The organism is Undibacterium sp. Di24W, from assembly GCF_049340325.1.
GTDB lineage: Bacteria > Pseudomonadota > Gammaproteobacteria > Burkholderiales > Burkholderiaceae_D > Undibacterium.
In genome coordinates this window covers 461,374-576,716 of record NZ_JBMPOP010000001.1, presented here as the reverse complement: position 1 = coordinate 576,716, position 115,343 = coordinate 461,374, and the positions used below count along the sequence as shown (strand labels likewise).

Below are 115,343 nucleotides of genomic sequence, written 5' to 3'. Positions count from 1 at the left end.
TTTACACTGGCATCATAAATTGGATTTGGCATTGGAAGCGGCAGATAAGGCTTTGGTTTTGGAACCGAAAAATTTATTTGCGTGGCATACCAAAATGAGTTCATTGTTCGAATCAAATCGCTATGGTGAGGCAATTGCTTGGGCAGAGCAAGGCGCTAAAATTTTTCCCGAGGATAGATTCTTACTCGATATGAAAGGTGGCACTCATCTTGCTCAGCATGATTATAAATTGGCTGAAACAGCATTGCGTATGAGCTTGACGCGTCAGCCGGATTCTGCAAATGGTTATGCGCTATTAGCGCAGGCGATAGAATTGCAGGGGCGTACTCAGGAAGCGCTGCAGGTGATACAGCAAGGTTTGCAAGTGCGACCCAATGCGTATTTGTATGCGACCCTGGGAAACATAAAATTTAAGCAGCAGGATTTCGCGGCAGCGGCCGCTGCATTCGGAAATGCAGCGTCACCGGAGCGTGGCGTAACAGGCAGTTACTTCCGCTGGTTTGAATTGGCAGAGGCTTTAATGTGGGTGCCTGGAAGAGAGAAAGAGGGTATCGCGGCCTATGAAAAGGCCAAAAAATTATTGGAAATCCGTTTGAACCGTTCGCCTGACGACGAGGTATTGCTAGTTGAAATGAGTATGATACTGGCGCGCCTAGGTGACTTTTCTCAAGCAAAGGTTTTGGCGCTACAGGCTTTGAAAATAGCACCTAATCACCCAGATCGTTTGTTTTTTGCCGGTTTGACATTTGAATTAATTGGGGAAAGAGAGCGTGCCTTAGACGCTATTTTGAAAGCGAAGAAACTGGGATTTTCTTTGCAAAGAATTGAAACACACCCAATTTTGAAAGGCTTACGTAGCGATTCACGTTTCAAATAATAGTGGGAGCGCTTGCAAGATAAAGTTTGCCATGGGGCTCTAGTCGGGCGAATGTTGATTCGTAGACTCGTGAATTTGATTGATATTAAAGATTAATTTTCGACATGATTGAATATGAGTACAACTAACTACGCAAAAATACGATTTATCTCTTATGCGATCCCAACCGGACCGGCGCTGTCGTCGGTCGGCACAGGGGTTTATTTAGGTAACGCTGATACCCGAAAAGATATTGCTGCACGTATTGCTATCTTGAAGAATGCGGTTGATTCCGCGAAAGCGCAATTGCCTGCCAACGAGGATAGCAAACAGGTCATCAACTTGTTTATGGCGCCAGAATTTTTTTTCCACAGTACGCAAGGACCGTACATTTACGCTTCGGAAAAGGATGATCCGTTACCGGGATTAATGAGCGATTTGGCACTTGTTTTTAATGCTTCTGAGTATCCAAACTGGACTTTCGTTTTTGGTACCGCCGTTACTGCTCGTGTCGCAAATATTGATAATGTGTTTGCCTCAGAAAGTGTTATCGCACGCAATGCCATTGTCGCTACCTTGGCTCAGCAGCTACAAAACGCCTCGGGTTCGACTTATCAATTGATCTCAAATACCTTACGAGACTTTATTGATGATTGCCAAGATGCTCCAAACTTGATCGTGCGCGATAGGGCACTCATCGTCAGTAATATTTTACTTGATACGCCACTTAGCGATTTTAAGTCGAACCTGATGACGACAGAAAAATACAATCTATCGGAAGAGGATTTCATTCTTTGCGCCGAGCCTGGCACAACTAATGTCGTAACTGAGCAAATGGTTGGCTATGATCGTATTGATTTGTCGAACGGCGATATCAAGAATACGCCCTTCGATAAGTATGCCATTTTCAGGCAAAATTACGGCAAAGAGAATTTTCCTCAGTACGTTGATTTTGCTGTAGAGATTTGCCTCGATCATGATGATGCACGCCTACGGAACAACTTAGGATTGGAACCTTTTCCTAGTCGTGGTAACGCCGTACATGTGCAATTAATTCCTTCATATGGCTCACAAATTGTGCAGGAAAATGTCGTCGCTGATCAATTTGGATTCGTGTTTAATTGTGATGGACAGACAGCGTTTGATGCCAGCGCAGCTCCTCAACAGGGCGATCTTTATGGTGTACAGTCTGTGTATGCTAGTTACAGCGACGGAGCCTACGCGGCACATTCTCAACTTGCACGTGTGCAGACGGCAGCGCATGGCAATGATCCCAATGACAATTCTGCTAGTTTTGAAGTTCTGTCAGCTGCCGATGTGACGGTCTTTACGCTTAATCCGCCCACTTTAGTCGACGGTGTTTTTGCGAATTATTTTGCTGGTGGGCCCGGTGCGATCCACATCTTTGGATTGAACCAACCTTACACAATGTACCCAACTCAGTGCTAAGTTCAGCGTTCCAGCGGGTATAACGGGATTTGGAAAAAAATATGGCACGATCTTTGCTGACGAGTAACAGCTACAGCAAAAATAAATGTTGTTCGTGAGTTCGATTTTGTAACTCGTTGTGAATCTTTTTTTTTAATATTGACTGGAGAATAGTAAATGACTCAACAAGCAAGCGACAATTCTGTACCCACTTCGACACAAATCTGCTGCCCAGCGGATGCAGCACCGTCAACGCCAACAAATACTTCGACGCAAGTGTGTTGCGGCGACAATAACACTTCAACACAAGTATGTTGCCCAGTGGATGCGATGCCACCACCGCCAACTTCAACACAAGTTTGCTGTCCAATCGATGCCTCGCTTCCGCCGCCGACCTCAACACAAGTCTGCTGCCCAATTGGTGCAACAACTCCACCGCCAACCTCAACTCAAGTTTGCTGCCCAGTTCAGACTGACTACGTTGCACCAGCTCAAGGCGGTAATTCAGATCCTACCTCTACTCAAGTTTGCTGCCCTGAGCAAAAGGAATTGGTTGCACCATCTCAACGAGAAGGTTCAGCCCCTACTTCGACTCAAGTCTGCTGTCCAGCTTAAGTTAGAATAAATGCTGAAATTGTCAGCGCATTGATCATTGCGGCACGCGCCTTAATGATGATGCTCTGACATTGGATGGTGTCGCAATATCTACCACGTCTGTCTTTTATAAGTCACATCGATCAAAGAACAAAGAAAGTTTGAGTTAAACAATGTTTTTTACTGCATCTAATCTGGTGCATTATTTACTGTCACGAAATTTAATCCAACTTCCGTCTGTCGTCGACGGCGAGTTCAAAGTGATTGAAGCAGGTCAACGCAATCGAAATTTCAAAGTGATGCGTGATGCTCGAAGTGGCTTGTTTGTGAAACAGGTCAAGACTTTGGATAGCTTGAGCAAGGTCACCTTACAGCGCGAGGTCGCTTGCTACCAATTCGCGCAAGCTTTCCCCGCATGGGTTAAACATATTCCGCGCTTAATCGATCACGACATCGGGCGTCATAGTTTATGCTTGGAATTGTTTGTCGGCGCCGAGAACCTTTCCGAGTATTTTAATCGCTGTGGTGCATTATCTGTCGAAGTGGCAAGCCTATTGGGCACAGTAATGGCAAGCTATCATGATGCCGTTGCTTTAGAAAATTTACAGCCCGATCAATTGCAACAATTCCGTCAGCAGATTCCATGGATACTTTCGTTTACAGAGGCGCCAGCAGGCGCGACAGGGGGAGCTATTGCGTTTATTGATTTCCTCAATAAAAACGCTGAGCTTCCTAGAAACTTACAGGGTTTGCGTCAAACATGGCGCGTCGATCGCATTATTCATGGTGATATGAAATGGGATAACTGCCTGGTTTTTTTGGATGCAGATGGTACATTGCAGCTAAAGATTATTGATTGGGAGCTGCTTGATCTCGGCGATGCTTGTTGGGATGTTGCAGGCATATTGCAGGCTTATTTGGTGCATTTAATTAAGAGTACCGTCCTAACAGAATTCAAGGAGGAAGATGCATTTAACTTCGTGCTTAAAAAAGCTGACATCATTTTTCCTTCGATACGCGCGTTTTGGAATAGTTATTGTTCGACGATGCGGATACCTGCTGCTGAAACAGATGCTCTTTTTTTACGGTGCGTTGAATTTGCGGCTGCACGTTTGGTCTTGACCGCGTTCGAATGGTCTTGCCAATTAACTGAGCTGACCAAACACTCTCAAATCATGCTTTTGCTGAGTCATCAAATTTTGTTAGACCCTGCACGTTCAGTGTGTGACTTGTTTGGTTTAACGCAGGATCACGCCGAAGAAATCGTCCAATGACCGCCAAGAGTATTATGCAGGAACTAAAAGCTATTTGTGCCGACCTACAGATACGCGACGCCTATTCTTATAGTTTTCGAGAAACGTTATACACCATTGCAGCTTCGAGTGCGAGTGATGCAACGCAAACTTCGCATTTAGCACTCACACAAAATATCTGCCAGCAACTTTATGACCAATGCTATATCCGGGATAGTAGACAGACCGAATCCGCTACGACTTCTGAAAATGTAACTTCAGAAAATACAGAGTTAAATCTGTTCCCGTCCGATTTAACCGTAGCATTAAATAAGGCAAATGCGACGAAAGAGAATTGGGATCGAGGATGGAAAATCTACCAGATTGCAACGAACGGAAAAATATTTGTCCAAAAAGCTGATCGCAGTCGCTCGGCAGTCGCAGGCGCTTTTCTCAGCGAAACCATGAAAAGTCACGGTGCACAAACGGGTGATTTGGTGAGCTTACGAGTCTATCCAGCAAATAGTGAATTGCAAGCAGCGTTTTTTCATTCGTTTGGTAGTCACCTGGCAGATCAGTTTGATGACTACAGCGCTGTGCGTTTGTATTTCAATATAGATGCAGAAGCGGCGACCTCTCTATTAGCGGAGTTGAGTTCCATGCTGAACAAATATTATGTGCCATTTCATTTTAAAACGCTCGTTGACCCACGCCAATATGGCAGAGCCGATGCTGCGGTGCTGTACATTGCGAGACGTTACTATCATTTTGTTGTATCACTTCTTGCGACTTTGCCGGTTTTGCTTGGTGCCCGATTGCATGATCCCGTACCTATGTTTTGTCAACGCATAATGAGTGGAATTGGCGTCGCTGAAGATCCTGGTACTGGCGAAAGTTTTGGGATGCATCGTTGTCGTATCGTCGCTGAAGGCCTAGTCTCAGCATGGGAAGAGGGAACGCAAGCGGTGGATGATCGTATGCGAGCAATTGAAAAACGTTTTGAAACCTATAATTTGAATCTGGAAAAACCATATCTGAATCCGTTCTCACTAGATATTTTTGTGGCCGTCTCTAATGCTGATAATGCCCTTGTACTGTCGGAGCCATTATGAGTATAGGTCACCAAGAATTTTTGCAAATTGCCGACAAAATTGGTCGTGAGTTTTGTCGCGATGCGCTATGGGATAAAAATCGTTGCACATGGCTTGGGTGGTCGATGGAGAGTGTGCAGTATCAGATGAGTACCTGTTATCGCTCGCTGTTAGCCGATTTATATAGCGGTACCTCAGGAATTGCTTTGTTTTTGGCTGAGCTATCTCAATTTACCCAAGACCAGCAACAATCGCGTGTGGCCGAAGGTGGTTTGCGTCAGGCGCTTTCTATCGCACCAAAGATTGAAGTCAGGCAGCAGCACGGGTTTTACACAGGTCAGGTCGGCATTGCTTATGCTGCGATTCGTGCGGGAGAATTACTTCAAAAAGAAGAATTGATCGCTCGTGGTTTGGCCCTGCTCAGTGGTTTGCAGTATGTGCCCTTCGACAATCAAATGATCGATGTGCTGAGCGGTAGCGCTGGCGCTATTCCCGTGTTGATTGGTATGTCGCAGCGTTATCAGCGTCCAGAATTACTCGAGTTGGCTTTAGCACATGGCCAGCATTTGCTAAAAATGGCAGTCACTAGTGAGGCTGGAACATCTTGGCATACGGTCCAGATGCCAGTTAAACAAAACTTGGTGGGACATTCACACGGTGTTGCGGGAATTGTTACCGCTCTGCTGGAATTATCTCAGGTGAGCGGAGATCAAACATTTCGAGATACCGCAATGCAGGGCTTACGTTATGAGTCGCAGTTTTTTAATAGCGAGCGGGGTAATTGGCAAGATTTGAGAATCATGTCGGCTACCAATTCAGCGCAGCGCGAGAGTTACTATTTGGGATGGTGCCATGGCGCTCCCGGTATTGGGCTATCTCGTTTGCGCAATGCGAAGCTGGTAACAGATAACGGTCTTATTCTGGAAGATCTAGACGCTGCGATCAACACGACTGCTATGGTCTTATCGCAATCGCCGCTTTCTAAGCTGGGTAATTTTTCACTTTGTCATGGTGTTGCTGGTAATGCAGAATTGTTGATAATGGCAGGTCAGAAATTACTTCGCCCTGAGCTCACCGCTATCGCTGAAAAAATTGGTTTTGATGGTTACGATCATCATATGAAGAAAGGCTTGCCTTGGTCTTGTGGAAACGGGAACGCAGGCGAAACGCCCAATTTGATGTTAGGAACTGCAGGTATAGGCTATTTTTACTTGCGTTTGTTTGATCCAGATGCTGTGCCGCCAATTCTAATCATCGCGCCAGGCGACTAGCTATATTTGTAGTTAGTTTTCGCATGGCTAAGAATATTGATGAATTTGTTTTTTTTAAATTTAAAACAATAATCTAATTACTCGTACTAAAAATATTAAGCTGATTTTGCATTCAGGCTACAAAGCAAGTTAAGTCTCCTTGATTTGTCTATACATGATGTTGGAACTATACAATCCGAGTTAGAATAAACGTTGCGTCGTATTAACTCGGCTTTTGTATTGAAATTTTCTCATGCCTGCATCAACAGACAATGTCATTAACACCAAACAATTACTGCATTATCAACTTGGTGAAAGCCTGGGTGAGGGAGGTTTTGGTCAAGTATTCAGTGCTTGGGATACCAAACTACATCGTCAGGTGGCGATTAAGTATCTGAAGAATATTGCAGCCGGTGTTGATCTTGTGAAAGAAGCGCGGTTGGCAGCTTCTTTACAGCATCCGGCATTCGTTAAAGTTCATGCACTGGAGCAAACGGACCAAAGCCAAGCCATCGTCATGGAGCTGGTGCCCGGTAGAACTTTACGGCAGTTGATGGAGACGCAGCCGCCTTCTGCCCAAGAAGCAATAGATATCATCCGTCAAATTGCGCAAGCGATGCAAGAAGCTCACAGCGCAGGTTTAATACATGGTGATCTCAAACCATCAAATCTGATGCAAGAACCGGGTGGTGTGATACGCATCTTAGACTTTGGTTTGGCGACCCAAGCAGATCGCGATGCGACAACTTCCTTAGTGCAATCCGACCCGCAGGGAACGATAGCCTATATGGCGCCGGAATTATTAACAGGGTCTACACTTCGTCCGAGCGCAGATATTTATGCATTGGGTGTGATTTTCTATGAACTGTTAACTGGCGCGAGACCATTTTCTAATTTGTCTGGATTGGCGTTGGCAGCAGCATTGATGCAATCGAATTCTGATCAATGGCCTTGGCCTGATGATTTGCCATTGTCATTGCGCCAACTGGTGCGTGTGATGACTGCTCGTCAAATGGATCAACGTCTGGAAAGTATGAAAGAAGTTGCGCTGCAATGTGCGCATTTGGCGGCTTTAGACCCGCCATCTCTCAGATCATTGTCTTTGGATTTGAAGTCGCTAAAATTAGCTGCCATACCTAATCCCACGCCACGTGAAATCGACTGGCGCCAGTTGCGTAAGCCGATGCTGCGCGGGTTTATCGGATTAAGTTTATTCGCGGGACTAATCGGACTTTGGTATTCACAGCCGTATTGGCAGAAAATGACGGTTAATCTTCAAGCTTATTCTGAGGCGCAAGAAATGCAACAAGGCCTGCAGGCTTTGGCCTATTTTGATCAACACGCGAAGATTGATGAAGCAGAACAGCATTTTGTAAGGATTTTGTCTCGCTCACCTGAAAATGCAGCAGCGATGGCGAGTATGTCGCTTATTTACAGTTCACGCTTCGCCAATAATGGTCAGGATGTTATTTGGCTACAAAAGGCGGAAGCAAGTGCGCAGCAGGCGCTAAAGTTCAATGATTTTCTCGCGATCAGTCATATTGCCAACGCTAAGGTTTTTTCTTTGCGAGATCAATATTCTCAGGCATTGGCGGAGTTGGAGCGCGGTTTGGCGCTAGATCCAAATAGTCATTTAGCGTGGAGCTTAAAAGTAGATGTTCTGATCCGTGCTAAACGACTAGATGAAGCGTTGCAGCTTGCTACTCAAGGCGCACAGCGGTTTTCGCAAGAGTGTTTGTTTCCCGCTCAGTTAGGTCAAATTTATGCGCTGCAAGGAAATTATAAAGAAGCTTTAGATGCATATGGATTGAGCATTAAATTAAAGCCCGATGTGAGTAACGGATATATTGGTTTGGCACAGGTATTGATGCGACAAAATAAAGCGGATGACGCTGTGGCGACATTGCAGTCAGGCTTGAAAGTTTATCCTAGTGCTGAGTTATCGACCGCACTTGGTAATGTTTTGTTTGCTCGAGGCGATTATGTCGCGGCAACGGCTGCATTTGAGACTGCCGTGACTGAAGGAAAAGGAAATCCTAACGATGATCTTGGCTGGGCCAAACTGGCAGATACTTTGTCTTGGTTGCCAGGTCGCAGTGAAGCGGCCAACAAGGCATATGATAAAGCGCGCTCTATATTAGCGGAAAAGCTGATCCAATCACCAAACAACGTTGATTTGCTATCGCGGATGGCTTTATATGCGGCCAAATTGGGGGCTGCTGGAGAAAGCCAAATCAAGCTGCAAAAAGCTTTGTCGTTAGCGCCTGACAACCCAGAAGTACAGTTTCGTGCTGCTGTTAGTTACGAAATATTAGGTAAGCGTGGAGAGGCTTTAGCTGCATTGGTAAAAGCAAAGTCGTTGGGTTATCCTAGCAAATCGATAGAGGCGGAACCTGAACTGCTTGCGCTTCGACGTGATCCAAAGTATCTGCAACCTTAAGCTTGGTTTCCTCACTAAACTGACTTGTTGTCAATGTTGTCCAGGCTTATGATGCGTCACATGTTTGTAGCCCAGTTGGCTTGTTCTCGTACCTAAGCCACGCAGCTGACTCATTTTGACATTTCGTTGTGATTGCTATGTAATCCAGCCCAAACCTTTTAAATGACGACGCAGTGCCTCACTTGGTGTTTTTAGACGAGACGCACATTGCTCTACCTGATTGTTAGCAAGTTGAAACTGCTCTTGAATCTCTGCCGCGGGTATTTGCTCCACGCGTCGGATTTGGCGGTTGCTTTCAATTAACTTATACATGGACGGACGCGAGATTCCCAAATCATCGGCTGCGTATTGTATAGTCCATTGGTGTTTTTCCATGGCATCGACCACATCTTGTTCAGTCAAGTCTCGCAGTTTTTTGCGTTCAAGCAATCCCTCATTGTCTGGAGTCACTTCTGATTTCGCAGGACTTGTCAAATTTCGTGGTAGTTGAAAATTAGCTGGGGCGCTTGCAGGTTGCCGCATCTCTGCGCTGGCGCTTGCGGTCATTTTGGGGCGGTCAACGATATTCGCCAATACGGGAAACTCACCCATTTGTATAGAGAGCAATGCTCGTTTGAAGGTGTTGCCGAGTTGACGTATATTGCCTGGCCAATCGAAATTGAGCATGTCGCTAATCAAAGAATACGGAATTTGAGACGCATCAATGGCGGTTAAATTTCTATTCTGAAGCAGATCCCTTAGCAAGATACCTATATCTTCACGCCGCGCACGTAAAGGCGGAATGCGAATAATGAAACTTTCCAGCCGGCGCAATAGCGCATGATTAAATGACTCATCATACAAATCTTGATCTGTGGCAGTAATAAGTCGAGCGGTCGACCGTGCGTCGCGAGTAGCGCCCAGTGGTCTGTATTCGCCGTTTTCAAGCACGCGCAAAAGCATAGGTTGGACCGTCGCTGGTGTATTGCCAATTTCGTCCAGAAATAGCGTCGAATTTTGTGCTTCGCTGAAAAAACCGTCACGTGTCGTTTGCGCACCTGTGTAGGCGCCACGCGTCGCACCAAACAAGTCAGCCGCTGCGAGTGATTCATTTAACGCAGCCATGTTAACCGAGACCAGTTTGTGTGTATTGCGCTTACTTAAATTATGTATTCCTTGTGCTGCGACTTCTTTGCCAGTTCCAGTTTCACCTAACAGTAGGACGGTACTATCATTGGTAGCTGCTAAGCGAATCAAATCGCGCGTCTGAATCGAGTTGCTGCCAACCCCAAGGAAACCCTCAACCGGGTTTTGTTTGGGTAAACAACGCATCCAGTGGATGCAAATATATACGGCTCTGCCTAGGCCAAGAATCGCGCCCGCCTCAATTTGTGCAGTACTTAGATAGGTTGGATCCCGAATTTCTTTGCCATTGATTTCAACCACCATACGACTGTTAGGAGGGCAAATAGTAATTCCATCGCTGGCGTCGCGCACGATACGTACAGGGTCTCGCGAAATGCCACCATGCCCGATTGGTAAAGGGTCGCTAGTTATTTGTTGAAAAGTTGGGCTAAAACGGCTGAGCTCGATGACCCCTGCGTCTATGCCGCCAATGTGTTGATCGCCAATGCGAGCCAAATCTGGGTGCCAGGCGATCGTCATGCCTAGGAGATGGCGATTATTTTGCGTGCTTAACGCAACGGGTGATGTGATTGTGTAATCAACGGAGCTCATTGGTATTGGTCAGGCAAAGTAAGGTGGTTGGGCGCTTATGAATTTACGTGTAAAAAATATTTTACATGACAACGACTATTACGCTCGTATCTAGTCCGATATTCACGCAGGCAAATCTCTATTATGGCTTAAGCATTGAATATCTATAACTCTTTTTTGCAAAAAAACCTGCAAATATGCATAAACCTCTCGGCAAGCTCCTGTTTGCTTAAGGTGAGTCGCTAAAACTAGGATCTTTAAGCGTATTGCTTTTGTCGTTATTTTGAAAATTGAAGTCTACCAGTCAGTGGCGTTGTTCTCTTTAGGTGTCAAAGTATTTTTTTTAACTTTCTCACATATCGTATTCCAATGTATTTTAAAAAGAATATTTTTTACGCGTCAATGTGCTGGCATGGGAATTGCTGAGTCTGTATCCATACGATTGTTATCGATTCATTTGATTTGATTACATTTTTTAGTCTTTGTAGTTAAAGGTTCGTCATGGATATGCCAGATTCCGCTAAATTCAAAGCAGCAAAACACGTCGACGTGCTGATTCTTGGCGGCGGGCCTGCGGGCAGCTCTGCTGGATTGAATTTACTAAAACGTGGTGATTTGAGCGTGATGATCGTCGAGCGCGGAAACTACCTCATTGCTAAGTTCGGGGAATCTCTTCCCTCCAGTGTGCGTTCAAACTTGGAGTACCTTGGGGTGTGGGATGAGTTTGTCGCGTCGCAAAATTTAGCGCCGTTTTACAGTCGGGTTGCGTGGGGGAGCAGCACTCCAAAACAAATTGCTTATATGTTTACCCCGAATGGGGCAGGCTGGGAGCTTGATCGATTGGCTTTTGAGCGTATGCTGGCAGATAACTTTGTAGCGCGTGGCGGTGAATTGCTTTGTCATAGTCAGGTTGTGACTTGTGTCCGTCAGTCGGAGCGTGGATGGCGGGTTGAAATCAAATCCGATGGACAAGAGATGCAAACTATTTTTTGCAAATACATTATCGATGCCTCCGGACGTCGGGGTGTGATGCGCACTAATTTAAATTTGGCATTGACCGTGTACGATCGATTGATCGGTGTCGCTTGCATTGGCGACTTGCCAAAAAACTGCCAATTGAAGGCAGAGAATCAGGTGGAAGCCTGCGAATATGGCTGGTGGTATATCTCATCAATGCCGGGTAATCGGGTATCTGTCGTCTTGATGAGTGATCCCGATATCGTGAATAGAATGCAAGCCTGCCATCCTGATGTGTGGCGTGCTCTGTTGAGGAATTTGACCAATGTGGAAGAGTCGGTGCGCTGTGCTGATTTCACTGAAATGCCACGTTCATTTCCATGTTATTCCTCTTATTTGAGTGCCACAGGTGGAAAGGACTGGGTGGCGGTAGGCGATGCTGTTGCATCTTATGATCCTATTTCTTCAACTGGTATTCCTCGTGCTCTTACAAGTGGAATACATGGTGCTTTTATTGCTGTTGATAGTTTATTTTCTAAAGGCGATTTGTTGAGCACTTATGCCCAGGCAATTGAGCAGGATTTTAAACAATATCTACAAACACAATGGCAATACTATCAACGTGAAACGCGTTGGCCAGAAGCAGTATTTTGGGCGAGGCGCAGAGCAGTTATTGGGATCTCCAAAGAATCCACTGTGCGCGCTGCCCATCCTTATCAGCCAGGAATCACCCGTGCACCAATACATTTAAAGGCAGTTGAGACGCACGACCTATGGTTATTGTGCACGCCAGGCAAGCCTTTGAGGCAAATTGTCGCGCAGTTTTCCGCTAAATACCTACACTTGCCTGAAACAAAAATAATTCTAGGTTTGCAGGAATTAGTTGAGTCGGGTTATCTAGAAATTTCGATAGAAGAGGAAGAAGACTGCGTTTTCTTTAACACCGATCGATTATATTTTAGTTAATTTATGCAACACGATTAAATCCTCGCACGAAGTAGGCTTAGTTCAAGGCCGTCAAACCTATTCTTGTGTATAGATACCTCGATTTATCGAATATTTATACACGGTTCTCCCCGGGTTAGAGCGTTTTGCCGGAACTGCTGGCGTAGGGGGCGTCTTGTTGCAGCTTTTTATTTAGGGTCTCATCCCTCGCAGGTTTGCACTCCAAGCCTGCCGCAACACGGTAAAATAGCGAGATGAATACAGAACTCGCTACTAACCCTCAAATAGCCCCCGAGGCCAATATTATCCAACCTAGTCAGGTAACTGCGTTTCCCCAGTTTGTACATTTGCGCATGCATTCCGAATATTCGATCGTGGATGGCTTGGTACGGATAGATGACGTTGTTAAAGCGGCTGCGAAAGATAAACAAGCCTCTTTGGCTTTAACGGATTTAGGTAATTTATTTGGATTGGTCAAATTTTATAAGGCCAGTCGCAGCAAGGGCATAAAACCTGTTGCTGGATGTGATGTTTGGATTACTAACGATCACGATAGAGATAAACCATCGCGCCTTTTATTATTGGTGAAATCGCGTCATGGCTATTTGCGCTTGTGTGAATTGTTGGCAAGAGCCTGGCTAGAAAATCAACATCGTGGACGTGCCGAAATTAAATTCGAATGGTTACAAGAACTATTTGAAACCGACAGCGAGCAAGGTTTGATCGCTTTGTCCGGTGCACACTTTGGCGACGTTGGGATTGCGATTGACAATGGCAATCTTGAATTAGCTGAGCGCAATGCGCAGCGTTGGGCCAGTATTTTTCCGAATCACTTTTATATCGAAATCCAAAGAGCCGGTCAGCCCAATATGGAGCCGCACGTCAAGCAAGCGGTAAAGCTCGCGCAGCGTTTGAGTTTGCCTGTGGTTGCCACCCATCCTATCCAATTTTTGAGCAAAGACGATTTTACTGCGCATGAAGCACGTACTTGTATTGCGGAGGGCGAAATGCTGGCGAATGGCAGACGTGCGCGCAAGTTCAATGATCAGCAATGCTTTAAATCGCGTGAAGAAATGCTCGCTTTGTTTGCCGATATTCCCGGAGCGCTGGCGAACTCGGTTGAAATTGCCAAACGTTGCAATTTGAAATTAGAACTCGGCAAACCGAAGTTGCCGGACTTTCCTACGCCAGAGGGCATGACCATCAATGATTTTTTGGTGTTCGAAGCAAAGCGCGGTTTGGAATTCCGTTTAGAAAATCTTTTCCCAAATCCAGAAAAGCGCGAACAGAACCGCGAGCGCTATGAAGCGCGCCTCAAGTTTGAAACCGACACCATTATCAAAATGGGTTTCCCCGGTTACTTCTTGATTGTTGCGGACTTTATTCAATGGGCAAAAAATAACGGCGTGCCGGTTGGGCCTGGTCGTGGTTCTGGTGCAGGTTCCTTGGTCGCGTACGCGCTCTTGATTACTGATTTGGATCCGCTGCAATACAATTTGCTGTTCGAACGTTTCCTGAATCCAGAACGCGTCTCCATGCCCGACTTTGATATTGATTTCTGTCAGGAAGGCCGCGACCGCGTGATTCAATACGTAAAAGATCGCTATGGCAAAGAAGCGGTATCGCAGATCGCCACCTTTGGTACCATGGCAGCCAAAGGAGCGATTCGTGACGTCGGTCGTGTACTTGATTTTGGTTATATGTTTTGCGATGGCGTGTCGAAACTGATTCCATTTAAACCGGGCAAGCAAGTCACGATTGCCGAAGCGATCGTCGAAGAACCTTTGCTAGCAGAGCGTCAAGAAAACGAAGAAGAAGTCAAAACTTTGCTCGACTTAGCACAACAAGTTGAAGGTATTACGCGGAACATCGGTATGCATGCTGGTGGCGTTTTGATCGCGCCGGGTAAGCTGACCGATTTCTGCCCGCTTTACACGCAGGGTGGCGATTCTGGTGTGGTGTCGCAGTACGATAAAGATGACGTCGAAGCCGTCGGACTGGTGAAGTTCGACTTTTTGGGTTTGACCACTTTAACGATTTTGGATCGCGCAGTGCGCTATATCAAAATGCTCGATCCTGCGATGGCAGATTTTGATTTATCCAAATTGCCGCTAGACGATAGAGCTTCATACGAACTCCTCACCAAAGCGAAAACCGTCGCCGTCTTCCAGCTGGAAAGCCGCGGCATGCAAGGCATGTTGAAAGACGCGCGTCCCGATCGCTTCGAAGACATTATTGCGCTGGTGGCGTTGTATCGCCCGGGTCCTATGGATTTGATTCCTGATTTCTGTAAGCGTAAGCACGGTGAAAAATTTGATTATCCCGATCCGCGTACCGAAGGCATCTTGTCTGAAACCTACGGCATTATGGTGTATCAGGAACAGGTTATGCAGATGGCGCAGGTGGTCGGTGGCTACTCACTTGGCGGCGCGGATTTGTTGCGTCGTGCAATGGGTAAAAAGAAAGCCGAAGAGATGGCCGAGCATCGCCAAATTTTCCGCGACGGTGCTGCCAAAGATGGTTTGCCACAAGAAAAAGCCGACGAGATTTTCGACTTGATGGAAAAATTCGCGGGCTATGGTTTTAATAAATCGCATGCTGCAGCGTATGCTTTATTGTCGTATCACACCGCGTATCTGAAAGCCCATCATCCTGCCGCATTTATGGCAGCCAATATGTCGCTGGCGATGGACGATACCGACAAGGTAAAAATCTTGGTCGAAGACGCGATCGATATCTGCAAGCTGAAAATGCTGGCACCTGATATCAATCAATCGGACTATCGCTTTATGCCTGTGGGTGAAACCGGTAAAAAGGCGACGCAAATTCGTTATGGTTTAGGTGCAGTCAAAGGTTCCGGGCAAAACGCGATTGAAAGCATTGTCATCGCGCGCAAAAATGGTGGCCCGTTCACTGATATTTTTGATTTTTGCAAACGAGTCGATAAGCGTCAGGTCAATCGTCGTACAATAGAATCATTGATACGCGCCGGCGCAATGGATTGTTTAAAGCAAGATAGAGCGGTGTTATTGGCTACTGTGGATTTTGCTTTGACTGTTGCAGAACAGGCCGAGGCCTCTGCGAATCAGGTCAGCTTATTCGGCGATGATGATGACATGATTCCTCCTCCAGAATATGTGACGGCCGAGCATTGGTCTGATCGTCAGCGTTTGCTGGAAGAGAAGCAGGCGCTCGGATTCTATCTGTCGGGACATTTGTTTGATGCCTACGCGCCAGAAGTGCGGCAATTTATCAAAACGACTTTGGCAAAAGTGGAACCATCGCGGGACCTGCGTTTGATCGGTGGTGTGATTGCAGGCTTGCGAACGCAAATGACGCAGCGTGGACGATTGTTGATCGTCACTTTAGATGATGGTACGGCGGTCGTCGAAGTCACTGTGTACGGCGAATTGGCGGAAGAATTCAAAGGCATTTTTAAAGAAGATGAATTCTTGGCCGTGATGGGCAAAGTATCGGAAGATCGATTCAACGGCGGCTTGCGTATTACAGCAGAGCGCGTGATGGACATTGGTCGGGCACGCGTACAATTTTCCCAAGGTTTGCGCGTCAAGCTGAATGATAAGACAGATACCAAAAAACTCGCAGAGATCTTGCAAGCCCATTTGAACAACGAAGGTTGTCCCGTATTGATAGATTATGCAAATCAAACGGCGGCGGCTGAATTGTATTTGTCGGATGCTTGGCGGGTAAATCCTGATGATCAGCTGCGTAAGAAACTCGGTGATTGGTTAAACCCTGCGAACGTGAAGATAGAATATAACTGATATGTCCATGTCAAAAACAATCGCGAATCCTGATTGGCGTCTGCAATTGCCGGCGCAAATTTTAAGCTACTTACCGCTTACACTTTTTTTTCAAGTCGGCTTGATGTATGCAGGATTGCTTTTGTTTTTGCTGGCATGGGCCTTGTCTGGCGATTGGCAAAATAAGCTGGCGCGGATGAAATCATCGACCTTACTTTTGCCAGTGATTGGCTTAAGCGTGATCTCTGCGCTGATCAGCCTGATTCATACACATCCTGTCGGTGAATTCGCCGCTGCTTTTTCACATTACCAGACTTATTGGTTTTTGTTTCCTATGTTGAGCATAGGCAGTGGGGGCTGGCAGCAAAAGGCGGTTCGTCATTTTTTTATAGGTGCGGTGATCGCCGCCAGCCTGTTCTATTTAAGTAATTTGGGTGTATTGCCTGATATTAAACTGTTCAGGAGTTATGTTGTATATGAAGGTAACAAGTCCATTTTGTTGGGTTTGTTAATGGCGATAGCAGCTGCATGGATGTTGCACGAATGGCGATTGCGCAAAAATTTCACACTGTGGCGTGCTGTGAGTTTTGTATATGTGTTGGTCGCCTTGGTGCTGTGTAGCAAATCACGTACGGCGAGTTTGCTGTTTGTACTTTTGTGTGGCTTGTTAGTTTTCCGTAATTTTAGTTTTCGCTGGTGGCAATTGGTCGCAGTGATGGCACTTTTTTTTGCCGCTGTTTTTTCGATTTCACGTATCGCGCAAATGTCTGCACCAGCAACTTGCCTTGCGAAAGAAATGCACGATGTGTACAAGATGAGTGGCGCTCAAATTTTGCTCAATCGCGGTATCTGCACCGTGCATCAGGTACGTGACTTTGGCCAGACTAAACAAGTGAGCGAAGATGGCATGCGCTTAGAGCTTTATATGAATACCTGGCAAATGATTAGCCAAAGTCCATGGATAGGACATGGGATAGGTAATTGGCTGCCTATGTATCAACAAAAAGCCCAAGGTCAGATTAGCGAAAAAATGACTACGCCACATAATGATTATTTGCTGTATTGGTTTGAACTCGGCATCGCAGGATTGCTGGCCTTACTAATGATTTGGGGAACACAGCTGCGTATTGCACGTCAGATGGTCGCAGGGACGCATAGTGAACGTGCGATGTTGCTGTCGATGTTGACTGTGGGAATGATGTTTGCAGCATGCTTTAACGCGATTCTGCGTGATGGGGTGTTTGCTTTTGCGATGTTGATCTTGCTGGCAATACCCTTAGCAGGTGTGGGTGATCTCACTGTGCGCCGTACAACTATTTGAACAAGAATACATGGCTAAACTAAATACCCCAATTTTGAAGCGACTTTGGACTTCGGTCACTCAATACCGCGCCTATCTGATTCTGACCGTGCTTACGATGTGCGGTACGGCATTGACCGAAGTGGCTCTGCCTTGGGGGTTGGGGAAATTGCTGGATCATGGCTTTAAGGGACAGCAAATGGACTTTCCTTTGTGGTATGTGCCAGCAATCTTGATCGGCATCTTTGTCATTCGTGGTGCTTGTACCTTCACGACCAGCTATTTGATGAGCCGCATTTCGGTCAACTTATTGAACGAATTGAGGGCAAAAGTATTCGATAAATTATTGCATGTGCCGGTCGCCTTTTATCACGCCGAATCAAGCGGGCGCATCATCAATACCATCATGTTTGAAGCCCAACAAATCGTCGAAATGGTGAAGGTCTCGATCACGACTTTATTCCGCGATTCACTGACGGTGGCGGTGCTGATGGGCTATCTGATTTGGTTGAACTGGAAGCTAACCTTGGTGACGCTTATTTTGATTCCGGGAATGACGATCTTGGTGCGTGGTGTCAGCAAACGTTTGCGTAAGCTCAATCATCAATCTTTAGAAGTTAGTGGTGAATTGACGCAGGTGATAGAAGAGACGACACGTGCTCATCAGGTGATACGCATTTTTGGCGGGCAGCAGTATGAACAGCAACGCTTCGAAGCTAAGAACAAGAAACTCGGTCGTTTCACGATGAAAAGCACGGTGGCAGTGTCCTTTACCACTCCACTTACGCAGATTCTGGCCTCACTGGCAGTCGCGATTGTAATCATGCTGGCGCTGGCACAAGCGCGTAAGGATGCCACGACGGTAGGTGATTTTGTGACTTTCATTACCGCTATGATGATGCTGCTGACGCCACTGAAACGCTTGGCGGATTTGAATGGCCCTTTGCAACGTGGAATGGCCGCAGCAGAATCGGTGTATGGCATGGTCGATGCGATTCCTGAAGTCGAGCGTGGTCAGGAAATTACAAGACGTGCCACAGGCCAATTGGAATTTGTCAATCTGGGCTTCACTTATCCCGGGCAGGAGCAACCTGCTTTAACTGACATCAATTTGCACATCCATGCGGGTGAAACCATCGCCTTGGTCGGTATGTCTGGTGGTGGTAAAACTTCTTTGGTCAATCTTGTACCCCGATTTTATGAGCCCAATGACGGTCAGATTTTGCTAGACGGTATTGCTCTTGCTGACATCTCGCTTAAAAGCTTAAGGCAACAAATCGCGATGGTGAGTCAGAATGTGATTTTGTTTGATGATACGATTGCCGCTAATATCGCCTACGGCGACCCAACGCCTGAATCCGCACGTATCGCTTATGCGATTCAAGCAGCATATTTACAAGATGTGGTTAACGAAATGCCAGATGGTGTGAATACCATGATTGGTGATAACGGCATGCGTTTGTCTGGAGGGCAACGTCAGCGCTTAGCAATTGCCCGCGCTATATATAAGAATGCGCCCGTGTTGATTTTGGATGAGGCGACATCCGCTTTAGATAGTGAATCTGAACGCGCGGTACAGGCGGCTTTAGATGAGTTGATGCAAGGTCGTACCACGCTAGTCATAGCGCATCGCTTATCAACCATTGAACGTGCCAGCCGGATTGTTGTCTTAGTAGAAGGGACGATAGTTGAGATAGGCACGCATGCCGAATTATTGGCAAAAGAAGGTGCTTATGCGAATCTTTATCGCTTACAGTTTGCCGTCTAAGTTTGCCGTCTAAGTTTGCCGTCTAAGTTTGCTATATAAATTAGGGAGTTTGCATGTCTAAGTCGTCTGGTTCCTGGCTCATATCATTTTGCATTGCCGTTGCTTTTACTGTATCTGCGAATGCTGCACCGTTCGAAGTTAATTCGGATAGTTCAAAAGCTTTAGATCAATTCAGTGTTACGAATATTGCACAAGCGATGCAACGCTTTACCCATGCTCCACACCCTATGGCAAGTAGTGAACAGAAAAAGCTCGCATCAGAGATAAAAGCTGGTTTGGTGAAGCAGGGCTGGGATACGCAGATTCAAAAATTTAAGACAAAGATTCCTAATCTCGCGCATGATAAGTTGGGTGGTAAAGACAAAAATGCGGTACCAGTAAAAGAAGTCGAAGGCGAGAATATCATTGCGGTTTCTAAAGGCAGCGACCGTTGTATGTTGCTGATAGGCGGACATTACGACACGAAGATTTATAAAGATTTTAAATTTGTTGGCGCCAATGATGGCGGTTCTTCCACTGCTGCAATGCAGGAGCTGGGTCGCGTGATTAGCCAAATTCGTAAACAGGAAGCCAGCATGAAAGCTGTCATGCCTGAGACGGGACGATTCCTTGATTGCAGTATTGGACTCGCTTTTTTCGACGGTGAAGAAGCGACGCTGCCCGAATGGAGCGACGGTGATCGTTTGTTAGGCATACAGGATAATATTCACGGCTCACGCGCATTTGCTGCGACATTAGAACGCAAGTTTGATGGGATTAGTTATCAGGGTTTGCCAGTGAAAGCGGTGTTGGTGCTCGATATGATAGGGCACAAAAATCAGAATCTGTTTATTACCAACGGCTCCCATCCGCTTTTGGCACAAAAATTGTTGGCACAAAAAACCACGACTAAGATCGCGCTGGCGAATGTTTCGATCGAGGACGATCACTTGCCGTTTGCGCAAATGGGTCTACCTTTCTTGCATATTATTGACTGGACGAATTTATCCGAATGGCATACGTCTAAAGACAACTTAGACATTATTTCGAATAAGAATATCGCCGATTTTGGCGACATGCTGGTGCGCTTTTTGAAGCAACGGCGTTGAGTCGAGACTTATTTTGTTAGATTGAGAATTCTGCTTATCTCCCCGTTTCTCTTACCTCGATCTATGGCGACGTTAAGACGTTTTATTAACTCGCCATATTTAGTTAAGTTCGTAGCAAAATGCAATTCGTCCATGCGCATAGGGTTAGCTAGCACAGTGAAATCAGTTTCTGAAGCATCCAGAATATGCGAACGATCTACGTTTTGCATTTGATGAAGCAAGGCTTGAACCTCTTTGGCGTTGCTTTGTCTTGCGCCAAATAACATAGCATCCATACGCCTCATGGCCAGCTTTTTTAGGCGTGCTACATGGGAGGCTGTGTCTTCTTCTACCGTAAATAAATTATTCTTCTTTTCATCAAATTCATCGCCATAGCTGACCCCTCTCATGACACCTATGGTCTTTCCTTTTAAGTCATCAATAGTCATAAATGGAAAGCTGTTATTTTTACGTGTAACTATCCACACATAATTGGCGTATACCGGATCCGAAAAGCGCATTGTCATTAATCTTTCACTATTTTTTGATAAGCCAAAGCCTATCCCATCGCCATTTTTCAGCTGATTCAGCAGGCGCGCCATAGGATAATATTCAATCTTGAAATTAATATTTGCCTCGCGCTCCAAGAATAGTAGGAGTTGCTGTATTTCCGCTTTAATAGGAATGATTTCACCCTTGTCATTGCGTAGCTCGCGAATCAATAAGCTAACTTTTTCAGGCATGATGGCATGGCATTCGTGGCTGAACCAAAGATCAAGGAATACTAGGGAAAATAGAAGTAGCAAGCCACGAAGCATGTGGCGGAGTTCGAGATAGCGCTGCGATAAAAATTTTGCGTACACAGTCTGGCGCCTTTGGGGACTAGTTTTTTGTGCCAAAAAACTGGCATACAAACGGGCTGCAACTATTGATGAGTATCGTGAGAGGATTAGTATTGATTCCCCAGGGAAACCAATATTTCTAAGAAAAGTATAGCGGTGTTTGTAAAGAAGTCCAATGCATTTCCGCCAAAACGCTAAAGCCAAGGCAAAAAAAACGTCATCGCAACCGGGGTTGGGATGACGAAAAAGGGAGGTTGAAACAATGCCTAGTAGCATTGAGACAGTTCTAGTTTGCTTATCTTTCTGGTATCCGGCAACGACTTTGGGATAAACGGCAGTTTTTGCGGGCTGAACTGCACTATTGTCTGGCTGAATTAGCGTTTATCGACAGTCGGAGAGTTAGGGGCGTGTTGGCATACCACTTGGATATGCGAATGAGCCGAAAGGAGCTCACTCGCATTACTAGCTTGAACCTTGATAGACAGTAGGGTTACTCTTGATACCGCAGAATACGCGCGTGAACTACTTATTCTTTGCGATCCAGCGATCAACTTGCGCTTCTAGAATTGGCATGGGTAAGGTGCCATCGCCGATCACGACCTCATGAAATTTCGCCAGCGTGAATTTGTTACCCAGGGCTTTTTCCGCTCTGGCACGTAATTCCAAGATTTTACGCGCCCCAATTTTATAAGCCAGTGCTTGTCCTGGTAAAACCATATAACGTTCTATTTGATTTTTAGCCCTTGCTTCGTTGTAGCCTAAATTTTTCTGCATATAGCTAATGGCTTGTTCGCGCGTCCAGCCTTTGGCATGCATGCCGGTATCGACGACCAAGCGCACGGCACGTAACAATTCATCATTCAAGTGTCCAAAATAATATTCTGGATTGTCGTACAGACCAAGTTCTTTACCCAAGGTTTCAGAGTACAAAGCCCAGCCTTCCGTGAACGCAGCGCTATTGAGATTTTCAGTATTAAACTTTCGGTACAAAGGCAGATCAATTTCTTTCAGAAGTGCTGCATGTAAGTGATGTCCCGGTTGCCCTTCGTGCAAAAATAAAGTCGCCATACCAACGCGGCTGTATTTCTTAGGATCGTTTACAACTGGCCAGAAGATACCAGGCACCGAGCCATCTGCAGCGGGTGGTGTGTAGTGATCGGACGCAGTGGCACGACTTAATTCGGGTTCAAGCTGTAGCTCTAATTTTCCTTTAGGAAGTAAGTTGAATAATTCTGGTAACTTGGCACGCACTTTCGCATCGATTTGACGATAAGCCTCCAGCACTTCAGCATCACTGTTGAATGACTTAAACTTGTCTTGCGCTGCGACCCACTGTGGCAATTCGATAGCAGGGCCGGTATAGCCCAAACGTGGCCCCAATTCTGCCCATTGCTGTTGAATGCGCGCGACTTCTTGCAAGCCTAAGGCATGGATTTGCTCAGGTTTGAGATCGGTCGTTGTGTGATCTTTGATGCGCATCGCATACCACGCAGCGCCATTAGGCAAGGCACTATAACCAGTGCTATCACGCCCGGCCTTCAGGTAGTCTGTTTCTAGAAATTGCAGCAATTGCGTCAATGCAGGATTGAGCTTTGTTTGTATGGTTTGTTGATAGGCTTGAGTCAGTTTTTGCTTATCTTCCGCAGAAAATTGCGCTGGGAAATGTTTAATTGGCGTGTAAAAAATACTCTCTTCCGTCGTCTTCGCAGCGAGCTGTTGGAATTGGGGCAGCATGGTTCGTATGATCGATTTCGGATGGACGATGCCACGGCGTATACCTTCTTGCATATTGGTTTTTGCTTGTGCGATCCAAACTGGCAAAAGTTCTAGACGTTTTAGATAAGCATAATATTGCGCCACGGTTGTCAAAGGTTGTGCACCATCACCACTGGCGAAATTCGCCAAAATGCTGGGCACATTGTCCATCTGATTAATAGGCAATAAGTGTTCTGGAAAGTGTTCAAAGTGCAGTGCACTGTCGAGCTCAAAAGCGAGCAGGTCATAATTGAGCTGATCTTTTTCCGCAAGATGATTACGCTTAATTTGCTTTAATTGCTTCTGCATTTTATGCATCAATGCAAATTGCTTGGCGCGATTTTGTGGCGCGATATTGATGCCAAGTTGATCGTTGAAACGACCATCGCCATTGATGGTAGCGAACTGCAAAGGATCAAATTGAACGCGCGCGGTGTAAAACGCATCGGCTAATTGCTCCAGTTGTTTTTTACTTTTTATGACTTCTTGGACCTGTACCACATCGGCTGCCATGCTGATCGGTGCCAGCATGACGCTGCTGCTTAGTAGTGCTGCGGCCAGACTGCTTAGTTGTACGTATTTTTTTAAAGACATAGTCGTATCCTGTGACGTGTTGAGTTAGTTGTATTTATCGTGCAAGACAAATGTTTTAATTACAAAAAAGACTTGGGCCTAGAATACCTGAGTTTGTAGTCGTATGGCGTTAAAACCAGGGGTAAGAGCGAGTTCACGCAACAGCTTGATGGATCTTTGTGAATTTTGTGACGACAACGGTAGGAAAGAAAATTGCGGACCTGCAATGAATTGTAAGAAGTGGTTTTCTACATTGCTTTATGATTTAGCTTCAATTGTTATAGAGCCAAGGACTCAAATCAGAATTAGTAAATTGGTTAATTGACAAAAATATTCAAAATTTACTTTAAATATTTGTATTTTCAGTAAACTTATATATAATTAAATATCAATTAAAATTTAAAAAAAAGTATTATTTTTGGTAAATTTATGCTCTAATTTATTCATTAAAGTAAAACCCACTTTCCTGGAATTAGCGATAAATCTTATGACTATTGCGCTGCCAACTATAGAAGAGCCTAAAACTACTTCAGCTGGAAGTTCGCTTTTCCGCTCAGAAGTCACCGCCGCGTTAGGCAGCAATTGGATGGGCGCTATTCGTCTGGCGCAACCTATCTCTTCTTGGTTGATTGCTGGCATCGCGTTGGCCGTTTCTATTGCGTTGATTGCCTTCCTGAGTTTGGGCAATATGACGAAAAAGGCACGAGTTACGGGTATTACGGTACCAACCGCAGGTAATATCAGTGTTGCTGCGCCTAATTCTGGCGTATTAACGCAAAGTCATATTAAAGAAGGCGATGTCGTGCGGGCAGGGCAGGTCTTATTTACGCTGTCGACGCAAAGACAAAACAGTCAGGGTGAAATCACCGCCTTGATCGCTAATCAGCTACGTTCCAGACAAGATACTTTGACGACGGAACAGCGCTTGCGTGAGAGCGCAACACAAGAAAGAAAATTAGTTTTGCAGCAAAGGCTAGTCAATCTCCAGGTCGAATCAGAGCAAATCGATCAGGAAATTCTGTTGGCGAAACGTCGCTTGAATTTATCACAGCAAAGTATCGATAAATTCCAAACGCTACAAAATAGCGGTTATGTGTCAGCCGCCCAAACTCAGCAAAAAATCGAAGAAAATCTCGATCTCTCGACAAGGCTAAGTAGTCTCCAGCGCAATAAAACCCAGTTGCAGGCGAATCAGGTTAACGTCCAATCTGAAATGAACACCTTATCGAATACTCTCGCGACCGAGCTAGCGCAACTCAGCCGAGCCAAAGCTGGCTTACAACAAGAAATCGCCGAAAACAATAATCGTCAATCTAGCCAAATTGTGGCACCTCAATCAGGCATGGTCACCGCCATCACCAACCAAACGGGGCAAAACATCAGTGGCGGACAAGTGCTGGCCACGCTCATTCCTAATGTGGACAGTAACGACTCAAAAGAGCAGCAAGCTTTAGAAGTGCATCTGTATGCACCGAGCAAAACGGCTGGCTTCGTGAGCGCAGGACAGCAAGTCCTCATACGTTACAACGCCTACCCTTACCAAAAATTCGGCTTACAAGCAGGGACTGTGATCGATGTGAGCAAGACTCCGTTTGCGCCCAACGAGTTACCCCAACATCTTGCCAGTACGATCTTGAGTAACGCACAGCAAAACATCTTGGGCTTTAACAGTAATGAAGCTCTGTACCGCATCAAAGTGCGACTCAAGCAGCAAACCATCAACGCCTATGGACACGCGCAAACCATCAAGCCCGGTATGACATTGGAGGCTGACGTAGTACAAGACAAACGCAAGATTTGGGAATGGATTATTGAACCCGTGCTGGCAGTAACAAAAACGGCAGAGTTGTGAAACTGGTTGAACAAGGCAAGTAGTTAAGGCTTGCTAAGATTTGCAAGTGAGTGAGCATAAGCCCACTCACCGCAAAAAAACCGTACACAGGTCACTACACCTTGTACGGAGGCAGTAAAACCCATCGGTATAGGATCGATGGGTTCAACTTAACCATGTATAGGAGTAACACAAAATGCGTTTAATTACAAATGAAGAGCTGGTGTTTGTGGCTGGTGGCGAACTCGGGCCTATTTATGTGAGTAATGATCGTTTGATTGACTTCCCTCCGCAGACCGATCCCACTGGAGGTGAGGGTGGATACAATCCAATTTTAATTGCTGTTATTGGGGCAATTGCAGTTATAGGCGCAGCGATTATTGGATATTTGGCGAAAGAGGCAGAAAATGAAAAGGAAAAATTACGTGAGGAAATAACTACAACCACGAATTGTGAGCGCGATAAAGATGACGGCGAAATCACTTGTACCGTGACAGGGCAGGTAAGAAAAGAATATAAATACAAGTAATCGCACGAAAATCTCGCGCTGCTCTGTTTGTTAAGTGTCGCGCGAGAATAAGGTAGCGAGGTTTAATTGGATATGGTGTGCAATGCGATTAATTTTCTTTGTGTTTATGTTGCTTTTTTTTACTGCTTGTAATGAAAAGCGCCGCGACATCAATTGGGATGCTGAGTTTGATAAAGCGGGTGTCGTGGGCTCAGCATACCGATCTTTCGGAAACGAGAGCTGTATCGGGAAGTGCCAGTGGTCGAGAGTTTCTAGTACGACTCTATCGCTGAACGGTACGATTGGCAAAGGTACATTTGATGAATTTGACAGAAAGCTTGACCATGGAATTAATGAGGTTTGGTTGAACTCTGCTGGGGGGAACGTCAGAGAGGCGTTAAAGATTGCTAATGTTATTCAAGATAGAAAGTTGAAGATAGTTGTCAACGGTTTTTGCATTTCCTCATGCGCAAACTATTTATTTCTTGCTGGCTTTGAGAAGAAAATTAATGGCATTGTTGGATTTCATGGAAGTGTGCAAGCGATGGGGGGGAAAGAAGCACCATGTCATGCAACTGATGATCCCAGATGTATTTCGGGAAATGAAACTGCGGAAAATGAACAAGTTCTTTTTCGGTCTGTTGGTATCAATACTTTACTATTTGATGTGACACAGAGCATAGACAAAGGAATGAAAAATGGAAAATTAGTTGCCTATTATGCGCCTAGCGTTAAGACTTTAAATGCGCTCGGTGTGAAAGGAATTGATGGAGACCAAAGTGAGCATTATCTGCAAGTTATGCAATATTTTTATAAGATTTCGGGGGAGCCAGAATTTGCAATTGCGACTGATCCTAATCCGACGATTTTAGATGGTTTGCGCAAACTACAATAATGCGAATTAAGTTGTTACGTCGAAATTTTTTAAGTAATCCAAACATGAGTATCATCCTTCAAACCGAATCCTCAGAATGCGGCCTAGCTTGCCTAGCCATGATCGCCAGTCATTTCGGTCACCACACCGACTTGGCCGATTTACGCCGACAATTCTCGATTAGTTTGAAAGGCGCAACGCTTGCGCAATTGATGCGGCATGCTTCTGCAATGCATCTTAATTCTCGTCCCTTGCGATTAGAACTCGATGAAATGTCTGATTTAGCTTTGCCCTGTATTTTGCATTGGAACTTGAATCATTTTGTCGTGCTTAAAAAGGTCAAGAAAGACTTGCGTGGTCGCGTGACTTTGATCTTGTTCGACCCAGCGGTGGGTGAGCGTAAAGTGTCTTTAAAGGAGGCCTCGCAGCATTTTACGGGTGTGGCATTGGAGCTGAGTCCTAGTCCTGAATTCAAAGCGAAGGACGAACGTAAACAAGTCAATCTGCGTGATTTGACCGGGCCAATTGTCGGTTTGCGTCGCGCGATTGTGCAAGTGATTGCTTTGGCGTTTGCCTTGGAAATCTTTGCCATCATGTCACCTCTATTTAATCAGTTTGTGATTGATGATGTGATCGTCAGTGGTGATAAGGAATTGCTGGTGGTCTTGGTATTTGGCTTCGCCTTATTGATGGTGACGCAGACTGCGATTGGGCTGGCGCGTAGCTGGTTTTTGATGCGCTGGAGTATGGATGTCAGTATGCAATGGTCAGCGCGTGTGTTGGCGCATCTGGTGCGCCTCCCTGTCAGTTATTTTGAGAAGCGACATCTGGGTGATGTGGTTTCACGCTTTGGTAGCATAGGTGCGATTCAAGGTACTTTAACCAGCATGTTTCTCGAAACCGCTTTAGACGGTTTAATGGTGATCATGGCACTCGGCATGATGGTGATGTATAGCGTGAAATTGACTTTGCTGGTGGTCGCCGCGGTGTTTATCTATGCACTGTTGCGCTGGGCGTTTTATCAACCGTTTCGCGAAGCATCGCAAGAGCGTCTGGTTTTATCAGCAAAAGAAAGTAGTCATTTTCTAGAAACCATGCGGGCGATTACGCCTTTGAAATTATTTGGGCGAGAGACCGAGCGTTTAGCGCGTTGGCAAAATCTGAAAATCGACGTGCAGAACCGCGATATTAAAACGCAGAAGATGTCGATACTGTTTAGTGTAAGTAATACCTTTATCTTTGGTATACAAGGCTTGCTATTGTTTTATATCGGTGCAGGTCTGGTGATGCAAAATGTATTGACGGTCGGTATGTTGATGGCATTTTCCAGTTACGCAGGTACTTTCACAGGACGTATTTCTAACTTAATTGGCTTGTTTGTCAGTTACAAAATGCTGAGTATGCACAGCGAACGTCTTGCCGATATCGTGTTGGAGGAAGCAGAAAAAGAGTCGCTTGTAGAGACCGATGTGTCGAGAATACAGGCGAGTATCACACTTAAGAATGTGAAGTTTCGTTATGCCGATGGTGAGCCTTGGGTATTAAATGGCGTGGATTTAAGTATCCCAGTCGGACAAAGCATCGCTTTAGTTGGACCGTCTGGCTGCGGTAAAACGACTTTGTGCAAGATCATCTTAGGCTTGTTAAAGCCGACCGAGGGTGAAGTCCTGATCGATAACATACCTATCACGCAACTTGGTTTAAAGACCTATCGTCAGTTAGTTGGAACGGTCATGCAAGAAGACGTTTTGCTGGCGGGGTCGATCAGCGATAATATCGCTTTTTTTGATAGTCATAGCAATCAGGCGCAGGTCGAGCAATGCGCACAAGCTGCTGCGATACATCAGGATATTGTGGCGATGCCTATGGGATATCAAACCTTAGTTGGTGACATGGGAAGCAGTTTGTCGGGTGGGCAAAAGCAGCGGGTTTTATTAGCCAGAGCTTTGTATAAACAACCCAGAATCCTCGCGCTAGACGAGGCGACTAGCCATCTCGATATTGAGAACGAACACAAGGTAAATCAGGCGTTGGCGCAATTGTCTTTAACGCGCATTATGGTCGCGCACAGACCAGAGACGATCAATGCCGCCGAGCGTATTGTGATGTTGAAGGATGGGCTTGCAGTGGAAGTTCTTGCTGTAGCAAACTCTCTTGCGAATTGTAATATTGCGAAGGGTCAAGAGAAAGTTTTGGTGGCATGATTAACCATCAGCTTGATGGCTATTAATCTGGAGAGAATTGAGTTCCTGTGAGTGAATCAAGATTTTCGAAATTTGAGATGGGATAAACTTTTTTTGTTATACGCACCCGGCTTTTAGTGATTATTTAAATTAGCTGTTGGGAACCGGACCTTCGACCTTTTTTCGCTATAAATGCTTCTAGACTGCTCTAAAAACTATGCTCAAGATTTAACCTGAAGACACGGTAAGTTTTGATGTAATTATTACGCCAGATGGTGGAGTCTTGACTCGAGAATTGGCTGATGTTTGGGTAGTCGTGCAGTAATGCATTGTCCACCGAAAATCGCAAGTTAGTCTTTTTGGTGAACTTCCACGAAGCGTACATATCCAAATCCACGTTGGAATGAGCGAAGTTACGCTGGACACTATTGAGAAGAATTGGATTACTGTCTTGATAGCGCAGGCTTGCTCCTAGAGCCAGTGGGATTTCCTTAGCACTGTAATCGACGCTCATGTTAGCACTAACTTTGCCAGGCACAAGCAGGTTATCCGGTTTTGGCAAAAATGAAATGGAAGACCAAGTACGTCCCGCATAGAAGCTAAAGTTGGTATTCGGACTATCCGCAAAGAAGCGCTTGAGTGGAAATTGCGCCTCGAAACTCAAGACCTTGGAAAGTCCTTCGCCAGCATTCACATAACGGCGCCACCATATTCCATCAAAGAAACTGATTTGTTCGCGATGAAGGTCAGAAATTTTTCGAATCACCGCTCTGGCGCTATAGCTCAAGTCTTGTTTATCGTTATGCTCAAAAGACGTTTGCAGTGACCACGCCAACTCCGGTTTTAGCTCAGGGTTGCCCAATCTACTTGGATTGTCTATGGAATTATTCGGAAAGACGAGCCTGGGTGAGGTTAATAGGGAATTGCTTGGCGCTTTGTAGGTTCGCGATATGCCTACACGTAGGCGATCAGAATTTTCAGGATTGAGTTGCCAGAGCGTTTGTATGATAGGGCTTAACACGCTGGACGTATTTTTTACTGTAGTCTGAGTATTGCCGTCGCTTTGCACTCGTACTGCTTCCCATCGAAGCCCAAAATAGGCAGAAGATGCTTTGCGAAATTTCCATTCATCTTGCGCAAAGAACGCGAGATTGTCGACGACAGAATGTGCGGTTTGATCGCTAGTTTCGATAGGCTTAAACGAGGGGTCAGAGTCCGTTTGAAAGCGTCTGTTTTTATTGCGCCCCGTGGAAAAATTCAAGCCACCTACAATGTCGTGTTCTTCACTACTTGGTGCGCTCAATTTGAGTGTAGTACTAAAACCATTTTCGCGTGTATCGCTGCTGGATGATCGTATAAATGCAAGTTTATCGGGATCGCTATAGTTCAGTGTATGGTTCTTACTATTCGATGTAACACCATTCACACTAACATTAAAGTCGAGTTTGACATCGCTAAAGATTTGATTAGTGATTCTGATCGAACTATTCCCACCATTGCGACGTGCATCGGTATCGCTGATCGTGGCTTGGATGGGTAAGTTTTTGCCAAGTATAAATTGATAATTTTGCTCTGAATGGCTAGTTCCATCCTCAGCTTGGAAGTTGCTGCTGGATCGGACACTTAAACCTTCTTTGTTTTTGAACTGAATGACCGGGTTAATGGAGATAGATTTGTCTGATGAATAGTCATCCGTCACCTGAAAGTCTTCACGTATTTTTTGATCTTGCTTGTCGTATTCAATGGTCGATGTTTTGGTCGAAAAGGGATACCCAAACTTCGATGCTCGCAGCGACAATGAGTACGAGATATTGTCCCGTTTATCCGAAGACCTCCATTCAACACTAGGCATGGTTGATCGGTAATGGCCTACGCTGACTTTAATTTGTTGCTGGGCAGAACTGGGTACTTTTTTCAAAATAATATTAATCGTTCCGGCTATGGCTTGACTACTGAACTCGGCGCTGCCCAACCGATAAATTTCAACGCGTTCTATGGTGGACATGGGAATATTATTGATGCTAATTCCGCGCGGGGGCTCACCGTCGACAAGGACTTGGGTATAACCCGCGCCCATTCCCGGTAATTGCATTATTCCTTTTACTACCGTCACGCCCGGAACACGTTTCATCGCATCGGCAATATTGTTGTCGCCATAGCGTGTTAACTCGGCATTGCTGACTATGGTCTTAGCAGCAGCATCGCGTCGTGAATTTTCGATTTCGCTTTTGGCTTTAATTTCGACTTGCTGCGTTTGCGCTATAGTTTTATCGGCGGGTACTCTTTGTGCTGTATTAGATTCACTTTGCTTGACATTACTCTCTTGCGCATGAACTCCAGAAAAGGAAATCAAAACGATGGTAGTGAATGTAAAGTGGATGCTTTGTTTTTGGGAGAATGTCTTCATGGACTGTTTATTTTAATTTTTTTGTTAGAAAACTCGTTTAGATGAGATACGACTTGCCTCTCAAATCCAAAAAACATGAATATCCAAACTTGGGTGACATAATGATAGCGTACTTGTTCTTTATGACAAATATATGTAGTAGAAATTTTATTATCGGTTCTGTTTTAGACGACCGTACGACCTTCTTCCTGTTCGTTTTCACCAATGACTTGGACATTGAGTCACAATCTATTTGGGGCTAAAGCACAAACTAAGTAGGAAATAAAAACCGTTAAGACATGGTCGCGCACAGACCAGAAACGATTAATGCCACCGAGCGAATGGTGATGTTAAAAGACGGGCAAGCCGTGGAAGTTCATGCCGCGATTGATAATGTGACGGTCAGCAATGTTGGCGGCCTTGTCAAAACATTTGAAGCTGCTTGACTCGTTCTAACGTAGGTTTGCGATACCGTTCAAAGTTGTTGCTTGTTTGGTGTGAATCACTTAACTATCGCGTCGAATTTTGATCATCAAGAAAGTCGTTAATGAGCTTGATAAATTGTTCTGGTGTCGTGGGCTTTTTTAATTGGCCGACTAAGTTGAGCGATTTGAGATGGGCGACTAGGACGGCGCTATGCAGAACATTTGCAGATTGACCTGAATTGATAATTAAGGGCGTTTTGCACTCACGTTTAGCCAATTGCCATAGGACGTCGAAACCGTCCATTGTAGGCATAAGTAAATCGCAAATAATGAGGTCAAGGGGCATGGTCGCATCGTCAAGGTAAGGCAATGCTGCACTGCCTTCTGCTGCACAGAATACGTCGTTTATACCCATTGAACGTAACAGAACACCGATGTATTCCAATTGCATTGGATCGTCATCGATGACCAATACGCGGTTGATTGACGATGAATGAGTGGTAAGGAGCGACTGCGGCATATTTTGCCTTTGCGTATATATAGCCCAATGCTAACTTAAGCCTAGCATTATAGTTCGAAGCATCTCACTTCAATTAATGAATACTAGCCAGTATAAAGCTGGATTCAATGTCTTTTTAGCGCTGTTGGTTAGCACAAGACTTCTCTCGTTTCAGCAGAGCTTAGCGCATCATATAAGGAAGCAAGCTGCATGTGCAGGCAAAATCAAAAAAGCCGGATATTTGCGGCGAATGCTGTCTCGTTTCTGTGAAAAACTTGTCGGGGTTATATCGCAACAAGTATTTTTTTGATTTAAAAGGGGAATCGTTCCCGGTGTCGGTCAAGCACCTGGCCATGTCGACTGGAGTTAGGCTTGCCATTGGATAGCGCGATGGCTCCATTCACTAATACCCAATGAATACCTGTTGCAGCTTGTTTAGGCGACGCAAATGTGGCTTGGTCGGAAATTGTCGCGGGATCAAATACCACGAGATCTGCCCAGCAATTGAGTGCGATCCGTCCGCGTTGTTTCAAACCAAAATGATCTGCTGAGAGTGTGGTCATGCGGCGCACTGCTTCAGCCAAAGTGAATAATTTTCTGTCGCGGCTATAGTGCCCTAATACGCGTGGAAATGCGCCCCATAAGCGTGGGTGTGGATGGCTGTCATGTGGCAGACCGTCAGAACCTATCATCGTGTGTGGGTAGCTTAAAACACGCTCTACATCGTCTTCACGCATTTGGAAATACACCGCGCCTGCCGGATGCAAGCGGCGTGCAGCTTCTTTTTGATCGACATGCCACTCGGCTGCAATGTCTGCCAGATCACGTCCTTGCATTTCTGGATGTGGTTGGGAAAAACTGATCATGATGCGGATCACACCATCGACATAATCAGGGTCGAGTACAGTTGAACCTGCTGTGTAGGGATAAGCGTCGAGGCCGACTGCTTGCGTCTTGCGGCGCTCAGTGACGTAGGCTAAGGTTTCTGTGGTACGGCCCCAGTTCGCTGGCCCTGCGCATTTGTGATGCGATAGGATGACCGGCAATTGTGCTTCTTTACCCGCATCGCAAGCCTCGGCTAAGGCATCGATCACGCCATTGTATTCATCGCGAATATGCGAGGTATACACGCCACCCGCTGCTGCACATATTGTGGCTAATGCGATGACTTCGGCGTTGTCTGCTGCTTTGCTAGTCTGGTAGAACAAGCCTGAACTAAAACCTAAAGCGCCAGCATGCATGCCTTCGGCCAACAAGTCTTGCATGACTTTGATTTCTTCGGCATTCGCACCGCGATTCAAATCGGCGACTGCATTCACACGTAAAGTCGAATGTCCGATCAGCATCCCAACGTTTACCGCTGGCTGCGCTTGCTTTACGGCCTTGGCGTAATCTTGGACGCTGGCATAACGATAGTCTTTTTGCGTGCCAATCAAGCTAAGTGGTGCGGGCGGTGCTTTGTCTGCTATCCACGGCGATAGGCTTATGCCACAATTGCCTGCTATGACTGTAGTCACGCCTTGCGTCAGTTTTGGTAGCATCGCTGGCGCATCCAAAACTTCTCTGTCGTCGTGGGTGTGGACGTCGATAAAGCCGGGTGCAACCACTAGGCCAGTGGCATCGAGAATTTCATAGCCATGCAAACTCAGCGCTGGCGCGATCGCGACTATTTTTTGTTCGGCAATCGCGATATCGGCACGATAGGGCGCGGTGCCGCTGCCGTCGATGACGTCAGCGTTGCGGATGATGATGTCGTAGGTCGGCTTAGTCATGGCTTTTGTAGGGCGGGTGTAAATCGCACTGTAATTAATAAAGTTCCGTGGCGCGGGATTTACCCGTTCTACAGTTTAGAAAAAAGTATTGATGGCCGATTGCACTTGGTAGTCATCATCGACTACCAAAATCACAGGCCATTTATCAAAGGTTGTGCATGGATGTGAAATGCCGCAGGCAATCAAATCCCCTACTTGCAGAGTTTCGCAGATTGGACTGTCTTTCGGTAGGCGTAAATACGCGTGCTGGTCGTTCATTTTTTCTATTTTGCAGCCTGCGGGTAAATCGAGTGGCGCAGTTGTGCTGCCAGGTCGGTGTGTTTGTACCGGGAAAGGTAGATCGATGTCGTACGAGGCATCGCGTTTGCCCATGGTCAAAATGGCGAGATCTGGTTCAGGGCGCGATTGCACCATACTCCAGACTTCTAAGGCTGGACGCAGATTATCGACTTCAACTACGCTTTCGCGCGTCTGCATTTCATGCAATAAGTGATTGTAGAAGCCATGGTCATGCGTCACATAGCAGCCACTACGTAGTATCGAAGTGACAGGGCGCGAGAGCTGCAAGGTCTGCTCAAAACCACGTCCAACCAAATCAAAATACGCCGAGCCGCCAGCGGATAACAAAATATTCTCACCAGCAAATAAACCTTCTGAGTCGGCTTGCTGCGTGAGTGTGATTAAATCATTGATAAACGCTTTGACGGCGACCAAATCTTGATCTCTGTGCTTGCCGACTAGCAGACCTTCATAACCCTCTATACCTGCTAGTTGTAGGTAAGGACTTTGATGTATCGCTCGTGCAACTGCTAATGCATCATTTTGGCTACGGCAGCCAGTGCGACCACCGGCGAAACCCAATTCGACCAACAAAGGCAGAGGACGATTCAATCCAGCTGCTTGGACTTGTTCTGCCATACGCTGCACGCCATCAAGGGAATCAGTAAGTGCGAAAAATTCAAAAGTGGCATCGGCTTTCATTAACGCCAATACCGCTTGTGTATCACTGCGGCTGATGAGCTGATTTGCGAGTAGTACGCGGTGTACGCCGAAACGATGAGCGATCAACGTTTGGTTGACAGTAGCGAGCGTCATTCCCCAAGCGCCATTTTCTAGTTGCATGTCAAATAGCTGTGGCGACATCGTGGTCTTACCATGAGGAGCGAGCACGACGTTCATGGTGTCACAGAATTTCTTCATCCATTGCAGATTGTGTTGCAAGGCTGATTGTTTCAATACAGCCACTGGAAAACTGGTGTCGGCATTCAGTACATTCCATTGCTGTTGGGCGATATCTTGTTGTTGTAAAGCTTGGGTCAAAGCCAGGCCTTTGGTGCCGGGTAACAGGCTTTGCTGATCTAGTGTGCTGAGATTTAACATGATGCTTGAATAAAAAATGAGAGAGATTATTTCCAACGACTGATTTTGTGCCCTTTGAGCGCATAGAACAAGATCATCGCATAACACGGCAACATGACCCAGTAAGCGCTTTGCGAACCGCCAGTATCTGAGAAGTGACCGTAAGCCATAGGCAAGATCGCGCCACCTGCGATGCCCATGATTAGCAAGGCTGAGCCAGCCGCTGTGTATTTGCCCAAACCTTCGAGCGCCAGAGGCCATACCGCAGGCCAAACCAATGCATTCGCAAAACCTAGCATGGCGAGGAACATCACCGAATTTGGCACCACCGGAACACCAGCCCAACCCACCAAGGCTTGAGCGATGCCGCTGTCGGTGGATGAGCTATTCATGACACCAAGGACAAAAAATAGACCACATGCTGCCGATAAAATTAACGCATTTTTTTGCGATAAAAATTTAGGAATTGCCACTGCACCGAGCAAATAACCCAAGACCATAAAACCCATCGTATAAGAAGTGAGTTTCAAAAAGTGTTGCACACCCAGATGTTGACCGTATAGACCAATTGTGTCGCCTGCGATGACTTCCACACCGACATAAGCAAATAGGGTGAGTGCACCCAAAACTAATTGTGGAAATTGCAGAACACCAAAGCGTGTTGTGCTGCTTTGATCTTCGTCTTGTAAATCTAAATCAGGTAAAGATGAAAAATGGATGATAGCCATAAAGACCACCAAACCTATCGCCATGACGATATACGGCGTCACCAAGCGTGAAGCAAGGTCGGCACGCAAAGCTTCACGTGCGATTTGATCCATCGCTGCCAGTGCAGCGGTGGAAGTTGAGGACTGATCAATACCAGACAAAATCAATGCGGAGAAAACCATAGGCACCACAATCCCAGCACCTTTGTTGAACAACCCCATAATACTGATACGCATCGCTGCACTCTCGCGCGAACCTATGCAAACGATGTAAGGGTTAATCGCGGTTTGCATCAAAGTCATACCGGTTGCGAGCGTGAACAGTGCAAGTAAAAATAGGCCGTAGTAACTGGTTTTTGCAGCAGGGATGAACATCAAAGCACCTACAGCCATTACACCGAGGCTGGCGGTCATGCCGTTTTTGTAGCCAATGCGACTGAGCACGGCCGCTGATGGCAATGCCATCACGGTATAGGCGATATAGAAAGCAAAGGTAACCCAGAGCGCTTGGAAGTCGTTGAGGTTGCAAACGATTTTGAGGAAAGGGATGAGCGAGCCGTTGAGCCAAGTAACAAAGCCTAGGATGAAGAAGAGTAGGGCGATGAAGAACATGGCGACTACGACTTGTTTTTTTGACTGTGATGATGGTGCGTTGTGGGTCATGGTTTTTCCGTTTTTTGTTTGTTGCTCTCGGTGAGTTGAGAGTGTCTCTTTGGGTTTTTGCTTAAGCGTAATTCATCGCTCACTGCTTGAAATACTTTTATACCTTGATTTAAATAGTCAGATGAATTTCTAGTTTCTTGATTTATCTTTTTTGGTTGCTTATCGTTTGCAGGTCGGGGGTAGCCCGACAGCTAGTTACCTTTTTTGCTTCGCCAAAAAAGGTAACCCAAAAAAGGCGACCACGTTGCCACTGCCCTTCGGGTTCCCAATTCTGCAGGACAAAAAATGGGAAAGCTTCGAAACTCGCTTCGCTCAGACAACAAAGCTTTCTTTATCCATTTTCTGCCCTGCACAATTGGCAGTGTCAGAAGTGGAACAGCGTCAAAATCAACAGCAAAAGCAAAGCAATCAGAAACGACGGATGTTTATTTTTCTAATAACAGTTGTAGGTCGTTGTTTTTTGTTTTTGACTTTGTTTTTGACCCACCCCCGTTTGAGACGATGTAATTTGTGCGTCACAGAAAATGGATAAGAAAGTGTTGTTGTCTGAGCGTAGCGAGTTTCAACACTTTCCCATTTTTGTGATGCACAAATTATTCTGTAGCGTAGCGTAAGCACCCGTAGGGCGAGTCTACGGTCGCCTTTTTTGGATTACCTTTTTTGGCGAAGCAAAAAAGGTAATTGGCTGTCGGGCCACACCCGACCAACAGACACATCAGCAAAACCAAAACGTAAATGAAACGACCAGCCATTCAATTAATCAATCAATCAATCAATCAATCAAACAAACAAACAAACAAACAAACAAACAAACAAACAAACAAAACCTAAATCTCCTCCTGCGTCAACTCCCGAGCAAACACCTGATTCCCCGCCATCAATCCACCATCCACCGGCAGCACCACCCCAGTAATCACCCTAGCTGCATCAGAAGCTAAAAACATCACAGCATCCGCAATATCTTCAGGCGTCGCAAAATCCCGCAGCGGATACCACTTCTTCAAATCCTCAAACACTTGCGGATTTTTATCCACGCGGGCTTGCCAAGCTTGGGTCTTCACCGTGCCTGGGCAAACCATATTCGCCCGTATGCCAAACTTGCCGAACTCCATTGCCAGAGCTTTGGTATAACTGATCAAACCAGCTTTCGCCACGCTATAGGCTGGATGTCCAAACGACGTCATGCCGTTGACGCTGCCGATAATCACGATGTTGCCTTTGCCTGCCGCCTGCATCGCTGGTCTAACTGCTTCAACCGTATGGAAAGTTCCATTCAGATTGAGATCCATATCTAGCTTCCAGCTTTCCTCGGTCGTGCTTTGTAGCGTCAAAGCCTGAGCTGCGCCTGCGTTGGCGACTAAGACATTTACTTCGCCGTGTTTAGCGACCACCGCGCTTAAAGCTTGTTTGAGTTGGCTGGCATTTGTAATGTCGGCGACCACCGCGCTGCACTTGTCTGCGCCTAGTTGCGCGACTAATTCAGCTAATTGTGTGGCTTCACGATCTTGTGCGTAGACGTGATCGCCTGCATTCACAAACGCTTGGCAGAGTGCGCGACCGATGCCGCCGCAGGCGCCGGTGATGAGGATGTTGCGCGCCACTGTGTTTGACACTGTATTTGCCACGGTGTTTGTCATTTAAGTGCTTTCCTTTAAGGTCTTAGCCAGATGATCGAGCTGATATTGCGGTAGCAAGCCATAGTTGTAAAACGCAAAATCCTTGATGCCTAATGCTTGAATGCCTGCCATCGCGGCGCCTAGTTCTGCGCCTTGATTCAGGTCTGGAAAACCTGGCCGTAAAATGGCTCGTACTTTTTCTGGGTGGCCGATTTGACGCAGACTTTCCCAAGCATCGGCAATGGCACGATTGGCGTTAGGTTCGTAGAAAGGGATTTCGATATAGTCAGCAACTTCGGACAATGCCTTGAGATCACTGCCTTCGGTCCAACACGCAGAAGTGGGTCTTTGTACCGTTGGGATGACGGCGAGTTGACAGTTGCTTGGAATCGCCGCGCGAATTTCTGTCACTAATCGTGTGACACGATCCTGACGCAAGCCGATAAAAGCCAGTAAATCCGCATCGCTCAACAGATCCGACTGAGTCCAGCTGGCCGCTTGATCTGCATTGGCATCAGCTGGTAAAGCCAAGTAGTTTTTAATATTGTCTTGTACTCGCGTCTGTAGTGCATCGATGCTTATCCCTTTTTCTCTTGCCGCAGTCTTACAGGCATCACAAAAACACATACCCAGCATATTGTCTAACCAAGCGTTACTGGTGACTTGCGCGAATTCGTGATGATAACCGTGGCCGTAAGGTTGCCAACCTGGCGATTCGAGAACGATGCTGGTGAGCGCATGTTGATGAGTAAGGTCGGCGCACAGATTTACAGCGTAGTCGAACACCGATGACTGCATAGGGCAGAGGCTATACACATAGCCATCACCAAACGCATTTTTGACAGTGAACTGGGGGAGTGCGGTGCCGAGACGGGTATTATGTAAAAGCACCGTCCAGCCATGTACTTTGACTCTTCCATCGTTTAGTAGCGCTGGTAGTACCGCGCGAATCGCATCATCGCTATGTGCTTGTGGCTTGATGTCGCCATAACGGCTCAGATCAGGATCGAAGTAGGTGACACCGTCTTCAGGGAAGATTACACAAGGTGGCTTTTTTGCGTGGGGACGGATAAATTTTCCAGCGTGATAGGACGTCGCTAAAGTCACATCGGTGATGCCCATAGCGAGCACTTCATCAACAAATTGCGTGACACCTATGTCGGCGATATCCCATGCGTAGGTGTACAGTGAGCGGTAAGATGACTGCGTCATGGCATCCTCGAAAAACATTTAGATTGCAAATTGGTCGGGTGCGCTCTGCACACCTTCGTTATTTGATTTCGTGTTAGATCGGTTTGTAAGCCGTCACTTCTATCTCCACTTTGCAATCAACCATCATCGCTGATTGCACACAAGAGCGCGCTGGTGGATGCTCACCAAAGTACTCGGTGTAGATGCGATTGAAGGTCCAGAAGTCGCGTGTATCATCGAGCCAGACGCTAACTTTGACTACGTCACTCAATTCACATCCAGCCAATGCCAATACTTTTTTCACATTTTCCATAGTGCGACGAGTTTGAGATTCTATGCCGCCCGTTTCGATTTCGCCGTTTTCCTTCATTGCTACCTGGCCTGAGCAAAATACAAAATCGCCAGCGCGTACAGCGGGTGAAAATGGTAAGCGTTGACCACCTGCACCTGAGGGAATATTGCCGAAGCGTGTGATATCTTTAGTCATGTTGTACTCGTAAAAAATTTATCGTGGAATTTGAATCGTAGTCGATACCAAAGCCTACTTGCAGTGTCTTGGTAGTCATATCGGTATGTTCTCGTATTGACTGAATTTACTTGATCAAACCGCGAGCCGTGGCAACTAAGATCGCACCTTGTCCCGCAAGATGCGCCTGAGTTTCATCGGATACGACGGTGATTTTTCCTGAGAAATAATCATCGTTCTTGATCAGGATTGCCAAAGCTTCTTTCATAATCGGTTTGCCGCAAATGACGACTGGCGTACCTGGCATCATTTTGATCGCTGTGCTATTTTTTAAGGTCAGCAAGTCGGCACCGAGGATGGCGCCGAGTAAGAAGTTGGCGCGGTCATTGCGCTCGTAAATCGTGAATTGATCGAGTGTGCGCACGTTGAAACAGGTTCGACCAAGGCCGATAGTTTGTGCCGATTGCGCACCTGCCAATAACATCTCTTCATTGATAGAGGTCGCGAATTGTGAATCTAAAGATTGTGCCAGAATGGTATTGTGCGTGATTACGTACATCAGCTCACCGGCCAAGGTGGTGACGCAGCCAGTGATGCGATTTTTGTCATCGATGCAAACAAACTTAGAGTGCGAACCTGGCATCACCATCATGGCCGGGCCGGTGATGCCGAGTTGTTCTATCACATTCATGACTTCGACTTCTTCGCCGCGCATCATGTCCATCGCTTCGCAATTATGCAAGCCGATATTGTCTACGACATTCTTAACGCCAGGCACGAACCAGATTGGTTTAGCGAATACTTCGGGTATCGTCACCGAAACCATGCCACGTGCTAATTGTTGTAAGCCAGCCGGTGCAAAGACATGCGGCAATTCAAACAGGCCGACATTTGAGCTGATCATGCCCGAGCCTATGACCAGATCGATCTGGTCCTCACTCACTTGGGCCGTGGCCAGCGTCTTGTTAATTGTATCGCGCACACCGTTTTGTAGTTTTTCGCGACTGCCGCTAATCGCGGTATCACGCACGCCGATTTCGCATGCTTCATGGGCCAGTACCTCGCTGTCTCGCCATAGCGTAACGCGGGTGTTGGTCGTGCCTGTATCGATAGTAATAATATGAGTCATGTCAAATAAGACCTAAGTGAAATTTTGGGTGACGCACGGAAGAAGTCAATTTGAGTCAATCCTAGCGTTCACAGTTATCCCATAGATTGTATGTATAAGGAGTAAATAAAGAGTGAACGCAAAGCATGAACACACTCGAATGCGGCAGCTCAAGCTGACTTCAACAGATTGATCGCAGCTTAACGGGCTGGGGCGGGCTGAGCAAGCGAGGAATATTTGAGATGTCATTAAGAAATATTTGAGGAGATAACTCTAATTTACTGATCAGTTTAATAATTATCCAGCTTTTGCTATGTTTTTATGGACTGATCATGGCGAAATCCAGAAGCTCGATAAAATTCAATTTTTATGATTCGAAATAATCGTGATCAAAATGTTAGCACTTCTATTGGAAGCTAGGGCAACATTAGAACAACAATAAATTTTCAAGCTTTCATTAAGTTTTATTAAATGAACTTCTGATATGGTATCGTTTTTCAATGAGGGTACTATGTCGAAACGTCTTCCACCACTAAACGCATTAAAAGTTTTTGAAGTCGCGGCGCGACGCCTGAACTTCACGCGTGCGGCGGAAGAATTGCATGTAACAAATGCCGCCGTCAGTCATCAGATTAAGTTACTCGAAGATTTTCTTGGCTTAGACCTGTTCCAGCGCAGTAATAATGTCTTAAAGCTGACCGAAGCGGGCGAACGCTATCTGCCACGCATACGTGAAGGTTTCAAAATTTTTCAACAAGCGACGGACAACCTGCTCAATGATAATAATGTCTTGCTGCGGGTTGGTGTGCCACCTTCATTTGGCTCCAAATGGCTAGTGCCACGCTTGTATCGTTTCTTGAATCGACATCCACAAGTGCGCGTTGAAATTGTGTCCGAAGTGGATCGTAGTTATCGGGACTGCGATATTTCTATCGATTTCAGGCGCACGCAATTTGCTGATTTTCGGATTGAGCCTTTCATCGTGACCGAAGTGTTCCCGGTTTGCAGTCCCGCGATTGCTAAAGCAATGACGACACCTTCTGACTTGAGCAAGCAGACTTTGTTGCATGAAGTCAGTGCCATGAATGACCCTGATTATCCTAGCTGGCAATCTTGGTTTTCGACTTTGGGCGTGAACGATAAAGATGTGCGCAAAGGCCCATTATTCACACTGGCGTTGATGGCCTTGCAAGCAGCGATAGACGGACAGGGGGTCGCACTCGGGCAATCCTTATTAGTCGAATACGATATTGCTGCCGGACGTTTGGTGCGCCCGTTTAATGTAGAGACACCGCTGCGCCTTGATTACTACTTAATTTATGCCGCTGACATGAAAGAAAACGCCGCCTTCCTCGCGTTTCATCAATGGTTGATTAGTGAGGCGCAGGCGCGTTAAGCCTAGTCTGGTGTTGTGATGCCACTATTTAGAAAAGATGTGCTGTTATTGAGCAGCGAAAAAGTTTTACTCGAAACTTTTGGTCTAGGTATTCCAAAGGATCAGTTACGCCAAGAACTGTGCTCAAGAATTTTAGACCTGAGTTTTTCTAAAGAATCAACGGCACACCGTTGCGTGGTATTCGCTTTGCCAAGGAGCGCGGACAAGAGCTCAGTATCACAAGCGCAATTCGAAGAGCTCGCCTTTTTCGGCGATAGCCAACAATGCCTAGATCTGGCACTCGCTTGTGCAAAACAGGCGGAGAAAATTATTGTAGTAAGTACGCGTTCGCGTGAAAACGTTTCGCGTATGACCCAGTATTATGTTCACCGCTTGTGTGGCCCTAAAGTCTCAGTCTTGAAAAGGCTGGTCGTTTAGTTTCGTTTGACGAGAGCGGAAAAAAACTCGCTGTTGGTAAATCGGATTTGCCTTTACATTTCAAGACTCTCCACAATCTTTAATTTGAATTCCATCATGCCTGCATATTTGTCCTCCTTATTCAAACAAAGCCTCATGCAAGCGGCAATTGTCGCCGTATTTACAACGAGTATAGTTCTGTCAACGAACACTTATGCGGCCGCTGTCGGAAATCTTCGTCAAATTGAATCTCCTGCTAACGCCAGCAACGTGAGGATAATTAGTGACAAAGGTCATTTATTAGAAATCAGTTTGCTGCGTCCAGATATGTTTCGCGTGTGGGCTGGCAGCGAAGGCAAGTTGACCGGCGCTGGTGATAAAGCCGCACCGATAATACTGAAAAAGGATTACGCTAAAGTTGATTATCAGCTCACAGATAAGTGCGATTATCAATTATTGCAAACCGCCAAAATGGCTTTACGTATCTACAAAAAGCCGCTGCGTTTAGCCTTGTATAAGGCCGATAATAAGAGCTTGTTATGGCAAGAAATGCAGTCACTGGATATTGCGGAGAAAAGCAGTTTTCAAACGCTATCGACTACACCGGATGAGGTGTTCTTTGGTGGCGGTCAGCAAAATGGCAGCTATGCGTTTAAAGGGAAAAGCTTAGAAGTGTCTTACTCAGGCGGCTGGGAAGAAAACGACAGACCAAGCCCAGCACCGTTTTACATGAGTAACAAAGGCTATGGCGTGCTACGCAATACTTGGAGTAACGGCAGTTACGATTTCCGTGCAATTGATTTCATCACCACCAGCCACAATGAAAAACGCTTTGATGCCTACTACTTTGTCGGCGATAACATCAAGGATGTTTTGAATGCGTACACCGAACTGACTGGTCGCGCAAAAATTTTGCCACGCTGGGCTTACGAATATGGCGATGCAGATTGCTATAACGACGGCGACAATATTAAGAAGCCGGGAACCGTACCAAAAGGATGGAGCGATGGGCCGACCGGTAAAACCCCAGACGTGGTGCTATCTGTTGCGGCGAAATATCGCGAGCACGACATGCCGGGCGGTTGGATATTGCCGAATGATGGTTATGGTTGTGGCTATACCGACCTTGAAGGCGTGGTTGCTGGTCTGAAAAAATACGGTTTTCGTACTGGCCTTTGGACTGAGAACGGTGTCGACAAAATCAAATGGGAAGTCGGCACGGCTGGAAGCCGAGCGCAAAAGCTAGATGTGGCCTGGACTGGCGCAGGTTATCAATTTGCACTCGATGCAAATCAAGCCGCAGCGCAGGGAATTTTAGACAATTCCAATTCACGCCCTTTCTTATGGACAGTGATGGGTTGGGCTGGCATGCAACGCTACGCAGTGACCTGGACTGGCGATCAAAGCGGTAGCTGGGATTATATACGCTGGCATATTCCAACCTTGATTGGGTCTGGCTTGTCAGGACAAGCTTACGCGACTGGCGACGTGGATGGCATCTTTGGTGGTAGTCCAGAAACCTTCACCCGTGATCTGCAATGGAAAACGTTTACGCCGGTGCTCATGGGCATGTCAGGCTGGTCGCAAAATTCACGCAAACATCCTTGGGCTTTTGATGAGCCATATCGCAGTATTAACCGCGATTATCTGAAGCTCAAAATGCGCTTGATGCCGTATATGTACACGTTGGCACAGGAAGCAGAGCAAACGGGAGCACCGCTGGTACGTGGTTTGATGTGGGATTATCCGCAAGATGTGAATGCCAATAACGAGGCTTACAAGTATCAATTTTTCTTAGGTAAAGATTTGTTGATCGCGCCCGTGTATCGTAGTCAGGCAGCGAGCAAAGGCTGGCGTAAGGGAATCTATTTGCCGCAAGGACAGTGGATAGATTATGCCGATGGTCGGGTAATAGATGTGGGCGCGCAGGGCAAAGTCATCGACTACCAAGTGACTTTGGATCGCTTGCCCGTGTTTGTGCGCGCTGGTGCGATTTTACCTATGTATCCTAGCTCCTTGTACGACGGTCAGGTCGCCAAAGATGTCTTGACTTGGGATATCTACCCGCACGGTGATTCGACCTACACTTTGTACGAAGACGACGGCGAAACCCGTCAATATCTGCAAGGTGAAAAGAGTACACAATCTTTACGAGTGATTGCACCACGTGGAGCGGCGGGTGACATTACGCTGCAACTCGACGGTGTGCAAGGTCAGTATCAAGGCATAGAAAAAACGCGTGTACAAGAGTTTAAAATTCACACTCGGGTGAAACCTCAACAAGTATTTTTGCAAGGGCAAAATTTAGCCGAAGTCAAATCACGCGCAGAATTTGATGCGACAAATACAGTTGGCACGTGGTTTTACGATGCAACAGAGAAGTATGGGGTAGTGTATGTTAAGACAACTAAGCTCGATATACGACAATCCCTGCAAGTGCGTTTGGCGATAGCTGCCAATGCGAGCCTCGTAGCGACAGCCGACTATCCTGCCGCACCGGCAAGCGGTGATGTGGTGGCGGCAGATACTTTGATTGTACTTAATCGCCCCGCTGAAGAACCCGGTCATCCTTTAGAAAACGCATTCGATGGCAAACCGGGTACTTGGTTCAGAACCCTGCGTGATCAATCGCAAAAAACCGGCGCGCATGAATTTACGCTGGCATTGGGTGAGCGCCGCATGATCAGAGGCTTTGAAATCGCGCCGCGTAATGACAAACATTGGGAAGCTGGCCAGGTCAAAGACTTTGAAATTTATATGGCTGATAGCAATGGTGAATGGGCTAAGCCCGTGTTCACCGGACGCTTGAAAAAACAAGAAGGCAAGCAGAGAGTTGAGTTCGCCGCGAAAGCAGGGCGTCTATTTAGATTCCGTATTTTGAGCACGCATGATCAGGATGAAGGCGGAAATGCGCAAGATCCTATGGTCTTGACCAGCAACGATGCGGCAACTGCACCTCGTGCTTATAATGCCTTCACGCCTCTGGCAGTGCCACCGATTACGATTTCTGAGTTTGCCTTATTGGAGCAACAGACCCCCGATCTGCCGCGATTGCAATTGTCGTTATCGGATCAGTCCGTGCTGCCATCCAAATCCGTGCAAAAGCAAAGCCTTGTGTTGAAAGACAAAGTGAACAGCAGAACGCCAAGTAATGCGGAAGGCATGATGCAAATGAATGGCTTGAAATTCCGTAAAGGCATGGGAGTAGTTGACGCCAGCGACATCACATATCGTTTAAATGGAAGTTGGCAAACTTTCCGTGCTGATGTCGGTATTGATGATGCCTGCCGTCAAAATGGCGGTTTGCAATTTCAAGTTTATGGCGATGGCCGCCTTCTCTTTGATAGTGGCTTAATCGTCGCTCCAGCGGTCGTTAAACCTGAGCTCGATATTCGTGGTGTAGAGGTTTTACGTTTAACTACGACCGGCGTGAAAAAGAAAACCAGTGCGGCAGTTTGCGCGAACTGGGCGAATGCGACGGTGATAGGATTCCGAGGAGATAAAGTAGGGCAATAAACCATTGAATCTTTTGTTTTGGAAAAAAAGCCGCTCAGTTTGACATGAAACTGGGTGGCATTTTTCTATGCAGATTACGGATTATGGATGATGGATCATTAGCCTTGCTGATACTAATAAACTGAATTCTAGGATCGGGTTCTGGTTTCAAGGTGGAAGCGATGAGCAAGCCGGCGTTTTCGCCCTTGATTTTAAAGCTGACACGCAAGAATCTGTTGGGAGTATAGGATGGTGTTGACGACGGCGATGCGTGAACTCTACGCTCAATGCTTTTATTTTGGAGTTGTGCGTTTTTTCTAAATAGATCTTCCTTGAATAGGGAGACTATGAGATTAAGCGCATTGACTAGGTCCTTCATTCAATGTTTTCTAGCAGCTTGCCCTGTAATACGCTAAGTGCACCGTCCCATTGTCCCGCTTGAGTTTGTCTGATTAGACTTACGGACTCATACCATGGCGTCTTATCGTGATGGAGTAGCCAGCGCCAATCTGAATTGGTGGCTAGCAGAACGATAGTAGGAACACCTAATGCGGAAGCGAGATGCGCGACACTTGTGTCAACTGTAACTACAAGGTCGAGTTCAGTGCATAAAGCGGCCGTATCTGAGAAATTGCGTAGTTGCTCCGAGAAGAGTTGGATATCTGGGCGTGTTTGCAATTGAGCAATATCTGCAGTTGATACTTCTTTTTGCAGGCAGATATAGTCAATTCGATTTGGTAAGTAGGGTATGAGTTTTTCTAATGAAAGGCTTCGGCTGACATCATTCTTAAATTGAGGATTGCCGCTCCACACGAGACCGATCCGTTTTCGTTTTTCCTTGCAATGTATGTTTTCTTCTCGATTGCTAATTACGCCTTTGCGTTGGTCACTTAAAGTGTTGTTGAGGATCCGTTGCCAGTGCTCTTTTTGTTGTTCAGATACGCTTAAATAAGGCGGTAATGCGAAAATTCCTGCACATTCAAATCGCAATGCGTAGGGCAAGCTCATGAGTGGACAATGGTAGTTAAACTCCGGAAGGGTATCCCCGCGTCTCACCAAATGGTCGACGCCTTCTAAGTTTTCAAAGAGTGCGAACAAAGCAGCGGGTACTTCAAGAAGAACTCGAGCACCGCGCGCCTTAACCAAGCGCGCATAGCGACAAAACTGTATGGTGTCACCGTAGCCTTGTTCAGCATGGAGCAAGATATTTTTACCAACGAGTGAGGTTGTGCCATCCCAAGCTGGTTGCTTGAATTTCCTGGCTAAATCTGGATTGGCGAGGATGTCAGAGTGCCACCGCGCTTCGTAATGCGTCCAGCCGTTGAAGAAGTCTCCAATCTGTAGTTCACATAATCCTAGTCCGAAGATTGCAATAGCAGAATTGGAATCGATAGCCAGTGCTTGCCTATAACAGGCGATCGCAGCTGCTTGTTGATTGGTGTAACGGAGAAGTTTCCCTAGATTTGTATAGGCATGCACAAAATTCGGTTGAATCGCGATCGCTTGTTCGAAATCTTTTTGCGCCGTGCGGTAATCTCCGAGTTCCATGGCTGCAAGGCCGCGACAGTTATATCCGGAGGCTTGTCGCGCATCTATTTGCAGGGCTGCGTTACTGGTTGTGTATGCAGCAAGGTATTCGCCACGCTGATAGTGCAGTTGGCACAAATTTATGTGCGCTTGCTTCAACGTTGGTTGAAGTGTGATTGCTTGTTCAAAGCTGCTTTGTGCTTCGTCAAGTTGATTTAATTTTTGCAGTGTGTTTCCGCGATTGAAATGAGCAACCGCATATTGAGGATTGAGCTTGATCGCTAAATCGATATCGTTCAAAGCTTCCACATATCTGTTCGATTCATACAAGGCGTTCGCACGATTGCAATGTGCTTCCGCCCAATTGGGACGCAGTCGTAATGCAAGGTCGAAATAGTGAATCGCGTTGCGGTAATCCTTCGCATGAAAATAATTGAGTGCTAATGCATAACTTAGTTCAGAGTCGTCGGGATTGGTTTGTAATACCGCTTGTAGGTATTGAACAGCGACAGCATGGTTGCCTAGGTCCGAAGCCGCTTTTGCTAAGTTTGTCTTGGCTGCTTGATCTAGAGGGTTGAGCACACATGCCTTTGACAAGAGATCTAGCGCAAGATCTAGCTCACCCAGTTGGCCTGCAATCACACCGGATAGATGCAGGGCATCGAAATGCTGAGGTTGCTGTACCAATACGTCATGATATCTGTCACGGGCTGCCTGCAGCTGTCCAGCTTGATGTAATTGAAAACCTTCTTGCAGTATTTGCTGGAGATTCATATCTGCGAAGCGCGCCTATCCAAGTGTGTAAAGAATGGGAAGCTCAATCAGTCCTCGAAAGTGAGCATACATTTATCAATTAATAGAAAAAAGTGAGAGTTACTGTACTAGCCTTAATCAATAAAATCAATTCATGGTTTAGACGATGAACCATTATGTAGGTACCGAGAAAAGCTCGGATCTTTAGGCTAGTGAATTTTTCCGCAATAAAAAATGGCGCCCAGTTAAGAATTACGAAACTGGGCAGCGTTATTTTCTAAATTATGGATTGCTGATTTTGCTAATACTAATAAACTGCACTTTTGGATCGGGTTCTGGTGTCAAGGTAAAGGCGATGAGCAAGCCGCCGTTCTCACCCTTGATTTCAAAGTTACCACGCAATTGATTTTCTGCGCGGATAGCGCTTACGCTAAGTACCTTTCCTATGCTGTCGAAATGTTTCTTACTTTCTGCGATACGGTCTTCGGGTGAATAATCGAGGAAGAAATTGTCAGCCGCAATCGCATTTCCCAACGCCAGATCCCAGTGTTGAATTAATTCTGCTACTTGCTGTTGACGCTGCAATAGTATGCCCGGTGCTTGCACGCTGCGTGCCGGAAGCTTGGCTTTTTCTATCAGTAAGTTGAGCGCTTTTCCGGTCAAACCGTATACCGGACCGTAACGTAAATTACTAAAAGCGATCACGGCAATTCCATGATCGGGTGCGAAGTAAAATTGACTGCCGTAGCCTGGTAGTCCACCGCCATGACCCACTACAATCACATTTTGACTATCTCGTGTTGTGCGTAATCCATAGGCGTAGGAGATGAAGCGAGGATTAGCTGTGACGCCATCTAACAGGGTCGATTTTGTTTGCATGCCTGCGAAAATCTGTGCTTGCTGCATCTCTCGCAGACTGGCGCGTTTGACGGGCGCATTATCAAGCTCGTTACGCGCAGGCCATGCGGATAAATGAAAGGCAGTATACAAGGCGAAGTCTTCTATGGTGGTTATTAAACCGCCCATCGCGGCAGCATCACCATCGTGCAAAATTGGTTCGGCTTCCCATTGATTATTGCGCCATTGGTAGCCCAGCGCAAATTGGTCGACAGGCGCTTTTGTGTATTCCCAAATTGTGTCTTTCATTCCTAGTGGTAACAGAATGTTTTTGGTAATGTAATCTTGAAAACGCATCTTGCTTACTTTAGAGATGACTTTGCCTAGCAAAACGTAACCAAGATTACTGTACTCAAAAGTGCCGCCCGGTACATTTGAAAAAGACAAACCGCCACCAACAAATTGCTCCAGGCTACGGTTGTTTAAAGCCATTTGACGGTCGCCCCAAGGATTGTCTTCTGGTAGGCCTGTTGTCATCGTCATCAAGTGACGTATCGTGAGAGCCGGTGAGTCTATGGTCGGCAAACGGATATTGCGTAACTCGGGTAAATATTGACTCACAGGGTCATCAAGTTTTAGTAAGCCTTGATCGCGTAGGCGGAGCGTCGCCATTGTGGCAAAGCTTTTGGTCATGGACGCAATTCGAAATTGAGTCTTCGTAGTCACAGGTGTTCTGCGTTCCAGATTCGCCATACCTTGCGAGTAAGTATGAATCAGCTTGCCGTCCATCACAATGCCATAGCTTAAGCCGGGTAAATGCTCCGTTTTGGCCAGATCTGCGTAAAGCTTATCGACCTCGGGAATCAATGCCATGACTTTTTGCAGCCGATCTGCATCTTTGAATTCTGCTGGTGCGTAGACTTGTGCTTGTGCATGAGCCGGCAGAGGCACTAACCCTCCCGAGAAGATTAATACTAAAGGTGCCAGCATCAACCATGTTTTTGAAATTTGTGAGGGCATAGTGTTTTTCCTTGTGAAATTGCTTCGTTGCCAGCGATCTTAACACTGTCCACTGACACAATGACCATCACGAAAATTCTTGCGACTAAACCGCGACACTAGTAATAGACCAATTGGCAAAAAAAAGGGAGCAACTGAGTTGCCCCCATGCGCCCTTTTTTTCAAAACCTATATAGGCTAATTATCTAGGTAAATATTTCCCCATCCAATCCAGTACTGTGTGATGCCACAGCAGGGAATTCGCTGGTTTCAAAATGTGATGATTTTCATCCGGGAAGGTCAGCAATTGACTTTCGATGCCGCGACGTTGCAAGGCGGTGAAAGCGCCAAAGGACTGTGTACTCGGAATGCGGAAGTCCAATTCACCTTGTGTAACTAGCATCGGCGTTTTCCAGTTTTTAACATGACTCACTGGATTGAATTTTTCATGCTTGGCTGGGACATCGTAATAAGTACCGCCATTTTCCCATTCGTTAAACCAGAGTTCTTCGGTCGAGTAATACATGGCACGGGTATCGAATACACCAGCATGATTTACGATGCATTTGAAACCATCGCTCCAGTTACCGGCGATCCAGTTCATCATGTAGCCACCGTAGGAAGCGCCGAGCGCGCAGGCATTTTTTTTATCGATCCATGAGAATTGTTTGGCTGCGGCGGCCATGCCAAGCTTCAGATCAACTAAAGGTTTACCACCCCAATCCTGACTGATTGCATCGGTAAATTTTTGACCGTAGCCTAGTGAGCCGTGGAAATCAATAAAGACCACGGCATAACCTGCGCCTGCATACACTTGTGGATTCCAGCGATAGCTCCAGTTGTTGGCGAAACTGCTTTGCGGTCCACCGTGTACGATGAAGGCAACTGGATACTTCTGTCCCGCTTTCGCATTCCATGGTTTCATGACGTAGCCATACACTTTTTCGCCCTTGGCACCCGCATAGCTAAATTGCTCGTATTCGCCAAAACTGACATTAGCCAAAGCTTGTTTGTTGAGGTCGGTGACGGGCTTCCACGCAGCTTTGCTGACATCGGAGAAAAACAGTTGCGCGCCAGAACCGAGATCTGCTTTTGCGATCACCGCAGTATTACCACGTACATCATAACCAGCGACAGAACCTTTATCGCTTAAAGCTCTGACGGTGCCATTGTTCGCGTCAATCGCGAACAAACGTAACTGGCCGAGATCGAAGGCGCTAGTGTACAAAGTTTTACCATCTTCTGACCAAGTCAAATTGGTTGCTGAACGATCCCATTTTTCTGCCAAAGCACGTTTTTTACCGGTCTTCATGTCCATCAACATAATCTGAAAACGATCTGCTTCAAAACCAGGGCGTTTCATCGCCAGATAAGCCAGCGTATTGCCGTCGGGTGAAAACGCTGGTTTAGCATCCCAAGCAGGATTATCAGCGGTGAGATTTTGTGGTGCTGCGCCGCCAGTTGCCGGCACTTTGAAAAGATCGAAGTTGGTGGACCAGGATTCGGATTTGCCGGCGACGCGTGCTGAAAACACGACGCTATTGCCGTCAGGCGTGAAGGCGTAATCTTCTTGATCACCGTCGGGTTTGGAGTGGACGTCGGCTTCTAAGGCGCCCGATAAACTAACAGGCGCTTTGCTGGCGACATGATTTGCATCCAAGGCTGCGGAATACAATACATTACGACGACCATCAGCCCACGTATCCCAATGACGAATAAAAAGTTTGTCATGAATTTTGCCTGTCGCTTTGACTTTGGATTTCGCCTCGAGTTTTTCTTTCGTGCACGTCAAATCCGCGCAATCACGAAATACTTCGATAGCCATCGCGATGCGATTTTCCGTTGGCGCGACTTTGAAGCTTTCGACATCGAGCGGCAAGTCAGTGACTTTTTGCGCTTCGCCACCAGCGACTGGCAAACGCCACACCTGACCGCTACCAGAACGGCTGGAAACAAAATAAATCGCGTCTCCTTTGGCCGACCATTGCGGACCTGAGTTATTTCCTTCGTTGCTGTTGACGACGTTGGTGAGTTTTTTTGGTGTGGGTATGGCATCAGTCAGATTGATCATCCACAAATCCCAACGACCGCGATTTTTTTCCAAATCTGTCGTACGCTGTGCATAGACGACCAGCTTGCCATCTGGCGAAACCATCGGACTGGCGACCCGCTCCATTTTGACCAGATCTTCAACCGTAAAGCCACGTTGCTCGGCAAGAGCAACGGAACTCATGTTAATGCTAGCCAATGCTAAGGCGGCTGCACTCAATACAAAATCTCTTATTTTCATATTTTCTCCTGTGGGAATACTTGCTCGTTGTTTGTGATGAATTCTGCTATGGCTTTTGCAAGATGCAGCATTTTAGCCTTAAGCCTGATTGGTGGATGTTTTGTTGCCTAAATAATTGTGTTAAGCCAAGGATGAGACACTCAAGATTGGTACCTACCGTCCTTGGTAATCAGGTCTTTTTTTTCTCCTGCGTTGATCTAACGACGTTAATTTATAGTTGAATCGACAATCAATTATTTTAACGAATCTCTGGTCATAAATTGCTTGTTAGAGAGTGCTTGAATTAAGAATGTGGGTGAAGGTAAAGATTGCAAAGTGTAGCAATTAGATTCGTCCGTCTTTTTCTGTATTTCATCCACAAATAAACTATTTTGATCTGAAGTCACCTCAAAGTATGTCATTTTTGATATTCTTGACCTGTCGTTTTTATTAAACGAACGATAAGAAAACAATTATTTGACACAAGGCAATATTCGCTCGCCCTATGCCGCTTTTATTGCCACAATTTTCTACCAATGGGAACAATATGAAACTTAAACCCGTATGTCTCGCCTGTGTGTTGGCGTTTGGTTCTGCTTCTTTGTCTTTGTCCGCTTTTGCGCAAGATACAAAAGCACCTGCTGCGAAACCGGTAAAAGCTGCGAAAGCTTCGCCTGCTGCGGCGACTGCTACAACCTACACCTCAGTCGAAGGCATTACTGAATATCGCTTAGCCAATGGCTTGCGTGTGTTATTGGCACCGGATGCTTCCAAGCCAACGACGACAGTCAATGTGACCTATTTGGTTGGCTCACGCCATGAAAGCTACGGCGAAACCGGGATGGCGCATTTGCTAGAGCATTTATTATTCAAGGGAACTAAGACCAGCGGCAACTTGATGGACCAATTGAGTAAGCGTGGCATGCAATTTAATGGCACGACGTTTTATGATCGCACCAACTACTATGAAACGTTCCCTGCCAGTGAAGATAATTTGAAATGGGCATTGAGTATGGAAGCGGATCGTATGATCAATTCTAAAATCGCACGTAGTGACCTAGATACTGAATTCTCCGTTGTACGCAATGAGATGGAAATTGGCGAAAACAATCCTTTCCGTGTGCTATGGAAGCAATTGGCAGCTGTCACATTTGATTGGCACAATTATGGCAATAACACGATAGGCGCTCGCTCAGACGTAGAAGGCGTCAAGATTGAAAATCTGCAAGGTTTCTACCGTAAATTCTATCAGCCGGACAATGCGGTATTGATGGTGGCGGGTAAATTTGATACCGCAGCGACATTGGCAATGATAGAAAAAACCTTTGGCGGGATTGCTAAACCTAGCCGTCAAATTGAAAAAACCTGGACCCGTGAACAAGCACGTGATGGCGTGCGTGAAGTGACGGTTCGTCGCGTAACCGATCAACAAATGGCGGCCGTGTTGTATCCAACTGCGGCTGGTAGCCACGCTGATGCGGCAGCCATTGCTGCTTTGGGTGATATTTTAGGTTCCGCGCCCAATGGGCGTTTGCATAAACAGTTAGTGGAAACCAAGCAAGCGGTGGGCGTGGCCAATGTTACTTTCCAGTTGGCGGAGCCTGGCTATGCGATGTATTTGTCGATTTTGAGTAAAGATCAAAGTGTTGATGCTGCTAAGAAAATTCTAATAGAAACAGTCGAAGGTCTGGAAAAAAATCCAGTTACTGAAGCTGAACTAAAGCGCGCGAAAACGACGCTCTTGAACGAATTAGAAAAAACACTGAACGATCCGCAACGCTTGTGCGTCAGTATGTCAGAATCGATTGCTATGGGCGACTGGCGTTTATTCTTTATTCAACGTGATCGTATTGAAGCATTGACTTTGGCAGACATTGCACGCGTAGCGGAGAATTACTATAAGCAAGACAACCGTAGTTTTGGTCAGTTCATTCCAGTGGCAACACCTGATCGTGCTGAGATTCCTGACGTACCAGATGTTGCGAAATTAGTAGATGGTTATAAAGGTCGTGCTAAGGTTGAAGCGGGTGAGACTTTCGATGCGACACCAGCGAATATCGATAAGCGTACTGAAAAGTTCACATTGGCAAACGGTGCAAAAGTTGCCTTGCTGAGCAAAAAAACACGTGGTGAAACCGTCAGCGGTCGTTTGAGTTTACACTTGGGCGATGAAAAATCTTTGTTCGGAAAAGTGGTCCCCGCTGATATCGCTGCAGATATGCTGATGCGTGGTTCCAGTAAATTTAGTCGTGCCGAACTCGACACCAAATTGGGTGAATTGAAAGCCAAATTAACTGTATCAGGTGCTGGCCAAAACGTAACAGTCAGTTTCGAAACGGTGCGCGCTAATTTGCCCGCTTTGTTGGATGTGATACGTGAGGTTTTACGTGCACCAAGCTACTCTCAATCTGAATTTGATTTGCTGGTGAAGGAGAACTTGTCGTCGCTAGAAAGCTCCCGTAATGAACCACAAACGGCGGCATCAGAAGCGATGAAAGTCAAAAAAAATGCACCGTATAAAAAGGGTGACGTACGTTTTGCCGCGAGCATTGACGACGGTATCGCTGAGTACAGTGCGATTAAACTTGATGCGGTTAAAGAGTTTTATAAAAATTTCTACGGTGCGAGCTCAGCAGAGTTTAGTCTTGTTGGTGATTTTGACACCGCCGTCGTAAAAACTAAATTAGCAAACCTGATTGGTGATTGGAATAGTCCGGCGAAGTATACTCGTGCGCCGAGCTTAACTTTGACGGCTGAAGGCAACGCAGTTAAGTTGGAAACACCTGATAAAGCGAATGCCTTCTATCTGGCCGATCTACCATTTGAATTGAATGATCAGGCACCAGAATATGCGGCCTTATTAGTTGCTGATAATGTGTTGGGCGGCGGTATTAAATCTCGCTTGTTTGGACGTTTGCGTCAAAAAGAAGGTATTAGTTATGGTGTAGGTAGCGGTGTCTCTATTCCTGCCTTGGACAAAAATGCGAGCTTGACTTTGTACGCGATGTTTGCACCGCAAAACTTAGAGCGTTTGCAAAACGGTTTCAAAGAAGAGTTGGCAATATTTGTAAAAGACGGTATCAACGTTACGGAATTGGCTGATGCAAAACAAGCTTTGGCACAGACTTTCACGCTGCGACGCGCACAAGATCCAGCTTTGGCAGGTGCGCTGCGTAATCAGTTGTTCTTGGGCCGTAGCATGGCATTTGATGCGGAATTGGACGCGAAGATTGCGGCGTTGACTTTGGATCAAGTTAACGCGGCGATTCGTAAGTTCATCAAGCCTGAAAATATTGCGCATTACTACGCTGGTGATTTCGCAGGTGCGGCGAAGAAAGCGGCTGCCGCAGCAGCGAAGTAATTTGTGAGTGGACTATGAGGCAGTTGTAAGTAATTTGTAGTACAAACGAAAACGCGGCGTGAGAAATCACACCGCGTTTTTTATTGAAAGTACTGAAAATGAACGTTTATAAATTTAATGTTTTTTTCAGTGTTCTTACATAATCACTAAACGTCCGTTTTGATTCGCCACTCTGACTCTATCGCCAACACGGAATTGTCCGGGATTATCCATTATTACTGCCTGCGTTCTGCCGTTGGTCAGGCGTAAAGTGATTTCAGTACGAGAGACTTGTTCCGAAGACGATCGATCGACTTGGTTACCAATCAGGCCACCGATGATGGCACCGCCGACGGTCGCTGCCGCACGGCCGCCTTCATTGCTGCTACTTCTGCTGCCGTAATAACGACTATTGCCGCGGCGATCGTAGCGTGAACTACTGGAATTATGATCGTCGCCTCGTGCTAATTGATTGCCGATGATGCCGCCTAAAATCGCGCCGACAACCGCACCGCCGCCGCCAGTTTCGCGAACTTGAGCTTTATTGCGAATTGCGACGATCTGTGCGATATCCGAATTGTTTTGGTAGCTTGAATTGTAATTATCTTGATAAGCGTAGTTATCCTGATATTGCGTCGAAACTTGAGGTGTTTGGGATACGTATTGATCGCGATACACTTCTTGGTATTGGCCTTGGTTTTGATAGGCGTATTGATTGCTGTAAGCATCATTCGCGTTGTAATTTCTTGCGGCAGAACTGTGATAGCGATGCGCAACACAGCCTGTCAATTGGCTGAGTATCAGTACCGCAGTAATAATGATAAGTTTTCGCATGATTTTTTCCTAAGAGAGTAGCGGGATAGCGCGATAAACCGATAACGCGCTCGCGATGAGCGCAGTTGACGCTTTTCCTGTATTTACCCCTATGCGAACTTGAACAGTATTGCGACACGCACTGTGCAGTCTCTTCAAATAATCCCAGTTGTCTTTAAGTTAGCTATTTTTGCATCGTCGAAATTGAGTAGGGTGCGCAGGCAGTGTTCTGTGTGTTGCCCCAAAAGCGGCGGTGCTTGATCATATTGAACGGGGGTTTTTGATAACTTCATCGGACTGCCGACCAGGCGCACGCTGCCCGAACTTGGGTGCGGCATTTCTACTTGCATGTGTCGCGCTTGTACCTGCGGGTCGTGAAAGACTTCATCTAAATTATTGATTGGACCACAAGGAACGCCTGCCGCTTCTAGTGTGCTGATCCATTCCGCTTTTGTTTTGGTTTTTACCATGTCAGCCAAAATTGGAACTAGGACATCGCGGTGTTCTACTCTCAGTGGATTTGTTAGAAAACGTGCGTCCTTAGCTAGCTCGTCGCGGCCACCTATCTGCACAAACTTTCGATATTGCGCATCGTTACCTGCTGCGACGATGATATGCCCATCAGCTGTGGCGAACGTTTGATAGGGAACGATGTTCTGATGGGCATTGCCCCAGCGTTGCGGCGCTTTGCCACTGTGAAGATAATTGGTGCCCATATTCGCCAGCATGGCGACTTGGACATCGAGTAATGCCATGTCTATGTATTGTCCTTCGCCAGTTTTGTCTCTGTGTGTAAGTGCTGCTAATACTGCAATTGTGGCATACATGCCGGTCATCAAGTCAGTGATAGCAACCCCTGCTTTTTGTGGCCCACCTCCAGGTAAGTCATCGCGTTCACCAGTGAGAGACATTAAGCCGCCCATACCTTGGATGATAAAGTCGTAACCAGCACGCTGTGCATATGGACCATCTTGTCCAAAGCCGGTGATGGAGCAATAGACGATGTTGGGTTTAATTTGTTGCAGTGAGGCGTAATCCAGGCCATATTTTTTGAGCTGACCAACTTTATAGTTTTCCAATACGATGTCAGATTGCCGTACCAAAGCGCGAATAATCTCCTGACCTTCGGATGTAGAAATATCGACGGTGATCGCTTGTTTGCCGCGATTGGCTGCTAAATAATAAGCCGCTTCGCTGGTGTTATTGCCCGCACTGTCTTTCAAATAAGGCGGCCCCCAACTGCGTGTGTCATCGCCACAACCTGGACGCTCAACTTTGATCACTTCTGCGCCTAGGTCCGCCAGATTTTGTGAACACCAAGGGCCAGCTAGAACGCGCGTCAAATCTAATACTCGAATATGTCCCAATGCGGTCTTGTGTTGTGGGGAGTTCTGCATATATGCTGTCTTCATTTCACTGGATTGTTGAGGGAGTATCCGATGTGGCCTTATCCTAAAATCGTAGCGCACCGTGGTGGCGGTAGTTTGGCACCGGAAAATACTTCGGCAGCGATGCAGTGTGGCTTAGATTATGGTTTCAGGGCGGTCGAGTTTGATGTGATGTTATCAAAGGATGGCGTACCTGTGCTAATGCATGACCCTGAATTTGGTAGAACGGTGCTCGGAACGGGCTCGGTAGCGACAACTTTGGCGCAGGATCTATTGCAGATGGATGCTGGTTCTTGGTTTGATCCTCGTTTCGCTCAAGTGCGTGTACCCAGTTATGAAGAGGTTTTTTTATTCTGCCAGACGCATCAGATTTGGATGAACGTGGAAATCAAACCTGCAGCCGGTTTTGAAAAAGAAACTGGCCGAGTGGTTGCGACTCTGACGAGAAAATTATTAGAAACGGGTAATCCTGCTTTGGTGCCCCCCTTATTTTCTTCGTTCTCTCTCGACGCTTTACTATCGGCAAAACAAGCGGCACCTGAAATTGCGCGTGCTTATCTGCTTGATGAATTTGAACCCGACTGGTTAGATTCCTTACGCAGATTAGAGGCAGTAGCCTTGCACACTAATCAAAAAAAGCTAACACCCGCCTGGGCAAAAGAAATTAAAGAGGCAGGATATGGTTTGTTTTGCTACACAGTAAATGTCCCTGAGCGGGGACGTGAAATTATGTCTTGGGGCGTCGATGGTTTTTGTACTGATCGCATTGATTTAATCCATACCGATTTTGCTCAGCATGCTTGAGAATTTTTTCGCCGTACTTACAAATGCTTACTTTCCTTACAAAAAATGAGTCATCATTTTCCAAGTTGTCGCGTTATAGTTTTCATCAGCACGATGCTGAAACTAGAAATAAGAAATTAGAACTCCCTTGATAAATAGCCTCATATTGATGAAAAAGGAAAGATCATGAAAATGAAAAATAGTATTGTATTGTCGCTCGCAATGGCATTGACTATTCCAGTGTTTGCACAAACTACGGCCACACCGCATGTAGGCAAGCGTCAGGTCGCACAGCAAAAACGAATTGCAGAGGGCGTGCAATCGGGTGAATTAACCGCAAAAGAAACTGCCCATTTAGAAAATCGTGAAGCAAAAATTCAAGCGGACAAAAAAGCTGCAAAGGCCGATGGTGTGGTAACTGCTGCAGAGCGTGCGAAGTTACAGGCGGAGCAAAATCGTGCCAGTAAAAAAATATATAATAAAAAACACAACTAAAGAGGTTCGTCGCAACTCTGATTGATACGGATTGTTGCGCTGATGGACTGAGTGCTCAGTACAAAATGCTCAAGATGAACAACTATTTTGTATTGAGCACGCCAGAATAGCTTGTGTCGTCAAATTGGCGACACAAAGTTACCAAATTTGGCACAATAGTGCCGTATCACAATATTTCAATTGACCAATAAAATAAACGGTTCATACTTCCGGCGTACAGTCAGAACCGAATTTTTTCTATGTCAATATTGCGATTTATTCGTCTATGCTCACTTGCCTTAACCGTGATCGTGAGCCCGTCATCTTTTGGGTGGACAAAGCAGAATGTCAATTTGTATTATCCAGAAATTCGGGATGCAAAAGGAAACGTTGTCCCGCTGACGCCGCAAGTGAGTAAAGTCTTTCAATATTTTGAGCGCGAGGCTGGCTTGAAATTTTCTGTCATTTATTTGCCATGGAAACGTGCTCAATTAGAGGTCATGAAGGGCAATGGCATTATTTACGGTTTTTCAAAAACGAGTGAACGACTTGAGTTATATCGGTTCTCTTTACCCGTAGTCCACTTGCCTGTATGGGCGATTTCTTATGGTCCAGAAAATGCGCGATTGGCTGAGTTAAAAGATTTGAAAGCTAAGTTGGTTACTGCCAGCGTAGGAATTACGCATGGCATCGAATATGACAGGGCGCGCAATACTATTTTTACAGTACAGGAAGATTTGTTGACTTATCAAGAACGATTTAGGAAGTTGATTTCAAGGCGAAGTGACATTATCTTTGTGCCCTTTGCGAATCGCGTGGGGCGTGAAGAGATTGTTCAAGCAATTAACCAAAAAGTCGTACCTGGTTTTAATGATCCTGAACTGTCTGGCCGGACTTTTAACGTATCGCTCAATCCTATTTTTCTTGACACGATACATTTTGCCAGTTCCAAGACTCATCAACAGTATACGATGGATAAAATTGATGCGGCAATAGAACGAGGTGCAAAAAATGGATCCTTGTCCAAGTTGTTAAGGGATTACTAGGCCGATGCGTAATGCGCTGAGTCTTTGAAATCACGATCAGACAATTGAACTGAAACCCGCTTATGTGCGTGCACTAGGCGGGTTTTTTGTTTTCGTGAGAAAAATGACTGCTTCTTCACGTATAATCAAAGGTTAAATTCACTTTTTGCATGGCCTTTGCCTCTATTTAAACTATGAACTCGTCAGAAATTCGCGATAAATTCCTCAAATTCTTTGAATCTAAAGGACATAGCATCGTCCGTTCTTCCAGTCTTATTCCCGGCAATGATCCAACCTTGTTGTTCACCAACTCGGGCATGGTGCAGTTTAAAGATGTATTCCTAGGACAAGATAAGCGCAATTACACGCGTGCAACGACAGCTCAACGTAGTGTGCGTGCTGGCGGTAAGCACAATGATTTGGAAAACGTAGGTTACACAGCACGTCACCATACTTTCTTTGAAATGCTGGGTAACTTCTCGTTTGGCGATTATTTCAAGCGCGATGCAATTAACTATGCGTGGGAATTGTTAACGGTCGTATATGGTTTGCCTAAAGACAAACTGACTGTCACCGTCTATCAGGAAGACGACGAAGCCTACGATATTTGGAAAAACGAAATAGGCGTCCCCGCTGACCGCATCATCCGCATTGGCGACAATAAAGGCGCTCGTTACGCATCCGATAATTTCTGGCAGATGGCAGATACCGGTCCTTGCGGCCCTTGCAGTGAAATTTTTTATGACCACGGTGCTGAAATTTGGGGCGGTCCTCCAGGTTCGCCTGATGAAAATGGCGACCGCTTCATTGAAGTATGGAACTTGGTCTTCATGCAATTCAATAAAGATGAACAAGGTGTCTTGCATCCATTGCCAAAACCATGCGTTGATACCGGCATGGGCTTGGAGCGTATTGCAGCAGTTTTGCAGCACGTGCACTCCAACTACGAAATTGATACTTTCCAAGCTTTGATCAAAGCAGCTGCGCGCGAAACTGGCTGTGCTGATTTGAGCAATAACTCTTTGAAAGTGATCGCCGATCATATTCGCTGCGCAGGCTTCTTGATCGTTGATGGCATCATTCCAGGCAATGAAGGTCGCGGTTATGTATTGCGCCGCATTACGCGCCGTGCTTTGCGTCATGGCCATAAACTCGGACAAACCAAACCATTCTTCTTCAAGTTGGTGACTGATTTGGTGAAAGAGATGGGCGTGGCCTATCCAGAGTTGGCAGAGGCAGGTGAACGCGTTGCACAAGTCTTGAAGCAAGAAGAAGAACGTTTTGGCGAAACGCTGGAGCACGGCATGAAGATTCTCGAAGCGGCGCTGGCCAAAGATAGCAAGAATTTAGATGGCAATACTGCCTTCACTTTGTACGATACTTATGGCTTTCCACTCGATTTAACGGCCGACATTTGCCGTGAACGCAATGTAGTGTTGGACGAAGCAGGCTTTGACGCAGCGATGGCGAATCAAAAGCAAATGGCGCGTGCTGCTGGCAAGTTTAAGATGAACACGGCAATTGAATACAACGGTGAAAAATCGAAATTCGTTGGATATGAGCAGTTAAGCTACGACAGTAAAGTAATTGCTTTGTATGTCGATGGTGCAGCGGTGCAAAAAGTTGAAGCAGGTCAGGCCGCGATTGTAGTGTTGGATGTGACGCCGTTCTACGCTGAATCTGGTGGTCAGTGCGGCGATGCTGGCGTGCTGCAAGCCGCTAATGGCGTTGCTTTCGACGTCGCTGATACGCAGAAAATTCAAGCTGACGTGTTCGGTCATCATGGTGTATTGAGTGCTGGTAGCTTATCCATTGGCGATGCTGTTAATGCCCAAGTCGACAAAGTTTTGCGCGGACATACAATTCGCAATCACTCTGCAACACATTTAATGCACAAAGCTTTGCGCGAAGTGCTCGGTGCGCACGTCGCTCAAAAAGGTTCTTTGGTTGATGCGGAAAAAACGCGTTTCGACTTTAGTCATAACGCACCAATGACAGCTGAAGAAATTCGTCAAGTGGAAGTCATCGTCAACCGCGAAATCTTGGAGAACGTCGCAACTCAGGCGCAATTAATGTCGTTTGATGACGCAGTAAAACATGGTGCGATGGCACTTTTCGGTGAGAAATATGGCGATGAAGTGCGTGTCTTGGACATCGGTACATCTCGTGAGTTGTGCGGCGGTGTACACGTTCATCGTACTGGTGATATTGGCTTATTTAAGATTGTGGGCGAGGGCGGTATTGCTGCCGGTATTCGTCGGGTTGAAGCGGTAACTGGCGAAGTAGCATTCAGTCTTGTACAAGATATGGATGCCCGAATCAGTCAAGTTGCGGCGACGATGAAAGTGCAGCCGGAAGATATAGGCTCACGACTGAATCAGTGGCAAGAGCAAATGAAATCACTGGAAAAAGAAGTCGCTGCATTGAAATCAAAATTGGCGTCAAATCAAGCAGATGCGATGTTGTCACAAGCGTTGGATATCAATGGCGTAAAAGTCTTGGTAGCGACTTTGGATGGCGCCGATGCGAACGCGTTGCGTGATTCTGTCACGCGTCTCAAAGATCAACTAAAAACTGCGGTAGTCGTGTTGGCTTCCGTGATTGATGGCAAAGTGAGTTTGACAGCTGGTGTAAGTGCAGATTGCACAAGCAAAGTTAAAGCCGGTGATCTGGTTAATTTCGTAGCACAACAGGTTGGTGGTAAAGGTGGCGGTCGCCCAGACATGGCGCAGGCAGGTGGTACGAATCCAGAAGGCTTAGCAGCAGCTTTGGCTGCGGTTCCTAGTTGGTTGGCAGCAAAGTTGTAGGCGATATCGCTAATTGCAGCGTTGAAGTGCAGTGAGAGAAGCTTGAGTAGGGCGTGATCGCAAGTATTTAAGCCATCTCTTATATTAATGATTGCAGTTGTCGCTGTTAATATTGGATGGACGCAAAAGTAAAACAAGTTTTGCTTGTTGCGTTGCACAATTTATTTGAATTTCCGGTAGAATTGTCTGCGTTATGTTTTAGCAGTTTGTTTGTTTTTTCAAAAGCTATTCTTATTTTTGTAACAGGTAAAATCATGCAATTCAATAAAGAACTGGATGCCCGAGGATTAAATTGCCCGCTTCCTATCTTAAAAGCAAAAAAAGCTTTAGCCGAAATGATTACGGGCGAAGTCTTGCGCGTGATTGCGACTGATCCCGGTTCGGTACGTGATTTCAAGGCTTTCTCGAAGCAAACCGGCAATGAGTTGTTATCGCATTTAGAAGTCAGCAATGAATTTGAGTATTTTTTGAAACGCAAATAAATCAAACGATCTGCTTAGAATGTCCGCTTAACATGGAGTTTGTTTAGTGTTTGAAATGAGCTCAGAATGACAAAGTCTTAAAAAACCACAAATATTTTTGTGGTTTTTTTTTATCAAAATGATTGGATTTCATAGAAGAATTCATCAGTTTTCACAAAAAAGAACGAACGTTCTAAAAATGCAGACGCGTTTCCTGTTAACATCTATAATCAGTTACTTTACGTTTACGTCAATTCGAAAGGTTTAATGTCACCTTCGCGTAAGCGTGCAACAGAATTCTTTGGTTTTATTATTCGTTTTTTATCTTTGTTATTTTTATCTTAGCACAGCACAGTAAAGGCAAAACTATGAAAGTCTTAGTACCAGTTAAGCGCGTGGTTGACTACAACGTTAAAGTCCGCGTCAAATCCGATGGCTCTGGCGTTGATGTTGCTAACGTCAAGATGTCTATGAATCCATTTGATGAAATCGCCGTAGAAGAAGCGACCCGCTTAAAAGAAGCTGGTGTTGTGACTGAAGTCGTTGCGGTTTCTTGCGGCGTACTGCAATGTCAGGAAACGCTGCGTACTGCCATGGCGATTGGTGCTGATCGTGGTGTTTTGGTTGAGACTGATGAAGAGTTGCAACCTCTGGCAGTGGCTAAATTGCTCAAAGCTTTAGCGGACAAAGAACAGCCACAGTTGATCATCTTGGGTAAGCAAGCGATTGATGATGACTGCAATCAAACCGGTCAGATGTTGGCGGCTTTATTGGGCTGGCCACAAGCGACATTTGCATCTAAGGTCGTAGTCGCGGATGGTAAAGCAACCGTTACTCGCGAAGTGGACGGCGGTCTGGAAACTTTGAGTCTGACTTTGCCTGCAATCATCACGACAGATTTGCGTTTGAATGAGCCACGCTATGTGACTTTGCCAAACATCATGAAGGCGAAAAAGAAAACTTTGGATAACGTCAAACCAGTAGATTTGGGCGTTGATGTGACTTCTCGCGTTAAGACATTGAAAGTAGCTGAGCCAGCAAAACGCTCCGCGGGGATCATTGTTCCTGACGTCGCGACTTTAGTGAGCAAGTTGAAGAATGAAGCCAAAGTTGTTGGTTAATCTTCTGTTTGCGAACTTTTTTACTTATTCATTTCAATCAAATTTTTAAGCAAATTCTGTGGGAATTTGCGGAAACAAGTGGAAACCATCATGACTACACTCGTCATCGCTGAACACGATAATGCTAGCCTGAAAGGCAGCACACTCAATACCATCACGGCCGCAACTCAATGTGGTGGTGATGTACACGTTTTAGTTGCGGGGCACAATGCAGCCGCCGCAGCGCAAGCAGCAGCGCAAATCGCTGGTGTAGCGAAAGTATTGCACGCTGATGCAACTTACTTCGCGGAAGGCTTGGCGGAAAATGTGGCAGAACAAGTTTTGACAATTGCTTCTGGCTACAGCCATATTTTGGCACCGGCAACTGCCTACGGCAAAAACATTTTGCCACGCGTTGCGGCGAAATTGGACGTGGCCCAAATTTCTGAAATAACAAAGATCGACAGCCCAGATACTTTTGAACGTCCGATTTATGCTGGTAACGCGATTGCAACTGTGCAATCGACTGATGCGGTAAAAGTGATTACGGTACGTACCACAGGCTTTGATGCTGCAGCATCAGGTGGTTCCGCTGCAGTTGAGATTTTGGCAGCTGTTGCCGATAGCGGCAAGTCAGCTTTCGTCTCACGTGAAGTTGCTAAATCAGATCGACCAGAATTGACAGCAGCGAAAGTGATTGTCTCTGGTGGTCGCGGTATGGGCTCAGCAGAAGCATTCAAAGTACTTGAACCATTGGCAGATAAACTTGGTGCAGCAATGGGTGCGTCTCGTGCAGCTGTGGATGCAGGTTATGTACCGAACGATTGGCAAGTTGGTCAAACAGGTAAGATCGTTGCACCAACTTTGTATATTGCGGTAGGTATCTCAGGCGCAATCCAGCATTTGGCTGGTATGAAAGATTCCAAAACTATTGTGGCGATCAACAAAGATCCGGAGGCACCGATTTTCTCCGTAGCAGACTACGGTATCGTTGGTGATTTGTTTGAAATCGTGCCTCAATTGGTTGCAGAGTTAGGTTAAGTCTGAGCGTCGGATAGCACGCTTACTAGAGAGAGAAATAATAAAGCGCAGAGAAAATTAATAATGTTCTCTGCGCTTTTTGTCTTTTTTTGAGTACGAAAATAGATTTTTTGAATTGGAGATAGTATGAGTTACGTCGCCCCACAGAAAGACATGCTGTTTGTGATGAACGAACTGGCTGGTTTGAATGAAGTGAATGCTTTGCCAGGTTGCGAAGATGCGACCGCAGAAACCGTAGAAGCGATCTTGGAAGAGAAGGCACGTTTTACAAGCGAAGTAATCGCACCTTTGAATTGGGCGGGTGATCAAGACCCAAGTTACTGGAAAGATGGTCAAGTTTTCACGACTAAAGGCTTTAAAGAAGCTTTTAAGATGTTTGGCGAAGCAGGCTGGCAAGGCGTGCAGCACCCAGCCGAGTTTGGCGGTCAAGGCTTGCCAAAATTGGTGGCAACCCCGTGCATCGAAATGCTGCACTCGGCGAATTTGTCTTTTGCTCTGTGCCCTTTGTTGAGCGATGGCGCAATAGAAGCGCTTCTGACCGCGGGTAGTGATGCTGATAAAGCGACTTATCTGGAAAATTTGATCTCTGGCAAATGGACCGGTACGATGAATTTGACCGAACCACAGGCTGGTTCGGATTTGGCAATGGTGCGTACTCGTGCTGTGCCACAAGATGATGGAACATATAAAGTATTCGGCACTAAGATTTTTATCACTTATGGTGAGCACGATATGGCGGAAAATATTGTGCATCTGGTGTTGGCACGTACGCCTGACGCCCCGGAAGGTGTTAAGGGCATTTCTCTGTTTATCGTACCGAAATTCTTGGTAAATGCGGATGGTAGTCTCGGTGCGCGTAACGACGCACATTGTGTTTCGATTGAGCATAAGCTGGGTATCAAAGCGAGCCCAACTTGCGTCTTGCAATTTGGTGATAATGGTGGTGCGATTGGCACTTTGGTCGGCGAAGAAAACCGTGGGCTAGAATATATGTTCATCATGATGAATGCTGCGCGTTTTGGAGTTGGCATGCAAGGCGTGGCGGTTGCTGAACGCGCGTATCAGAAAGCGGTGCAATATGCGAAAGACCGCGTTCAGTCACGTGATCTGGCAGGTTCTGCAGGGCCGGTGAGCATTATTCATCATCCCGATGTTCGTCGTATGTTGATGTCAATGCGCGCACAGATTGAAGGTTCACGCGCTTTGGCGTATGTCGCTGCTGCGATGAGTGATAAGGCACATCACCACGCAGATGCAGAAGTGCGCAAACAAAATCAGGTGGCATATGAGTTTTTAGTACCTATCGTTAAAGGCTGGTCAACTGAGTTGTCTTTAGACGTAACATCGACTGGTGTGCAAGTGCATGGCGGTATGGGTTTTATCGAAGAAACTGGCGCGGCTCAACATTATCGCGATGCGCAGATTTTGACGATCTATGAAGGCACTACCGCGATTCAGGCGAATGATTTGGTGGGACGTAAAACCTATCGTGATGCTGGCGCTATCGCGAAACATTTCATCGCTCAAGTGCGGGTTGTTGAAGCTGAATTGAATGCAACGGGTGATGTAAATCTGAAAGCTATTGCAACGCAATTAGCTATCGGTGCCAAAGCGATGGAAGATGTGGTTGACTTTGTTGTGACCAATTTTAAATCAGATATCAAAGCAGTGTTCTCCGGCAGTGTGCCATATTTGAAATTGACGGGTGTCGTATTAGGTGGTTGGCAGATGGCGCGTGCGGCTTTGATCGCTCAGAAAAAATTGCAAGCTGGTGAGGGCGATGCCAGTTTCAATCAGGCGAAAGTCGCAACAGCGCGTTTCTTTTCTGATCACATCTTGAGTACAGCGCAAGGTTTGCGTTCTTCTATCGTGGACGGTAGTGCAGGTGTGTTGGCTTTGAGTGAAGAACAATTCTAAGAATTTGCGGTAGTTCGAGTGCTTGTAAAAATGGCGCGAAGTTTTTGACTTCGCGCCATTTCTATTTTTAAGAATGCATTTGAGGCAGGAAAACGCTTAGCCGTACGCACCACCTGTGTACAGTAGATCAAAGCCGCGAGCCATTACAAACAACAATGAAATTGCACCGAGTCCGACACTAAAAACTAGTAGCAGTGCTAGAGGCCAAGAGGAAGCACTTTGCTTGCCGGATTGCGAATTAAACTGTGCGTCCCAATGTTCATCCGACTTCAAACCTAGCACTAGGCACATCAGTATGCTGATCAAAAATGACAGCATCCAAGGCGCATAGGTAACAAAGAAATTCAGATTGAAATAGAGTTTTGATAGCAAGATCGAAAGTGGCAGGCTAGTGAAATGCAGCCAGGCGAAATTATCACGCTTGCCATATAGATAAAATCGATGTCCGCCCAAGCTGCCAAATACAAGGGAAATTAAGACGGCGAGGGTTTTGTTTTTATGTGCGGCGGTTGTCATATTGGATTTTTGATGCTTTTAGGTAAATAGTGATTTTATCGGATTTGTTACATCCCATCTTTATTCATTGCGATTCACAATCAAAATACACAAGCATTCGAATTTCTTTGATTGGAGCCACAAATATGCGACAAAAATCGAGTAAAATACTTGGTTTTACAAAGCCACCATTGAATAGTCCTTGCGAAGTTACTGCTTTGCGGGCTATAATTTGCGGCTTTTTCCGTCCTTTGACAATTTTTTGGAAATATTATGGTCGTTATTCGTTTAGCTCGTGGTGGTGCAAAAAAGCGCCCTTTCTACAATATCGTTGCAGCTGATTCACGCAATCGTCGTGATGGTCGTTTCATCGAACGTATCGGTTTTTACAATCCAGTAGCAACTGGCAATGCTGAAGAAGTTCGCGTTGCTGCAGATCGTTTGGCTTACTGGCAAGGCGTAGGTGCACAATTGTCACCAGCTGTTGCTCGTTTGGTTGCCCAAGTAGCAAAAAAAGCAGCTTAATTGTCTGCTTTAATTGAAGTAGGGCAGGCAGTGCAAGTATCTGCAAATCAATCTGCTCCTGATGATTTAGTCATAGTTGGCTATGTCTCAGGGGCATTTGGTCTTCAAGGGTGGGTAAAAATTCGTCCATATTCGACCACCGCGGATGCCTTGTTGGAAGCACCCCTGTTCTGGTTGGAAAGTGCGGCGCAAGCTGGTGTTGCTCCGAATTTACGTGAATTACGTGAAGTGAAGCGTCTAAGCTCTAAGATACATGGCGAAGATGTGGTCGCACGCTTGGATGAAGTGCCAGATCGTACAGCAGCAGAAGCCTTAAAAGGCACTGTAGTCAAAGTTTCGCGTCAGGCCTTTCCTGCGCTGGAGCAAGACGAGTTTTACTGGGTCGATTTGATTGGCTTAGCAGTACAGAATTTACAAGGTGAAGACCTTGGCGTTGTTCGCGCTATGATGGACAACGGTGCGCAGTCAATCTTACGGGTCGCAGCTAGCGATGTGCCCGAATCAGAATTGATGAAGCATGAACGCTTAATTCCTTTTGTCGATCATTTCGTTAAAGAAGTCGATCGTGAAGCGAAAAAGATCGTGGTTGATTGGGGTAGTGATTATTAAATCCCAGCTTGTAAAGAATCGTGGTTGTTTGCATTGTGGAGCGTGATGGATGCAATTTGACGTCATTACGCTGTTCCCAGAAATGTTTGCTGCGATTACTGAATCTGGTGTGACGCGACGGGCATTTGAGCAAAAAAAATGCGCATTGCAGTTTTGGAATCCACGTGATTTCACGACAGATAAGCATCGCACTGTGGATGATCGGCCTTATGGTGGTGGTCCAGGTATGGTGATGATGGGCAAACCTTTGCAGTTGGCCTTACATGCAGCAAAAGCGCGACAGCAGAATCAAGGCTTTGGAAAGCCTAAAGTGCTTTATTTATCGCCACAAGGCAAACCTATGAATCACACCCGTGTGATGGAGTGGGCAGAGCAAGATGGTTTGGTATTATTGTGTGGTCGTTACGAAGCTGTCGATCAAAGGCTGTTAGATCGTGAAGTCGATGAAGAAATTAGCCTCGGTGATTTTGTGTTATCCGGTGGTGAATTGCCTGCAATGGCTTTGATGGATGCAGTGATTCGTCAATTACCTGGTGTCTTGCATGATGAGGCATCGGCGGTCGAAGATAGTTTCGTGAATGGTTTGCTGGATTGCCCGCATTACACCAGACCAGAAATTTTTGAAGATCAATCTGTGCCCACGGTCTTGATGGGTGGTAATCACGCAGAGATCGCAAAATGGCGACGTCAGCAATCCTTATTGGTGAGTTGGCAGAAGCGCCCAGAATTAATTGAGCAAGCGCGCAAGTCGGGTTTGCTAACTAAGACGGATGAGCAATTTTTAAAATCGCTGAATACGAATTGATCGATTTTATCGCTTTTATTGTTTAGGCCTTAGTAAAGAATTCGTTACTTTTGTACGAATAAAACATGCAAAATTTTTGCGTGTGTTTAGAGTGAATTTAATAAACTTGAGTTCACATGTTTAACCCCATCCTCTACTGAGCAAAGTTTTATAGGCGTCAGCAAGATGGTATCTGGAGTGATAAAAATGGATTTGATCCAAACATTAGAGCAAGAAGAAATTGCTCGCTTAGGCAAAAATATCCCTGCGTTCGCGCCTGGTGATACAGTCGTTGTTAACGTTAATGTCGTTGAAGGCACACGTAAGCGTGCACAGGCGTACGAAGGCGTTGTTATTTCCCGTCGTAACCGTGGTTTGAATTCGAACTTCATCGTTCGTAAAATTTCTTCCGGTGAAGGCGTTGAGCGTACATTCCAATTGTACTCACCATTGATCGCTTCTATCGAAGTGAAACGTCGTGGTGATGTACGTCGCGCTAAGTTGTACTACTTGCGTGAGCGTTCAGGTAAATCTGCTCGTATTAAAGAGAAATTACCAAACCGCAAAGCAGCTGCTGTTTAATCATAGCAATGTCTGTTTTGTGAGTCTTAAAGAAGGGGTGCCAGTGGCATCCCTTTTTTGCTTTTATTTACCTTAATGTCCGGACTATCGTGACTACTAGCTTTGATCCTCAGTTGTTGGCAATTCATTCTTACGCGGATGAACCAGTTTTGCCGTCCGTCAGGCTGTCCTTGGATTTTCTGCGACATCGCTTTCTGCAGGATATTCTCTGGTCGCCTGAAAACACAGGGGAATCTAGTTTATTTAAAGGCAAAGCATTCAGGCCGGCTTCGGTATTGATACCTATCATTGCGCGCCAGCACGGTTTGCAAGTGTTGTTGACGCAAAGGGCGGCGCATCTGCATCACCACGGCGGTCAAATCAGTTTTCCTGGTGGTCGGGTTGAGGCTATAGATATCTCCGCAGAGCACACGGCTTTGCGTGAAACGCAAGAGGAAATAGGTTTGGTTGAGAGCCAGATCGAAGTATTGGGGCGCTTACCGCAATACTATACAGGTACCGGATTTTCGGTCACGCCCGTGGTAGGATTGGTGCATCCGCCTTATGAGTTTAATTCAGATCCATTTGAAGTCGCATCGATTTTTGAAGTGCCTCTGAGTTTTCTGATGGACCCGCGTCATCATCAGCGCCGCCAGATTGATTTTCCGGATGGGCGTGGTTCGCGCAGCTTTTATGCGATGCCTTATCAGGATTATTTTATCTGGGGAGCGACAGCGGGCATGCTGCGTAATTTATTCCATTTTTTAAGTGCTGATCTGCCCGAATGAGGGCGTGATCTACTTCATAAACCGTCCAAATCAGTTTACACTGGAGCTCTTTTCTAAGCCATTCCTGCACAGGGAAGTTTGAAGACCCACTATGACATTTCTTTCCATACTCTTCGCGCTCTTGATTGAGCAACTCAAGCCACTGAGAGTGGATAACCCTGTATATACCCAGGTGCAACAGTTTGCGATTAAGGTCGAGAACTGGTGTAACGCCGGTAAGGCACATCATGGACGTACTGGTTGGTTTATTGTGGTCGGTGCTTTGACTATACCGACAGCCTTGGTTTACTGGTTATGCCTGCGCTTGAATCCCTTCGCAGCCTTTATTTGGAATGTCATTATCGTTTATCTGACCTTAGGATTTCGACGCTATAGCCACTACTTTACCTCAATACAAATTGCTTTAAATTCGGGTGATGATGATGCTGCACGTAAGCATCTGTCCGATTGGATTAATAGAGATTGTTCTGGCATGGATGCGACTGATATTGCGCGCAGTGCGGTTGAGCGTTCTTTAATCGCCTCACATCGCAACGTGTTTGGTGTGTTTTTTTGGTTCTTGATGCCAGTCGGCCCCGCTTGTGCGGTGATGTATAGGATGTCTGAATTCTTGTCGCGTGAATGGTGCGAACCTGAGCATATGCAAAATGAAGAATTTGGGCAATTCGCAAAAAAAGTTTTTTATTGGATAGATTGGGTGCCAGCGCGATTGACCGCGGTCGCGTTTGCGGTGGTAGGTAATTTTGAAGATGCGATCTACTCATGGCGCAATTACGCCAGTCGCTGGACGGATGAGTTGCTCGGAATTATTTTATCGGCGGGTGGTGGCGCGATAGGCGTTCGTTTGGGCGAACCAGAGACTAAGGCTCTCGTGGTCTTGAACGCTGACGCCAGTGCGGTCGATGTCGATAGTCTAGAGATGGAGTCCCAGCCTGGTGTGGAAGCTAGTCCTCGTGCGTTGCAGAGCGCAGTTGGTTTGGTTTGGCGTGCTTTGTTGTTGTGGATGCTTTTGCTATTACTTTTGTCGTTTGCGGTTTGGTTGCCAAACTAGACGGGCCAATAAGAATAAAAGTTGAAGCAGAAAACGCCGATGATTTATTCATCGGCGTTTTTTATTTGAGGCGTAAAAAAACCTCGATCGCTTTCGCTGACCGAGGTTCTTATTTGAAGTCGCTTGATTAGTTACGTACTACGCGCTTGTATTCGTTAGTGCGTGTGTCGATTTCAATGATGTCATCTTGGCTCACGAATAGTGGTACTTGCACGATATGGCAGTTCGCTTCAATCGCGTTTTCGATTTTTGCTTCTTTCAAAACGTTACCGGAAGTATTGCCCTTAACTGCTGGCTCAGAGTAAATGATTTGACGTGCGATAGTCGTCGGCAATTCTACAGAAATTGCTTTGCCATCATAAAATACCGCTTCGCATTCCATGCCATCTTTTAAATAATGTAATGCATCGCCTAAGTTTTCTTCTTCTATTTCATACTGATTGTAGTCCGTATCCATGAATACAAATAATGGATCTGCGAAGTAAGAATAAGTGACAGGCTTTTTGTCCAATACAACTACGTCAAACTTGTCGTCGCCGCGGAACACGTTTTCTTGAGGGCTGTTCGTCAACAAGTTTTTCATTTTCCACTTGTAAGTGAAGCCAGTACGGCTAGAGCCGTTGACGTCAGAGCGGAGAACGATCATAGGCTTGCTGTCGACCATAATAATGTTGCCGACGCGAATTTCTTTTGCAGGTTTCATAGTAAATATAGGTAAAAAGTAGGTTGCTTAAAAATCATCTGTTGCCTACTGGCCTATTTTAAATAGTGCCTTGCAAGCTTACGTTTGATTGAATTGAAAATACATTAAAAATTAACCGCACATTTTAACCTATTTTTGTGTGCATTTATCGTTTCGTGTTGGCGAAGCTCAATAAATTTGATGCCAAATCACCCACTGCGTTCATTCGCGCCAACCACTCTATGCTTAGCACCTCAATGGCGCTCAGGTCAGCATTCAAATCTGACCACAAGTTTGAGCAGTCGTGACCTGCCAGACCGCCGTTCCACGACAAGGAAAGCGCTCGGCTGCTGTCGGTTGTAGCAAGATGGGTTTGCAAAAAGGCTTTTAATTTTTTGTGATGCAGATTTTCGTCTTGTGGATAAATGTGCCAGATAAAAGGTTTTGCCGCCCATTGCGCTCGCACGAAAGAGTCTTCGCCGCGCACAAAATTAACATCGCAGGACCACAGCAGTTTGTCGTAATCCGCTTGCGGCATGAAAGGAATCACACGCACGGTCAGAGCACCTTGTTGATAGTGTTTACCTGCGGTAGGAGCGGTACCAAAAAAATGTTTAAGCGTTTCGCTTGCGACACCTTCAGGTACTAGGCAAAGTACAGGAAGCGGATGATGTGTCCATGCAGTAAAAAGTTCTGCGACAGGCGCATGCGGATAGCAAAATAAAGAGATTTTTAGCGACTGCATCTCTTCAGGTAAAACACCAAGTTGCCCGAGGAAGTTGGTTCTTGTTTGCTCTGCTGCCAGAAAATCCCGCCTTTGCTGATCCAATGATCTCTCATGTATTAGACCACCGGTTCTCGCATTAAAACCGGGAAAGAAAAAATATTTTGTCAGTGGCAAAGACGGATGAGGTGAGGGTAAAGTATGGCATCCTTCCACCCATTCTTCGGCAGTTAATCCTTCTAAGTTGATCCAGATCGGAGCGCGATCACATTGTGCCATCGCAGAAATGTAACCAGAAGGGATGTCGCAAGCAAAAAACTCGATGACGATATCGGCGATGGTTTCCTTTGCATATATGCCGTCTTGATTGCACCAATTTTGCACTCGTACGCCTTCTATCGTTTGCAAATCCAGATCGGTTTTCACCTGTGGACAAATCCTCTGAAAGCTGAGTAAATCATCCACCCACAAATGCACCTGAATGCCGTGTTCATTATTGAGCTGTCGGGCAAGTCGCCAACAAATTCCGATATCGCCATAGTTGTCGACGACTTTGCAAAATAAGACTAATGAGGTTACGGCGATTCTATTTACGGGCATAGTAAGTTTTCAGCGGCGCGAGATGTGTTCGCAGTGCCTACAATAAAAAGCATTAGCGGTAAGTATTTTTCCATTCGCGTAAAGCGGCAAAATTGCTTGCATCATCTTGGTCTGCAAAGATTTTTCCCGCGGCGACCAGGCGCGCTTGCACGGCAGCCTCGCGTATGCGCAAGAATGGATTAGTTTGTTTTTCTAAACCGATTTGACTTGGTATCGTAGGAGTATTCTGTTCTCGTTTCGCCTGCTCACTTTGTATGCGTGAGGCTAAAGCTTGATTAGCAGGTTCGACTTCTTGGGCGAAGCGCAAATTGGACAGCGTGTATTCATGCGCGCAATAAACGGCGGTGTCGTCAGGCAGCGCCGCCAGGCGATCTAATGAATTCAACATTTGTGCAGGCGTTCCCTCAAACAGTCGACCACAACCACCCGCGAACAAAGTATCACCGCAGAACAACCAAGCTTGTTTCGCTACATAATAAGCAATGTGTCCAAGCGTGTGTCCGGGAACGGCAATAACTTCCAATTGCATATCTAATTCGGCAATAGAAACGACATCGCCGTCATTTAACGCATGGTCTATTCCTGTAATGCCATCATTCGAAGGTCCATACACCGGAACTTTGAATTTTTCGACTAAAGCGGGAACGCCGCCGATGTGGTCAGGATGATGATGCGTTAATAGAATGGTGCTTAGTTGTAAGTTATGTTGAGCTAAAGCTTGTACAATCGCCTCAGCATCTCCCGGGTCGATAACGATAGCATGCTGGCCATTATGCGCGAGCCACAGATAATTGTCGTCAAATGCGGGCACAGTCAATATACTTAAGGGCTGAGTCATCATGATTGCTTAAAGTGAAGTGAAGAAGTGAACGCATTAAATTCTACGCAAGCGCCCATTATAGACCTAGGTGAGTGGTTGATGCAGCCCGAGGGCAGCTATATCCGAGCTTGGGAGCAAGCGCAGTTTGACTTGTTAACCGCCGATATTTTCGGTTTTCATGCCTTACAATTAGGTTTGCCTGAGCTATCTGCGCTCGCTGCAAGCCGCATGCCGCATCGATGGCAGACTGACAGTAGTGTGTCTAAGAATAAATCGACCTTGTCACAACAAGTGGTCTTGGTGCACGATTTCGCTGAATTACCATTTGATACCCAAAGTATTGATCTTGTTGTCTTGCCACATGTCTTGGAATTTGCTTCTGAACCGCATCAAATTCTGCGTGAAGTCGATAGAATTTTGATACCGGAAGGACGAGTCATTATTAGCGGCTTAAACCGGACTAGTCTTTGGGGCGCACGACAATTACTAGGTCGTCAGACTGGACATCATTTTTTACCTGAAAAAGGTGAGTTTATCAGCCCTCATCGTTTGAAGGATTGGTTGAAATTGCTCAGCATGGAAGTGAGTCAAACACGATTCGGCTGTTATGCATTGCCAGTGCGCAATGCGCAGTGGTTGGAAAACTCGCATTTGATGGAAAGTATGGGACGACGCTGGTGGCCTTATTTGGGAGCAGTGTATATGTTTGAGGCCGTCAAACGGGTGCGCGGCATGCATTTGGTCGGTCCCGCATTTAAGCGGAAAACGGTTAAACGTGGCAGCGCAGTGCCCGTTACCAATAAAATTAAAGAACATGGATAAAATTAAAATATATACAGACGGTGCCTGTAAAGGAAATCCCGGCGTGGGTGGCTGGGGAGCATTGTTGATCGCTGGACATAAGGAAAAGGAGTTATTTGGTGGAGAAAAAGACACCACGAATAACCGTATGGAATTGATGGCGGTAATTCAGGCGTTGGACGCCCTAAAACGGCCTTGTGAAATTGCTTTGCATACGGATAGTCAATACGTATTAAAAGGCATCACTGAGTGGATAGAGGGGTGGAAGGCTAAAGGTTGGAAAACAGCATCTAAAGCGCCAGTTAAGAATGTCGATTTATGGCAGGCATTGGATGCAGCAAAAAACACCCATAAAATCGAATGGATCTGGGTGCGGGGGCACGCCGGAGATGTTGGTAATGAACGTGCTGATCAGTTGGCGAACCGTGGTGTCGACTCTGTCTTGAGTTAAGCCTTAGTCATAGGCCGCTGAGTGAGGAAGTGGCATTGAGATTGATTCCATCAGTAATTTCTCTAAATTTTGTACTCGTTAAGTAATGAACCCAGTTCTTTCGAATTCGCTTCGTAATGCGTTAATTTCCAAATTCGATGTGTACAAACTTTGGATCAGTTATTTGTAAGAAAAGTCACTCGAAGTATGAAAAACCGCAGGGTGGTTTCTGCGGCTTTTTACATTCAAATGTAGCTTAACTGCAACTTAAGTTAGCTCTTACGATAATCTAAGTGGCGTCTAAAATGCTTAGCGCATACCAACAATTATCTGCTCTAACTTAATCGTGTCAGCACAGAACAAGCGTATCCCCTCTGCTAATTTTTCTGTCGCCATGGCGTCTTCGTTTAAAGCGAAACGGAAAGACTTTTCATCAGCTTCAATTTTTTGTAAATCGCTGGCTAAAGCAGCCTCTTTATTTAATTTTGCGCTCACAGCGTTGGTCGAATCACTGAGTTTTTGTAAGAGATCGGGGCTGATCGTTAGTAAGTCACAACCGGCTAATTCTAGGATTTGTGAGGTGTTACGGAAGCTCGCTCCCATTATCTCGGTTTGGTAGCCGAACTTACGATAGTAGTTATAAATCTTCTTGACCGACAAAACACCAGGATCATCCGCACCGAAAATTTCTTGTCCAGTTTGTTTTTTGTACCAGTCATAAATACGACCTACAAACGGTGAGATCAATTGCGCACCCGCTTCCGCGCAGGCGGCTGCTTGAGCTAGGCTGAACAGCAAAGTCATATTGCAACGTATGCCATCTTTCTCCAGGATTTCAGCAGCACGGATACCTTCCCAGGTGGAAGCAATTTTAATCAGAATACGTTCGCGCGAAATGCCTGCCGCTTCATATAAGGCGATCAACTGACGACCCTTAGCGACGGTTGCGTCAGTATCAAATGAGAGCCTTGCATCGGTTTCAGTGGATACTCGACCGGGCACGATCTCCAAGATTTTCAGACCAAAACTAATCAACAATTGATCGATAATTTCATCGGTGGATTTGCCTGCATTTCGTGTCACAGCTTCCGCAAGCAGGGGCTGATATTCTGGCTTTTGTACAGCCTTCAATATCAGGGAAGGATTAGTCGTCGCATCGCGCGGCGTGTAGGCCTGCATGGATTGAAAATCGCCGGTGTCAGCGACCACGGTTGTATATTGTTTCAGTTGTTCGAGTTGGTTCATGATGGTAGTGAAATGAGATAGGCAAAAGTAAGTAAAAAATTTAGTTGGACAAGACTTGAATTTGTGCAGGGCCAGCGACGATTTCGCCAATCACAGCAGCATCTTGAAAATCATTTTTATGAAATATTTCCAACACTTGTGCAAGTGCTTCAGGTGCGCAGGCTACTAAAAGTCCGCCTGAAGTTTGAGGATCTGTTAATAGCGCTTGTGTAATGTCATCCTTATGGCTAAAACGAACGTCTTCACCGTAGGCAGCAAAATTACGGGCAGACGCGCCCGTAATACACCCAGCCGCCGCGAGTGCTTTAACTTGTGGCAGAAAGGGAATATCGGCAGCACGCAACGTGGCACCAACTTGCGCTCCGCGGCAGATTTCTAATAGATGTCCAAGTAAACCAAAGCCGGTTACATCGGTCATCGCATGCACAGCGTCGAGTTGCGACAACGCCTGGCCTGGTTTGTTTAGTTTAGTTGTGTTGGCGATCATGCTGGCATAGCCATCCGCATCTAATTTCTGTTTTTTTAAGGCAGCCGACAAAATACCCACACCTAAGGGTTTACCTAATACTAGTTGGTCGCCAACGCGTGCACTGGAATTGCGTTTGACCTTAGACGGATGGATCAATCCCATTACCACTAAGCCATAAATTGGCTCGATCGAATCAATGCTGTGACCACCGGCAATAGGAATTCCGGCTTCGCGACAAATACGCTCGCCACCCTCGATAATCTTGCCTATGACATCGAGTGGAATTTGATTAACAGGCATACCAACTAAAGCCAGTGCCATTATCGGCGTACCGCCCATCGCATACACATCGGAGATCGCATTGGTCGCGGCGATACGACCAAAATCATAGGGATCATCAACGATAGGCATGAAGAAGTCGGTCGTTGCAATTAAGGCTTGGTCTTCATTGAGTTTGTAGACCGCGGCATCATCCGAGGTTTCTATCCCCACCATGAGTGCGGGAGGTACTGGAAAGCCAGTTGATTTTTTGAGAATTTCGGCCAGTACTCCTGGCGCAATTTTGCAGCCGCAACCGCCGCCATGTGAAAACGAGGTCAATCGAAAAGGGCTAGTGCTGGTGCTATCGCTCATGAAGGTGCTTGACGGTTGATTTTGAATTAATGATTATAGAATATTGGTGTGAAGCTGTACGGCCAATTTTGAACTACTTACACCTTTAGTGCTTGATGCGAATTAAAATAGCTTAAGAGAAATTTTGTCCAGGAATCAGTAGAAGCAGCAATAACATTTTGATCAACGCTAATTTCGTGTTGGCTTACGACTTAGTACATAAAAATTATGTAAGCTTAATTTTTATGTACTAATAAGTTTACTGGCTTCACATTCTTAAATTCATTTGCATTTCAAAATAAACACTGATTAAATGTGGAATCCTTTCCATTTTATTGGAGTGACGATAGCTGCCTAAAAATGCGAAACACACATAAAAATCGGACGAGAATCCGGTAACAACTATCAAAAAAAGATGGGGAGCTTATGCATCAAACTATGACGACGACTGAGATCTTTTTATTGGCAATGCTGCTAATTTTTTCGATCCCTTATTTAATTTGGCGCGTCTGCAAGACAGACTATTATGCGCCATTAGTGGTCGTGCAAATTATTACGGGTATTTTATTGGGCCCTGGTGTCTTAGGCGCTGTTTTCCCAGATTATTACCAATTCGTGTTTAATCCTGCTGTGATCCAATCGCTAAATGGCATTGCCTGGTGGGCAGTGATGATTTTTGTGATGATCGCCGGTATCGAGCTGGATTTAGCTAAGGCATGGGAGCATCGCTTTGAAAGTGGTGTTACTGCTAGCTTAGCTTTGGCCATGCCGCTGATTTTTGGCTCAGCCGTAGCGCTAGGAATGCTCGGATTTGTGGGATGGATAGGGCCGGGCGCGCGGAGTTGGCAATTTGTTTTGGGCGTGGGGATGGCGTGCGCCGTCACTGCTTTGCCGATTCTCATTTTGTTGATGGAGAAATTAGAAATTTTGCGTCAGCCTATTGGACAACGCATCTTGCGTTATGCCAGTGTAGACGATATCGCAATTTGGGGTGTTCTGGCTTTGATCATGTTGGATTGGGATAGGGTTACACGTCAGATTGGATTTTTGCTGGTGTTTGCGGTCGTGACGATATTTTATCGGCGCATCATGGTCTGGCTGCAAGAGCGTGATCGTTGGTATGTTGGTTTGATTTGGTTAGCGGCTTGTAGCCTCGGGGCGGACTGGGCAGGATTACACTTTATGGTAGGTGCTTTCTTGGCGGGTGCGGTAATGGATGCGCATTGGTTTAATCAAGAAAAAATGGACTTGATGCGCCATCATGTATTGTTGGCAATTATGCCGGTATTCTTTTTAAGTACAGGCTTGCGTACCAATTGGGCAATGGGTGGTTCTGCCGTGTTTATTGTCGCCGCTGCACTTTTGCTGGCATCCGTCAGTGGAAAATTAATCGGGGTACAACTGGCAGGTAAAATTTTAAAATGGGAAAAAGGCGAGGCGAGTATTATTGGTTGGCTATTGCAGACCAAGGCCTTGATTATGATCATCTTCGTCAATATTTTGCTCGATAAAAAAGTTATTACTAGTGAGACTTTTACTGCTCTACTCTTGATGGCGATTGCAAGTACGATGCTGACCGTGCCGCTTGTTTCACCTAAATTGCAGCGCATGAAAGAGATCATTTCTCGGTCTAAATAGAAGAAAGATAGGAGACAGTTTTTCTGACTTATATTGGCACCACATTGATGATTGTGGTGGCTTGGTTTCACCCATGGGCTTCCCGCCTATCCTGCTATCGGCATCGAATGTAGAACGATGGCACATAAAAAAAGCGACCCTTGCGGGTCGCTTTTTTAATTCTACTAAGCAAAGGTGGCGAGATTAACGATCGCCAAAACTACGACGATTGCCATTCGCATCACCAAAACGTGATTTTGCAGCACCGCCACCGAAACCACTACCTTCACTGCGTGGAGCCGCATTTGGCTTGCTGAAACTACGTTGACCTGGCTTGCTGCTGTTGCCGAAACTATTGCCTGTCGTGCGCTTGTCACCTGGTTTCCAGCCACTTGCTTTGCGTGCTGGAGCGCGCGCTGCCATGGCGGTTTTCTTAGGTTCGAAACCCTCAACCACATCGACAGGAATCAATTGCTTAGTAAAGCGCTCGATACGTTTGACGTTCATGCTTTCTGCATGATTCACCAAAGAGATTGCTAAGCCCTTACGACCAGCACGACCAGTACGACCGATACGATGTACATAATCTTCTGGGAATTTAGGCAAGTCGTAGTTGAATACGTGAGTAATGCCTGGTACGTCGATACCGCGCGCAGCGACATCAGTTGCTACTAAAACGCGCACTTGACCGCGACGCAGGGAATCTAACGTGCGGTTGCGTGCGCCTTGATGCATGTCGCCATGTAAAGCAGCGGCTGCGAAACCAGCGATATTCAAACGATCTGCGATCGTATCTGCATCACGTTTTGTCGCGGTAAACACTACCGCTTGATCTAAAGACTCATCCCGTAGTAAGTGATCGAGTAAACGATTTTTGTGCGACAAATCATCGACGAAATGGACTTTTTGTTGAATATTTTCATGCTTCGTCGCAGAACCAGCGATTTGAATAATCATTGGGTCTTTAGTAATGCGACGCGCCATGGTGCCAACGACGCCATCTAAAGTTGCTGAGAACAACATGGTTTGACGTGTTGCTGGTGTTGCCGCTACGATTTTTTCGATATCGTCGATAAAGCCCATATCCAACATGCGATCAGCTTCGTCCAATACCAAAATCTCTAATTCTGAAAAATCAATCTTGCCAGATTCCATGTGGTCGATCAAACGGCCAGGTGTTGCCACCAAGATTTCTGGATTGCGGGACAAAAGTTGCATTTGTTTTGGGTAAGGCATGCCGCCCAAAATTGAGACTGCTTTGACACGACGTGAGTAGGCGCTGTATTTGTCAGTGGCTGTCGTTACCTGCAACGCCAATTCACGAGTTGGTGTCAATACCAACATTTTTGGCTTGGCAGCTTGGAAACGAGGGCGATCGCCACGGGCACGAGCTGCTTGACGTTCTTGATTCGGTGTTTTTGAGGATGCGTTAACATCCATTACTTCTGCTGCGGCTGCAAACTTGTGCAATGCAGGTAACATAAAGGCGGCAGTTTTGCCTGAGCCTGTTTGTGAGGACACCAGTAAGTCACGACCTGCGATAGCGGCAGGAACAGCTTGTTCCTGAACTGCTGTTGGTGTTGTATAGCCAGTATCAGCAATAGCGCGCAGAATGGACGTGTGGAGGCCTAGTGATTCAAAAGTCATTTAATCTATCTTTCGTTGTAATTCAAATAGCATATTAAAACGATCATCGCGTGACATGGCTTGTGGCTATATAGCAGATAATTGCGCTTGAATACGCTCTGAATAAATTAGCGCTAAGCAAAAACTTAGCGCGCTAAAAAGCAGCGTCAACCAAACGAAATGAACAAAGAAAACCAGTACCAAGAAGGTACAAGAAGGAATGCGATGAAATTTCGGCACAAAAGCTTTGCGCCGGGACGATGTCTATGTGTGAAACCAGACATACAGGGCGGGAGGGCTTTACATTGCTGTATCAGCAGTTCTCGATACGCAAGGGCTACGGTGCTACTCGTTACTTATTTATTACCTAATAATGCAAAGCGATATTTTATATTGCATTGCAAAAATAAGAGTGTACATGAAATTTCTCGTGCTTGCATTAGATTCTTGATTTAGTTTAAGCCTGATAAATAAATTCTGCTTCTTTACTCGCCCTTGCAATTTAGCAAGATTCTCAAAGAAAACTGGCGAGAATCCCAGTTATTTAGCTTAATTTAGCTGTATGAAGTTGATGCGCACCTTAGTCATATCTGCCCGAGAACTGGGTAATAGAAAGTCAATAAAGAGGGAGCGGAGAGATTGAGAAGCACAGTCCATAAGCTTTAATTTTTGCGTGCAGAGCTTATAAAAAGAGTGGTTATAACTAGTCTGAAGTTTTTAAATGTGCAGCAAAAAAGTTGCTACTTCAGTAGCGAGAAAAAAGTCTTAATTGTAATGTGTAAGTTGGGGATTCATACCGCCATCAGATCACATTGAGTCGCATGAAAAAGCGCGAGTTTTTGCGATTCGCACCGAAACAATACTTTGAATTTTTTATTGCTATTAGTTGGGTAGGAAAGGATAGAAGGTGCGGATGCAAAAAAGCTGAAAGTTGGGAAGAGGATTACGATCTCAAACCAGACTTTCAGCTCACGAATTTTGCGAATTAACCAAGTATCACAATAAGCATGACAACATCTTTTTCAATAGATGCTTCAAGCTAAAATTAATCCGGTGTTAACCCCATTACATGAGAAAACCCACCGTCAACATAAGTGATCTCACCCGTGATGCCGCTAGCTAATGGTGACAATAAGAATGCCGCGGTGTTGCCAACCTCTTCTATGGTGACATTGCGGCGCAGAGGTGCGTGTTCGGCAACGAAGCCCAACAATGTACCGAAGTCTTTGATGCCGCTGGCGGCTAATGTTTTGATCGGGCCAGCGGAGATCCCGTTAACACGTATGCCTTTTTTGCCCAAGTTTTCAGCGAGGTAACGCACGCTTGCTTCTAGGGATGCTTTTGCTAAGCCCATGGTGTTGTAATAAGGGATCGCACGGATAGCGCCAAGATAAGACAAAGTCAGCAAAGAAGAATTTTCATTCATCATGGGTAAGGCTGCTTTGGCTAAAGCTGGGAAGCTGTAGGCAGAGATATCGTGCGCGATACGGAAAGCTTCGCGTGAAAAACCATCTAAGAAATCGCCAGCAATTGCCTCACGTGGCGCAAAGCCGATGGCATGTACTACGCCATCTAATTTCTCCCATGATTTTGCCAAATCGGTAAACACCGCGGCGATTTGCTCATCGCTACTTACGTCACAATCAAACACCAATTCACTATTAAATTCTTTAGCGAAGTCGGTGATGCGGTCTTTGAATCGTTCGCCTACATAAGTGAACGCCAATTCAGCGCCTTCGCGATGACAAGCTTGAGCGATGCCATAGGCAATTGATCGGTTTGATAATAAACCAGTTATTAGAATTTTCTTGCCTTGCAAAAATGCCATATTCACTCCAAGGGGTTACCGTAAAAAAAGTATTGTTTTTGCGCTGAAGGGCGCATGAGTTCAAATATACCGATTTCACACTGAGGTTTAAGACGAAAATGACCGCGATCCTTAATTATCTTGCGATGCTTGTATTTAATTGCATTTGAAGTAATGTATTTTTGGTACAAATTAACTTGCAAAAAACTGAAAAGCAGGAAATTACTCAGGATGCGGAATTTACTGATAGGTCGGAATTGTAGTTGCTCAGGCACGATAGGGCAAATAATAACTAGCGTCAAATGCCTAGGGCCTCTATTTGGAAATTAATATATCTATTTTTCGATCGGTTTATTGCGATGCGGTAATAAAAAAATCATTACCGTAAATAGAGTTTTTTTTCAAGTATTTTTGTTTAAGTGATGCATTTCAGCAAATTTCACACGCTTGAAGTATTTCCTATTAGAATCATCCCCGTGCTTCTGTAAGAATAGTACATTTGAAGGTCAGAAGGAGGAATATGCGGCGCTGGAAATAGGGGTTATAGGCTTTGCATTTTAAGTAAGTAAGCATTAAGAAAAAATCACGTGCTTGTCTTCATGCAAATTCTATGCTGCATAGCAACATAGAAGCAACTTCCATTCTCAGCTTTGTTTGTGTCAAAATAGACGCTGTTTTTCGGAAAGATTTAAAAAAAACAATGTTTTATTAAAAGCTATTTGGGGTGTTTTTTTCGAATATCAAGTGATAAAGCAGCTGCTTCAATTTTTGTAGTATCTTTTAAGATATAAAGTCGAATTTGTCGTTGTTTTCAAGCGCTGTAATTGCTTGCGATATGCGTCTAAAGGCGACTAAACGATTTGTAAGTAAATAAATACCCACATGAGTATGTTAAAACCATGGTTCTGACAGTTCAGCGTGAGTATGGTGGGGCAACCGTCATATTGGTAACCTGTTGCCGGTAATCGGATTGACTGCTAGTTGATTATTTGAATCGGTTGTTGGACTTTCGTGGAAAATGATTGGTAGTTCGATTCGTAGACGTTTGAACCTAATTGAAATTGTTGTGGTATTGGAGGAGTAGGTATGGATTTTTCAGGACGCCAACAGGAACCGGGAAAGAAATTTTTTGGTTTGGGTGTGGTAATTGTTTTTCACATTATTCTTGGCTGGGCGTTAATGAACGGCTTAGGTAGTAAGTTAGTTAAGTTTGTTCAAAAACCGATGGAAGCCGTAGTGAAGGAGACGCCTCCACCACCACCGCCACCACCAGATACACCGCCGCCGCCGCCACCAAAGTTGATGACGCCGCCGCCACCGTTTATTCCTCCTCCAGAGGTTCAGGTTGCACAGCAAGCGCCATCACCAAATGCGATCTCTACTGTGTCAAACGTAAAGCCTGAGAGCAACACGATGACAAAGGCGGCAGCACCGGTGTCTGAAGCGCCTAAGGCAGCTGCAGCTCCAGTCTATGTTGCTGCAAAGATTGACTTTGAACAAGCTGGCTGTAAGCCAGAGTATCCACGAGCTTCGTTGCGTAATGAAGAAACAGGTGTAACCACTTTGTCTGTGACCACAGGTGCAGATGGCTTGGTGACAGCAGTAAATATTGTCAAATCTAGTGGTTTTAGAGGTCTTGATAATGCAGTTAGAGCGCAGTTGTTAGCTGGTTCTTGCAAAAATAAGCCAGGTACGATTGACGGTAAGCCTCAAGAAACTACGACTCAAGTTCAATACGTTTGGAAGCTTGATTAAAACAGAGCCAACATGCAACAAGAGTCATAAAAAAGTAACGTTTTACTCACAACCAACGTAAGTATTAAATTTTTTTTAAAGGAAGTATCTACATGAAAACCCGCGCTAAAGTAAGCACATTCCTGGCGGCAATTTTATTTGCATTAACAGCCACAATGACAACCGCACCTGTATTCGCACAAGAAGCATCTGCATCTGCATCTGCAGCGACAGAAGTTGCTGCTAGTGCTCCTGAAGCTGCTGCTGCACCAGCGGCTGCATCTGATGCATCTTTGCCGTCTGCTGAAGCAAAACCAGCAGTAGAAGATCCGTACAGCTTGGCGCATTTGATTAAACACGGTCATTTGGTCGATCAAATTACATTGGCAATCATGGGTTTGATGTCTATGTTCAGTTGGTATATTTTGATTACTAAAGTAATCGATTTGGCAAAATTGAGCGGTCAAGCTAAAGAAGCTCGCAAGTTCTGGAAAGCTGCGAACGTTTCTACAGGCTTGTCTACTTTGAAAGAAGGCAGCCCATACCGTTTCATCGCTGAATCTGGTTTGAATGCTAGCGAACACCATGAAGGTGCTTTGTTGGAACAAATCGATTTGAATTCATGGGTAACAATGTCTATCCAACGTTCTGTTGACAAAGTTCAAAGCCGTTTGAGTGAAGGTTTGACTTTCTTGGCTACTGTAGGTTCTACAGCACCATTTATCGGTTTGTTCGGTACCGTTATGGGTATTTACAACGCCTTGGTTGCGATTGGTAGCTCAGGTAACTCTTCTATTGATAAAGTTGCGGGTCCAGTTGGTGCAGCTTTGATCATGACGGCGATCGGTTTGGCGGTAGCGGTTCCAGCAGTTTTGGGCTACAACTATTTGTTGCGTCGTAACAAGTCTGTTATGGAAGACATCCGTGCATTCGGCGCTGATTTGCACTCTGTAGTATTGTCTGGCGCGATGAGCAAAGCTAACGCAAATAAATAATCTAGGTAATTAAGACGACTATCGTTTTTATTATTTCAATTCTGTCCCATCAAGTAGGTGCTGGCACTTACTTGATGTTCAGTGAATAGAATTAACCGAAGAGAAACAATTATGGCAATGCAAATCGGCGGTGATAGCGGTGAAGATGAAGTCAACAGCACCATTAATACCACGCCACTCGTGGATATTATGTTGGTGTTGCTGATCATTTTTATCATCACGTCACCCGTAGTATTAAACTTGACAAAAGTTACTCTGCCTGCAGAGAAAAATGATCCGTACAATCCTGATGCAAAAAATGTGATTATCACTGTCAATAAAGATGGTGATATTTACTGGCAAGGTTATCGTACTCCAATTGCTTCTGATGATGAATTGTTTGAAAAAATGTCAAAAGAAGCAGTGAAAGTGCCGCAACCTGAAGTGCATATTCGTGGCGATCAAAATGCGCGCTACGAATCTATCGGTAAAACGATTTTGACAGTGCAGCGCTCAGGTATTGCAAAAGTTGGTTTCGTTCTTGAACCGCCACCAAAAAGCTAAAAGGAGAATCGCATGGGCATGAATATGAGCTCCGGTTCTGGTGGTGATCCAGAACCAATGATGGAAATGAATATGACACCAATGATCGACGTTATGTTGGTCTTGATTATTATGTTTATTACGACACTACCAATCGCCAATCACGCGGTGAATTTAAATATGCCGCAAAATACGAACCAACCTCCACCGGATGTCCCGCCAACTGTGGTGAAGATTGACGTGGACTTTGATGGTACGATTACTTGGAATGGTGAAGTAGTTAACCGTCCACAGTTGGATGATCGCTTCGTTGCGGCTGCCGCGATGAATCCTCAACCTGAGATTCATCTCCAACCAAATCGTTTGGTTGCTTATCGCTCTGTCGCAGCGGTGATGGCATCAGCGCAAAGCCGTGGTATCACCAAGTTGGGTATGATTGGTAATGAGCAGTTCTTGAAAAATTAAACATTCAATTTGAAATAAGATTTATTCTTAAATTCAGATAGATGTTTAACAGAAGAGGGCAGGGATTTCCCTGCCTTTTTTTGTATTATGCGTTATGCTTAGACAGCTTACGTTTAGATGGTTTAGATTGTAGAATAAGTGAAATCACCTAGTGAAAACACGCGAGCAAACTCCTTGGTTTGTTAGGCTAAAATTTATTAATTTTTGTTGATTGAGAGATCAAATATGAAGCACCTACGCTTATCACAACTGGCAATTCTTATCGCTGCTATTGGTTGTGCAACAGTTCCTGAATTAACTGGTGTTGCTGGTAATACAGCTTATGCTCAAGAAGCGATGCGCGCCGAAGTTGGTAAAATTGTGCAACAAGCAGGCGACTTGTATAAAGCAAAAAAATTCCGCGATGCGCTTGCTAAGCTGCAAGAAACGGATCGCGTAGGTAACAAAACGGTCAATGAGACTTTCACTATCGAACGTATGCGTCTCTCAGTTGCTTCTGCGGCTGGTGATAACGATGCAGTGATACGCTCTGGTGAAATCATTGTCGCTGCGAATAAACTGCCGAGCAAGGATCAGTTGCAATTGATTTTGGTATTGGCAAATTCTTACTTCAAAGCGAATAACTACGCCAAAGCAGCTAAAATGTATGAGCGCTATTTCAGTGAAGGTGGTACTGATAGCTCAGCTCGTCAGTACATGATTCAAGCGAAATCCTTAGGTGGCGATAGCGCTGGTGCATTGAAAGAAACCAAAGCTGAGATTCAGGCTGCTGAAAAAGCTGGTCGTGTTCCAAGTCAATCAACTTTGGAAACCTATGCTTACGCAGTGCAAAAGAGTGGTGATAAAGCGGCTTACTTAGCGACTTTGGAAAAACTCGTGATGTATTATGGTAAGAAAGAATACTGGGTCAATTTGCTCAATAGTGTAGAGCGCAAATCAGATTTCTCCAGCCGTTTGACAATGGATTTGTTCCGTTTGAAATTGGCAGTCGGTCAGTTGACTAAGACTAGCGATTTCATGGAAATGGCTCAGATCGCGATTCAGGATGGTAACTCGGCAGAAGCTTTGAAAATTATTGACCAGGGTTATAAAGCCGGTGTTTTGGGCACGGGTTCAGAAGCAGCTCGTCATGGACGTTTGAAAGATTTGGCGAATAAACGTCTGGCAGAATCTAAAGCAGCTCGTGCAGCACTCGAGGCAGATGCATTGAAAAACAATGATGGTATGGCTTTGGCCAATCTTGGTTTTGCCTACGCGACTGGTGGCGAGTACGACAAAGGTATCAGCCTGATGGAGCAAGGCGTTAAAAAAGATAATCTGAAACACCCAGATGATGCCAATTTACACTTGGGCATGGCTTATTTGATGGCTGGTAAAAAAGCTGCTGGTCTGAAAACTTTGAAAGCAGTTCAAGGCAAAGACGGTACAGCCGACTTAGCCCGTTTTTGGATTATCTACGCGAATCAAGCGAAGTAAACATTCAAATAGTAGTTTGACTTGAGTAGTTCAAAAAAAGCAGCCATTGGCTGCTTTTTTTATGTATTCTGAATTGTAAGCTAGTACTGGCTGGGACTAATTTCAGCTAGCGCGCAAAATTGGCCATTTGAGTAATTATCCATTTTTCTTACGTCTTTTGCTGTCTTGGCTGGAGGCTAGACGTTTCACGCTTTTCTTATTTAACTGGGCTGTATTCTTGCTTATATTCTGTTTATCTGAGCCTCGCTTAAGGCCCGTTTTTGAGGTGCTTGCCAATTGCCGTGTTTTTCCTTTTGCCGGGATTTGCAGCGCTAACTTGGTTCCTGGTGCAACTTGATCTTTGCGTAGATTATTCCATTCCTTAATTTCAGTAACGCTCAATTTGTAACGTTTTGCGATCGCTGCCAGATTCTCTTTTTTACCGACTTTAACGTAAATCTTACGTGTGCCAGCGTGACCTTTTTCAATAGTAAGCTGTGCTTGTTCTGCTACCTGGGTCGGGATATTTTCGTCACTGGAACGTGAAGACTTTGGAACAAGAATTGTCGAACCTGCTTTGACGAACATCTTGGCGGGAATCGCATTGACATCCCTGACCACATCCGGCTTAAATCCGAAACGTGTGGCTAAGGACTCCACACGTTCGGTCTTGTTGACATTGAGTGTCGTCCACGATGAGAGCGGGCCTTTCCATGTCATAAGATTGTTTTGAAACATCGTCGCATTTTCGATTGGCAACAATATCGTCGTGCGGTTGCTACCCGTAATGACTGGCCGGTTAAACTGTGGATTGAGTGCCTTGAATTCGCTGATCGGAAGCTCGGCCAATTGCGCCGCTAGATTGACGTCGATATCACGATTTTTTTTGACGCTGGTGAAGTAAGGCACGTTGTCCAAGCGAGGCAGGTTGATGTTAAACAGTTCGGGATGCCCGATGATGTTTTTTACTGCTTGTAGCTTGGGAACATAATTTTTGGTTTCGTTTGGCATGCGTGCCGATAAACTATCGAAATCGATAGGCAGTCCCAAGGCTTGCTGTTTTTTGATCGCGCGTTGAACCGAGCCTTCACCCCAATTGTAAGCGGCCAGTGCTAACTGCCAGTCACCAAACATATTGTAAAGTCGCTGCAGATAATCGAGCGCGGCCTCGGTAGAGTCTAGTACGCCGCGTCGGTCATCTTTGAAAATAGTCTGTCTTAAATTGAAGTCACGACCCGTCGCTGGCATAAATTGCCACATACCAGAGGCTTTTGCCGATGAGATGGCTTGCGGGTTAAAGGCCGATTCGATGAATGGTAACAACGCCAAATCGGTCGGCATGCCACGCTTATCTAATGCCTCAACCACGTGATACAGATAGCGAGAGCCGCGTTGTATGATGCGCTGTAAGTAGTCAATTCTGGTGCTATACCAATTGGTTTGCGTATTGACTAATTGATTTTCTAGATTAGGTATCGCATAGCCATTTCGAATCCGGCTCCACAGATCGGATTCTATAATCGTCAATGATTCTTCGGCGAGGGGAATGTCTGATGAGTCTGATTCTGTTACTGCGCGCTGTTGAAGTAGCGTGGTCTCACTCAAACTTTTTGATAACTTCAGTGTTTCAGTGTTTTGTCCGTAGGCGTTACTGGTCGCAATTCCTAAGATGGCAAGTGTAAGGGTACTGAGACAGTAACTAAATCGTTTCATAATGAGAAAAGAATCGATACAATCGACTGTGAGATGGGCAACAGCGAAGTGTACGCAAACCTGCATTTCAAGGTCAAGGAAAAACTGCTCTGATTTTTAGCTAAATTGAAAAGTTAAATTGATTTTGGTTCGTTGTTTTGCTCCAATGAAACTTATGTAACATGGAACTTTGTTCCTGATTAATTTGTCTGTCTTTGCTGTGCCTGGCGATCAAGGTTCAAATAAAAGCGCGGAAGAATCGAAGAATAGTCAGAATTAGAATCTTTATATATCAAATAGGGAGTGAGACATGAGGCAGAACGACAAGGATGGCACTGCGGCGCAAACCAATTGGGTAAAGCGCATGCAGGTGTTTGCAAAATTTAGCCTGCTAAGTCTGGCAGTATTGGGTCTTAACGCCGATGCTCAGACATTGTTCATTAAAGCAAACGGCTACACCCTGAACAGCAAAAATCAGCTGCAACGCTTTGATGCGATGTTGATTGATGAGGCGGGCAAAGTTGTTGCAACCGGGGATCAAAAACAATTAGAGAAAAAATTTGCAAACGTCAAACATGTTGATTTAGCAGGTAAGACGGTATTGCCAGGCTTAATTGATGCACACGGACATATTTTTAGTTTGGGGCAAGCTGAGAGCCAATTGGGCCTGCGCAATACCTTGAATCTGGCCGAAGCACAAACTGCAATTGCACAGTATGCGGCGAAATTCCCTCAGCAGCAGTGGATTTTGGGGGGCGAATGGAATCAGGCAATCTGGAAGCTAGGCCGTTTTCCGATAGCACAAGAAATAGATGCGGTGCTCGCCGATAGACCGGTCTGGCTTCGTCGGGTTGATGGACACGCTGGTTGGGCCAATAGTAAAGCAATGCAATTGGCTGGCATTAACAAGGAAACCGCTGATCCGGTTGGCGGAAAAGTCGAACGTGATGCTAATGGACAGGCAACCGGAATATTCGTTGACAGCGCGATGCATTTGATAGAAAGAGTGATTCCTGCGAAGAATGATGCGGAACAGCGTTTGGCATTGGATGCGGCTTTAAAACAAATGCGCAGTGTGGGTTTGACCAGTGTGCATGATGCCGGCGTGGATGCGCAAGCGGATGCCTTGTTTCGTGAATATGCCAACAAGCATAGTTTGACGACACGGGTTTACGGCATGATTAGCGGTGTCGATCAATTCTTTGATAGCGTTTCTAAACAAGGGCCTTTGCTAGGGATGGCGGATGACCGTTATGCTTTACGCGCCGTTAAATTGTATTCCGATGGTGCGTTGGGAAGCCGTGGTGCCGCTTTGTTAGCGCCTTATAGTGACGCACCTCACACCAAAGGGTTGTTGTTCTCGGCCGACAAAGACATGCAAGCAATGGTGCAAAAAGCAGCTGCACGTGGCTATCAGGTGAATGTGCATGCGATCGGTGATGCTGGTAATCGTCAAGTAATTGAAAGCCTTGCGACGATACCAAAAGCACAGGATGCCAGCGTTTTGCGTCACAGGATAGAGCACGCACAGGTATTGGAATTAAGTGATATTCCGCGCGTCGCTAAGTTAAAGATTATCCCGTCTATGCAACCTACGCACGCGACTTCAGATATGAATATGGCTGAAGATCGAGTCGGCAAGCAACGTATTAAGGGGGCTTATGCTTGGCGTACTTTCTTAAAACAAGGGTCTACTATTCCTTGCGGATCTGACTTTCCTATCGAAAGCCCGAACCCATTTTGGGGTATTTATGCCGCAGTCAGCCGACAAAATTTTGAGCAAAAACCGGTGAATGGTTGGTACCCAGAGCAGGCGATGACGGTAAAAGAAGCTTTCCGTTGCTTCACTTTGGATGCCGCTTATGCGGGGCATCAGGAAAAAATACTTGGTAGTTTAGAGCGCGGTAAATGGGCTGATTTTATTGTGATTGATCAGGATATTTTTAAAGTGCCAGTCAAAGATTTGTATAAGACGCAGGTCTTGCAAACATGGTTGGCCGGGCAAGAGGTTTATCGTAAATAGCTTACTTCCTCGAAGCGCTCAAAAAAACGCACTCGATAATGAGTGCGTTTCTTATTTTCAAGTCGAAGTATCTTTTGGGTCGCTAAATCGTTCCCGGTTCCGAAATATGAAACTGTAAGGACGCTAGATTTGCATAAACACCGGACTGTTTCATCAAGCTGGCATGAGTGCCTATTTCAACCACTTGACCGTGTTCAAGCACGATGATTCTATCGGCTCTTTGCACCGTCGCCAGTCTATGCGCAATGATAATGGTGGTGCGTCCTTGCATCGCACTTTCTAAAGCTTGTTGTACTAGTCGCTCAGACTCTGCGTCTAAGGCACTAGTTGCTTCGTCTAACAGCATCAGGCGTGGATTTTTCAAGAGCGCACGAGCTATTGCTATTCTTTGCTTTTGCCCACCTGACAAGCGCACACCACGCTCTCCCAAGAAAGACTGATAGCCTTCTGGTAGGCGTTCAATAAATTCATGCGCTGCGGCCATTTTCGCTGCTTGTATAACGTCCTCGTCACTCGCATCGATCCTCCCATAGCGAATATTTTCCATAGCATTAGCGGAGAAGATCACGGTGTCTTGCGGTACGATACCTATTGTGTCTCGTAAACTGTGCAGATCAAGGTCGCGAATGTTAACGCCATCAATGCTGAGGCTGCCTTGTTGCGGATCGTAGAAGCGCAAAAGCAATTGGAATAAAGTCGTTTTTCCTGCGCCTGAAGACCCGACCAGAGCCACGGTTTCACCCGCCTTAATTTCTAAGTCAATATGGCTTAAAGCGGCGGTTTGAGGACGGGATGGATAATGAAACAAAATATCTTGCAGCGTGACTCTGGCACCATGCGTGTCTTCAAGTGGCAGTGCCAGTGGTTTTTCCGGAGAAGTAATCGGTGACTGCACTGACATCAGTTCAAGTAAACGTTCCGTGGCACCTGCGGCGCGTTGTGCTTCACCTAAAACTTCGGATAAGGCGCCGATGGCACCTGCAACGATGGAGGCGTATAAAATAAATTGACCTAGTTTCCCGCCTGTCATTTCACCTTGCATCACGGATTGGGCCCCTAACCACAATACAAATACGATGGCGCCAAAGATCAAAAGTATGGCAATCATCGTTAATAAGGACCTCGCCCGTATGCGGCGCATCGCGGCGCTAAAAGCATGCTCTACCGTATTCGCAAAACGTTGTGCTTCAATGCGTTCATGGGTGTAGGCTTGGACAGTCGGCATGGCATTCAAAATCTCACCTGCCACAGCCGAAGCGTCGGCAATGCGATCTTGCGAATCGCGTGACAATTTACGTACACGTCGCCCGAACAAGATAATGGGAAGAATGACTAGCACCAGCATCACGATAATGATAGAAGAGAGCAATGGGCTAGTGATAAACAGCATCACCAAACCGCCAATGAATAGAAGGATATTCCGTAAAGCCAGGCTAATGCTCGTACCGACTACCGCCTGAATCAAGGTCGTATCGGTCGTCAAGCGCGATAATACTTCGCCCGTCTGCGTGGTTTCAAAAAACTCTGGGCTCTGCGTCACTACGTGCGCATAAACCGCATTACGTATGTCGGCTGTCACACGCTCACCTATCCAAGACACCATATAGAATCGGGCTGCGGTCGCAATACCTAAAATGACAGCGACGCCGAATAAAGCTAAGAAAGTCAGATTCACATGCTCGATACCATGTGTGCCACCATCACCAATTTTGCTGAATCCCATATCGATCATTTGTCGAAACGCATAGGGAATCGTTAGAGTCGCGCAGGCGGCAACGACTAAAGCAATACCAGCGAAAATAAACTGACGGCGATAGGGACGAAGAAACGGAAGTAGACCGCTGAGGGTAGCTATGCTGCTAGGCGATTCGGTTTTTGCTAATGGTGAAGTGTTTGACATAGTCGATACTTTTGAAAAGATGGCATATTGTCGCAGCTTTTTGTGAGGTGTGCGGATGAGGCGATTTACAATAGTTAACATTGTTGTCAACATACTGCCCACTTAGGCGTTATTGATTTTACTTCATCTATATTTAAACACACCATGTCGATATTTCCACTCAATGTTCAATTGAAAAACTTGCTTATCGTTAGCTCATTTGGCCTATTTGGCTTATTTAGCCTCACTTTGAGCGGCTGTCAGTCAACGATGCGACAAATTAAAGATTGCAAACAAGGTGATTGGAATGTGATCGGTAATAAAGATGGTGTCAAAGGTTTACCTGCTAATTTTGAGGAGCGTCGATCATTTTGTGCGGGTGTTGATGGCGACAAAATTAAAACGGAATCGGCTGGCTTTTATCAAAGTGGATGGGCGAGCGGTAACACGCAATTCTGGCAAAAATTAGGCGAAACTGACGGGCGTTTCCCTAGACCTGCGACTTTCTACCAAACGCAAATTCGTTCTGAAGGCGTACTAGAAAACAAAACCCCGCTTAATCCGACCGCCTATGATACAGGTTGGCGTCAAGGCAATGCAGACTATTGGATTGCCATTGGCGATCAGGATGGCGTTGCGGGCCTCGCAGCGCCGATAGAAACGCAGAGGGCTGCGAATGCCGGTGATATCCCCTTTAATCAGACTGCTTTTCAAACTGGTTGGCAACGTGGCAATCAAGCTTATTGGACACTCTTGGGCTTCGAAGATGCGCGCCAGGGCAACTCCGACAAGAAGTTGCAGCAACATGTGCTAGCTGCCAAAGAGCGTCAGGTTTTAGTGCGCAGCGATGCTTATCAGATGGCGTGGGACACCGAGATCGTCGAATATTGGAAACGTACTGCCTGGGCGGATGCAACCAATGGCTGGGATCGATACATGCGTCGGGTTGATGCTAAAAAACGTGAACTGAAATTTGTCGAAGATGCCTATCAAGCGATGTGGGAGAATCGTTTGCGAGCGTATTGGCATGACGCGGGCAAAGACGATGGCTTTGGTAAACCACAAAGAATCGAAGAGCGTATTGCCAATGCTCGTAAAGACAAGGTGTTTGTTATCGATCAGACGAAAGATATTTACTTGCAAGCTTGGAACGCCGAAAACATGCGTTATTGCAGTCCTGAAAATGCGTTCGGCTTTGGCCGTCAATCAACGTATTTTGAACTCAGTGTTTGTCAATTGGTAGTGCAAGCCAGGGCAAAGAACGCTTATGATAATGGACAAAAATATGAAATAACTTGGCGAGAAAAAGAGCGAGTAGAACGTGATATTCGCTATGCACTTGACCGTCGTAACGATGTTGATTATCGAATCCGTCAATTAGATAAAGATTCTCGTAAGGACCAGGATATTATAAAAAATAGTAAAGATCAGAATGCGGTTAAAGAAGCGACCGATCGCGAAAAACGTCGTGATCAGCAAATACTTGACAACCGTCGGTCTATTCGTGATCTCAATCGTAGTCTGGATGATTTGGAAAACTGGCGCTTGCGTCATGAACAGCGCTTGGAGCAACTGCAACGAAGTATTTAATCGAAACTAGTTCAAATGAGGATCAAAAAAGGACGCGAGTCATTTGCGTCCTTTTTTACTTTGGATTGACGAGTTACCTTGCCCTACCTAAGTGCTGTAAGAAAAAGCTTTCATATTTTTTGTGCCATGCTTTTGGTTTGACCGCGCCGCCCATACCGTGTTCACCATCGGGATCGAGGAATAAATCGACCAGACTTTCTTTACCATTTTCCAGCAGGGCGCGATAGACATTGACTGTGTCTTGGTATAGAACATTAGGATCTTGCATGCCGTGTACCAACATCAAAGGTTTTTTCAGACCTACTGTCAGTGGTAATAGGGAATAGCGGCGTAGGTTAGGTTTGCTACGATCGACCTTGCCGATCGTGCGACCGCTGTACCAGCTATTGTAGTTTTCCCATTCGGTTGGCCCTGCGCCTGCAATGCCTGCAGCGAAAATATCTGGGCTGGTGTACATCGTGTATTGCGTTTGGAAGCCACCAAAACTCCAGCCCGTCAATCCTATGCGTTTGCCGTCCACGCCAAATTTCTTCTGCATATATTTCGCGAGATCTTCTAAGTCTTCGGTTTGGGGTTTACCAGCCTGTTCCCAATTTGCATCACTGAATTTTCGACCATAGTTTGAGTGACCCCGCGGATCGACTGCGACTGTGACATAACCGTGTTTCGCTGCCATATACATACCGAACAAATAAGCGGTTGCTTGAAAACTGTCAGTCTCAATAATGTGTCGATCACCAAGTGGGCCGCCGTAGGTGTAAACAATCGCAGGGCGACTATCGCCGCTGCTCCAATTTTGCGGTTTGAAAGCATAGGCTTCGATCTTATCGCCGTGACGATTCGTAAAGCTAAAACGTTCTGGTTGAATCAGATTGACGGCATTCCATTTAGGGTCGTGGCTGTCGGTTAAGGTTTTACTGCTGACTTTACTATTGGCTTGCAGTTCAAGTAGTTTCAATTCAGGTCGGTTTGACCATTGTCCCGCCACGCTGGCCAATTTCTGTCCACTCTCGCTGATCGCGCTGGCGCGATGGAAATCACCACTTTGCCCTAAGGCTTGCATTTCACCATTCGCCAGAGTCACTTTGAATAGATTCATCGCAGCAAAGTCATCACGATTTGCCATGACAAACATCGTACTGCTATCTGGGCTGAAACCAAGTATCTGGTGCGCTTCAAAATCACCTTTGAGCAGGGCAGTCGCGCTTCCGGTCGCGGTATCAATTCGGTAAGGCTGACGATAGCCTAGCTCATCTAATACGGCGATCAATTGTTTACCATCTGGTGTGAATTGCGGCGATACGACATCGACCACTTCGTGCCCAACTTGCTTGCGACGTTCAAAGATGATTCTTGGTTTTGCATTGTCGGCGCTATTGCCGACATAAATGCGCAGTAATTCTTTTTCGCGCTCCCAGGTTGAGAAGGTGTATTGACTGCCATCTTTGCTAAAAGCCACACGGCTCATTTCGAACCAGATATCGCCACCGTCATTGGTGAAAACAGCTTGTGGCTGGCGCATAGAGTCATCACTGACTTTGCGAATATATAAAGCTGAAGCTGGTACGGTGCGTTTATCATCTGATACTTCACGACCGACTTTTTTTGCAGTGGCAAAGCGTTCGCCATAATTCATAATTTCAACTTGACGACCTTGTGGTGCTTTGCTTGGATCGGCAGGAGCTGCGTTGGCGGTGATCGCCATCCATTGTTTGTCTTCGCTCAAGACCGTGCTAGTTAGCGAGTATTTTTTCTCAACATCGTCAGCGTGTATCAGTTCAGGATTAAGCTGGCGTAATGCGCCATTGCTAAAACTGGCAGCATAAATACGTTTTTCATCCATGTACAGATAACCGCTGTCGTCGGCGGTATAAGAAAGGATACGTTCGACTTTGTCGGTTTTAGTCAGTCGTTCAATTTTTCCTGTTTGTGCCTGCAAGCGAAACAGATCGCCGCGGTATTGAAATATCAGTTCTTGTGCTTGTTTTGCCCAAACTAAGTTTTCTATGCCAGGATATAGGTCACTATTTTTGAGTTTCTCTTTAGCGAGTTTTTTCTTTAATTCGTCGCGTAATTCCCATAACTCTTTTTCAGCTTCTTTTTTATCGGTCTCAGTTTTGCTGGCACTTGCACTTTCCTTGACCCCTGCTCCAGCGCTGTTAGCGGCTTTTTCTTTGACCGCTTCCGCGTCTTTTTCTGCCTTTAATTCGGCTGCTTTGCTTTTCTTTTCGGCCAATTCGCGTTTCAGTTCTTCAATCGCTGCGCGTTCCCATTGCAAAAGATCGACTTTTTCACCGCGTAAGTAAGCTGCTTGAGCCTCCGCCTTCGCTTGACGCTCGCTCAGTTCTTTTTCTTTTTGTTTGAGTTTTTTCTCAAAGCGATCCCAGTCTTCAGGTGCATCATAGGTTTTCATCACTGAAGGCGAAGTGATACGATTGGTTTTCCCTGTTTCTGTATCGTGAATGTATAAGTCACTGCCTTCTTCACCAAATGGGTTCCATGCATAGGCAAGGTAACGAGCATCGTAACTAAACCGTAATTGCGTAGCAGCTTTACCCGAATAGGGCTGGGCGCGATAAAGTTGTTCCAGACTTAATTCTGACGGCTTTAATTTCATCACAGGTGCTGGTTTGCCACTAAGCTGCGCTTGCGCCAGCGGACTACTCAGTGCAAATACGCTGCTGTAGATCAAAGCAATACTAATGGCGAGTGTTTTTTGTTTCATTATTTCTCCCTTGGGTATTCGCGGTGTTGAGTTATCCACGATTAAAATTAGTAAAAATAGACTAGGACACTGCTAAAAAGTTCCTTTGCTAAGTTCGAATACGGCGCAATGGTGATCAAGATAAATTTTCACCAAGATAAATTGCTAGAGGCTAGCTAATTTGTAAAGTAGAATTTTGTTTTTTCTCTGAAACTGCGAATTTAAAATTTCGCTGATATTTCATAGAGAATTTCCCCATATACACTTATCCACAAAGAAAGTCTTTATGCCTGGTGCAAGCCTTTTAACCCTACTTGACGATATTGCTACCGTTCTCGATGATGTTGCGCTGATGACTAAAGTCGCGGCAAAAAAAACTGCTGGCGTATTAGGTGATGACCTTGCGTTGAATGCAGAGCAAGTTAGTGGTGTGCGGGCGGAACGTGAATTGCCGGTGGTCTGGGCGGTAGCAAAAGGTTCGATGAAGAATAAGATGATATTGGTGCCATTAGCATTGCTGTTAAGTGCGATTGCACCTTGGGCGATTATGCCGTTGCTGATGGTAGGTGGTGCTTATTTATGTTTCGAAGGATTTGAAAAACTGGCGCATAAATTCTTGCACAGTGATGCGGAAGACGAAGCACATCATACCGAATTGGTACACGCATTAACGCACGAAGAAGTGGACATCGTGCAGTTTGAAAAAGACAAAATTAAAGGTGCAATAACCACTGACTTTGTTCTGAGCGGTGAAATTATTATCATCACCTTAGGCACCGTAGCACAAGCGGCTTTTTCCACTCAAGTTGCTGTGTTAGCGGGTGTTAGCGTTTTGATGACCGTAGGTGTATATGGTTTTGTGGCGCTGATTGTTAAGCTGGACGATATGGGGTTCTATTTGCAACGCAATCAAGAACAATCTTGGTTACGTGCTGTGCAGCGTCGCATTGGCGATGGATTTGTTGCATTCGCGCCGCGCTTGATGAAAGCTTTGACCGTGATTGGTACCGCTGCGATGTTCCTGGTGGGTGGTGGCATCCTCAGTCATGGCGTTCATGCCATCAGCGAATTTTCTCATAGCATGGCGCAGGCAGCAGGTAGCTTCCCCGCAGTCGGACCAGTATTGGAAAGTATTGTACCTAGTATTGCCGATGGCTTAGTCGGTGTTGTGGCGGGTGCTTTGGTATTGCTCGCGGTATTGGCTGTACAGCGCTTATTTCCGCGTCGTGCTGCGTAATTCAAAGTAATAGTTTTCGTGTTTTTTCAAAAAACTCGTGTCTGATGGCACGAGTTTCGTCTTTGGTCGCCTTTCGCTGTTCATCTTTTATTTTATCGTTAAAGTTCAAACTAACATTGATTCGTTTGAGTTTGATTGAGCGATAAACGTGAATCTTGTCGAGAACTCGTTAATATTGCATGGAGCTATTTATGATTAGTATAGAAGTGAGTCAGGTGGAGAAAACTTATAGCACGGTAAAAGCGGTGCAAGGTTTAAGTTTTACAGTTGCACCCGGGCAGATCTTTGCTTTGCTCGGGCCAAACGGTGCCGGTAAGTCCTCACTGATTCGTATGCTGGTAGGCTTGACACAAGCCGATGCAGGCGAGATAAGTGTGTTTGAAGATGACGTGAGAATGGAGAAGATTCCTGAAACCAGTTTTGCTTACTTGCCAGAAGATCGTGGCTTGTATCCCGATAAAAGCGTCACTGATAACTTGACCTATATAGGTAAGTTGCGTGGTTTGACTAAAGCGCAGATTGCCGAGCAATTGGCGTATTGGTTACCGCGTTTAGATCTGAATGAAAAGGCGAAGGATAACCTGAGTAAGCTGTCTAAAGGTAATCAACAAAAAGTGCAGTTAATCAGTTGCTTGATACATCAACCGAAGCTCTTGGTCTTGGATGAACCTTTTTCTGGCCTAGATCCTATCAACCAAGAACACGTGCTGACGATCTTGAATGAGATGAAGCAAACGGGAACTACCATAGTCCTGAGCGCACATCAGATGGCATTGGTGGAGCGACTTGCTGATTCTATGCTATTGCTCAATAAAGGCCAGCAAGTGGCATCCGGTAGTCTAGCGCAAGTGATAGAGCAATTGAGTCCCGAGAAATTTTATCAATTACGCTTTGCTAATCAAGTTTCTTTGCAAACGTTGCAGCGATGTCCCGCGATCGAAACGGCCGAGCAACAAGAAGACAATGCCTACTTGTTGCAATTGCGCGAAGGCGCCACTGTTAATCAATTACTGCAACAAGTTATGTTGTTAGCCGAGGTAAAAGACTTCAGCCGCATGCAACCTAGCTTGCACGATCTCTATTTGACGGCTGTGCAAAAGCATAATGCGGACAACTTACTGTCAGGAGAAATAGCATGACTATTTGGAATATCGCTCTGTTCGAGTTTAAACGTTACTTCAAGTGGAAGCAGGAGATCATCTCTATAGCGTTAATGTTGATAGGCTTCGGATTTTCCATGCTGTGGCCGCATTTGAAGTCAGCGCTGGATAAAGATTATCAAGTAGCGGTGGTGGGTGATTTTACTTTGCCCAAGTTGGACGGTTTTCAGTTTAGCGCCGTTAGTCCAGCAACTAAACCTGAGGTTCTTAAGAATGTTGGTGAGACTTGGCATGCCGTAATTGAAATCGCCAAGGAGGGCGAACAAGAACGGGTGCAATTGACGGTCAAAGAAAAAGCTAGCTGGCAGGGAAAGTTAAAAACCAATCTGCAGAATTGGCAACAAGAACGAGAGATCGCTTCGCTGCCTTTGACTGACCTGCAGCGAAAACAAATTACGGAATTGCCGGAAATTAAGACTGTGATGCTTAAGCCAGAAAAAGACGATAAGAATGAGAAAGGGCGTGCGCTTGTGAGCGGTGCTTTATTGTTCTTGCTAACCATTGGAATTTTTTCAGGCTTCGGCTATTTATTCACTGGCATCACCAGTGAAAAACAAAATCGTGTGACGGAACAGCTGTTAACTTTAATCACGCCAGCGCAATGGATAGAAGGGAAAATTTTAGGTATTTCGCTGTTCTGTTTCAAAACTATGTTTAGTTACGGCTTGCTGTTTTTCTTGTTCATTCAGGGCGTGGCGGTGATCTCCGGTAAACCGGATGTGTCGCTTCCTGTCGGAGCTTTTGAATTGTTCTCCGCCATTTTGTTTGTGATCTTGGGTATGCTGTTGGTGAATAGTTTTATGGCGGCGTTTGCGGCAACAATCGACGATCCCAATCATTCAAGTCGCAGCATTATGATGTTTTTACCAGCGATACCTGTTGGATTGGCTTATAGCGGTATCGACAATGCAGAAGGCATGATGATGCAAGTGTTGAGCATGTTCCCACTGACTTCATTTGCCGCGATGCCATTGCGTATAGCGCATGCGGAAGTGCCAATGTGGCAGTGGTTTTTGTCATTAACTTTGCTGTTAGCATGCTTGTGGTGGTTTAAATCTGCAGCCACTCGCGTCTTCACCATGGGGATACGAATGTACGGTAAAGAGCCAAGCTGGAAGCAATTGGCGGAGACATTTTTATTCCCCGTTAAGCATCATTAGGTTTGATAGTAAATCTGGTAATTCGTTATAGGCATCAAATAAAAAACGGCACCTGCTTAACTGGGTGCCGTTTTTTTTGCTTAGTCTTTACGAGTAAATTTTTGGTCTATCAGTTGCACGGCTTTTTGTACAATTTCTATTGCACCGTCAAAAAATTTTGGATTAACTTTTTCTGCACTATCGGTTGGCTTATGATAATCCGCATGGTCTTCTACACCGAAATACAAATGAGGAATGCCCGCTTTGAAAAAGGCGTAGTGATCGGATTGCGAAGTCCAGTCGTTGCTGCCTTGTTCTGGTCTGTCATGGTCAAACGAAAGCTTGATTCCTTGTGTGCCATTGAGTTCTTGCAGTATCGGTTTTAAACTTGGATTTTGATAAGTGCCGCTGGCAAATAACTCGTTTTTATCGCCACGGGCAATCATATCGAAATTGATATTTGCCGTAATGTCTTTGGGGGCAATCCATGCTTGCTTTACAAAAGCATGTGCGCCTAATAAACCACGTTCTTCGCCATCAAAAAAAGCATAGACGATATTGTGTTTTGTTACTTTTCCTCGCAAACTTTGTGCTACCGCTAGGACGCCGGCGACACCAGAGGCATTGTCGTCAGCGCCAAAATAAATTTTGTCATTTTTGATTCCGAGGTGATCATAGTGTGCGGAAACGACAAGAAACTTCTTAGCACTATTTTGTTCCGAAAATTGACAAGCTAGAATATTTTTTCCTTGCGTGGTTTGACCTAATTTACTCACTGGAAAATCTTGTACATAACTTGCGCCGCAAGGCTTAAGACCTAAATCGACAATACGTTTTAGTAGGTAGTCCCGAGCTAATGCGCTTCCTGCGCTACCAATTTCGCGACCTTGCATTCTGTCACTGGCGAGTGTTTGCAGATCTTGCATGGCTTGGGAAGCTTGAGTTTGTGCCAGACAGCTTGTGCTGACTATCAAGCCGCAAATACTCATTGCTAAACGGATTTTTTGAAGAGTTGGCATAGTGAATTTATTAGAAAGAAGGGTGGTGCTTAGTATGTTGTGATCGCGATTAGTTCAACGTTTGAACTTCGATGATTCCAACATGTATGCTTCGCAAAATCATAAAGTGCAGAAAAAGTGAAAAAGCCTGCGATATTATCGCAGGCTTTTTTTATCGAAACTGAGTTCCGCGTCTTATCCGCTGATTAAGCCAGATTTAAGCCAAATTCGCCGCTGCGAATTCCCAGTTAACTAAGGCCCAGAATGCCTCCAAATATTTTGGACGAGCATTGCGGTAGTCGATGTAGTAAGCGTGTTCCCACAAATCGCACGTGATCAACGGTGTATCTGTTGTAGTCAATGGCGTTGCAGCGTTCGATGTGTTAACGATGTCCAAAGTGCCATCGGCTTTTTTTACTAACCATGTCCAGCTAGAACCGAAATTACCTACGCATGATTTTGTGAAGGCTTCTTTGAATGCATCAAAAGAACCCCATTTTGCATTGATTGCGTCGGCCAACGCGCCGGTTGGTGCGCCGCCGCCATTTGGTTTCAAGCCATTCCAATAAAACGTGTGGTTCCAAATTTGTGCTGCATTGTTGAAGATGCCAGCGGAAGATTTTTTAACGATTTCTTCCAATGTTGCGTTTTCAAACTCGGTGCCCTTGATCAGATTATTCAAGTTTGTGACATAAGTTTGATGATGCTTACCATAGTGGTATTCCAAAGTTTCTTGAGAAATATGGGGAGCCAATGCGTCGAGGGCGTATGGCAATGCTGGCAAAGTATGTTCCATGGCAGATCCTAAGTTGATTAATTGAAAAAAACGTCAAAAAATTGGGTTTTCGATTCAAACCAATTGGCTCAATCTGAATAAAGTTGAGTGAACCAAAACCATCATTGTAAGCTTTTGCTCGAATGCTTGCAGCTAATGCGCAGCTTGTGGTGTTTTTACCTGTGCAATTTGTAATTCTGTCGTATCAATCGCGGTACGTAAATGCAGCGTATTCCCAGACATTAACTGTTGTCCACTGCGTACTAAAGTACCGTCTGATTGCTGGAGAATGACATAGCCACGCTCGAGGGTACGCTGTGGATTGAGCATCTCTAGTTTGGTTTGCAGATTTTCGAGGTCTACTTTTTGCCTTTGCAATTGATGTCGCATGTTGCTGCGCATTTGTTGCAGTAGATTACTTAATTTCTCTAAATCAGGTTTTGGTTTGGGTTTGTATTGTTGTAGTTTGTTCTGGAAATGCGTCAGCCTCGATTGCGCCAATTGCTGTGGCTTATAGACGGCAAAGCGTAAGCGCTGTGCGCTATGGATGATTTGTAATCGTTTGTTTTCTAAGGCAGCCGCAGGGCTCTGTAAGCGATGGGTAAGCCAGTCTAGATTCTGTGATTCGGTATCTAGTTGGCGACGCATCTGTTTTTGCATCAAACTTTGCCAATGCTGCAAGCAAGAAATCCAGTCCGCGGTCGGTGCGGTTGCCATTTCTGCAGCAGCAGTGGGTGTTGGCGCCCGTAAATCTGCGACGAAATCACTGATCGTAAAATCCGTTTCATGTCCAACGCCGCTGATCACCGGTATTTCGCAGTGGGCTATGGTGCGAGCGACCACTTCTTCATTAAACGCCCACAGGTCTTCGATGCTGCCCCCGCCACGGCAAACGATGAGTACTTCACATTTTCCCTCAGCATCTGCTTGCGCGATGGCCGCAGCTATCTTGTTACCTGCACCTTCACCTTGTACTGGGCAAGGATAAATAATGACTTTGACATGAGGTGCGCGTCGTTGCAGGCTCGTTATCACATCGCGTAAGGCTGCAGCTTGTGGACTGGTAACAATTCCTATGGTCTTTACAAAGTCAGGTATTGCCTGTTTTCGTTCTGGTGAAAATAAACCTTCTTCCGACAAGCGGGCTTTTAGTTGTAAAAAAGCCTCGTATAGATTTCCTACGCCGGCGCGACGTATTGCTTCTACATTAATTTGATAATCACCGCGAGGTGCGTACAAGCCAACTAGTGCACGTACTTCAACTTTGTCACCTTCACGCGGTATAAAACCCGCATATTGTGCACGGCCGCGAAACATCACGGCTCTGACCTGAGCCGCGCTGTCTTTGAGTGTGAAATACCAATGTCCAGAACTGGCGCGGGTGAAATTGGATATTTCGCCTGAAATCCACGTCAAAGGGAAACTTCGTTCCAGTAATTGAGCAACGGCTTGGTTCAGCGCCGAAACTGGCAGGATGGATTCTGTTTTTATTGGGTTTTGTGTGAAAAAATCTGATGCCATAAGTCGTCTGCAAGTAAAGCTGTCCACAAGTAAGGTAAAAGTTGTTAGAGCATGTCACGCCAGCCTGTGATTGTCAAAAAGAATGGAGGAAGGTTTTCTAAGTGTTTGATTTTTAGATGATTTTTTACTTTAAGTTAGATTCTTAAGTGTTAAATGATGTGAAATTGTTTGAGAATGGGCTGCTTATCTACCACTAAATTAGAGATTCTTTTGTGCTTATGCACAAAGTTATCCACAGGAAATTGTGATGAAAATACAAAACATGTCTTTGGGAAACTAAATTGTCGTTTGCCACATTTTGTAGCAAGACGACAAAAATCAATAAAATCATCGACTTAGAATTGTGTCCTGTGTTTGTTCACAAAGATATCCACAATTTGTGTGCAAAACTCGGTGAAGTTTTCCACAAAAGTACTAATTTGTAGTTTTATTCTAGTGAAAACAATCATTAATTGCTTTCAAGAAGGCTTTGCTCAAATTTCTTGCAAGTACTTTTTATGATTTTAAATCAATGACTTAAAACTATGGTCAGCGCTTGTGCACATAGTTCTCCACAGTTTGTGTGCAGAACTTTTGAACGGTGCATAAAGTACTGATTTTTGCTTTTTTGCTGTGTGCTCAATTTTGAGGCGGTAATGCTAATTTGTTTAAAATCAATGGCTTAGAATTTAGCCCCAAGGATATCCACAATCTTGCGCACAGAATCTGTGCAGAACTGTGGATTGTATGTATTTATCTATTTTTTCGTTTGATTTAGGGACAGTTGTCGACCCGATAGAAAATATTCACTGGCAGCTACTTGCTCACAGTCTGACAACACGATACATTGCGGGCTGAGCTTTCATTCATGGCTGTTGGTAGCTAGTCGTAGTTTCTACGACTTTTTAGATTTTTTTGGTAAGGAGTTTCATTTGTTCGCGATTATTCAGGCGGCTGGTTGGCCGATTTATTTCTTACTGGTGGCATCGATTGTCGCTTTGGCTTTGATTATTGAGCGAACTTTATCTTTGAGAAGGCAACGGATTTTGCCTAAGACTTTGTTGGAAGAAGTTATTCGTGTTTATCAAAGTGGAAAAATCAAGCAAGAAGTCGTCGATCAGTTAGCCACTAATTCGCCATTGGGACGCGTCTTGGCAGCAGGCTTGCGTAATGTGAATGCACCGCGTGAAGTCATGAAAGAATCAATAGAAGAAGCGGGTAGCGCGGTAGCCCATGAATTGGAGAAATTCCTGACGACTTTAGGCACCATTGCTTCCTTGGCGCCGCTGATGGGTTTGTTCGGCACTGTAGTCGGGATGATAGAAATTTTTGGTTCACAAAATGCATCAGGTGCGAATCCAGCTCAATTGGCACATGGTATTTCCGTCGCTCTGTATAACACTGGCTTTGGTCTTTTGATCGCTATGCCCGCCATGATTTTTTACCGTCATTTTCGCGCATTAGCTGACAGCTTCGTGGTCGAGATGGAGCAGCAAGCGGTGAAGTTTGTCGATATCGTTCATAGCACGAGAAAGTAGTCGTATGAATTTTCGTAAAGGACGGGGCAAGGAAGATCCAGAAATCAACTTGATTCCCTTTATTGACGTCTTGTTGGTCATTTTGATTTTCTTGATGGTGACAACGACGTATAGCCGTTTTACAGAATTGCAAATTACTTTGCCCACAGCGGACGCGGAAAAGGCGCAAGATAAACCGAGTCAAATTGAAATTGGTATTGATGCTCAGGGTCGCTATAAAATTAATAGCGAGCCAGTTAGCTTTTTAGATGCGACCAACTTGGCAAATGATTTGAAGAAGGCTGCAGAGGCGATGAATGGTGGTAAAGCAGGTGCACCGGATCCCGTAGTCATCATTAATGCAGACCGCGCAGCCACCCATCAGTCGGTGATTGACGTATTAGAGGCGGCACGTATCGCTGGTTTAGCGAAAGTCACTTTTGCGGCTCAGGCGACTTCTACCTCAAAATAAGTAGTGAGTTATATCAAGGCGCAACTACAAAGGAGAAATCTCTGATGATTTCTCCTTTGTGTTTATGCGGTATCGATAACTCGTCGTTAAGGAGTTTTTTTTGCGCGCGGCATTTGAATCATTTTTGATTAAATCCTGGTCGAAGCGCGGCATTTTGCCGATTTTATTTTGGCCTCTTTCCAAATTGTTTGGTCTCATTCTGAACTTTCGATTTGGCTTGCTGGTAATGGGTTATAGACCTCAGACACAAATGCCGGTACCTGTCATTGTGGTCGGCAATATCTATGTCGGTGGTACTGGTAAAACACCTATGGTTATCTGGTTAGTCGAGCAATTGCGTCTCGCAGGCTGGACCCCCGGTGTTATCTCTCGCGGCTATGGTGCGCATGTAAATAACATTACTGAAGTGACGTTCGCCTCTTTGGCGACGGAAGTTGGAGATGAACCTTTATTAATTGCCCAGCGTACCGGATGTCCCATGATGGTGGGACGGCAAAGAGTGGTGAGCGCACAGCAATTATTAGTGCGATATCCACAGGTCGACGTGATTATTTCGGACGATGGTCTGCAGCACTACGCACTTGGTCGCGATGTGGAAATCCTGATGTTTGATGAGCGCGGAATAGGGAATGGCTGGCTATTGCCGGCAGGTCCTTTGCGTGAATCTGTAAAGCGTCGGCGCGATTTTACTGTTCTGAATTCTGCAAATAAAGTACATGTCCGTGGCATTGGCGATGAGGTGGTCTCCATGCATCTGCGACCCGATGAATTGATGAATCTTCAGCATTCTGAGTTACGACAGTCTTTGACCGAGTTGCGAGGAAAAAAAATTCTGGCGGCAGCAGGCATAGGGAACCCGCAACGTTTCTTTGATACCTTGACTGCGCATGGCCTGGAATTTAATTCTATGCCTTTAGCCGATCATTTCGCTTTTTCTGCAGATCTATTTCAGCATGTTGATGCTGAAATCATTCTTATCACGGAGAAGGATGCAGTAAAATGTCGCCAAATTGCGGGTTTGAAAGATGATCCGCGTATCTGGTTGCTACCTGTTTCTGCTGAACTCGACACAGAATTTCAGACACAGTTGCTCAAGTTACTCAAGTTAACCTCGGAGAAAAAACATGGATGCCCGTCTGCTTGACGTTCTGGTCTGTCCTTTGTGCAAAGGACCTTTGGTCTACGATAAAACCGCACAAGAATTAATTTGTAAAGCCGATCGTTTGGCATTTCCGATCCGCGATGGTATTCCAATTATGTGGGAAGACCAGGCACGCGTGCTGGACGCGGATACTTAAAAAGACTGAGTGATTCTATGAGCTTTGTTGCCATTGTCCCCGCCCGCTTGGCATCGACCCGCTTGCCGAATAAACCTTTAGCTGATATCGGTGGTAAGCCTATGGTGGTGCGCACTGCTGAGCGCGCCTTGATGTCTGGTGCGTCTCAGGTGGTGGTGGCGACTGATCATGCTGACATTTTTGCTGCATGTAGGGCGCATGGCATTGATGTGAAAATGACCCGCAGTGATCATCCATCGGGTACCGATAGAATTGCCGAGGTCGCTGCTGCGCTGGGATTAGCGAACGATGCGGTAGTGGTCAATGTGCAAGGTGATGAGCCCTTGATTGATCCTGCGCTAATTGCTGCTACCGCGTCTTTGGTGAGCGCACAGACGCCTATGGCGACCGCTGCGCATGCAATTTATGAGGCGCAGGATTTGTTCAACCCGAATGTCGTTAAGGTGGTATTGGATAAATTTTCTCGCGCTTTGTATTTTTCTCGCGCAACGATGCCCTGGGCACGCGATGCCTTCGCCCTGGATCAAGAGGTGATGCCGGACGGATATCAAGCACTGCGCCATATCGGTTTGTATGCATATCAAAATCAATTTTTGCAATCCTACCCTACATTGCCAATTTCTCCCCTCGAACAAATCGAAGCGTTAGAGCAATTACGAGTTTTGTGGAACGGTATCGCCATTGCGGTTCATGTAACTGAGCAAAGTCCGGTTGCTGGCGTTGATACACTAGAGGATTTGCAACGCGTCAGAACATTTTTTTGAACTTGTGACAAAAATCCATGTTGTTACTCTTGGAAAGCGTTTCAAGCGGAAAAATCTGTGGTAAATTTCGTAAAGAACAAAATATATGACCGTGCTTTGCACCCATGAGTCAAGATAAAAATAATCGGCAGCAAGTAAAGAATTCAATAAAAAATAAATAAAACAATCAGCATAAAATTAAATGCCTTGTTCGTACGAAAACGAACAGGGCTCACAGAACATTAAACTCGTCTAGGAAATAAAAATGCGTCTTATTTTGTTGGGAGCACCCGGAGCAGGCAAGGGCACGCAAGCCAATTACATTAAGGAAAAATTTGGTATTCCACAAATCTCCACTGGTGATATGCTGCGTGCTGCAGTAAAAGCAGGGACGCCATTGGGCGTGGAAGCAAAAAAAGTGATGGATGCTGGTGGATTGGTATCAGATGACATCATCATCGGCTTGGTTAAAGAGCGCTTAAAACAAGATGATTGCGCCAACGGTTATTTGTTTGATGGTTTTCCAAGAACGACCCCACAAGCGGATGCCATGAAAGACGCCGGTGTTACGATCGATTACGTTTTGGAAATCGACGTGCCTGACAGTGCAATAATTGAACGTATGAGTGGTCGCCGTGTTCATCCAGGTTCAGGTCGTACATATCATGTGAAATTTAATCCACCCAAAGTCGAAGCTAAGGATGATGAAACGGGTGAGGATTTAGTGCAACGTGATGACGATAAAGAAGAGACAGTGCAGAAACGTTTGTCGGTCTATCACAATCAAACGGAAGTTTTGGTTAGCTATTATGGTGATTGGGCAAAATCGGGCAAACCAGGTGCGCCTAAATACCGCAAGATTGCAGGCGTCGGGGCGGTTGATGCCATACGCGACGCGGCATTCGCGGCGCTCTCAGAATAAAAAAAGCGGACCTTGTGTCCGCTTTTTTTTCGATTTGAGTTTTTATAAAATTTTTAATTTTTAGACGGAGGTTCCCTTAACAATTTTCTGTATGGTTTTTGTCCCAATACCAGATTCAGTTTTAAAAACAAAAATGTCTGTTGTTCTATTTCGCTTATTTCTATAAACGGTGTGATTAGTGCTAAGTGACGCTAAGTCAAAAGCTAAGCGCAATCAACACCAACAAAAATTGGAGGCGTCAACATGGTATTAAGTCTGTGGATTGTTGTAGCGTGTGGAGTACTAGCGGTACTTTACGGTTTAATTACAAGAAGTTGGATTTTGAAACAGGATGCGGGAAATGCCCGTATGCAGGAAATTGCGACAGCGATTCAGGAAGGTGCAGCTGCTTACTTGGCGCGCCAATATAAAACAATTGCCATGGTTGGTGTGGTTTTATTCATAGCGATCGCGGTATTGCCAGGCCTTGGTCCAGTAACAGCGATGGGCTTTTTGATCGGTGCGGTATTGTCAGGTGCCTGCGGCTTCATCGGTATGAATGTTTCGGTACGTGCCAACGTGCGTACGGCACAGGCAGCAACCAAAGGTATGAATCAAGCTTTAGATGTGGCATTTAAAGGTGGTGCCATTACCGGCATGTTGGTCGCTGGTTTAGGCTTACTCGGCGTCGCCTTATTCTATATGTACTTGAGCGGCGGTTCTGCCGGTGGCATGTCCCAGCATGATGTGATTAAGCCCTTAATTGGCTTGGCTTTTGGTGCATCCTTGATCTCTATTTTTGCTCGGCTTGGCGGTGGCATCTTTACCAAAGGTGCAGACGTTGGCGCTGACTTGGTGGGCAAAGTCGAAGCAGGTATTCCTGAAGATGATCCGCGTAATCCTGCGGTAATCGCAGATAACGTCGGTGATAATGTCGGCGATTGTGCTGGTATGGCGGCCGATTTGTTTGAAACTTATGTCGTCACTTTGATTGCGACTATGTTGCTCGGTGCTTTGATGGTGACGACTGCTGTGACAGAGGCAATTGTGTATCCACTGATGTTGGGTGCAGTATCGATTCCAGCCTCCATCGTCGGCTGTTCGCTAGTGAAACACACTCCCAGTAAAAAGATTATGTCAGCCTTGTACAAAGGTTTGTGGTGGGCTGCTGGTTTGTCTTTGATTGGTTTTGTTGCGGTCACTTATATGTTATTCAAGGATGACTTGATGCGTCAACAAATGCTGGTCTCGGCAGTGGTCGGTATCGTATTGACTGGCTTGATGGTCTACATCACTGAGTATTACACCGGTACTGATTTCAAACCTGTGCGCCATATCGCTGAAGCGTCTACGACTGGGCATGGTACGAATATTATCGCCGGTCTTGGCGTTTCTATGAAATCCACTGCTTATCCTGTGTTGGCGGTTTGCGTGGCGATTTTGGTGTCGTATAAATTTGGTGGTGGCTTATATGGTATCGCGGTCGCTGCAACTTCCATGTTGTCCATGGCTGGAATTATTGTCGCGTTGGATGCTTATGGTCCGATTACCGATAACGCAGGTGGTATCGCAGAAATGTCAGGTATGGATGAGTCTGTGCGTGCGATTACTGATCCACTCGATGCCGTGGGAAATACGACAAAAGCCGTGACTAAGGGTTATGCGATCGGTTCAGCTGGTCTAGCGGCCTTAGTTTTGTTCGCCGATTACACGCATGCTTTGAGCTCGGTAGGACTTGACGTGAAATTTGATCTGTCTGATCCACAGGTCATTGTCGGTTTGTTTATTGGCGGTTTGATACCTTACTTATTCGGCGCCATGGCGATGGAAGCGGTGGGGCGTGCTGCAGGTGCGGTGGTAGTGGAAGTGCGTCGTCAATTCCGTGATATTAAAGGTATCATGGATGGCACTGGTAAGCCAGAATACGACAAAGCGGTCGATATGCTGACTGCATCGGCGATCAAGGAAATGATTTTGCCTTCCTTGTTGCCAGTAGTCGTACCTATCTTAGTTGGCCTAACACTGGGTCCAGCGGCTTTAGGCGGGATGTTGATGGGAACGATTATCACAGGCTTGTTCGTCGCGATTTCCATGACTACGGGTGGTGGTGCTTGGGATAACGCCAAGAAATATATTGAAGATGGTCATTTTGGTGGTAAAGGTTCCGAGGCGCATAAGGCTGCGGTAACTGGTGATACCGTCGGTGATCCTTACAAAGATACGGCAGGTCCTGCAGTAAATCCTTTGATTAAAATTATTAATATCGTGGCTTTGTTACTGGTACCTTTATTCCCCTTGGTACCTTGGCTGAAAGCCCCAGTGCAGCCTGCCCCAGTGATTTCTCACAAAGCGGATGTATTGCCACAAATGGAAGCACCAGTCGGTTTGGATGTCGTGAAAGTAAAAGCGGCGTCCGCTGGTGAGGCAGCATCTAAGTAGAAATTGACTTGATTTAAGTCTCGCCAACGTAGCATTGTGAAAAGGCAGTGATTGTGATGCAATCACTGCTTTTTTATTGTTTGTGTATTTTTTACTTTCGACAAAGAGCGAAAAGCGAGATAATTGACGTTTACGTTAACGTCATAGTATCTGGTCTTTTGCGGAATGCTTGACGAGTTTCTTGATCAACTTATTTATTTCATTTTAGAGCAGAGGGAAGTATGCAAATTCAAAATAATGTATTTATCATCACTGGCGGCGCATCGGGTTTGGGCGAGGCAACTGCTCGCATGATTACTGCAAATGGCGGTAAAGTCGTGATCGCCGACGTGCAGGCAGAGGCTGGACAAAAATTGGCTGCAGAATTGAATGCGACATTCGTGAAGTGCGACGTGACACAAGAAGCTGATGGTCAGGCAGTTCTTGCCGCTGCTACTGCGGCGGGTACTTTGCGCGGCTTGATCAATTGCGCCGGTGTGGCACCAGCTGTTAAAACAGTCGGCAAAGATGGGGCGCATCCTTTGGAATTATTCCAACGCGTAGTGAATATTAATTTGGTAGGTACGTTCAACATGGCACGATTGGCAGCAGAAGCTATGAGCAAAACGGAAGCGATCCAAGACGAGCGCGGTATTATTATTAATACCGCATCTGTCGCGGCCTTCGATGGTCAAATGGGGCAAGCAGCATATGCTTCTTCTAAGGCAGCGGTAGTTGGATTGACTTTGCCTATGGCACGCGACTTGTCGCGCAACGGCATTCGCGTTATGACGATCGCACCTGGTATTTTTGAAACGCCAATGTTGTTAGGTATGCCGCAAGAAGTGCAAGATGCTTTAGGTAAAATGGTACCGTTCCCATCCCGTTTAGGTAAACCAAATGAATATGCTCAATTGGCAAAATCCATTATTGAAAACATGATGTTGAACGGTGAAACGATACGTTTGGATGGCGCAATTCGTATGCAACCAAAATAAGTTCCAGATTTTTGCTCCAAAAATCACAGTTTCTTGCTTTCTTGCAGACATTTGTCTTGTACGCGAATACACTAGAAGCATAAGAAAAATTTGCTTTTTGGAGTCTGATAGGAATGAATAGTAATGCCACGACAGGCTTGATACTGACCGGTGGCGGTGCTCGTGCCGCATACCAGGTCGGTGTCCTCAAAGCGATCTCAGATATCTTGTTAGAGCAAGGCTGGGATCCTAAAAAAAATCCCTTTGGTATTATTTGTGGCACTTCCGCTGGTGCCATCAATGCAACCGCGCTTGCATCTCGTATCGATCATTTCAAAGAGTCGGTCGATAGCATCATGCACATTTGGAGTAACTTCGAGGCTGCACAAGTGTATAGGGCAGACTCCTTAGGCGTGATACGCTCCGGCGCGCGCTGGCTGTCGATTATGTCTTTCGGTTGGCTTTTGAATAAATGGCGCAAGTCACCGCCAACTTCCTTGCTCGATAACTCCCCTTTGGCGGGCTTGTTGCATCGTATGTTAGATATGGAGCGCTTGGACAAAGCTTTTGAAACGGGTGATTTGCAAGCGCTTGCGGTCACTGCCTCATCCTACACCACTGGGCATCATCTCACTTTTTATCAGACGCTAAATGATATTGAACCTTGGGTTCGCAGCCAGCGTTTAGCGCAACGCGATTTTATCGGCGTTCAGCATCTATTGGCATCATCTGCCATCCCTTTTATTTTTCCTTCTATTCCGTTAAATTGGGGCGGTCACCTTGAATATTGTGGTGACGGTTCTATGCGCCAGCTTGCACCGATTTCTCCCGCGATTCATCTTGGCGCGAATAAGGTGTTAATCGTCGGGGCAGGGCGTTTGTCTGAGCCAGCGCGTCAGAATTTTGATTTGGCAACTTATCCTAGTTTGGCTCAAAT

Annotated in this window: 87 protein-coding genes and 1 pseudogene (2 of these 88 only partly in view); 57 read left to right on the top strand and 31 right to left on the bottom strand. The window is 45.7% G+C overall.

The window, feature by feature from the left end:
- The 7 genes from ACO0KZ_RS02335 to ACO0KZ_RS02305 form a co-directional block, all read left to right on the top strand.
- Positions 1-877, top strand: the 3' end of a protein-coding gene (locus tag ACO0KZ_RS02335; RefSeq protein ID WP_422992330.1) for a protein kinase domain-containing protein. Its footprint begins 1,331 nt before the window's first position; 877 of the gene's 2,208 nt are visible here — the last part of the coding sequence; the start codon falls outside the window, past its left edge; its stop codon occupies positions 875-877.
- A gap of 114 nt (positions 878-991) precedes the next feature.
- Positions 992-2,305 (top strand): hypothetical protein, encoded by a 1,314-nt coding sequence (locus ACO0KZ_RS02330; RefSeq protein WP_422992328.1) that lies wholly within the window; start codon positions 992-994, stop codon positions 2,303-2,305.
- Between the two features lie 156 nt (positions 2,306-2,461).
- Positions 2,462-2,899, top strand: coding sequence for a hypothetical protein (locus tag ACO0KZ_RS02325; RefSeq protein WP_422992326.1), 438 nt, complete (start codon positions 2,462-2,464; stop codon positions 2,897-2,899).
- Between the two features lie 152 nt (positions 2,900-3,051).
- Positions 3,052-4,152, top strand: coding sequence for a phosphotransferase family protein (locus ACO0KZ_RS02320; RefSeq protein ID WP_422992324.1), 1,101 nt, complete (start codon positions 3,052-3,054; stop codon positions 4,150-4,152).
- Entirely contained in the window at positions 4,149-5,222 is a 1,074-nt protein-coding gene (locus ACO0KZ_RS02315) for a T3SS effector HopA1 family protein (protein WP_422992322.1), read from the top strand. Before ACO0KZ_RS02320 ends, ACO0KZ_RS02315 begins: the two co-directional genes overlap by 4 nt.
- Positions 5,219-6,472 (top strand): lanthionine synthetase LanC family protein, encoded by a 1,254-nt coding sequence (locus ACO0KZ_RS02310; RefSeq protein WP_422992320.1) that lies wholly within the window; start codon positions 5,219-5,221, stop codon positions 6,470-6,472. Before ACO0KZ_RS02315 ends, ACO0KZ_RS02310 begins: the two co-directional genes overlap by 4 nt.
- Positions 6,473-6,704: 232 nt before the next feature.
- Positions 6,705-8,891 carry a protein kinase domain-containing protein gene (locus tag ACO0KZ_RS02305; protein ID WP_422992318.1) on the top strand — a complete coding sequence of 729 codons (2,187 nt, stop codon included), beginning with the start codon at positions 6,705-6,707 and terminating at the stop codon, positions 8,889-8,891.
- Positions 8,892-9,026: 135 nt separating this feature from the next.
- Here ACO0KZ_RS02305 and ACO0KZ_RS02300 read toward each other — a convergent pair whose 3' ends face one another.
- Positions 9,027-10,607, bottom strand: coding sequence for a sigma 54-interacting transcriptional regulator (locus ACO0KZ_RS02300; RefSeq protein WP_422992316.1), 1,581 nt, complete (start codon positions 10,605-10,607; stop codon positions 9,027-9,029).
- Between the two features lie 480 nt (positions 10,608-11,087).
- On the opposite strand from ACO0KZ_RS02300, the gene ACO0KZ_RS02295 reads away from it, so the two are divergent.
- The 5 genes from ACO0KZ_RS02295 (at position 11,088) to ACO0KZ_RS02275 (ending at position 20,408) form a co-directional block, all read left to right on the top strand.
- Entirely contained in the window at positions 11,088-12,509 is a 1,422-nt protein-coding gene (locus tag ACO0KZ_RS02295; RefSeq protein WP_422992314.1) for an NAD(P)/FAD-dependent oxidoreductase, read from the top strand.
- A gap of 332 nt (positions 12,510-12,841) precedes the next feature.
- Entirely contained in the window at positions 12,842-16,273 is a 3,432-nt protein-coding gene (gene dnaE / locus ACO0KZ_RS02290; protein WP_422992766.1) for a DNA polymerase III subunit alpha, read from the top strand.
- A 7-nt stretch (positions 16,274-16,280) separates the two neighbouring features.
- Entirely contained in the window at positions 16,281-17,573 is a 1,293-nt protein-coding gene (locus ACO0KZ_RS02285; RefSeq protein ID WP_422992312.1) for an O-antigen ligase family protein, read from the top strand.
- A 10-nt stretch (positions 17,574-17,583) separates the two neighbouring features.
- A complete protein-coding gene (gene msbA / locus ACO0KZ_RS02280; RefSeq protein WP_422992310.1) occupies positions 17,584-19,320 on the top strand; it encodes a lipid A export permease/ATP-binding protein MsbA in 1,737 nt (578 codons plus the stop codon).
- Positions 19,321-19,373: 53 nt separating this feature from the next.
- On the top strand, positions 19,374-20,408 hold the full coding sequence (locus ACO0KZ_RS02275; RefSeq protein ID WP_422992308.1) for a M28 family peptidase: 1,035 nt from the start codon (positions 19,374-19,376) through the stop codon (positions 20,406-20,408).
- A gap of 8 nt (positions 20,409-20,416) precedes the next feature.
- On the opposite strand, the gene ACO0KZ_RS02270 is transcribed toward ACO0KZ_RS02275, so the two are convergent.
- A complete protein-coding gene (locus tag ACO0KZ_RS02270; RefSeq protein ID WP_422992306.1) occupies positions 20,417-21,505 on the bottom strand; it encodes a substrate-binding periplasmic protein in 1,089 nt (362 codons plus the stop codon).
- A gap of 246 nt (positions 21,506-21,751) precedes the next feature.
- Positions 21,752-23,578, bottom strand: a complete 1,827-nt coding sequence (locus ACO0KZ_RS02265) for a DUF885 domain-containing protein (RefSeq protein WP_422992304.1) — start codon at positions 23,576-23,578, stop codon at positions 21,752-21,754.
- A 466-nt stretch (positions 23,579-24,044) separates the two neighbouring features.
- On the opposite strand from ACO0KZ_RS02265, the gene ACO0KZ_RS02260 reads away from it, so the two are divergent.
- The 4 genes from ACO0KZ_RS02260 to ACO0KZ_RS02245 all read left to right on the top strand — a co-directional run bounded on the left by ACO0KZ_RS02260 (position 24,045) and on the right by ACO0KZ_RS02245 (position 28,974).
- Entirely contained in the window at positions 24,045-25,409 is a 1,365-nt protein-coding gene (locus tag ACO0KZ_RS02260; protein WP_422992302.1) for an HlyD family secretion protein, read from the top strand.
- A gap of 175 nt (positions 25,410-25,584) precedes the next feature.
- Positions 25,585-25,917, top strand: a complete 333-nt coding sequence (locus ACO0KZ_RS02255; RefSeq protein ID WP_422992300.1) for a hypothetical protein — start codon at positions 25,585-25,587, stop codon at positions 25,915-25,917.
- An 82-nt stretch (positions 25,918-25,999) separates the two neighbouring features.
- Positions 26,000-26,791: a hypothetical protein gene (locus ACO0KZ_RS02250; protein ID WP_422992298.1), complete on the top strand. Its 792-nt coding sequence runs from the start codon at positions 26,000-26,002 to the stop codon at positions 26,789-26,791.
- Between the two features lie 44 nt (positions 26,792-26,835).
- Entirely contained in the window at positions 26,836-28,974 is a 2,139-nt protein-coding gene (locus ACO0KZ_RS02245) for a peptidase domain-containing ABC transporter (RefSeq protein WP_422992296.1), read from the top strand.
- Positions 28,975-29,161: 187 nt separating this feature from the next.
- On the opposite strand, the gene ACO0KZ_RS02240 is transcribed toward ACO0KZ_RS02245, so the two are convergent.
- Positions 29,162-31,360, bottom strand: coding sequence for a TonB-dependent receptor plug domain-containing protein (locus ACO0KZ_RS02240; protein WP_422992294.1), 2,199 nt, complete (start codon positions 31,358-31,360; stop codon positions 29,162-29,164).
- Between the two features lie 278 nt (positions 31,361-31,638).
- On the opposite strand from ACO0KZ_RS02240, the gene ACO0KZ_RS02235 reads away from it, so the two are divergent.
- Complete coding sequence (locus ACO0KZ_RS02235) at positions 31,639-31,785, top strand: hypothetical protein (protein ID WP_422992292.1); 147 nt, start codon at positions 31,639-31,641, stop codon at positions 31,783-31,785.
- A gap of 64 nt (positions 31,786-31,849) precedes the next feature.
- Here ACO0KZ_RS02235 and ACO0KZ_RS02230 read toward each other — a convergent pair whose 3' ends face one another.
- The 8 genes from ACO0KZ_RS02230 to ACO0KZ_RS02195 form a co-directional block, all read right to left on the bottom strand.
- Positions 31,850-32,284, bottom strand: coding sequence for a response regulator (locus ACO0KZ_RS02230; RefSeq protein ID WP_422992290.1), 435 nt, complete (start codon positions 32,282-32,284; stop codon positions 31,850-31,852).
- A gap of 290 nt (positions 32,285-32,574) precedes the next feature.
- On the bottom strand, positions 32,575-34,035 hold the full coding sequence (locus ACO0KZ_RS02225) for an N-acyl-D-amino-acid deacylase family protein (RefSeq protein WP_422992289.1): 1,461 nt from the start codon (positions 34,033-34,035) through the stop codon (positions 32,575-32,577).
- Positions 34,036-34,110: 75 nt separating this feature from the next.
- Positions 34,111-35,415: an amino acid deaminase gene (locus ACO0KZ_RS02220; protein ID WP_422992287.1), complete on the bottom strand. Its 1,305-nt coding sequence runs from the start codon at positions 35,413-35,415 to the stop codon at positions 34,111-34,113.
- Between the two features lie 26 nt (positions 35,416-35,441).
- The gene (locus ACO0KZ_RS02215) at positions 35,442-36,764 is read right to left on the bottom strand and encodes a sugar MFS transporter (protein ID WP_422992285.1); all 1,323 of its coding nucleotides are present in this window, start codon (positions 36,762-36,764) and stop codon (positions 35,442-35,444) included.
- 827 nt (positions 36,765-37,591) lie between these two features.
- A complete protein-coding gene (locus tag ACO0KZ_RS02210; RefSeq protein WP_422992283.1) occupies positions 37,592-38,401 on the bottom strand; it encodes an SDR family oxidoreductase in 810 nt (269 codons plus the stop codon).
- Complete coding sequence (locus tag ACO0KZ_RS02205) at positions 38,402-39,592, bottom strand: hypothetical protein (RefSeq protein ID WP_422992281.1); 1,191 nt, start codon at positions 39,590-39,592, stop codon at positions 38,402-38,404.
- Positions 39,593-39,665: 73 nt separating this feature from the next.
- On the bottom strand, positions 39,666-40,058 hold the full coding sequence (locus tag ACO0KZ_RS02200) for a RidA family protein (protein WP_422992279.1): 393 nt from the start codon (positions 40,056-40,058) through the stop codon (positions 39,666-39,668).
- A gap of 106 nt (positions 40,059-40,164) precedes the next feature.
- Positions 40,165-41,166: a 2-dehydro-3-deoxygalactonokinase gene (locus ACO0KZ_RS02195; protein WP_422992277.1), complete on the bottom strand. Its 1,002-nt coding sequence runs from the start codon at positions 41,164-41,166 to the stop codon at positions 40,165-40,167.
- 490 nt (positions 41,167-41,656) lie between these two features.
- Here ACO0KZ_RS02195 and gcvA point away from each other — a divergent pair, with 490 nt between their 5' ends.
- The 3 genes from gcvA (at position 41,657) to ACO0KZ_RS02180 (ending at position 46,453) form a co-directional block, all read left to right on the top strand.
- Positions 41,657-42,541, top strand: a complete 885-nt coding sequence (gene gcvA, locus ACO0KZ_RS02190; RefSeq protein WP_422992275.1) for a transcriptional regulator GcvA — start codon at positions 41,657-41,659, stop codon at positions 42,539-42,541.
- 18 nt (positions 42,542-42,559) lie between these two features.
- Positions 42,560-42,958, top strand: a complete 399-nt coding sequence (locus tag ACO0KZ_RS02185; protein ID WP_422992273.1) for a hypothetical protein — start codon at positions 42,560-42,562, stop codon at positions 42,956-42,958.
- 96 nt (positions 42,959-43,054) lie between these two features.
- Complete coding sequence (locus tag ACO0KZ_RS02180) at positions 43,055-46,453, top strand: TIM-barrel domain-containing protein (protein WP_422992271.1); 3,399 nt, start codon at positions 43,055-43,057, stop codon at positions 46,451-46,453.
- A 354-nt stretch (positions 46,454-46,807) separates the two neighbouring features.
- Here ACO0KZ_RS02180 and ACO0KZ_RS02175 read toward each other — a convergent pair whose 3' ends face one another.
- The 3 genes from ACO0KZ_RS02175 to ACO0KZ_RS02165 form a co-directional block, all read right to left on the bottom strand.
- Positions 46,808-48,733 (bottom strand): tetratricopeptide repeat protein, encoded by a 1,926-nt coding sequence (locus tag ACO0KZ_RS02175; protein WP_422992269.1) that lies wholly within the window; start codon positions 48,731-48,733, stop codon positions 46,808-46,810.
- 261 nt (positions 48,734-48,994) lie between these two features.
- Positions 48,995-50,569 carry a serine hydrolase domain-containing protein gene (locus ACO0KZ_RS02170; protein WP_422992267.1) on the bottom strand — a complete coding sequence of 525 codons (1,575 nt, stop codon included), beginning with the start codon at positions 50,567-50,569 and terminating at the stop codon, positions 48,995-48,997.
- Between the two features lie 181 nt (positions 50,570-50,750).
- On the bottom strand, positions 50,751-52,838 hold the full coding sequence (locus tag ACO0KZ_RS02165) for a prolyl oligopeptidase family serine peptidase (protein WP_422992265.1): 2,088 nt from the start codon (positions 52,836-52,838) through the stop codon (positions 50,751-50,753).
- A 526-nt stretch (positions 52,839-53,364) separates the two neighbouring features.
- On the opposite strand from ACO0KZ_RS02165, the gene ACO0KZ_RS02160 reads away from it, so the two are divergent.
- Entirely contained in the window at positions 53,365-56,178 is a 2,814-nt protein-coding gene (locus ACO0KZ_RS02160; protein WP_422992263.1) for a M16 family metallopeptidase, read from the top strand.
- A gap of 135 nt (positions 56,179-56,313) precedes the next feature.
- Here the strand turns inward: ACO0KZ_RS02160 and ACO0KZ_RS02155 are convergent, their stop codons facing one another.
- Both ACO0KZ_RS02155 and ACO0KZ_RS02150 read right to left on the bottom strand, forming a co-directional pair.
- Entirely contained in the window at positions 56,314-56,991 is a 678-nt protein-coding gene (locus tag ACO0KZ_RS02155; protein WP_422992261.1) for a glycine zipper 2TM domain-containing protein, read from the bottom strand.
- Between the two features lie 134 nt (positions 56,992-57,125).
- Positions 57,126-58,367 carry a CaiB/BaiF CoA transferase family protein gene (locus ACO0KZ_RS02150; protein WP_422992259.1) on the bottom strand — a complete coding sequence of 414 codons (1,242 nt, stop codon included), beginning with the start codon at positions 58,365-58,367 and terminating at the stop codon, positions 57,126-57,128.
- Between the two features lie 42 nt (positions 58,368-58,409).
- On the opposite strand from ACO0KZ_RS02150, the gene ugpQ reads away from it, so the two are divergent.
- The 8 genes from ugpQ (at position 58,410) to ACO0KZ_RS02110 (ending at position 67,966) form a co-directional block, all read left to right on the top strand.
- Complete coding sequence (gene ugpQ / locus ACO0KZ_RS02145) at positions 58,410-59,162, top strand: glycerophosphodiester phosphodiesterase (protein ID WP_422992257.1); 753 nt, start codon at positions 58,410-58,412, stop codon at positions 59,160-59,162.
- Between the two features lie 165 nt (positions 59,163-59,327).
- Positions 59,328-59,636 carry a hypothetical protein gene (locus ACO0KZ_RS02140; RefSeq protein WP_422992255.1) on the top strand — a complete coding sequence of 103 codons (309 nt, stop codon included), beginning with the start codon at positions 59,328-59,330 and terminating at the stop codon, positions 59,634-59,636.
- A gap of 239 nt (positions 59,637-59,875) precedes the next feature.
- On the top strand, positions 59,876-60,661 hold the full coding sequence (locus ACO0KZ_RS02135) for a substrate-binding periplasmic protein (RefSeq protein WP_422992253.1): 786 nt from the start codon (positions 59,876-59,878) through the stop codon (positions 60,659-60,661).
- A 173-nt stretch (positions 60,662-60,834) separates the two neighbouring features.
- Positions 60,835-63,447 carry an alanine--tRNA ligase gene (gene alaS, locus ACO0KZ_RS02130; protein ID WP_422992251.1) on the top strand — a complete coding sequence of 871 codons (2,613 nt, stop codon included), beginning with the start codon at positions 60,835-60,837 and terminating at the stop codon, positions 63,445-63,447.
- Positions 63,448-63,701: 254 nt separating this feature from the next.
- On the top strand, positions 63,702-63,929 hold the full coding sequence (locus tag ACO0KZ_RS02125) for a sulfurtransferase TusA family protein (RefSeq protein WP_422992249.1): 228 nt from the start codon (positions 63,702-63,704) through the stop codon (positions 63,927-63,929).
- A 347-nt stretch (positions 63,930-64,276) separates the two neighbouring features.
- Positions 64,277-65,029, top strand: a complete 753-nt coding sequence (locus ACO0KZ_RS02120; protein WP_422992247.1) for an electron transfer flavoprotein subunit beta/FixA family protein — start codon at positions 64,277-64,279, stop codon at positions 65,027-65,029.
- A 90-nt stretch (positions 65,030-65,119) separates the two neighbouring features.
- Complete coding sequence (locus ACO0KZ_RS02115; RefSeq protein ID WP_422992245.1) at positions 65,120-66,049, top strand: electron transfer flavoprotein subunit alpha/FixB family protein; 930 nt, start codon at positions 65,120-65,122, stop codon at positions 66,047-66,049.
- 126 nt (positions 66,050-66,175) lie between these two features.
- Positions 66,176-67,966, top strand: coding sequence for an acyl-CoA dehydrogenase (locus tag ACO0KZ_RS02110; protein ID WP_422992243.1), 1,791 nt, complete (start codon positions 66,176-66,178; stop codon positions 67,964-67,966).
- Between the two features lie 96 nt (positions 67,967-68,062).
- On the opposite strand, the gene ACO0KZ_RS02105 is transcribed toward ACO0KZ_RS02110, so the two are convergent.
- A complete protein-coding gene (locus ACO0KZ_RS02105; RefSeq protein WP_422992241.1) occupies positions 68,063-68,482 on the bottom strand; it encodes an NINE protein in 420 nt (139 codons plus the stop codon).
- 252 nt (positions 68,483-68,734) lie between these two features.
- Here ACO0KZ_RS02105 and rpsP point away from each other — a divergent pair, with 252 nt between their 5' ends.
- The 6 genes from rpsP (at position 68,735) to ACO0KZ_RS02075 (ending at position 72,779) form a co-directional block, all read left to right on the top strand.
- A complete protein-coding gene (rpsP, locus tag ACO0KZ_RS02100) occupies positions 68,735-68,986 on the top strand; it encodes a 30S ribosomal protein S16 (protein ID WP_186890295.1) in 252 nt (83 codons plus the stop codon).
- The gene (gene rimM / locus ACO0KZ_RS02095; RefSeq protein WP_422992239.1) at positions 68,987-69,595 is read left to right on the top strand and encodes a ribosome maturation factor RimM; all 609 of its coding nucleotides are present in this window, start codon (positions 68,987-68,989) and stop codon (positions 69,593-69,595) included.
- Positions 69,596-69,644: 49 nt separating this feature from the next.
- Complete coding sequence (trmD, locus tag ACO0KZ_RS02090; protein ID WP_422992237.1) at positions 69,645-70,400, top strand: tRNA (guanosine(37)-N1)-methyltransferase TrmD; 756 nt, start codon at positions 69,645-69,647, stop codon at positions 70,398-70,400.
- Between the two features lie 186 nt (positions 70,401-70,586).
- A complete protein-coding gene (gene rplS, locus ACO0KZ_RS02085; RefSeq protein ID WP_186923650.1) occupies positions 70,587-70,961 on the top strand; it encodes a 50S ribosomal protein L19 in 375 nt (124 codons plus the stop codon).
- An 86-nt stretch (positions 70,962-71,047) separates the two neighbouring features.
- Positions 71,048-71,728 (top strand): CoA pyrophosphatase, encoded by a 681-nt coding sequence (locus ACO0KZ_RS02080; protein WP_422992764.1) that lies wholly within the window; start codon positions 71,048-71,050, stop codon positions 71,726-71,728.
- A gap of 91 nt (positions 71,729-71,819) precedes the next feature.
- Positions 71,820-72,779: a CobD/CbiB family protein gene (locus ACO0KZ_RS02075; protein WP_422992234.1), complete on the top strand. Its 960-nt coding sequence runs from the start codon at positions 71,820-71,822 to the stop codon at positions 72,777-72,779.
- A 127-nt stretch (positions 72,780-72,906) separates the two neighbouring features.
- On the opposite strand, the gene ACO0KZ_RS02070 is transcribed toward ACO0KZ_RS02075, so the two are convergent.
- From ACO0KZ_RS02070 to gloB, 3 genes are all read right to left on the bottom strand, one after another.
- Positions 72,907-73,482 carry an elongation factor P gene (locus ACO0KZ_RS02070; protein ID WP_422992232.1) on the bottom strand — a complete coding sequence of 192 codons (576 nt, stop codon included), beginning with the start codon at positions 73,480-73,482 and terminating at the stop codon, positions 72,907-72,909.
- Between the two features lie 145 nt (positions 73,483-73,627).
- Positions 73,628-74,785: an elongation factor P maturation arginine rhamnosyltransferase EarP gene (gene earP, locus ACO0KZ_RS02065; protein ID WP_422992230.1), complete on the bottom strand. Its 1,158-nt coding sequence runs from the start codon at positions 74,783-74,785 to the stop codon at positions 73,628-73,630.
- Between the two features lie 52 nt (positions 74,786-74,837).
- Positions 74,838-75,626: a hydroxyacylglutathione hydrolase gene (gene gloB / locus ACO0KZ_RS02060; protein ID WP_422992228.1), complete on the bottom strand. Its 789-nt coding sequence runs from the start codon at positions 75,624-75,626 to the stop codon at positions 74,838-74,840.
- A 78-nt stretch (positions 75,627-75,704) separates the two neighbouring features.
- Here gloB and ACO0KZ_RS02055 point away from each other — a divergent pair.
- Both ACO0KZ_RS02055 and rnhA read left to right on the top strand, forming a co-directional pair.
- Positions 75,705-76,037: pseudogene (locus tag ACO0KZ_RS02055) on the top strand (methyltransferase domain-containing protein); the annotation flags it as partial.
- Between the two features lie 382 nt (positions 76,038-76,419).
- Positions 76,420-76,857, top strand: coding sequence for a ribonuclease HI (gene rnhA / locus ACO0KZ_RS02050; RefSeq protein ID WP_422992226.1), 438 nt, complete (start codon positions 76,420-76,422; stop codon positions 76,855-76,857).
- A gap of 288 nt (positions 76,858-77,145) precedes the next feature.
- Here the strand turns inward: rnhA and tal are convergent, their stop codons facing one another.
- The gene (tal, locus tag ACO0KZ_RS02045; protein ID WP_422992224.1) at positions 77,146-78,081 is read right to left on the bottom strand and encodes a transaldolase; all 936 of its coding nucleotides are present in this window, start codon (positions 78,079-78,081) and stop codon (positions 77,146-77,148) included.
- Positions 78,082-78,121: 40 nt separating this feature from the next.
- On the bottom strand, positions 78,122-79,183 hold the full coding sequence (gene selD, locus ACO0KZ_RS02040; protein WP_422992222.1) for a selenide, water dikinase SelD: 1,062 nt from the start codon (positions 79,181-79,183) through the stop codon (positions 78,122-78,124).
- Positions 79,184-79,588: 405 nt separating this feature from the next.
- On the opposite strand from selD, the gene ACO0KZ_RS02035 reads away from it, so the two are divergent.
- Positions 79,589-80,800, top strand: coding sequence for a cation:proton antiporter (locus ACO0KZ_RS02035; protein WP_422992220.1), 1,212 nt, complete (start codon positions 79,589-79,591; stop codon positions 80,798-80,800).
- A gap of 183 nt (positions 80,801-80,983) precedes the next feature.
- Here the strand turns inward: ACO0KZ_RS02035 and ACO0KZ_RS02030 are convergent, their stop codons facing one another.
- The gene (locus ACO0KZ_RS02030; RefSeq protein WP_422992218.1) at positions 80,984-82,426 is read right to left on the bottom strand and encodes a DEAD/DEAH box helicase; all 1,443 of its coding nucleotides are present in this window, start codon (positions 82,424-82,426) and stop codon (positions 80,984-80,986) included.
- A gap of 1,024 nt (positions 82,427-83,450) precedes the next feature.
- On the bottom strand, positions 83,451-84,233 hold the full coding sequence (gene fabI, locus ACO0KZ_RS02025; RefSeq protein ID WP_422992216.1) for an enoyl-ACP reductase FabI: 783 nt from the start codon (positions 84,231-84,233) through the stop codon (positions 83,451-83,453).
- A 1,065-nt stretch (positions 84,234-85,298) separates the two neighbouring features.
- Here fabI and ACO0KZ_RS02020 point away from each other — a divergent pair.
- From ACO0KZ_RS02020 to ACO0KZ_RS02000, 5 genes are all read left to right on the top strand, one after another.
- On the top strand, positions 85,299-85,967 hold the full coding sequence (locus tag ACO0KZ_RS02020; RefSeq protein ID WP_422992214.1) for an energy transducer TonB: 669 nt from the start codon (positions 85,299-85,301) through the stop codon (positions 85,965-85,967).
- A gap of 92 nt (positions 85,968-86,059) precedes the next feature.
- The gene (locus ACO0KZ_RS02015; protein WP_422992212.1) at positions 86,060-86,941 is read left to right on the top strand and encodes a MotA/TolQ/ExbB proton channel family protein; all 882 of its coding nucleotides are present in this window, start codon (positions 86,060-86,062) and stop codon (positions 86,939-86,941) included.
- Between the two features lie 111 nt (positions 86,942-87,052).
- Positions 87,053-87,484 carry an ExbD/TolR family protein gene (locus ACO0KZ_RS02010; protein ID WP_422992762.1) on the top strand — a complete coding sequence of 144 codons (432 nt, stop codon included), beginning with the start codon at positions 87,053-87,055 and terminating at the stop codon, positions 87,482-87,484.
- Between the two features lie 12 nt (positions 87,485-87,496).
- A complete protein-coding gene (locus ACO0KZ_RS02005; protein ID WP_422992210.1) occupies positions 87,497-87,928 on the top strand; it encodes an ExbD/TolR family protein in 432 nt (143 codons plus the stop codon).
- Positions 87,929-88,153: 225 nt separating this feature from the next.
- Positions 88,154-89,404, top strand: coding sequence for a hypothetical protein (locus tag ACO0KZ_RS02000; protein WP_422992208.1), 1,251 nt, complete (start codon positions 88,154-88,156; stop codon positions 89,402-89,404).
- A 135-nt stretch (positions 89,405-89,539) separates the two neighbouring features.
- Here ACO0KZ_RS02000 and ACO0KZ_RS01995 read toward each other — a convergent pair whose 3' ends face one another.
- Positions 89,540-91,096, bottom strand: a complete 1,557-nt coding sequence (locus ACO0KZ_RS01995) for a transglycosylase SLT domain-containing protein (protein WP_422992206.1) — start codon at positions 91,094-91,096, stop codon at positions 89,540-89,542.
- A gap of 343 nt (positions 91,097-91,439) precedes the next feature.
- Here ACO0KZ_RS01995 and ACO0KZ_RS01990 point away from each other — a divergent pair, with 343 nt between their 5' ends.
- Entirely contained in the window at positions 91,440-93,098 is a 1,659-nt protein-coding gene (locus ACO0KZ_RS01990) for an amidohydrolase (RefSeq protein ID WP_422992760.1), read from the top strand.
- Between the two features lie 82 nt (positions 93,099-93,180).
- On the opposite strand, the gene ACO0KZ_RS01985 is transcribed toward ACO0KZ_RS01990, so the two are convergent.
- Complete coding sequence (locus ACO0KZ_RS01985; RefSeq protein ID WP_422992204.1) at positions 93,181-94,998, bottom strand: ABC transporter transmembrane domain-containing protein; 1,818 nt, start codon at positions 94,996-94,998, stop codon at positions 93,181-93,183.
- Positions 94,999-95,142: 144 nt separating this feature from the next.
- Between ACO0KZ_RS01985 and ACO0KZ_RS01980 the strand changes: the two genes are divergently transcribed.
- Positions 95,143-96,567 (top strand): DUF2799 domain-containing protein, encoded by a 1,425-nt coding sequence (locus tag ACO0KZ_RS01980; RefSeq protein ID WP_422992202.1) that lies wholly within the window; start codon positions 95,143-95,145, stop codon positions 96,565-96,567.
- 73 nt (positions 96,568-96,640) lie between these two features.
- Here the strand turns inward: ACO0KZ_RS01980 and ACO0KZ_RS01975 are convergent, their stop codons facing one another.
- A complete protein-coding gene (locus ACO0KZ_RS01975) occupies positions 96,641-99,292 on the bottom strand; it encodes a prolyl oligopeptidase family serine peptidase (protein ID WP_422992200.1) in 2,652 nt (883 codons plus the stop codon).
- A gap of 265 nt (positions 99,293-99,557) precedes the next feature.
- Here ACO0KZ_RS01975 and ACO0KZ_RS01970 point away from each other — a divergent pair, with 265 nt between their 5' ends.
- From ACO0KZ_RS01970 to ACO0KZ_RS01960, 3 genes are all read left to right on the top strand, one after another.
- Entirely contained in the window at positions 99,558-100,508 is a 951-nt protein-coding gene (locus ACO0KZ_RS01970) for a DUF808 domain-containing protein (protein ID WP_422992198.1), read from the top strand.
- Between the two features lie 191 nt (positions 100,509-100,699).
- Positions 100,700-101,647, top strand: a complete 948-nt coding sequence (locus ACO0KZ_RS01965) for an ABC transporter ATP-binding protein (protein WP_422992196.1) — start codon at positions 100,700-100,702, stop codon at positions 101,645-101,647.
- Entirely contained in the window at positions 101,644-102,828 is a 1,185-nt protein-coding gene (locus tag ACO0KZ_RS01960; protein WP_422992194.1) for an ABC transporter permease, read from the top strand. The genes ACO0KZ_RS01965 and ACO0KZ_RS01960 overlap by 4 nt, the downstream gene beginning before the upstream one ends.
- 80 nt (positions 102,829-102,908) lie before the next feature.
- Here the strand turns inward: ACO0KZ_RS01960 and ACO0KZ_RS01955 are convergent, their stop codons facing one another.
- From ACO0KZ_RS01955 to xseA, 3 genes are all read right to left on the bottom strand, one after another.
- On the bottom strand, positions 102,909-103,826 hold the full coding sequence (locus ACO0KZ_RS01955; protein WP_422992192.1) for a M28 family peptidase: 918 nt from the start codon (positions 103,824-103,826) through the stop codon (positions 102,909-102,911).
- A 196-nt stretch (positions 103,827-104,022) separates the two neighbouring features.
- Positions 104,023-104,601: a superoxide dismutase [Fe] gene (gene sodB / locus ACO0KZ_RS01950; RefSeq protein ID WP_422992190.1), complete on the bottom strand. Its 579-nt coding sequence runs from the start codon at positions 104,599-104,601 to the stop codon at positions 104,023-104,025.
- A gap of 132 nt (positions 104,602-104,733) precedes the next feature.
- The gene (gene xseA, locus ACO0KZ_RS01945) at positions 104,734-106,101 is read right to left on the bottom strand and encodes an exodeoxyribonuclease VII large subunit (protein WP_422992188.1); all 1,368 of its coding nucleotides are present in this window, start codon (positions 106,099-106,101) and stop codon (positions 104,734-104,736) included.
- Positions 106,102-107,012: 911 nt separating this feature from the next.
- Here xseA and ACO0KZ_RS01940 point away from each other — a divergent pair.
- The 9 genes from ACO0KZ_RS01940 to ACO0KZ_RS01900 form a co-directional block, all read left to right on the top strand.
- Entirely contained in the window at positions 107,013-107,618 is a 606-nt protein-coding gene (locus tag ACO0KZ_RS01940) for a MotA/TolQ/ExbB proton channel family protein (protein ID WP_422992186.1), read from the top strand.
- A gap of 4 nt (positions 107,619-107,622) precedes the next feature.
- Entirely contained in the window at positions 107,623-108,069 is a 447-nt protein-coding gene (locus ACO0KZ_RS01935; RefSeq protein WP_314861476.1) for a biopolymer transporter ExbD, read from the top strand.
- A gap of 100 nt (positions 108,070-108,169) precedes the next feature.
- Positions 108,170-109,213 (top strand): tetraacyldisaccharide 4'-kinase, encoded by a 1,044-nt coding sequence (gene lpxK, locus ACO0KZ_RS01930; RefSeq protein WP_422992184.1) that lies wholly within the window; start codon positions 108,170-108,172, stop codon positions 109,211-109,213.
- A complete protein-coding gene (locus tag ACO0KZ_RS01925; protein ID WP_422992182.1) occupies positions 109,194-109,367 on the top strand; it encodes a Trm112 family protein in 174 nt (57 codons plus the stop codon). Before lpxK ends, ACO0KZ_RS01925 begins: the two co-directional genes overlap by 20 nt.
- Positions 109,368-109,384: 17 nt before the next feature.
- Complete coding sequence (gene kdsB / locus ACO0KZ_RS01920; protein WP_422992180.1) at positions 109,385-110,131, top strand: 3-deoxy-manno-octulosonate cytidylyltransferase; 747 nt, start codon at positions 109,385-109,387, stop codon at positions 110,129-110,131.
- A 244-nt stretch (positions 110,132-110,375) separates the two neighbouring features.
- Positions 110,376-111,032, top strand: coding sequence for an adenylate kinase (gene adk / locus ACO0KZ_RS01915; protein ID WP_422992178.1), 657 nt, complete (start codon positions 110,376-110,378; stop codon positions 111,030-111,032).
- A 243-nt stretch (positions 111,033-111,275) separates the two neighbouring features.
- Positions 111,276-113,450 carry a sodium-translocating pyrophosphatase gene (locus ACO0KZ_RS01910; RefSeq protein WP_422992176.1) on the top strand — a complete coding sequence of 725 codons (2,175 nt, stop codon included), beginning with the start codon at positions 111,276-111,278 and terminating at the stop codon, positions 113,448-113,450.
- Between the two features lie 221 nt (positions 113,451-113,671).
- Positions 113,672-114,427, top strand: coding sequence for a 3-hydroxyacyl-CoA dehydrogenase (locus ACO0KZ_RS01905; RefSeq protein ID WP_422992174.1), 756 nt, complete (start codon positions 113,672-113,674; stop codon positions 114,425-114,427).
- Positions 114,428-114,540: 113 nt separating this feature from the next.
- Positions 114,541-115,343 carry the 5' portion of a patatin-like phospholipase family protein gene (locus tag ACO0KZ_RS01900; RefSeq protein ID WP_422992172.1) on the top strand. Its footprint extends 415 nt past the window's final position, so the window shows 803 of its 1,218 coding nt (coding positions 1-803); its start codon is at positions 114,541-114,543; its stop codon lies off the right edge, out of view.

Excerpts from the sequence above, each read along its gene's own strand:
- ACO0KZ_RS02170 (WP_422992267.1), bottom strand. The coding sequence starts at position 50,569 with ATGCCCTCACAAATTTCAAAAACATGGTTGATGCTGGCACCTTTAGTA.
- ACO0KZ_RS02075 (WP_422992234.1), top strand. The coding sequence starts at position 71,820 with ATGACATTTCTTTCCATACTCTTCGCGCTCTTGATTGAGCAACTCAAG.
- ACO0KZ_RS02270 (WP_422992306.1), bottom strand. The coding sequence starts at position 21,505 with ATGCTACTAGGCATTGTTTCAACCTCCCTTTTTCGTCATCCCAACCCC.
- adk (WP_422992178.1), top strand. The coding sequence starts at position 110,376 with ATGCGTCTTATTTTGTTGGGAGCACCCGGAGCAGGCAAGGGCACGCAA.
- ACO0KZ_RS02265 (WP_422992304.1), bottom strand. The coding sequence starts at position 23,578 with ATGTCTTTAAAAAAATACGTACAACTAAGCAGTCTGGCCGCAGCACTA.
- ACO0KZ_RS02250 (WP_422992298.1), top strand. The coding sequence starts at position 26,000 with ATGCGATTAATTTTCTTTGTGTTTATGTTGCTTTTTTTTACTGCTTGT.
- ACO0KZ_RS02220 (WP_422992287.1), bottom strand. The coding sequence starts at position 35,415 with ATGTTAAATCTCAGCACACTAGATCAGCAAAGCCTGTTACCCGGCACC.
- gloB (WP_422992228.1), bottom strand. The coding sequence starts at position 75,626 with ATGATGACTCAGCCCTTAAGTATATTGACTGTGCCCGCATTTGACGAC.
- ACO0KZ_RS02005 (WP_422992210.1), top strand. The coding sequence starts at position 87,497 with ATGGGCATGAATATGAGCTCCGGTTCTGGTGGTGATCCAGAACCAATG.
- ACO0KZ_RS02125 (WP_422992249.1), top strand. The coding sequence starts at position 63,702 with ATGCAATTCAATAAAGAACTGGATGCCCGAGGATTAAATTGCCCGCTT.
- ACO0KZ_RS02015 (WP_422992212.1), top strand. The coding sequence starts at position 86,060 with ATGAAAACCCGCGCTAAAGTAAGCACATTCCTGGCGGCAATTTTATTT.
- ACO0KZ_RS02320 (WP_422992324.1), top strand. The coding sequence starts at position 3,052 with ATGTTTTTTACTGCATCTAATCTGGTGCATTATTTACTGTCACGAAAT.
- ACO0KZ_RS02310 (WP_422992320.1), top strand. The coding sequence starts at position 5,219 with ATGAGTATAGGTCACCAAGAATTTTTGCAAATTGCCGACAAAATTGGT.
- ACO0KZ_RS02110 (WP_422992243.1), top strand. The coding sequence starts at position 66,176 with ATGAGTTACGTCGCCCCACAGAAAGACATGCTGTTTGTGATGAACGAA.
- ACO0KZ_RS01970 (WP_422992198.1), top strand. The coding sequence starts at position 99,558 with ATGCCTGGTGCAAGCCTTTTAACCCTACTTGACGATATTGCTACCGTT.
- ACO0KZ_RS01955 (WP_422992192.1), bottom strand. The coding sequence starts at position 103,826 with ATGCCAACTCTTCAAAAAATCCGTTTAGCAATGAGTATTTGCGGCTTG.
- ACO0KZ_RS02205 (WP_422992281.1), bottom strand. The coding sequence starts at position 39,592 with ATGACGCAGTCATCTTACCGCTCACTGTACACCTACGCATGGGATATC.
- tal (WP_422992224.1), bottom strand. The coding sequence starts at position 78,081 with ATGAACCAACTCGAACAACTGAAACAATATACAACCGTGGTCGCTGAC.
- ACO0KZ_RS02325 (WP_422992326.1), top strand. The coding sequence starts at position 2,462 with ATGACTCAACAAGCAAGCGACAATTCTGTACCCACTTCGACACAAATC.
- ACO0KZ_RS02160 (WP_422992263.1), top strand. The coding sequence starts at position 53,365 with ATGAAACTTAAACCCGTATGTCTCGCCTGTGTGTTGGCGTTTGGTTCT.
- fabI (WP_422992216.1), bottom strand. The coding sequence starts at position 84,233 with ATGGCATTTTTGCAAGGCAAGAAAATTCTAATAACTGGTTTATTATCA.
- gcvA (WP_422992275.1), top strand. The coding sequence starts at position 41,657 with ATGTCGAAACGTCTTCCACCACTAAACGCATTAAAAGTTTTTGAAGTC.
- ACO0KZ_RS02300 (WP_422992316.1), bottom strand. The coding sequence starts at position 10,607 with ATGAGCTCCGTTGATTACACAATCACATCACCCGTTGCGTTAAGCACG.
- ACO0KZ_RS01980 (WP_422992202.1), top strand. The coding sequence starts at position 95,143 with ATGTCGATATTTCCACTCAATGTTCAATTGAAAAACTTGCTTATCGTT.
- ACO0KZ_RS01925 (WP_422992182.1), top strand. The coding sequence starts at position 109,194 with ATGGATGCCCGTCTGCTTGACGTTCTGGTCTGTCCTTTGTGCAAAGGA.
- trmD (WP_422992237.1), top strand. The coding sequence starts at position 69,645 with ATGCAATTTGACGTCATTACGCTGTTCCCAGAAATGTTTGCTGCGATT.
- ACO0KZ_RS02295 (WP_422992314.1), top strand. The coding sequence starts at position 11,088 with ATGGATATGCCAGATTCCGCTAAATTCAAAGCAGCAAAACACGTCGAC.
- sodB (WP_422992190.1), bottom strand. The coding sequence starts at position 104,601 with ATGGAACATACTTTGCCAGCATTGCCATACGCCCTCGACGCATTGGCT.
- ACO0KZ_RS02030 (WP_422992218.1), bottom strand. The coding sequence starts at position 82,426 with ATGACTTTTGAATCACTAGGCCTCCACACGTCCATTCTGCGCGCTATT.
- ACO0KZ_RS02255 (WP_422992300.1), top strand. The coding sequence starts at position 25,585 with ATGCGTTTAATTACAAATGAAGAGCTGGTGTTTGTGGCTGGTGGCGAA.
- ACO0KZ_RS02305 (WP_422992318.1), top strand. The coding sequence starts at position 6,705 with ATGCCTGCATCAACAGACAATGTCATTAACACCAAACAATTACTGCAT.
- ACO0KZ_RS01990 (WP_422992760.1), top strand. The coding sequence starts at position 91,440 with ATGCAGGTGTTTGCAAAATTTAGCCTGCTAAGTCTGGCAGTATTGGGT.
- ACO0KZ_RS02245 (WP_422992296.1), top strand. The coding sequence starts at position 26,836 with ATGAGTATCATCCTTCAAACCGAATCCTCAGAATGCGGCCTAGCTTGC.
- ACO0KZ_RS01905 (WP_422992174.1), top strand. The coding sequence starts at position 113,672 with ATGCAAATTCAAAATAATGTATTTATCATCACTGGCGGCGCATCGGGT.
- ACO0KZ_RS02260 (WP_422992302.1), top strand. The coding sequence starts at position 24,045 with ATGACTATTGCGCTGCCAACTATAGAAGAGCCTAAAACTACTTCAGCT.
- ACO0KZ_RS02275 (WP_422992308.1), top strand. The coding sequence starts at position 19,374 with ATGTCTAAGTCGTCTGGTTCCTGGCTCATATCATTTTGCATTGCCGTT.
- ACO0KZ_RS01965 (WP_422992196.1), top strand. The coding sequence starts at position 100,700 with ATGATTAGTATAGAAGTGAGTCAGGTGGAGAAAACTTATAGCACGGTA.
- ACO0KZ_RS01960 (WP_422992194.1), top strand. The coding sequence starts at position 101,644 with ATGACTATTTGGAATATCGCTCTGTTCGAGTTTAAACGTTACTTCAAG.
- ACO0KZ_RS02070 (WP_422992232.1), bottom strand. The coding sequence starts at position 73,482 with ATGAAACCTGCAAAAGAAATTCGCGTCGGCAACATTATTATGGTCGAC.
- ACO0KZ_RS02180 (WP_422992271.1), top strand. The coding sequence starts at position 43,055 with ATGCCTGCATATTTGTCCTCCTTATTCAAACAAAGCCTCATGCAAGCG.
- msbA (WP_422992310.1), top strand. The coding sequence starts at position 17,584 with ATGGCTAAACTAAATACCCCAATTTTGAAGCGACTTTGGACTTCGGTC.
- selD (WP_422992222.1), bottom strand. The coding sequence starts at position 79,183 with ATGAGCGATAGCACCAGCACTAGCCCTTTTCGATTGACCTCGTTTTCA.
- ACO0KZ_RS02230 (WP_422992290.1), bottom strand. The coding sequence starts at position 32,284 with ATGCCGCAGTCGCTCCTTACCACTCATTCATCGTCAATCAACCGCGTA.
- ACO0KZ_RS02210 (WP_422992283.1), bottom strand. The coding sequence starts at position 38,401 with ATGACAAACACCGTGGCAAATACAGTGTCAAACACAGTGGCGCGCAAC.
- earP (WP_422992230.1), bottom strand. The coding sequence starts at position 74,785 with ATGCCCGTAAATAGAATCGCCGTAACCTCATTAGTCTTATTTTGCAAA.
- rpsP (WP_186890295.1), top strand. The coding sequence starts at position 68,735 with ATGGTCGTTATTCGTTTAGCTCGTGGTGGTGCAAAAAAGCGCCCTTTC.
- ACO0KZ_RS02150 (WP_422992259.1), bottom strand. The coding sequence starts at position 58,367 with ATGCAGAACTCCCCACAACACAAGACCGCATTGGGACATATTCGAGTA.
- ACO0KZ_RS02115 (WP_422992245.1), top strand. The coding sequence starts at position 65,120 with ATGACTACACTCGTCATCGCTGAACACGATAATGCTAGCCTGAAAGGC.
- ACO0KZ_RS02165 (WP_422992265.1), bottom strand. The coding sequence starts at position 52,838 with ATGAAAATAAGAGATTTTGTATTGAGTGCAGCCGCCTTAGCATTGGCT.
- kdsB (WP_422992180.1), top strand. The coding sequence starts at position 109,385 with ATGAGCTTTGTTGCCATTGTCCCCGCCCGCTTGGCATCGACCCGCTTG.
- ACO0KZ_RS02135 (WP_422992253.1), top strand. The coding sequence starts at position 59,876 with ATGTCAATATTGCGATTTATTCGTCTATGCTCACTTGCCTTAACCGTG.
- ACO0KZ_RS02120 (WP_422992247.1), top strand. The coding sequence starts at position 64,277 with ATGAAAGTCTTAGTACCAGTTAAGCGCGTGGTTGACTACAACGTTAAA.
- ACO0KZ_RS02215 (WP_422992285.1), bottom strand. The coding sequence starts at position 36,764 with ATGACCCACAACGCACCATCATCACAGTCAAAAAAACAAGTCGTAGTC.
- ACO0KZ_RS01985 (WP_422992204.1), bottom strand. The coding sequence starts at position 94,998 with ATGTCAAACACTTCACCATTAGCAAAAACCGAATCGCCTAGCAGCATA.
- xseA (WP_422992188.1), bottom strand. The coding sequence starts at position 106,101 with ATGGCATCAGATTTTTTCACACAAAACCCAATAAAAACAGAATCCATC.
- rplS (WP_186923650.1), top strand. The coding sequence starts at position 70,587 with ATGGATTTGATCCAAACATTAGAGCAAGAAGAAATTGCTCGCTTAGGC.
- dnaE (WP_422992766.1), top strand. The coding sequence starts at position 12,842 with ATGCATTCCGAATATTCGATCGTGGATGGCTTGGTACGGATAGATGAC.
- ACO0KZ_RS02140 (WP_422992255.1), top strand. The coding sequence starts at position 59,328 with ATGAAAATGAAAAATAGTATTGTATTGTCGCTCGCAATGGCATTGACT.
- ACO0KZ_RS02195 (WP_422992277.1), bottom strand. The coding sequence starts at position 41,166 with ATGACTCATATTATTACTATCGATACAGGCACGACCAACACCCGCGTT.
- ACO0KZ_RS02330 (WP_422992328.1), top strand. The coding sequence starts at position 992 with ATGAGTACAACTAACTACGCAAAAATACGATTTATCTCTTATGCGATC.
- ACO0KZ_RS02235 (WP_422992292.1), top strand. The coding sequence starts at position 31,639 with ATGGTCGCGCACAGACCAGAAACGATTAATGCCACCGAGCGAATGGTG.
- ACO0KZ_RS02185 (WP_422992273.1), top strand. The coding sequence starts at position 42,560 with ATGCCACTATTTAGAAAAGATGTGCTGTTATTGAGCAGCGAAAAAGTT.
- ACO0KZ_RS02175 (WP_422992269.1), bottom strand. The coding sequence starts at position 48,733 with ATGAATCTCCAGCAAATACTGCAAGAAGGTTTTCAATTACATCAAGCT.
- ACO0KZ_RS02000 (WP_422992208.1), top strand. The coding sequence starts at position 88,154 with ATGAAGCACCTACGCTTATCACAACTGGCAATTCTTATCGCTGCTATT.
- ACO0KZ_RS02020 (WP_422992214.1), top strand. The coding sequence starts at position 85,299 with ATGGATTTTTCAGGACGCCAACAGGAACCGGGAAAGAAATTTTTTGGT.
- ACO0KZ_RS02105 (WP_422992241.1), bottom strand. The coding sequence starts at position 68,482 with ATGACAACCGCCGCACATAAAAACAAAACCCTCGCCGTCTTAATTTCC.
- ACO0KZ_RS01975 (WP_422992200.1), bottom strand. The coding sequence starts at position 99,292 with ATGAAACAAAAAACACTCGCCATTAGTATTGCTTTGATCTACAGCAGC.
- ACO0KZ_RS01935 (WP_314861476.1), top strand. The coding sequence starts at position 107,623 with ATGAATTTTCGTAAAGGACGGGGCAAGGAAGATCCAGAAATCAACTTG.
- ugpQ (WP_422992257.1), top strand. The coding sequence starts at position 58,410 with ATGTGGCCTTATCCTAAAATCGTAGCGCACCGTGGTGGCGGTAGTTTG.
- ACO0KZ_RS02225 (WP_422992289.1), bottom strand. The coding sequence starts at position 34,035 with ATGACTAAGCCGACCTACGACATCATCATCCGCAACGCTGACGTCATC.
- ACO0KZ_RS02285 (WP_422992312.1), top strand. The coding sequence starts at position 16,281 with ATGTCAAAAACAATCGCGAATCCTGATTGGCGTCTGCAATTGCCGGCG.
- rnhA (WP_422992226.1), top strand. The coding sequence starts at position 76,420 with ATGGATAAAATTAAAATATATACAGACGGTGCCTGTAAAGGAAATCCC.
- ACO0KZ_RS02155 (WP_422992261.1), bottom strand. The coding sequence starts at position 56,991 with ATGCGAAAACTTATCATTATTACTGCGGTACTGATACTCAGCCAATTG.
- ACO0KZ_RS02240 (WP_422992294.1), bottom strand. The coding sequence starts at position 31,360 with ATGAAGACATTCTCCCAAAAACAAAGCATCCACTTTACATTCACTACC.
- ACO0KZ_RS01910 (WP_422992176.1), top strand. The coding sequence starts at position 111,276 with ATGGTATTAAGTCTGTGGATTGTTGTAGCGTGTGGAGTACTAGCGGTA.
- ACO0KZ_RS02035 (WP_422992220.1), top strand. The coding sequence starts at position 79,589 with ATGCATCAAACTATGACGACGACTGAGATCTTTTTATTGGCAATGCTG.
- ACO0KZ_RS02010 (WP_422992762.1), top strand. The coding sequence starts at position 87,053 with ATGGCAATGCAAATCGGCGGTGATAGCGGTGAAGATGAAGTCAACAGC.
- ACO0KZ_RS02200 (WP_422992279.1), bottom strand. The coding sequence starts at position 40,058 with ATGACTAAAGATATCACACGCTTCGGCAATATTCCCTCAGGTGCAGGT.
- ACO0KZ_RS02315 (WP_422992322.1), top strand. The coding sequence starts at position 4,149 with ATGACCGCCAAGAGTATTATGCAGGAACTAAAAGCTATTTGTGCCGAC.
- ACO0KZ_RS01995 (WP_422992206.1), bottom strand. The coding sequence starts at position 91,096 with ATGAAACGATTTAGTTACTGTCTCAGTACCCTTACACTTGCCATCTTA.
- alaS (WP_422992251.1), top strand. The coding sequence starts at position 60,835 with ATGAACTCGTCAGAAATTCGCGATAAATTCCTCAAATTCTTTGAATCT.